We start from the raw sequence: 84,852 nt of genomic DNA on the forward strand, positions 1-84,852 counted from the left end.
TCAGTCGGGTTGCGAACGGAGGAGGAAGGCGTCGCAGTCATTCGTAAGCCTCCCGATATTTCTTGACGACACGCAACGCGACAATGTTGAGCAGCAGCGTCACGATGAACAGCACCAGTCCCAGCGCAAAAGCCGCAAGCGTTTTCGCGCTGTCAAACTCCTGATCGCCCGTCAGCAACTGGACGATCTGCGTGGTGACCGTCGTCACGCTGGAAAAGGGATTGAGCGTCAGATTGGCAGCAAGACCCGCCGCCATCACCACGATCATCGTTTCGCCGATCGCCCTGCTGACAGCAAGCAGCACGCCGCCGACCACGCCAGGCAAGGCGGCGGGGATCAGAACGCGCTTGATTGTCTCGCTGGTGGTTGCCCCCATGGCGAGCGAACCGTCGCGCATCGCCTGCGGGACTGCAGCGATGCTGTCATCCGCCATGGAGGAAACGAACGGGATGATCATGACGCCCATGACCAGGCCGGCGGCCAGCGCGCTTTCGGATGATGCACCGCTGATCCCGATCGCGACAGCAAAGTCGCGCAACGCAGGAGCGATCGTCAACGCCGCGAAATAGCCGTAAACCACGGTGGGAACACCCGCGAGCACTTCAAGGACAGGCTTCATCCATTTGCGTGTCGATGGTCTGGCATATTGCGTCAGGTAAATGGCACTCATCAGGCCCAGCGGAATGGCGACGATCATGGCGATGATAGCGCCGATGAAAATCGTGCCCCAGAATAGCGGCACGGCGCCGAAAGCGTTCTCATTGCCGTAGCCCATGGCCGCCGACTGCGGCGACCAGTTTGTTCCGAACAGGAACGAGAACGGATTGACCATCGAGAAGAAGCGAAGCGATTCCCACAACAGTGATGCGACAATGCCGACGGTCGTGATGATCGCAATGAGCGACGCCCCCAGCAACAGTCCCATCACCAACCGCTCGACGCGGGTACGGGCACGAAAATCCGGGCGAATGCGGGTGAAGGCATAGGCACCTCCGGCAAAAGCGAGCAGCAGTGCGAGGGCCACTCCGCCGCCCGCATAGCGGGCTGTGTTCACGCGATAAGGGGCGACAAGTGGCTGCGCTGCCGGATTGAACGCCGCTGCCTGCGTACCATTGGCGATATTGCGGGCCTCGCTCAATATCGCGCCACGCGCAAAGCCGTCACCAGGCAGGCCCTGCGCAGCCGGATCGGCCAGCACTGCATCCGTAACGAGGGCAGGCATGACATTGGTCCATATGGCCAGAAAGGCCAGGGCGGGCAGCAATGTCCATAATGCCACATACCAACCGTGAAAGCTTGGCAGGCTATGCATCGCACCGCGCGCGCCTGTGTTGCGGGCGGCAGTTTGCAGGCGGGTGGCACGGGCACGGGCGCTTACCCAGGCGGCGACACCCAGGCCAAACAGAAGCAGCAGGACGGCGGGACCGGTCACGAACTTATTTCAATTCGGCGCCGTTCAGCGCCGCAAGTGTTTTGACAACCTCGGCATTCTTTAAGCGGACCGGTTCAGTGGCGGCGACCATCCCGCGCTTTGCCAGCATCCCGCCGGGATTCCAGCTCGCCGCGAATGTTTCCAGATAGGTTTTGAGGCCGGGCACGGCGGCGATGTGCGCTTTCTTGACGTAAAGATAGAGCGGGCGCGCACCGGGATAAGTGCCGTCGGCCACATTTTCATATGTAGCGGGGACGCCATTCAGGGGAATGTCGTTCAGCGTATCAAGATTTTCTTCAAGAAAGCTATAGCCGAACACACCGATCGCGTTGGGATTGGCACCCAGCTTCTGCACGATCAGATTGTCGTTCTCGCCCGAATCCACATATTTGCCGTCCTCCCGAACGCGGGTGCAAACGGCTTTGAACCGGTCTTCGTCCTGTTCCTTCAGCGCCTTCATCGCCGGGTCGCTCTGGCACCCGGTTTCCAGGATCAGTTCTGCAAGCGAGTCCCGGGTTCCGCTCGTGGACGGTGGGCCAAACACCGAAATGGCAATCGCAGGCAAGGACGCATCGACATCCTGCCATGTTTGTGCCGTGTTCGGGCCCTTGCCAAAGGGTGTGGCGGCCAGAGCCTTGTAGACGATTTCCGGCGTCAGCTTCAGCCCTGGTCCCTGCTTCGATTCGGCGAAAGCCAGCCCGTCAACGCCCACCTGTATTTCGATGATGTCCTTCACGCCGTTCTTCACACACATGTCGAACTCGGATTTCTTCATCCGTCGCGAGGCATTTTCGATGTCCGGAAACTGCGCGCCGACGCCCGCGCAGAACAGCTTCATGCCGCCGCCTGTCCCGGTCGATTCGATAATGGGCGACTTCATGCCTGGATTGGCGTTGACAAACTGTTCCGCCACTGCGGTCGCAAAAGGATAGACGGTCGAGGATCCCACGGCGCGGATCTGATCACGCCCCGCCGACTCGCCACCGGCCTTGTCCTGACAGCCCGACAGCGTGACCGACAGCGCAAGCGCCGATGCGGCGAGACGAACGATATGCTTCACGATGGAGCCTCCAGTGACGGTGCCGCGAATCCCCCGGTGCGACGAACCGTGCATGCGCCCTACCCACCGATCATCGCGGCATTGTGACAGTAGAATTGCATTTTGATGACAATCCACGGGGAGGGCGGAATCTTCGTCATGGGCATCTCGAAACCATGCCTGCCATCAGGACACATGATGTCTACACCGCCAAGCAAGAAAACGCCTGTGAAATACGGCAGACACAATTTGGTGTCACGGTATCATTTGAGGCTGCTTTCTAAAGTAACAATCCGCATTTATGACTTCTCATAAAAAGTAATATTTGCGTGATTGTGAAATATTAACTATATTCGTGTATTCTGCTCCGGGGGGCTTTCCTCCTTAAAAATGGAGTAAATCATGACAAATATCTCAGGTAATTTCTCTACGCCCAGAGCTTTTGCGGATTCTCGCATTTCTTCAGCCGTATCTGCGGGTACGATTACCAAGGAAGATCAGGCTGCGTTAAGCAACATGCTTGACTCAATAGACAAGAGTTTGAGCAGTGGTGCGGTCGGCAAAAGCCCCAGCGATGTGAAATCCAATATTGACTCCCTCATTGCCGAACAAGTCGAAGCAGGCACTCTGACTCAGGAACAGGCCGGCCAGTTAAAGAATCTGATGATGCCAGGCGCACCTTCGGAAATGGAAGGCATGGTCGGAATGAGCAGTGAGAGCGATCCGCTCGAAACGCTCCTGACGCTTCTGGAACAGATCCGGGACAGTAAGGATTCCAAGACATATGGCAATTCAGCCTCTGACGAGACGGCCACCAAAGGCCTGATACTGGATGCCTTGGCTTGAATGACAGGCCTTGGCCACGGTTATGGCCATAACAGGGCAGGCGGGTCGAGCGACTTGCCTGCCTCTGACTTATGCGAAATGTATTCTTAAGATCTGCCATAAGGCGGGTGTCATTTGCTTCAGCCCCGGGCAATGGCCTTGGCATTGGCCAGATAAGTCCGACCGATACGAATGTCCTCTCCGTGTCGCAGGCATGCGAACCATACGCCGCTGCCATCATGTCTGAGCCGCGTGATATGATCACGGCGCACAATATGCGATCGATGGAGGCGGATGAACCGCGCGGGATTGAGCCGCTGTTCGAGCGCGCTGATCGTCTGATGCAGCAGATAGCTGTGCGTGCCGACATGGAGGCGCATATAGTCGCGTTCCGCCTCGATCCTGTCGATCTGATCGGTGCCCACGCGGATCAGTTCCGACCGGTGCGGTACCCAGAACTCCTCCGCCCAGCTTTCGCTCGATGCTTCGCCCGTCGGCGCCGGCATGGATGAACCCCGCGCCGCTTCGAGTGCAATTTCGACGCGGTCGATCGCACGGACGAGGCGGTCGACCGCGACTGGTTTCAACAGATAGTCGATGGCTGCAAGATCAAAGGCTTCCACAGCGAAACCTTCAAACGCTGTCACGAAAATCACCGCAGGGCGCCTGCCTGACTGTCCCACCGCGCGGGCGACGCCGATACCGTCCAGCAGCGGCATGGCAATGTCGAGCAGGAGCAAGTCCGGTTGCAGCCCCTCGATCATGCGCAGTGCCGCGGCGCCGTCGCTGGCCGTACCCACCAGCGCGATGCGTGGCTCACGCGCACAGAGCATCTGCAATCTCTCGATGGCGAGTGGTTCATCATCGACAATCATCGTGCGGATCGCCATCAGTTCGTCCCCATTTTCAGCAGCGACGTCGCACGATCGGCAACGTCAGCTCAACGAGAAATCCGCCACCTTCGAGCGAGCGGGCGTTGATCCGGCCGTTCGCGCCGAAACGCGCGGCCAGCCGATCGCGGACATTGGCCAACCCTATCCCGTTACCATGGTCATGTTCGACGGGCAGGGCGTCACCATCGTCGCGCACGCTCACCTTGAGCATGTCGTCCTCCTCGCGCGCGAAAATGGCGATGGTCACCGGGCGGGCCGTTCGCGATACACCATATTTGATTGCGTTTTCGACGATGGGTTGCAGGATCAGCCCTGGGACGCAGCAGTTCATGACATGCGCCGGAATATCGATGATGGTCCGCAGGCGATCGGGAAACCGCACCGCTTCGATATCGAGATAGAGTTTCTGCAACTGCACTTCTTCCGACAACGGCACGTCCTCAAGTGGATCGTCGGTCAGGCTTGCGCGATAGAAATTGGACAGCGACAGGATCATTTGCTCGGCTTCGTCGGCACGGTTGCGCATGACAAGACTGGAGAGGGAATTGAGCGTGTTGAACAGGAAGTGCGGATTGACCTGATAGCGCAGCGACCGCAGTTCGGCTTGCTGTGCGGCCCGCTCCAGGCGCGCTGCCCTGCGCTCGATATGGCCCGCGGCGCTCGCATAGGACAAGGCGAGATAGAGGCCGGCCCATGCGGACAGGAAGAAGTAGCGGCTGATCGCATCTTCCGCGATCTGCTTGAGCGCGAAATCGGGCTGCGAGACATAGGCTTCGTAGCCGGCCTTCACATAACGCTGATCGGCAAAGAGATTGACCGGATCATACAGGTTGAAGACGTAGAAGTTGGCCGCGGCCATGGCGATCGCAAAGGGCGCCGCGAAGGAAAAAGCCATGATGACGCGCGTTGAGACTTTGCGATCGTCGAATTGACGCAGAACCAGATACAGCACCCATGTCGCCACGATGCCGATAACGGTGACGATGGCACGGCGTGCGGCGAGCTCATCCTGTGCCCCGAAATCCATGACCAATGCCCGCAAGCTGACGAGCAGCGCATAGAACAGCCAGAAACCCAGTATCGAATAGAGGGCCACCAGCGGTGATATGCCACGGTCGTCCTCGGTATGAAGATCGGTCATCGATCCGCCATAGGCCCAAAGCGTGATGATGTCGTGCCTGTGGTGCGGCGCCCGTCGAAAACAGGGGCGTGTTCGTCGAACGACCGAAGGGAACAGGCGCGCGATCCATCCGTTACTCAAGCATAATCAGGAGAGTTGCCATGACCAATCCATCGCTGTCCACTGTCGCGACCACACACGATCACAGCATGAATGATGCGGCTGATACCCCGATCGACCGGGAGCGCCCCAGCGATGCGCAGGACCGGCCGTTGACGACCGAAGAAGCGCTCGAAGAAAGTCTGGAAGACTCCATGGATGGTTCCGACCCCGCGTCGCCTACCCAGCCGGGTGACAATGGCGAGCCTGTGCCATCCTCGGGCTTTCGTGAAGACGACTGACCACCGACATATGCTGCGGCGCACAAATTATTTTGTTGCGCCTTTGCTCGAAATCTGGTCCTTTTGAAAATGCCGGGTGCCTTCGGGCATTCGGACATGAACACGGGTAGAACGGGCGCTTAATGCTTCGCTAACCAAAGTGGGCGCATGATCTGCCTGTCTGGACCGAAAAGGGTTGGAGGCGTGAGCATGGGTATGAGTGGGAAGTCCGCAGACGGGCAAATGGCTCTCGCAGAAATGCGCGAGTTTGCCAGTTTTCCATCATCAACACAGCGTTATATTCGGCGTTCACTGGATGTTGGGTTGCGGCGTCGCGATGCCATGGAACTGTGGTCGCGCGATCTCGTGGAAGCTGCGAGCATTCGCGCCCAGGCCCGCATTTATGATCGCATCGATCAGATCAAGTCGATGGTGCCGGACGACAGTGGTCTTGATCAGGTCGAGCCATTCATGGCGCCACTTGTGACGGTGTCCGCGTTCGATCTGGGTCAGGATCGTCTTACCAGCTTCTCGGCCTATCGTTTCCTGTACGAACGCCTGATCGGCGCGAATGCTCGTCCTTGGTTGCCGGGGGCATTCTGTGCCGCCGCCAGCCTGCCGCATCTTCACCCGGAGAAACGACGGACGTTGTTGCAGTCGATCAGTGAAGCGGCCGCAACCGCGCACGGCTGGTCAAACCGGGAACCGAGTTTCTATCCCGAGTGGGTCGAGAAGGTCGACACGAGCAAGGCACCGAACTGAGCATGCCAGGCCGCGCTTTGTGTTAGCCGCGGCCAAGCACATGATCGACGAACTGTGCCAAAGTGCGATAGCCGCTGATGGCAATGCCTTTCGCGCCATCCGCGGCGCTGGCCGGGACAATGGCGCGCCCGAAACCCAATTTCGCTGCCTCGCGCAGACGCATCGGCGCATGGGCTACCGTGCGGATCTCCCCCGATAGCGCGACTTCGCCGAATAGCACGGCATCGCTTGGAACCGGCCGCTCGGAAAGGGCGGAAATCAGCGCGCCGGCCACGGCAAGGTCTGCGGCCGGATCGGATATGCGATAGCCGCCTGCCACGTTCAGATAGACTTCGCACGTCGAGAAACTGAGGCCGCAGCGGGCTTCCAGCACCGCAAGCAACATGGCCAGCCGCCCGCTGTCCCAGCCCACAACGGCTCGTCGTGGCGTGGCGCCGCTTGCAAGGCGGACGGTCAGCGCCTGAATCTCCACCAGCACAGGTCGAGTGCCCTCCAGCGCCGGAAACACTGTGGCACCAGTCACGGATTCATCGCGGTGGGTAAGGAACAGGGCAGAGGGATTGCTGACTTCCGCCAGACCTTCCTCCGCCATCGCGAATACGCCGATTTCGTCCGTCCCCCCGAAGCGGTTCTTGACCGCGCGGAGAATGCGATACTGGTGGCTGCGCTCTCCCTCGAAGCTGAGCACCGTATCGACCATATGTTCGAGCACTCGGGGCCCGGCGATACTGCCGTCCTTCGTGACATGGCCGACGAGCACCACGGCGCTGCCATGTTGCTTTGCGAAGCGGATCAGCTCCTGCGCGCTGGCACGCACCTGGCTGACCGTACCGGGAGCGCCCTCGATCAGGTCGCTGTGCATCGTCTGGATCGAATCGATGATGAGCAGGGCAGGGGGTGCACCCTCGCTCATGGTTGTCAGGATATCACGTACAGAGGTGGCGCTCGCCAACTGCACTGGCGCATCGCCCAGACCCAAGCGGCGCGCGCGCAGGCGGACCTGGTCGGCCGCCTCCTCGCCACTGATATAGGCAACCGCCAATTCCCGGATTGCCATGCGCGCCGCGGCCTGCAACAAAAGCGTTGATTTGCCGATCCCCGGATCGCCGCCAATTAAGGTTGCCGATCCTGCGACCAGACCACCGCCCAGCGCCCGATCGAACTCCGCTATCCCGGTGCTGGCGCGCGGGGGCAGAGCAATAACGCTGTCCAGCCCTACAAGGTGAAGCGCGCGCCCGCCGCTTTGCAAATCATGCTTTGCCGCAAACACGGTATCGCCTGCCTCTTCATACAGGCTGTTCCATTCACCGCAGTCTTCGCACTGGCCCTGCCACCGCGGCGCAACCGACCCGCATTGCTGACATACGAACTTGCGCTTAGCCTTTGCCATGGGACTTTCCGAGAGAGTTGAAGCACTACCGGTATAGCAGAACATAAAAGGAACGCCAGTGCAGGAATGACCTGCCGGTGGAAACATGGGTCCATTTCGGGCATTGCCGTACCATGGCAAAACTGAGCTTTCGCGTCGCGACGTACAATATCCGCAAGGCCATCGGCACCGACCGTAGGCGCAACCCCGAACGGATACTGGACGTCTTGTCGGAAATGGACGCGGACGTCATCGCGCTTCAGGAGGCTGACCGGCGATTTGGTATCCGCCATGCGGTACTGCCGCCCCGTTTGCTGGAAAGCCACAGCGTATACAAGGCGGTGCCTCTGGATGTGCAGGCCGACAGCATGGGATGGCATGGCAACGCGATACTGGTTCGCAAGGATGTGCCGATCGACGCGCACGATATCGTCCATCTGCCATGCCTGGAACCCCGTGGCGCGATCATGGCGCAGCTTGCCTTGCCCGCGACACCGCTGCGCCTGTTCGGCATGCACCTTGACCTTTCGGGACTGTGGCGACGGCGGCAGGCGACGACGATCATTCACGCAGCGACTTCCGCAACGGAGATTCTGCCGACCGTGCTGATGGGCGATCTCAACGAATGGAGTGCCGATCGCGGCTGCCTTGCGGATTTCGCGCGTCATTACCGCTTTGCCCCCTGCGGTCGCAGTTTCCATGCGCGTCGTCCGGTCGCGCGACTAGACAGGATCATGTACTGCGACCGACTGACGCTGCTGGATTGCGGTGTCCACGCCAGCGCATCGGCTCGCAAGGCATCGGACCATCTGCCGATCTGGGCCGAGTTCACGCGGACGCCGGATCACCCGATCATAAGGACATGACAAGCGTGGCTGCTTTTGCCATCCCATGTCGATGAGAGGTGGCCGATGAGGGAAAAGGAGCTTCGGCTGGCGCTGGTCTGCTACGGCGGCATCAGCCTTGCCATCTACATGCACGGCATCACCAAGGAAATCTGGCATCTGGCGCGCGCCAGCCGTGATTATCATGAGGGCGCAATTCCGCCTCCACAGGCAGAGGGAAGTTGGGGCAATTCCCGTGCGGTATATTGCGCTCTGATTGCGGAAATCGAGGCGGCTACGGGCACCCGCCTGCGCATCATTCCCGATATCATCGCCGGGGCAAGCGCGGGCGGCATCAACGGCATTTTCCTGGCGCAGGCGATCGAGACCGGCCAGTCGCTCGACCCGCTGACCGATCTGTGGATGGATTATGCCGATATCGACCGGCTGCTGGACCCTGACGCACGGCCCGCCGCCCGCTTTACCAAGTTCTGGGCGTCTCCGCTGGTCTGGATGGCTGCGCGCCGCCCCGGCGATACCGTCGAGCGGACGGTTGCCCCGGAAACGCGGGAGGAAGTGCGGATGAAGCTTTCGCGCTTCATCCGTTCGCGCTGGTTCGAGCCGCCGTTCGGCGGGGCGGTGTTCAGCAACATGCTGATCGATGCGTTCGAAGCCATGGAACGCGCGCCATGCGGTGATCCACTGCTGCCGCCGGGGCACCCGCTCGACCTGTTCGTGACGGTGACCGATTTCGACGGCTATCCGCAGAGCCTGACGCTCCACAGTCCGGCCCATGTCATCGAGACGGAGCATCGCCTGTCGATCGGCTTTTCGGCGTGGGGGCAGGACCGCAGCCTGCGGCGCTTTGCCGATCCCGCCGAGCTGGCATTTGCGGCACGCGCTACGGCCAGCTTTCCGGGGGCTTTCCCGCCCTTCACGGTGCGCGAACTGGACGGCGTTCTGGCAGAGCGCAAGCGTCCGTGGACGGGACGCAATGCCTTTCTGGCGCGCGTTCTGCCGCGCCATTGGGCTTTGGGCAAGGCCGAGGATGCGGTACTCATCGACGGATCGGTGCTGGCCAACGCCCCTTTTGCGCAGGCGATCGGCGCGCTGCGCAACCGGCCTTCGCGCCGCGAAGTCGACCGACGGTTCGTCTACATCGATCCCAAGCCGCAAAGCCGGAGCATTCGCCTGACACGCAGCGGCGAGCCGAAACCTCTCGAAGTGGGGGAGGTGCCGCCGCTACCCGGTTTCTTTCGTACGATCTTCGGTGCGCTGAGCGACATTCCTCGTGAACAGCCCATCCGCGACAATCTGGATGCTATTGCCGGGCGATCCCATCGGATCGAGCGGATGCGGCAGATCATCGCCGCGCTGCGTCCGCAGATCGAGCAGGATGTGGAAAGCAGCTTCGGCGGCACGCTGTTCCTTGATCGGCCGACGCCTGGCCGACTTGCGAGCTGGCGCGCTAAGGCGCAAGCGCGCGCCGCGAGCGCGGCGGGCTTTGCCTATCCAGCCTACGGGCATCTCAAACTGTCGGGCATCATCGACGAGATTACCGATCTGTTTGTCCGTCTGGCTGCTGACGATGGCGCCGTCCAGCGCAATGCCGTTCAGCGGGCGTTGGTCGCGCACACGCGCCACGCCGGGTTGGACCAAATGAACGGGGCCGGGCGCGAAACGGTCAATGCGGACGTCATCCAGTTTTTCCGCGACCATGATCTGGGTTTCCGCATTCGTCGCCTGCGCTTCCTGGCGCGTCGATTGGCCGAAATGCTGGAGAGTGCCTGCGCGGCATCGCCACAGGCACTCACCGCTATGCATGATGCGATCTATGGCGGGCTGGCACTTTATACCGTGCGCGAAAATGCCGAATATTATCCCGACGACTTTATCTCGGTTATCGATGAGGCGCGCGCCGATCCCGCAACTGCCCTGGCGAGGCTGGCGGCGGCACGGGATTTGCGGGCTTGCGATGACATCGCAGAGGCTTTGCTCTCTGATGCTTTGTGGGGATTGCCCAAAGCGGAGCGTCGGCAGATGCTGCTCGCCTATCTCGGTTTTCCCTTTTACGATATCGCGACGCTGCCTCTACTGCAGGGCGAAGGGCTGGACGAATATGATCCGGTGAAGGTCGACAGGATATCGCCCGAGGATTGTTCCGCCATTCGTCCGGCAGACGCCGCTGCGACGCTGCGCGGCATGGAGTTCAACAATTTTGGTGCTTTTTTCAGCCGCGCCTATCGTGAAAACGACTATTTATGGGGAAGGCTGCATGGCGCGGAGCGGCTTATCGATATCCTGCTATCGACTTTGCCTGCGGACGCTGCGTTGCCCGCCGAACGCATCGACTATTATCGCAAGGCACTGTTCCATGCGATCCTGGACGAGGAGTCAGAGCGGCTGACGCTGATAACCGATCTGATCGCGAGCCTTCGCAAGGAAATCGGGTGACATAACAGCTGCCTCGCTTATCCAAGTAAATCCTTGATTTTGCTAAAAAATCCTGTGGACTGTGGACATTCTTCGCCGGTTTCCGTTTCCCGGAAAGCTTCAAGCAATTCTTTCTGCTTCGCGGTGAGACGGGTCGGTGTCTCGACATCGATCTGCACCACCATGTCGCCATGGCCGCGCCCGTTGAGCACGGGCATGCCCGCGCCGCGTTGCCGCAACTGTTTGCCCGACTGGATGCCGGGTGGAATGCGGATGGCATGCGCAACACGGTCCAATCCGGGCACTTCGATCGTGCCGCCCAGTGCCGCCGTCGTGAAGCTGACCGGTGCACGGCAGAACAGCGTGGTGCCCTCACGCTCGAAAATGCCGTGTCGCTTGACGTGCAGGAAAATGTAGAGATCGCCCGCGGGTGCGCCGCGTGCACCCGCTTCACCTTCGCCCGTCAGCCGAATACGGGTACCTTCATCGACCCCGGCGGGAATATCGACAGATAGCGTCTTCTGGCGATCGACCCGCCCTTCGCCGCGACAACTGCCGCACGGGCTTTCGATCACTTTCCCGGCACCATGACAGGATGGGCAGGTCCGTTCGACGACGAAAAAGCCCTGCTGCGCGCGAACTTGCCCATGACCCCCGCAAGTGCCGCAGGTCTTTGCGCCCGTGCCCGGCTTTGCACCGGAACCATCGCATGTGTCGCACGGCGCGGAGACCTCGACGGAAATTTCCGTCGCCTTGCCATGATAGGCGTCTTCCAGCGTGATTTCGAGATCGTAACGCAGGTCCGCGCCACGGCGGCTGGTCTGCCGCCCGCCGCCGCCGAACCCTGCCTGGCCGAAAATGGTTTCGAAGATGTCGCCGAGGTCGGAAAAGCCGCCTGCACCGCCACGAAATCCGCCACCGCCACCATTCTGGAATGCGGCATGGCCGAACCGATCATAAGCGGCGCGCTTTTGCGGGTCCTTCAGGACTTCATAGGCTTCGCTGACCGCCTTGAACTTGGCCTCGCTATCGGTGCAGCCGCCGGTCTTGTCCGGATGATATTTCATCGCGAGGCGGCGATACGCGCTTTTCAAAGCGGCATCGTCGGCCGTCCGCTCGACTTCCAGCAATTCGTAATAGTCGACTTCGGTGCTCATAGTGCCCTTCGCCCCTTCAGGAAAGAGGGGAGGGCGAGGCGATACCCACGTACGTGACGTTCACGCCCATGATAGTACCGCCATCGTCCATCCCCCGCTTCCCCGCCCTCTTCCCCAACGGAAAGAGGGAGGGATTTTCGTTACGCCTTGCTGTCTTCGTCCACTTCGGAAAACTCGGCATCGACGACCCCGTCATCCGCCTTGCTTGCCGTGTCGGCACCGGGAGACGCGCCTGCGGCCTGCTCCTTCTCGTAGATCGCCTGGCCCAGCTTCATGGCGACGGTTGCCAGTTCCTGCGCCTTCGTCTTCATAGCTTCGATATCACCGCTCTCTACCGCAGACTTCGCCGCCGCAATCGCGGTTTCGATCTCAGACTTCAGCGAAGCGTCGATCTTGTCGCCATGCTCCTCGATCTGGCGTTCGGTCGTGTGGATCAAGCTTTCGGCGTTGTTCTTCGCTTCCGCCGCTTCACGCCGCTTCTTGTCCTCTTCGGCAAACTGCTCCGCATCCTTGACCATCTGGTCGATGTCTGCATCCGAAAGGCCGCCCGACGCCTGAATCTTGATCTGCTGTTCCTTGCCGGTGCCCTTGTCCTTGGCCGATACGCTGACAAGGCCGTTGGCATCGATATCGAACATCACTTCGATCTGCGGCACACCGCGGGGCGCGGGAGGGATGCCGACCAGGTCGAACTGACCCAGCAGCTTGTTGTCGGCCGCCATTTCACGTTCGCCTTGGAACACGCGGATCGTCACGGCTTGCTGGTTGTCGTCCGCCGTCGAATAGACCTGGCTCTTCTTCGCGGGAATCGTCGTGTTGCGATCGATCATGCGCGTGAACACGCCACCCAGCGTTTCGATGCCGAGCGACAGCGGCGTGACGTCAAGCAACAGCACGTCCTTGACATCACCCTGAAGCACACCGGCCTGAATGGCCGCGCCCATGGCAACGACTTCGTCCGGATTGACGCCAGTGTGCGGCTCCTTGCCGAAAAACTCCTTCACCGCTTCCCGCACCTTGGGCATGCGGGTCATGCCGCCGACGAGCACCACTTCGCTGATGTCCGACGCCGACACACCAGCATCGGCCATCGCCTTCTTGCAGGGTTCCATCGTTCGCTTGATCAGGTCCGCGACCAGCTTTTCAAGATCCGCGCGCGTGATCGTCTTCACCAGATGCTTCGGACCATTCTGGTCAGCGGTGATGAAGGGCAGGTTGACTTCGGTCGTCTGCGCCGAAGACAGTTCGATCTTCGCCTTTTCGGCCGCTTCCTTGAGCCGCTGGAGCGCGAGCTTGTCCTTGGTGAGGTCGATGCCTTCTTCCTTGCGGAAGCTCTCGGCGAGATATTCGACGACTTTCGAGTCAAAGTCTTCGCCGCCCAGGAAGGTGTCGCCGTTGGTCGATTTCACTTCGAACACACCGTCGCCGATTTCGAGGATCGAAATGTCGAAGGTGCCGCCGCCGAGGTCATAGACCGCGATGGTCTTGCCATCCTGCTTGTCGAGACCATAAGCGAGCGCCGCTGCGGTCGGTTCATTGATGATGCGCAACACTTCAAGGCCGGCAATCTTGCCGGCGTCTTTCGTCGCCTGACGCTGCGCATCGTTGAAATATGCAGGCACGGTGATGACCGCCTGCGTCACCGTTTCGCCCAGATAGCTCTCGGCAGTTTCCTTCATCTTCTGAAGCGTGAAGGCAGAAATCTGCGACGGAGAATAATCCTCGCCACCGGCCTTTACCCAGGCATCGCCATTAGGGCCCTTGGCAATGGCATAGGGGACCAGTTCCATGTCTTTCTTGGTCAGCGGATCGTCGAACCGGCGTCCGATAAGGCGCTTGACAGCAAAAATCGTGTTTTCCGGGTTGGTAACGGCCTGACGCTTGGCGGGCTGCCCTATCAGTCGCTCACCATCCTTTGTGAAGGCGACGATCGACGGCGTGGTGCGCGCGCCTTCCGCATTTTCGATTACCTTCGGCTTGCCGCCGTCCATCACTGCGACGCAGCTGTTGGTGGTCCCCAGATCAATCCCGATAACTTTAGCCATGTATGTCCTCTTTAACCCCAAGATGTTCAGCGGTTAGCGGCCTTGCCCTGCACATCATGCCAAGGCAAGCACCGTCTCGGATTTCGATATAGGGGTGCTTTTGCTTGGCACAAGAAGCGGCGCGCATTAGGGAGCAACGCATCAGCCCGCCGCCCCGAAACGGTAACCCAAAACGGGACTATGTACCAATGGCTTGGCGCTGCGGCGAAGGGAAGGAAAATGCCGATGCCTGTATTCCGCAAGATGCTTGCGCTGATCGTCCTGGTCCTGGTGCCGCAATTCCTCGCTGCTTGCGCCGATCCGCCGCCGCTGTTCGTCGATCAGGCCTGGATCCGTGTCAGCCCGAACAAGGACACGCCGTCCGCCGGTTACTTCGTGGTGCATGGCGGGGAAGCCGCCGTGGAATTGCGTGGCGTCATGACCGATCGTGCCCTGCGCGTCGAAATGCATGAGAGCGTCGAGAAAGACGGCAAGATGACGATGCAGCCGATCGATTCGGTTGCCGTGGCCGCGAACACGCAGGTCGCGTTCGCACCCGGCGGCAAGCATATCATGCTGTGGGGCGTCAATCCCGAAGCGATCGCGCAGGGAAAGGTGCCGCTGACATTCCTGTTTTCCAACGGCGATCGCATCATCGTGGATGCCGTCGTTCAAAAGGCTGGTGCTGCCGGTTCCACAAGCGCGGAACACAGCGGCCATTAAGCATCAGGCTTTGAACACCACCGTCCTGCTGTCGTTCAGGAAGACACGTCCCTGAAGATGATGTTGCACGGCGGTCGCCAGGACGCGCCGCTCGATATCCCGGCCTTTCCGGACAAGATCTTCGGCCGTGTCGGCATGGCTGATCGCCTCTACATCCTGATGGATGATCGGTCCTTCATCCAGGTCTGCGGTCACATAATGTGCGGTCGCGCCGATCATCTTCACGCCACGCGCATGTGCCTGATGATAGGGCTTCGCGCCTTTGAACCCGGGCAGGAAGCTGTGGTGGATGTTGATGCAGCGGCCTGACAGAAAGGCGGCAAGATCGTCGCTCAATATCTGCATATAGCGCGCCAGTACGACAAGATCGGCACCGGTCCCGGATACCAGAGCCTTGATCTGCGCCTCCTGCTGCATCTTGCTGTCCGGCGTGACGGGGAGATAGTGAAACGGAATGTCCCCGATCAGCGGCGTGGCCAGAGCAGTCTCCGGGTGATTGCCGACGATGCCCACCACATCCATGGCCAACTCACCGATCCTCCACCGGTACAGCAGGTCGCCGAGACAATGGTCGAACTTGCTGACCATCAGCAGAACCTTCTGGCGACTGCTGCGGCGACGGATATTCCATTGCATCGCGCGTGGTGCGGCAATGGCGGGGAATGCCGCGCGCATCGCGTCTACATTACCACTTGCGACCTCATATTCCACACGCATGAAGAAACGCCGGTTCAGCATATCGTTGAACTGCTGCGCGTCCGTGATGTTGCCCCCGTGGCGGGCAAGGAAACCCGCGACATCGGCGACCAGGCCGGGCCGGTCCTCGCATTGCAGGGTGAGCGTGCAGATTTCGATCGAGGGATGTGCGTTCACAGGGGCCTCCGGGGGGACGGCGCTCCCTATCAATGCGCTGCCTCCCCGTCATCCGCCAATTTGCGCAGCCTTGCTTCGCTCGGCCGTGCAAAGGTTTGGCACAAGCCTCTACTGGCAGGGCGAGGCAGCGATCGGTCAGCAGATTGTAAAGGCGCAGATATCAGCGGCTGCCGACGGCTGCCTTCGCATCCTCCGCCATGCCCAACATGGGCCGCAGATAATGGCCGGTGAAGCTGCGGGGATTGCGGGCGACTGTCTCCGGCGTTCCCTCCGCCACGACTTCACCGCCTTTCACGCCACCTTCCGGTCCCATGTCGATGATCCAGTCGGCAGTCTTAATGACATCCAGATTATGTTCGATCACCACCACGCTGTTGCCCTGATCGACCAGCGCATGCAGCACTTCGAGCAGCTTGCGGACATCCTCGAAATGCAGGCCGGTGGTCGGCTCGTCGAGAATGTAGAGCGTATTGCCGGTGGCGCGGCGCGAAAGCTCCTTGGCGAGCTTGACGCGTTGCGCTTCGCCGCCTGACAAGGTCGTCGCCTGCTGCCCGACCTTGACATAACCCAGGCCGACTTCCGCCAGCATTGCCATCTTGTCCCGGATGGGCGGCACCGCCTTGAAAAACTCGACGGCATCCTCAACCGTCATGTCCAGCACATCGGCGATCGACTTGCCTTTGAACTTCACTTCCAGCGTTTCACGGTTGTAACGCGCGCCATGGCATACATCGCATGTGACATAGACGTCGGGCAGAAAGTGCATCTCGATCTTGATAAGACCGTCGCCTTGGCATGCCTCGCAGCGCCCGCCCTTGACGTTGAAGCTGAAACGGCCGGGCTTGTATCCGCGGGCTTGCGCCTCGGGAAGGCCGGCGAACCAGTCGCGAATGTTGGTGAAGCTGCCGGTATAGGTCGCGGGATTGGAGCGCGGGGTACGTCCGATTGGCGACTGGTCGATATCAATCACCTTGTCGCAATATTCGAGACCCGTCACCTTGTCATGCGCACCTGCAACGATACGCGCGCCGTTTAGCGCACGGGCCGACGCCGCATAAAGCGTGTCGATCGTGAAGCTGGACTTGCCCGACCCGGAGACGCCAGTGATGCAGGTGACGGTGCCGAGCGGGATCGACGCCGTGACGCCGCGCAAGTTGTTGGCGCGGGCATTATGGACGGTCAGTTTTTTACCCGATCCCTTCCGACGCTTCGTCGGCACCTCGATCCTGCGCGTCCCGTTCAGATAGTCGGCAGTCAGACTGTCGCTGCTGGTCAGTATCTCCTCCAGCGTGCCGCGCGCCACCACCGTACCGCCATGAACACCGGCACCCGGCCCCATATCGACGATATAATCAGCCGTGCGGATGGCGTCCTCGTCATGCTCGACGACGATCACGGTGTTGCCAAGGTCGCGCAGCCGCTTCAGCGTGATGAGCAGCCGGTCGTTATCCCGCTGATGCAGCCCGATCGAAGGTTCGTCGAGAACGTAGAGCACACCGGACAGACCCGATCCGATTTGCGAGGCAAGCCGGATGCGCTGGCTTTCCCCGCCGGACAAAGTGCCCGACGTGCGATCGAGATTGAGATAATCAAGGCCGACATTGTTGAGGAAACCGAGGCGTTCGACGATTTCCTTGAGGATCGCCTTCGCGATCTGGTTCTGCTGGTCGTTCAGATGCGTAGGCAGGTCTGTGAAAAAGGCCAAAGCATCCACCACGCTGCGGCGGGTCGAAATGGAAATATCCTCACCGGCGATCTTGACCGCCAGCGCCTCGGGCTTCAGGCGCGCGCCACCGCATGTTTCGCAGGGCTGCGCGGTCTGATATTTCGAAAGCTCCTCACGCATCCAGGCGCTTTCCGTCTGAAGCATGCGGCGATTGAGGTTGCCGATGACGCCCTCGAACGCCTTTTTGACTTCGTAGGACTTCTTGCCATCCTGAAAGCGCAAGGTCACGGCCTTGCCGCCTGTACCATGCAGGATGATGAGCTGCACTTCGCCGGGCAGGTCGCGCCACGGCGTATCGAGTGAAAAACCGAACTCGCGCGCGAGCGACCCGAGCACCTGCATGTAATAGGGGCTGGGCGGGTTGGATTTCGCCCAGGGGACGATCGCGCCTTTCTTAAGGCTGAGGTCTTCGTTCGGTACGACCAACTGGCTGTCGAACAGCAGCTTTTCGCCCAGGCCGTCGCATGCGGGGCAGGCACCTTGCGGCGCATTGAACGAAAACAGCCGAGGTTCGATTTCCGCGATCGTGAAGCCGCTGACCGGACAGGCGAACTTTTCAGAAAAGACGATGCGATTGGCGGGTATGCCGGTGTTCTTCATCTTCCCCGAGGCCGGGGTGTCATCGTCGCGACCCGGGACATTGCCGTCCGCCAGATCGACATAGGCAAGGCCTTCCGCCAGTTTCAGCGCCGTTTCGAAACTTTCGGCGAGGCGCGTCTGGATGTCGTGGCGCACGGCGATGCGATCGACGACCACTTCGATGTCATGTTTGAGCTTCTTGTCGAGCGTTGGTGCGTCGTCGATTTCGAACATTTCACCGTCGATACGGACGCGCGTGAACCCGGCTTTCTGCCATTCCGCCAGTTCCTTGCGATATTCGCCCTTGCGCCCGCGAACGGCCGGAGCCAGCAGGAAGAAGCGTGTCCCTTCGGGCAGTTGCATGACCCGGTCAACCATCTGGCTGACGGTCTGTGCGCTGATCGGCAGGCCGGTTGCAGGCGAATAGGGCACTCCGACCCGTGCCCACAGCAGGCGCATATAGTCATAGATTTCCGTAACCGTCGCAACGGTCGATCGCGGATTGCGGCTGGTCGTCTTCTGCTCGATGCTGATCGCGGGCGACAGACCATCGATATGCTCGACATCGGGCTTCTGCATCATTTCGAGGAATTGCCGCGCATAGGCGGACAGAGATTCGACGTACCGGCGCTGCCCCTCTGCATAAATGGTATCGAATGCCAGGCTGGATTTGCCGGAACCGGAAAGGCCTGTGATGACGATCAAACTGTCCCGCGGGAGATCGACGTCCACGCCCTTGAGGTTATGTTCGCGCGCTCCACGCACGGCAATATGAGTCAGCATGGGTGGCGTTGTTCCATATTTGTTCGGGTGACGCAAGCAGCCTCGCGTCAGTCAGATGGGTATCGGCTGACCAGTCTGCAACGCATGATGATGCCGACCGTCTGTGCCACAGACCGACGCGGCAGCGGCCCTAGTTGACGTTGCGCAGGGCGGACAGAATGGCGGTTACCAGATCGCGATGCGAAAATGGCTTGCGCAGCATCGTGACTGCACCATCCATCGCCGCATCGAGCGCGTCGGTATCGGCATAGCCGCTGGCGAAAATGATGGGCAGGCGTGGCCGCTTCTTGGCGATGGCCTGCGCAACGGCGGCGCCATTCATGTCCGGCATGGCGAAATCGAGAAGTACGATATCGTAATCCTCCGCTTCGGCCATGGCTATGCCCGTGGTACCGCGAGCGGCTTCCTGGACTGCTGCCCCCATCGCTTCCAGCGCCTCGACGACTGTTTCTCGTACGGCTGTGTCATCATCGATCACCAGGATGCGGATGGCGTCCAGCCGTTCGGGGCTCGACGCTACCGCATTGGGTGCGGTGGTTTCGGTTGCTTGCGCAACCCTACGGAGGCGCAGCGTAACGCGCGTGCCATTGCCTTCCTGCGAATCGATCAGCAGCGTGCCGCCCGATTGGCGGGCGATGCCAAACACCATCGACAGGCCAAGCCCGGTGCCCTTGCCGACCGGCTTGGTCGTGAAGAACGGTTCGAACGCGCGCTCCAGCACATCGGCAGGCATGCCGATTCCGGTGTCGGCGACGACGATGTCGACATATTCGCCCGCAGGCAAGTCGTCCTCATCCTGCGGCTGATGATAAGGCGCGGCGGTGATCGAAAGCTGACCGCCTTGCGGCATTGCGTCGCGACTATTGATGGCAAGATTGAGCAACGCCAGTTCCAGTTGCGTCCGGTCTGCCATTACCGCCAGGCCCTCATCCGTACCTTCCAGCGAGTAGCGGATCTGCGGACCCAGGGTGCGCTGGAGAAGATCGCTCATGCCGGTGATGATGAGTCCAACCCGGACCGGCTTGAGTTCCAGGCGCTGAATGCGGGAGAAGGCAAGCAACTGGCTGGTCAGCGTCCGTCCGCGATCGAGTGCAGCAGTGGCATTGCTGGCAAGCCGCGCAATCTTGTCATGTCCACTCCCATGCAAGGCGATCAGTTCGATATTGCCGGCCACCGCCTGAAGCAGATTGTTGAAATCATGGGCGATGCCGCCGGTCAGTTGCCCGACAGCCTCGATCTTGCGGGATTGCAGCAGGGCAGCCTCGGCCTTGCGCCGTTCCTCTTCCTCGATGCGCAGTGCCGAAAGCGCCGCGTCGCGTTCTGCAATACGTGAGGCAAGGGCGTCGTTGGCCGTGCGCAACTGCGCCGTGGAGGGCAGCGCGAGTGCCTTGGGGATAAGTGGCCAGAGCACGATAGCCGTCAGCACCGACGCGATGGCAGTGACCACCTTGATCAGCGCCTCTATCCCGTAATCGCCGTTCCACAAGGTCCATATCGCCATGATATGCGTCGTGCCGCATGCCATGATGAAGATCGCGAAAAGCCAGAAAATGCCGCCGAACTGGATATCCCGCCGCGCGCGTATGAAGCGGATGAGGGCAATGGGAATGGAAAAATAGGCGAGAGCGATCAGCGCGTCGGACACCACATGCGTCCAGACCAGCTCCGGCCGCCACAGCAGACAGTAACCATGCGGCATATAGTCGTCGAGGAAGCTGCTGAACATGATGCCGTGTCCCCGTTCTGGCCGCTATCGCCTGCGCGGCTCGTTGTAGCCCATTGGCATACATTGATTTTTCCCGCGTTCAAAGACACATGGCCAAATATCGACACGCAAACGCTGGACGAGCGTATGAATTGGCGGGAGAATGCCGTGCGCGAGCGCATAGGCGGGCGGAGGAGGAAGCATGATCGTGGCGAACCGGTGGGCGAACGCGCGTCTCAGGTGCATTGGGACAGTCATGGCGCTGCTGTTGCAGATAGGCTTGGCACCTCGCGTCTGCGCGCAGGACGTCTATGTGCATGCCGGCCGGATGATCGATGTTCTGGCGGGGCAAATGCTCGACGATCGGCGGATCACCATCCGCGCGGGACGCATCGTCGATGTCGGCCCCTGGACGCTGCCGCCGCCGGGATCGCGGGTGATCGACTGGAGCGAACGCACGGTGCTGCCGGGTTTGATCGACCTGCACACGCACATTGCCGATACCGGCACGTCCAGCGACGTTGCTTTGCCGGTGAAAACCGGTCCGGCAGAGACCGCATTGCTGGGCGCGCGCAATGCGCGACTGACGCTGAAGGCGGGATTCACGACGGTGCGCGATGTCGGCACCTATCGGGGGCTGACCGACGTGGTTGTCCGCGATGGCATTGCCCAGGGCCTGATCCCCGGTCCGCGCATGGCGGTTGCGGGCGCGTATCTCACGATCCCTGGCGGCGGCGGGGAAATCACCGGGCTTCCCGCCGGGATGGCAGTGCCACCCGATATGCGGCTGGGCGTGGCGCGGGGTGCAGCCCAGGTGCGCGAAAAGGCGGAGGCGCTGTTCACCGCCGGGGTCGATCATCTCAAGATCATAGGCACCGGCGCAGTGCTGGCGATCGGTACGGAACCCGGCACCGAGGAGATGACAGGCGAAGAGATTGCCGCAGCTGTTGCCGTGGCGCGCGCCCATGACAGCTATGTCACCGTGCATGCACATGGCGCCGAAGGGATAAAGACGGCGATCCGCGCCGGCGCGCGCTCCATCGAACATGCCAGCCTGATCGACGATGCGGCCATCACGCTTGCGAAGGCCAGGGGCGTTTGGCTCGTCATGGATATCTACAACGGCGACTATATTGACGCTGTCGGAACACAGGAAGGCTGGCCGGCGGAATATCTGCGCAAGAACAGGGAAACGACGCAGGCGCAGCGCGACGGTTTCGCAAAGGCAGTCAAGGCAGGCGTTCGGATCGGCTTCGGCACTGATGCGGGCGTTTATCCGCACGGTCTCAATGCGCGGCAGTTCGCCTATATGGTGCGGCATGGCATGACAGCGATGCAGGCCATCCAGGCCGCGACGAGCAGTGCCGCGGCATTGATGGGGCGTAGCGACGATATCGGCGCCATTGCCGCAGGGCGCTATGCCGATCTGATCGCAGTGGATGGCGATCCGCTGGTCGATATCCGCGTACTCGAAAAGCAACCGCTGGTGATGCTGGGCGGCCAAGTTATTCCGTGAAAATGCCCTTACGGACCATTGGACTTATTACAGCAACGTGCCACTGTCATAGCGGATCGGCATGTCGTTCGTCGTTACCATGATGGTGTTAGTCGATAGCCAAGTCGTTTGCAGAGGCACGTCAACTCCGGTCGAAGCGTCGCTATGCCAATGATGATAAGGCGCTATTGTCAAGACGACCGCGATGTCGAAATGGATATCGCGTACAAGCGAATACAGAGATCCTGAAGTGCCCGACAGCATGAGCAGGATACGCCCCCGGTCTTCCCTTGCACCGGGGGCGTCTTTGTATCTGCGATCAGCGTGGCGCCGAGCACCGCTTCCGTCATGTGCCTTCCCCCATCGTGTTTTCCGCCACGATCGATCTGACGCTGTCATTCGTCTGGTGGACAAACGACCGTTGGTCGCTGCCGTACCGTCGTTCGTCGGTATGCCTGTCGCCCGCCGAACCGGTTCGCTGCCGGTCGAAGTATCCAGGCGATGCTCTTAATTGACATCTAAAAAGGCGTGGCAGGACGGATCGTCGCGATTGGCAGATCAACGGTTCGTCGGCCCCGAAGCCGCTGTCGCCCCCAAGCCAGGACAGCATCTTCGGGCACCCAGGACCACCATATTTGAAGGAGAGTCACAAATGTTCGCATTCACCACCAAGACCAAGGCCGCGACCGCAGGCTTTGCTTTCGCCGCGGCCCTGGTCGCCGGTTCCCCGGCCTTTGCCGGCGACTTTGTTTCCAATGGCCGTACCGCCGAAGTCCGCTACGACGACCTGGACCTCACGCAGGCATCGGGCCGTCAGGCGCTCGACAAGCGCCTGCGCAAGGCTGCTTCGCAAGTGTGCGCCGCCACCACGGTACGCGAAGTGATGCTGTGTCGCGAGAAGGCGCTGGACAATGTCGCCAAACCCGTGCGCACAGCCATCGCGCGCGCCGAAACCAAGGGCCGCTACGCTGATGCATCTACCACTGACGCCAAGGTGATCGTTGGTAACTGATCGTGGTCGGCACGAGGTCAAAACCCTCCGGCACGCAATTGCCGGAGGGTTTGATCGTCTAGATGGTTCGTTATCCCGGCGAAGGGCCATCCTTCTTGCCCTGCGCCTCCGCGATCAGCGCATCATCGATCGCCTTCTGCCTCTGGTAAGCGGGACGTTCCCTCAAGCGCGCTACATAATCCGCAAAGGCCGGTCGCGACGGCATCGATCCGAATGCGAGGCCCCAATCGATCTGCGCACCGACATAGACATCGGTGGCCGTGAACTGCGCGCCGCACATCCAGCTCTTGCCAGTTAACGCGGCTTCAAGCCCGTCCATCGTCGCATCGAAACTGCCGTAGCCCGCCATCATCTGTTTGTCGGCCGGGACGTCCCAGTCCATCGCGCGATTGGTGACGGCCGCCTCCACCGGCCCGGCTCCGAAAAACAGCCAGCGATAATAATCGGCGCGGTCATTGATCGGTGGTGCCAGCCCCGCATCGGGGAAGGCATCGGCAAGATAGGCGCAAATCGCGGCGCATTCGGTCACGACCCTGCCGTCGTGGACAATTGCCGGCACCTTTCCCATCGGATTGATCGCCAGATATTCCGGCGCTTTCATGGTGGTGCCATAGTCGAGCAGAACCTGCTCATAAGGTGCGCCCACTTCTTCCAGCATCCAACGCGCGATCTGCCCCCGCGACATGGGGTTGGTGTAGAAGATTATCGTATCGGCCATCGGTCATCCTCCTGTCGTCAGGAAAGGAACATATCACGAACGATCGCCCGATCCAATCAGCGTGTGGACTGGGTCCGATATTTATCGAACCACGCCAGGATCGCAGCCGCCTTTGCGGCAGATTGCGATGGGCGCGCGGTAAAGCCCCCATGGCTTGCACCTGGCACCTTGACCAGCGCGGTCGGCACCCCCTGAATCTGGAGCGCGGCATAATATTGCTCCGACTCGCTTACCGGCGTGCGGTAATCCTCGCTGCCCACGACCACCATCGTGGGCGTTTTGACGTTGCCGACGAGGCTGAGCGGCGAACGGTTCCAGTAGGACATCGGGTCCTCCCACGGCTTCTTCTCGAACCAGTATCGCGAAGTGAACAAGGTGTTGTCCATTGTCAGCGCCTCGCTGATCCAGTTGATCACTGGCTTCTGCGTGGCAGCCGCCTTGAAACGGTCCGTCTTGCCGACGATCCAGCTTGTCAGCACGCCGCCGCCGGACCCGCCCGTAACGAACAGATTGTCGGGGTCTGCAACACCTGCCGCGATGGCCGCATCGACTGCCGCGATCAGGTCGCCATAGTCGTCGCCGGGATATTTGTGATGAATAAGCTGCGCGAACTCTTCGCCATAAGATGTTGATCCACGCGGATTGGTGTAGAGTACGGCATAGCCCGCAGCGGCATAGAGCTGGATATCGGTAGCGAAGGTCGGGCCGTAGGCGGTGGCCGGGCCGCCATGGATTTCGAGGATCATTGGTACCCGTGTTCCCGGTTGATAACCCGGCGGTGTCACCAGCCATGCAGGGACCGTGCGGCCATCGGGGGCCTTGACCGCCAATTCCTTGACTTCTCCCAGTGTCTTGGCCGCCAGCAGATTGTCGTTGAGCCGCGTTACTTGCCGGGTGCGGCCGCCGACGACCACCGACACATCGGCCGGCCGATAGGGCGAGCCGCCGGTAAAGGCGATGGCACCATTGTTCGACACCGTAAAGTCGCCACCACTGTACGGACGGTCAAGCCCGCCACCTGCAAGGCCGCTGGCGACTTCTGTCACTGTGCCGTCCAGCGATATCCGGGCAACCCGGTTTATGCCTTCACGATCATAGAGGGCATACAGACTCCTGCCGTCCGCAGCCCATTGCACCTTGTCGATGCTCCGATCCAGTTTGGCAGTGATAGTGCGCGATCCGCTGCCATCCCGGTTCATGATCGACAATTCGGTCGTTTCATAGGCCATGCGCTTGTCGTCATAGCCGAGATAGGCCACAAGCCGTCCGTCGGGCGACACGACGGGCGCGCGATCGGGACCGACACGGTTCGTCAGCGGCCTGATCGCGCCCGACGCAATATCCAGCGCGTAGATTTCGCTGTCGAATATTTGCTGTTCCCAATCGGGTTTGCGCACCGCTGCAAACAGGATTGCCTTGCCATCCGGGGTGAAGGACAGCGGTCCGCCGTCGTGGTAGGAGCCGAAGCTGATCTGGCGCGGTGCACCGCCGTCCGCCGGGACAATGAAGGTATGGTCGTAGCCCGGTTGCACATAGCCACCGCCATCGTTGCGATAATCCACCCGGTCGATGATTTCGAGCGGCGGCGCCCATTGCGCGCCTTCGGGCTTGTCGGGTGCTTTGCCAAGCTTCAGCCCTTCGCCTGCCACGCGCATGACATAGGCGATCTGGCGGCCGTCTGGCGACCAGGTGATCGAGTCCGGCGCATCGGGCAGGCCGGTGACACGCGCCGTCGCGTGATCGGTCATCCAGCGGACGAACAACTGCGGCTTGCCGCCCGGCTCGCTGGCGACATAGGCGATCCGCTTTCCATCAGGCGACCAGCGCGGCTGGCTGGCATTGCCCGAAGACCCCGCAGCTATCGGGGTTTGCTGGCCCGACGCCACATCGATCAGCCAGATGCTGCTGCGCGCGCGATCGGTCATGATGTCACCTGACCTGCGCACATAAGCGATTGTCTTGCCGTCCGGGCTGATCTGCGGATCGGTGGCGACTTCCAGCGCGAAGAGATCGCGCCCCTCCAGCAGGCGGCTTGGCATATCGCCCGGCGCGGCGAAGGCGGGGATCGAGGCACCGAGAAGCAGAAGGGAAATCAGGGATTTGCGTAGCATGATGTCGCCCTTTTTCATGTCTTTTGAATGAGCGACACCATGATGGATTTTTACAGTCGTGCAAGTGGCGGGTTGCCGCTTCCCGTTATTCCGTTCCGGCTGAGCTTGTCAAAGCCCTACGCTGGGCGAAGTGAAGTGCCTTCGCTTCGCCCGGACTTACCCCCTTCGACTGCCCTCCTGCGGCAGGCGCTCGGGACAGGCTTCGACGGGTGCAGGGCGCACGGGCGAAGGGAGAGCTACTCCATTCAGCAACTGAGGCCCGCGGCACCCGCCAGCATACCGCCGATGCCACCACCACATTTCTTCTTCTTTTTCGGCGCGTCGCCACTGTTGCTCGATGCGCTGCCTTCGCCGCCGCGCGCCATCGCGCCGCCCATATCCGGGCCGTTGATGAACCACATGGTATTGGAGCGATAGCGCACCCGCGCGGTCCATTCGGGCTTCCACACAATCTTGGGATCGGCCGGGCGGGGGGGATAGGCGAAATTCGCTTCCGGCCCGTACGCGTACAGATTGCCCATCACGAACTGACTTGCGGCCTGTTTCACTTCGGCGGGCATGATGCAGCTCGTCTGGCTGGGTGGCATCACGACTTTCTGGGTAATGAGGCGGCTGACGGTGGCAGGCGCGATCCAGTCCCACAATGCGCCGCCGAAGTTCTGGCTGGCGGAGGACGACCACCAAACCATGTCGTTCGCCTGTCCGTCCGGCCCCGGATTGAAGCCCATCGTCCAGGCATAATAGCCCGTCGCGCTGGTGACGCTGTTCCAGCTCAGCATCGTCGCGCCGCCGGCGATATCGCTGGCCTTGCCCGTTATTGCGGGCATGAAATCCTGGGCAAGGCTGAACTTGATTTCCGGCGAATAATTGCCCGCAATGCGATGCTCGCCGATCAGCGAGCTTTCGGCCGAAACGGTCTTGCGGTCCTTGCCGTTGGGCCACGCGCCATAAGTCTTGCTGTTGGCAAGGCGGATCGCCCAGTCGGCGGGAATGTTCACGCCTGACGTGAAGAGGCCCGGTGGCACCTCACCTGCGGCCACCTTCGCGAAATCGATCACGACCGGCTGCCCTTTCGGCGCCTTTGCGCCGCAACCCCAGAAGATCAGCAGACGACCTTTGGGCTTCTGGAAATCGCGCGGCATCTCCTTGTCGTCCTCCTCGCGCGGCGCAGGCGTACCGGGCGGGGGTGTGACCAGGGGAACCGACTTGCCGAGCTTGGCGCCGACCGGCATGAAATGGTCAGCCTTGGGTTCGCCGCTTGCCGGTGCACGTGTCGAGCCAAGCCGCAGGTCGAGCGTGTGGATCATTTTCGATCCGCCGCCGCCGAACATCATCGACATCGCCCCGCCCATGCCACTGCCCATCGCGGCCATGCCGGACGTTGTACTGGCATCGATGCTGTAACGGGCGATCGGCGCGGTCGACTGTTGCGTGCCACCCGGCGCGGCGAGAAGGGCAACGAGGGCACTCGCGGCAGAGAGGCGGGCAAGGCGTGAACGGAACAGACTAGGCATCGGTCAGAATCCCCATGGAAAACCAGCAGATATGCGCCCGACTTTTGTTATGGCGGTGGCATAGCATGAATGGCTTTTGCGCGCTTCAGGGAAATTGCGCTGTGTCGGGGATCACGGACTGTCGAGGTATTGGTTGCTTGTCCTGATGCTACGCCGCAGGTCTGTGAAATCTGCCATGCCGCAGGAAATGGACTATGTTTTGGGCAACTGGACGTGCATAAATCATGGCTGTGTGGGTGACCGGCAGAACGAGATGATCGGTTTGGGCTAGAAGATGTGTGGCAGCAACGCTAACCTTGCCGTCATTGGGAGCACCAAAAACGATATTTGGGAGGAAGCCGTTGAACGTGCTTTCTCCCGCGATAATACCGAGCGGGTAGTCGATGTGGCCAAGAGCGGCCTCGATCATGTCAGGGCGTTTCGTTCGCAGCAGGTCCCCAGCCTTGTTAAGAATAAGCGTATGAAGTCGCAGCCGGTAAAGAAGGTCGGCCAGTTCACTGCCGCCATTAGGCGTGCCTAGCATCACGACTCTGCCCATATTGACCGGGCGATGCTGCGCAAGGTAGGCACGCAGAATAAGGCCGCCCATGGAATGACCAATGAAATGTAATTGCCTGCCGTCAATGACCGGGGAAGCACTTATACGCCTGTAAAGATGGTCGATCACGCGATCGATGGGCCAACGCCAGCTTGGGTAACCGATGTTGGCAACATAATAGCCGGATTGGCGCAGGCGTCGCGCCAGCAGGGTGGTCTGGATTGGGTGGCCGCCAAAGCCGTGAAGGAGGACGATGCCATCCGGCACCGCCCTCCCTTCATCCGGGGCTATGGGCAGAGGCATGCAAGTCCATCATGCAGGCAGCCTACTTCGCCTTGACAGCGGCCTTCGGCTTTCCGCCCTTTTTCCCCTTTTTCGGGGCGGCGGGAATGATCTCGAAGGCGAGGGCATCGTCCTTCAGGCGGACATGGACTTCGCCGCCGTGGACAAGCTTGCCGAACAGCAGTTCCTCGGCCAGCGGTTGCTTGATCTTCTCCTGCATCAGACGGCCCATCGGGCGCGCACCATAGAGCTTGTCGTAACCGCGCTTCGTCAGCCAGTCCTTCGCCTCGTCGTCCAGCGTGATATGGACTTCGCGGTCGGCCAGTTGCAGTTCGAGTTGCAGCACGAACTTGTCGACCACGCGGGCGACGACTTCGGTCGGCAGATAGGCAAACGGCACGATCGCATCCAGGCGGTTGCGGAACTCGGGCGTGAACAGCTTCTTTACCGCTTCCTCGCCCACATCGTCGCGGGTGAGGGTGCCGAAGCCGATGCCTTCCCTTTCCATGTCCGACGCACCGGCATTGGTGGTCATGATGAGAATGACATTGCGGAAGTCGACTGTCTTGCCGTGATGGTCGGTCAGGCGGCCGTTATCCATCACCTGCAACAGGATGTTGAACAGGTCGGGATGCGCCTTTTCGATTTCGTCGAGCAGCAGCACGCAATGCGGCTGCTGGTCAATGGCGTCGGTCAGCAGGCCACCCTGATCGTAGCCGACATAGCCCGGGGGTGCGCCGATCAGGCGGCTGACCGAATGCCGTTCCATATATTCCGACATGTCGAACCGCTGGAGCGGGATGCCGAGCAACTGGGCGAGTTGCCGCGCCACTTCCGTCTTGCCGACGCCGGTCGGGCCGGAGAACAGATAATTGCCGATCGGCTTGTCAGGATCGCGCAGGCCTGCGCGGCTCAGCTTGATCGCCGACGACAGCACTTGGATCGCCTTGTCCTGGCCGAAGACGACTCGCTTCAGGTCCGTGGAGAGCGTTTCCAGCACGGTCTTGTCATCCGACGAAACCGTCTTGGGCGGGATGCGCGCCATGGTGGCGATCACGGCCTCAATTTCCTTGGGCGTGATCGTCTTCTTGCGCTTCGACGGGATCACCAGCATCTGCATCGCGCCGACCTCGTCGATCACGTCGATCGCCTTGTCGGGCAATTTGCGGTCGTTGATGTAGCGCGCGGAGAGTTCCACTGCCGCCTTGATGGCATCAGGTGTATATTTGACGTGATGATGATCCTCGAAGGCGCTGCGCAGCCCGGCCAGAATCTTGATCGTATCCTCGATGGTCGGTTCGTTCACGTCAATCTTCTGGAACCGGCGCAGCAGCGCGCGGTCCTTTTCGAAATGATTGCGAAACTCCTTGTAGGTGGTCGAGCCGATGCAGCGGATGGTGCCGCCCGACAAGGCCGGCTTGAGCAGATTGGAGGCGTCCATCGCCCCGCCGCTGGTCGCGCCTGCGCCGATCACGGTATGAATCTCGTCGATGAAGAGCACCGCATCGGGCATCTTTTCCAGCTCGTTGACGACGGCCTTCAGTCGCTCCTCGAAATCGCCACGATAGCGCGTGCCGGCGAGCAGCGCGCCCATGTCGAGCGAGTATATGACCGCGTTCTTCAGCACTTCGGGCACTTCGCCCTCGACGATCTTACGCGCCAGTCCTTCGGCAATCGCCGTCTTGCCGACGCCGGGATCGCCGACATAGAGCGGGTTGTTCTTCGACCGGCGACACAGAATCTGGATCGTGCGATCCACTTCCGCGCTGCGCCCGATTAGCGGATCAACCTTGCCCTTCTGCGCCTTCTCGTTGAGGTTGACCGTGAACTGGTCGAGCGCACTGTCCTTCTTGCCCTTGCTGTCCTGCTTCTTCTCGTCTTCCACGGCGCCCTTGACCTCTCGCGGTTCGGGCGCGGCGGTTCCCTTGCCGACGCCATGGCTCAAGAAACTGACCGCGTCGAGGCGGCTCATATCCTGCTGTTGCAGGAAGTAGACGGCGTAGCTTTCGCGTTCCGAAAACAGCGCCACCAGCACGTTGGCGCCGGTCACTTCGTCCTTGCCCGACGACTGCACATGCAGGATCGCGCGTTGCACGACGCGCTGGAAACCGCTGGTGGGGGAGGGGTCGGTCGCGCCCTCGACCTTCAGGCTATCGAGCTCAGTGTCGAGATACTGTGTCACCGCATCGCCGAGTTCGCCCAGGTCAACGCCGCAGGCCTGCATGACCTTCGAGGCATGATCGTCATCGATCAGCGCCAGCAAAAGATGCTCCAGCGTCGCATATTCGTGACGCCGTTCCGATGCATGGGTCAGCGCGTTGTGCAATGTGGTTTCAAGCGCGGCGGCGAAGGAAGGCATGTGTTTTACTCCTGTGCCCATGAGACGGGCGACCTGAACCCAATGTCGGCATCGCATGGCAGACGATCAAGGGATCGCAATCTGAGAGCGGGTCTCGCTTGCCGTTCCATGACTTTTGGCTGCGCTCTTCCGCTCTTGTGCCGGAGGGGTAGGGCAGCCCATTCCAAGGTCATTTGCGGAACAAGGCCTCTGCGCTGGCCATATGGGCGACGGCATAGTCACGTCGCTGTTGCGTCCGCGCAATTTCCGCGCGCAGCGTTTCCATGCGTGCGTCCAGATCGGCGACCGACAACGGATCGAGATCCTGCCGCGTCAGTGCAGCCAGAATATCATCAGCCTTGCGTGGCAGATTTTCGTCGATGTCCATCTCGCGAATGTTGACCCATATTGGCACTCTGTCAATAAGGGCGCCAACGGCACAACCTGTTTTCTGCGGCAATGCAGCATCGGGTCAGGGAGAACAGCCTGTGGCAATTGAAGACCCATCTTCGCCTGCGGTGTCGCCAACCATCGCTGAAACGATGACCGCTATCACCATTGCCAAACCCGGTGGTCCCGAGGTGCTTGTTCCTGAAACGCGTGCCGTACCTTCGCCTGCCGACGGCGAGGTGTTGATCCAGGTCCACGCGGCCGGGGTCAACCGCCCCGATGTTCTTCAGCGACAGGGGAAATATCCGCCGCCGCCAGGCGCGTCCGATATTCCCGGGCTTGAAGTTTCCGGCACGGTTGTGGCCGTCGGGTCGGACAGCGACACATCGCTTGTCGGGCAGGCTGTATGTGCACTCATCACAGGCGGCGGCTATGCCGAATATGCGCTCGCGCCGGTCCGCCAGTGCCTGCCGGTGCCGCACGGCTATGATATGGTCGAGGCAGCGGCGTTGCCCGAAACCCTCTTCACCGTCTGGACCAATCTGTTCGAGCGGGCCTATGTCGTCGCCGGTGACACGGTCCTGGTGCATGGCGGCACCAGCGGCATCGCGACGATGGCCATCAGCCTGTGCCGCCTGTTCGGCATCGCCATCATCGTGACCTGCGGTTCGGATGCCAAGTGCAAGGCGGCGCTCGACTGGGGCGCGAGCCATGCAATCAACTATCGCAGCGCAGATTTCGTGGCAGAGGTCATGCGGATCACGCAAGACGAGGGGGTCCAGGCCGTGCTCGACATGGTGGGCGGGGACTATGTACCCCGGAACCTCGCCTGCCTCGCCCCTGACGGGCGGCATGTGTCGATCGCCGTGCTGGGCGGGCCAAAAGCCGAAATCTTCATACCGCAGATCATGCAACGGCGGCTGACCCTCACCGGGTCGACGCTGCGCGCGCGATCGGTTGCCTTCAAGGGGCTGGTAGCGGACGAGCTGGCCCGCAATGTATGGCCGCACGTCGTAGCGGGCGAATTGCGTCCGGCGATGGACCGCTGCTATCCACTCAAAGACGCCGCGGCCGCCCATGCCCGCATGGAAGCGGGCGACCATGTCGGAAAAATTGTGCTGCGTATCGAATGACGGACCCGCGAGCGGTGTCCTAACCCGCTGAAACGTAGCATTTCCGTCATATTTCAACTCAAATTGTAACAGAATGTGGCTAGTGCTTCGCGTCCAAGGACATCATCCCTTGGGGGTTTGCATGGATACGATTACCCGACTTCCGTTCCTCGCCGATGTTGATGAACTGCATGAGGTCGATCTTCTGGTGCCGGAAGCCGATGTCGCGGGACGGCGTCGTTACCGGACAATCTGGATTTCCGACATTCACCTGGGTACGCGCGGTTGCAACGCGGCCATGCTCATCGATTTTCTCGACAATGTCGACAGCGAAACCATGTATCTGGTGGGCGATATCATCGATGGGTGGCGGCTGAAGAAAAAGTTCTACTGGCCCGCGACCCATAACGATATCGTCTGGCGGATCATGAAGCGGGCGAAGCGCGGTACGCGCGTCGTCTACATTCCGGGCAATCATGACGAGATGTTCCGCCAGTTCACCGGACTCAATTTCGGTGGCGTGGAAATCCGGCGCAAGGCAATCCACGAAACTGCTGACGGTCGAAAGTTGCTGGTGCTGCATGGTGACGAGTTCGACACGATCATGCTCGCCCACCGTTGGCTCGCCTTCGTCGGCGACGCGGCCTATCATGCGTTGATGAGCCTGAACCTGTGGGTCAACAAGGTCCGCAACTGGTTTGATCTTCCCTATTGGTCGCTGTCGAAAATGGCCAAGCACAAGGTGAAGAACGCCGTCGAGTTCATTTCGAAGTTCGAGGAAGTGGTGGCGCACGAGGCAGGCGCACGTGGCGTGGACGGCGTGGTGTGCGGCCATATCCACAACGCCGAAGTCCGCGAAATTGCCGGTATCGAATATTATAACGATGGCGACTGGGTCGAAGGATGCACGGCGCTGGTCGAGCATTTCGACGGGCGTATGGAAGTGCTGCACTGGGCCGACGAGATCGCTGCCCGGCCGTCTGCCGACGCGGCCCCGGCGCAGCGTACGCCTCGGCTGGCGGCCTGAGGGACGCGCGCCTCATGCGGGTCGTGATCGTCACCGATGCCTGGGCGCCGCAGGTGAACGGCGTCGTGCGGACGTTGCAGTCCGTCAGTGCCCAGCTGACGCGAATGGGGCACCAAGTGCGAGTGATTTCACCCGACCAGTTCGGCTCCATTCCCTGCCCCACTTATCCCGAAATACGCCTGGCGATGGCCCGCGCACGCACGATCGGGCGGGCGATTGCGACCTTTGGCGCGGATGCGGTGCATCTGGCGACCGAAGGGCCGTTATGCCTTGCGGCGCGGCGCTGGTGCCTGCGCAATGCCGTCCCGTTCACCACCGCCTATCACACCCATTTCCCGGACTATGTGGCAAAGCGCACCGGATTGCCCGCCGCGTGGTTCTGGCGGTACATCCGCTGGTTTCATGGCCCGGCGCAGGCCGTGCTGGTATCCACGCGATCGGTGCGGGAGCAATTGCGGGCGCATGGCATCGCACAGGTGAGGCCCTGGGGGCGCGGTGTCGATCAGACGGGATTCACGCCCGATGCCTCCCCCCCTGCGATGTTCGCGGATCTGCCGCGACCAATTCAGCTTTATGTCGGTCGGATCGCCGTTGAGAAGAATCTCGAGGCCTTTCTGCGGTCCGGCCATCCCGGCACGAAGGTGATTGTTGGGGATGGTCCGGCACGGGCGGCGCTGGAACAGGCCTTCCCGGATGCGCTGTTTGCAGGGCCGATGTCCGGGGCGGCATTGGCAGGGGCTTATGCCGGTGCCGATGTTTTCGTGTTCCCCAGCCGTACCGACACATTCGGGCTGGTGATGATCGAGGCCTTGGCCTGCGGCACCCCCGTGGCGGCCTATCCGGTGACGGGCCCGATCGACATTGTGACGCGCGAAACGGGCGACCTCGCGGAAACGCTGGATGATGCCATTGCCCTTGCACTGACAAAGGATCGTGCGGCCTGCGCCGCCTATGGCCGCAGCTTCAGCTGGGAGGCGAGCGCGCGCCAGTTTCTGTCCGGCCTGCATCCGGTGGCCCCCGCCATGCTCGAGGATGCTGCCTGACCGGACGGGGTGCCGGGGTCACCCGTTCCTTGCCCTTGCCGTGTCCGGCGGATTGGACTACAGAATAATTACACAGGCCGTCCCGCAAGGGGCGGCCCTTATTGTTTGCAGTTTCGGAGAGCTTTCGTGTCCCAGCCGCTCATGCCCCATGCGACCGCCAGTTGGCTGGTCGACAATACCGCCCTCAGCTTCGACCAGATTGCCGAGTTTTGCGGCCTTCACATTCTTGAGGTGCAGGCGATCGCGGACGACACCGCTGCGACCAAATATACCGGTCGCGATCCGGTGCGCGCGCACGAACTGACGATGGAGGAAATCCACAAGGGCGAAAGCGACCCCGATTATCGCCTTAAAATCCAGAAAGGCCCGGAGCCTGTCCGCCGTACCAAGGGGCCACGCTACACGCCTGTCTCCAAGCGGCAGGACAAGCCCGATGGTATCGCCTGGATCATCCGTAATCACCCGGAAATCTCCGACGGTGCGATCGGCAATCTGATCGGCACCACGCGCACCACGATCCAGGCGATACGCGACCGCAGCCACTGGAACATTGCCAACATCGTGCCGAAGGATCCCGTAACTCTCGGCCTTTGTTCGCAGCGGGAATTGGATGCGCTGGTGGCGAAGGCGGCGAAGAAGGCCGGCATCGAAGCGCCGACGGATTCGCGTCTGGATGGCGACAGGGCGGCACTGATCGAGGAACTGCGGCGCGAGCGCGACGACAATGTCCGTCGCGCGGAAGAAGCGTTGCAGGCCGAATCCGCGGCAGCCGCCGAGGCCGCCTTCATCAACGGGACGACCCCGATTCTCGATCCGTTCAGCGGCAACAAGAGCGAAGTCTGAGAGCGCCGTTCCGGTTGAGGAACGGTCACTGAAATTGATAGAGGCGTGGTGCCGTTACGGCATCGCGCCTTTTGTTTTGTCAGCCCCGATGGAACGCCTTTCCGCCGATATTACGCGATTGCCAGCGTCATTTTCTCCACTTACATTCATGTAAATGGAGAGCGAAAACACAGCGTGGACCACGCATTATAACCATCCGACGCCGTGGGAGCAGACGTTCCCGCCGCTGACCCTGACCGACATGTTCGTCAATAGCGCCATTGCCCATCCCAGGGCACCGCTCATCGACTTCATGGGTCGCAAATACAGCTATGCCGAATGCCTCGACGGCGTGCGTCGCGTCGCCTGCGGCCTTCAGGACATGGGGCTGAAAAAGGGGGACCGGGTCGGCCTGTACCTGCCCAATGTGCCGCATTATGTCGCAGCCTATTATGGCGCGATGCTGGCGGGGGCGACGGTCGTCAATTTCTCGCCGCTCTACACGGCGGCTGAACTGGCGCATCAGGTGGAAGACAGCGGGACCAAAATCCTCTTCACCCTGTCCGCCAAGGCATTGCTTCCGACGGCGCTCAAGGTGCTGGAAAGCAGCAGTCTGGAGACGCTGGTGGTGGGATCGATCGCCGGGGCATTGCCGACCGGCAAATCCATCTTGTACCGCATGTTCAAGAAAGACGAGACAGTCGAGCGGCCGCACGATCAGCGTGTCATCGCTTTCTCCAAACTGATCGCGAACAAGGGCAGCTGTGCACCGGTCGCGGTCGATCCCGAAGATGTGGCGCTGCTGCAATATACCGGCGGCACGACCGGCCAGCCCAAGGGCGCGATGCTAACGCATCAAAACCTGAGCGCCAATGCGCGGCAGGTCCAGGCGATCGACCCGCAGGCGCCCGGCACCGGCATCGACCGGATCATCGGCGTGCTGCCCTTCTTCCATGTTTTCGCGAACACCTGCACACTCAATCGCACCGTCCTGATGGGGGGTGAGATCGTCATGCTGCCGCGGTTCGATGCGGTGCAGGTGCTCGCCGCGATCCAGCGTACCGAGGCGACGTCGCTGCCCGGCGTGCCGACGATGTATCAGGCGCTGCTGGATCATCCGGCGACGCGCAACATCGATTTTTCCTCGCTGCGGGCCTGCATATCCGGTGGCGCGCCGCTGCCGCTTGAAGTCAAGCAGCGGTTCGAGGCGACGACGGGCGCGAAACTGGTCGAAGGCTATGGCCTGACCGAGAGCAGTCCAGTGGTCTGCTCCAACCCCTATGCCGGGCTGAACAAGACGGGCACCGTCGGCCAGCCTCTGCCCGGCACGTTGGTGAAGATCGTCGATCGCGAGGATCCCACCCGCCCCGCACCGGATGGCGAGCCGGGCGAACTGCTGTTTTCCGGGCCGCAAATCATGAAGGGCTATTGGCAGCGGCCCGATGCCGATGCCGAAGTCTTTGTCGGTCGCTGGCTGCGCACGGGCGACGTCGGCCTGATCGACGAGGACGGTTATGTAAAGATCGTCGACCGCCTCAAGGACATGATTTCGGTCGGCGGGTTCAAGGTGTTCCCGAGCCAGATCGAAACGATCCTGTACCATCATCCGGCGGTGAAGGAGGCGCTGGTGATCGGCATTCCCGATGCCTATCGCGGCGAATCGCCCAAGGCATTCGTCACGCTCCAGGACGAAGCGGCGGAGAGCGATACGCCACCTGACGCGGAACAGCTAAAGGCGTGGCTTAACCCGCAGCTTGGCAAGCATGAACGGGTGGTCGCGGTGGAAATCCGCATTGCGTTGCCCAAGACGCTGGTGGGGAAGCTTTCCCGCAAGGAACTGGTGGCGGAGGAACGAGCAAAAGCGGCCGCTGCGATGGCGGCTGGGTAAGCCAGTCGCTTGTGTGATCGCTTGTGCGTCCTATCTAGGGCGTCTGGGGTTCCCTCTAGTCAAGGACTTTGCATGGCGCAGGAAATCGCAACGCTGGCGGGCGGATGCTTCTGGTGTACGGAGGCCGTCTATACCCGGCTGAAAGGCGTATCTTCGGTGACCAGCGGCTATATCGGCGGCAGCGTTGCCGATCCCACCTATGAACAGGTGTGCAGCGGGCGGACCGGCCATGCCGAGGCGATCCGCATCGTTTTCGATCCCGATGTCATCAGCTTTGGCGACCTGCTGGATATTCATTTCGCGACGCATGATCCGACGACGCTGAACCGGCAGGGCAATGACGTGGGCACACAGTATCGTTCTGCGATCTTTCCGCACGACGCCACGCAGCATGCCGAAGCTGAGGCGGCCATTGCCCGTGCGCAGCCCGATCATCGCGATCCGATCGTCACGACGATCGAACCGCTTTCGACATGGTATCCCGCTGAAGATTATCATCAGCAATATTGGGACAGGGTAGGGACGAAGAACCCCTATTGCATGGCTGTCATCCCGCCCAAGCTGGCGAAGCTGAACAAGAAGTTCGCCGAGCGGCTGGAGGCATAGGGCTATTCTTGCCTCGTCAGCATGACGGGGTGAAGTGCCTTGACTTTATTCGGCGTGCAGCACCCTGTGGGTGAAGCCGCCGAGCAAGCCACCCAGAATTGGCGCGACCCAGAACAGCCAGAGCTGTTGCAGCGCCAGCCCGCCTTCGATAAACGCTGGCCCGGTTGAGCGCGCCGGATTGACCGACGTGTTCGTCACCGGGATCGAGATGAGGTGGATGAGAGTGAGCGCAAGGCCGATCGCCAGCGGCGCGAAGCCGACCGCCGCATTCTTGCCGGTCACGCCCATGATGATGAACAGGAAGAAGAACGTCAGCAGCACTTCGGCAAGGAACGCCGGAACCAGGCCATAGCCGCCGGGCGACCCCTCGCCATAGCCGTTGGCGGCAAGGCCGTTGACGGGCAGCGCGAAATCCGGTGCGCCGCTCGCGATGACATAGAGCGCCGCCGCTGCGGCTATGCCGCCTGCGACCTGGGCCGCAAGGTACAGCGGAATATCCCGTGCCGGGAATCGTCCGCCCGCCCACAGGCCAAATGTCACCGCGGGGTTGAAATGCCCCCCCGAAACGCCGCCGACGGCATAGGCCATGGTGACGACCGTCAGGCCGAACGCCAGCGATACGCCAACCAGGCCGATGCCGACATCGGGAAAGCCCGCCGCGATCACGGCACTGCCGCAGCCGCCGAATACCAGCCAGAAGGTTCCCATCAATTCCGCTATGGCGCGGTTCATGTTGTTCATGGCATGGTTCCCCCGAGCAGATGATGCAGCATCAGACTGTACGTCAGGTGCATTAAATCGTTTCGGGAGCCATTACAAATGCAACGCCAGCCAGATCGCCGTTTCTCGCCGCTTTGCCTGACGCCGCTTGCGCTGCTGTTGCTGCCGGGTTGCATCGCAAAAACGGCTGTCGATATCGTGACGCTGCCGGTGCGGGCAGGCGCACAGGCCGCCGACTGGGCCACGACCAGCCAGGACGAATCGGATCGCAACTACGGCCGCAAGATGCGCAAGCAGGAAGAGCGCGAAGGCAAGGAGCGCAAGAAGGCCGACAAGGAACGGCGACGGCAGTGTCGCGAAGCTGGTTACGACGATTGCGGCCGATAAGCGTCAGGCAGCGGCGCGGCGCAGACGGTCGTTGATCGCCGCCCCAATGCCGTCGTGCGGGATCGGCGCGATGGCGATGCGACTGGCCGCGCTTGCATCGGCCAGATGCAGCGCCGCGAACAGATTGGCGGCGGCTTCCCGGATGTCGGCGTCTGCGCTCAGATTATAGTGCGACGGCATCAGGCCGAAGCCGATCAGATATTCGTCCCGTTCGGCCTGTAGCGCGTCGAGGCGCAGCGGCTTGCCTGGCGCATAATGGCTTGCCATTTGCCCCGGCGCTTCAATGCTCGCCGTCGCGTCATCGGGGCCGCTGGTCACGACAGGGAGATTGCATGCCCGTTCGAGCATCTGGGCCGTGATCGATCCGGGGCGAAGCAGGCGGATACGGTCGTTTTCAGGCGCGACGATCGTCGATTCCAGACCCTCGCTGGTCGGCCCGGCATCGAGAATCATGCGAATGCGCCCGCCGATGCTGGCCAGCACATGCTCGGCCCGCGTCGGACTAATGCCACCGCTGCGGTTGGCGGAGGGTGCTGCCAGCGGCTTGCCACTTTCCCGGATGAGACCGATCATGGCAGGATGAGCGGGAAGGCGCAGCGCGATCGTGGGCAGCCCGGCCGTTACGCGCGGCGCAATCCCGGCATCCGGGCGCAGCGGCAGCACCAGCGTCAACGGGCCGGGCCAGAAGGCATTCGCCAGCGCGAGCGCCGCCGGTGCGAACAGCGCAATCCGTTCCGCCATGGGGCGATCGGCGACATGAACGATCAGCGGATTGAAACTCGGGCGTCCCTTGGCCGCGTAAATGGCGGCCACGGCTTGGTCGTCGGTCGCGTCGGCGGCAAGCCCGTAGACTGTCTCTGTCGGGACCGCCACCGGTTCCCCCGCGCGGATAAGGGCGGCGGCCTCACGCAACGCGGCGGTATCATAGCGGCTGATCCGCGTGGTCTGGATAGGCTGGGAGATGGTCACGATCCCGCGCTATAGCTCTACTGCCGCACGCATAGAAGGCCAAAGCGTCAGAACCGTTACGCTTGCGACCGGCCTGCGTGCCCGATAGAGGCGTTCGCATGACCGATCAGCCGCCCGACCTCCATCTTTCCCGTATAGCGGATGCCCTGGAACGGCTTGTGCAAAATCATGTGCCGCCCGCGATCCCACCGGTGGATATGGCAGTCGGGCCTGCTTATGTGTGGGACGGGCAGGCGATGCGCGCCGTCGCTGCCTTTGCGCCGATCGACTTCGCGTTGCTTGGCGGCATCGATGCGCAGAAGGACAGGCTGTACGAGAACAGCCGTCGCCACGCAGCGGGATTGCCCGCGCATGATGTGTTGCTGTGGGGTGCGCGGGGAACGGGGAAATCGGCAACGGTCGCGGCGGCGATCGGCCGGTTGCAGCAGGAGGGCGCGGACATCGCGCTGGTGCAATGCGCGACCGATCAGCTTGCCAGCCTGCCCGCCCTGTTCGCCTTCCTGCGCGGCAGCACCCGCCCGTTCGTCCTGTTCCTCGACGATCTTGGCTTTGACGATGCGGGAGCGGACGTGCGCCTGTTGCGGTCGTTGCTGGAAGGCGGCGCGACGGCCCGTCCGCCCAATGTGCGCTTGTATGTGACGTCGAACCGGCGTCATCTGGTGCCGCGGTCTCTGGAGGAGCAGGGAGACCCGATCAATCCGCGCGATGTGGTGGACGACAAGCTGGCGCTCTCCGACCGTTTTGGCCTCAGCCTGGGTTTCCACAATCTCGATCAGGATGCCTATCTGGCGATCGTCGCGGGCTATGCCGCGCGGTTCGGGCTGGATTTCGTGCCGCTCGATGCGGTGCAGTGGGCGACGCAGCGGGGCAGCCGGTCGGGGCGCGTGGCCTGGCATTATGTCGTGGAACTGGCGGGCAGGGCGGGCAAGCGGCTGCTTTAGGGTCACCGCGGCCGATCGGCTATCTGCTGACCCGCCACACCTTGCCGCCGACGTCATCGGTCACCAGCAGCGCACCCTTCGTATCTGCCGTTACATCCACCGGGCGTCCCCGCGCATCGCCCTGCGCATTCAGAAATGCGGAAAGGACGTCGATGGGCTTGCCGTTCGGTCGGCCGTCAGCGCCGAAGGGCACGAATATCACCTTGTATCCGGCGGCCGGCTTGCGGTTCCAGCTGCCGTGCAAGCCGACAAAGGCACCGTTCGTAAAGGGAGCACCCAGGCCGGTCTGTGCAAAGCTGAGGCCCAGCGGCGCGACATGATTCCCCAGGGCATAATCGGGGCGATGGGTATATTCGCGCAGTTCGGGCCGTTCGGGCTGGACGCGGCGATCCTCATAGCCGCCCCAGTAGTTCCACGGCCAGCCGTAGAAGCCGCCGAACTCCACGCGCGTCAGATAATCTGGCACCAGATCGCTGCCCAGCATGTCGCGCTCGTTGACGACCGTCCACAATTGTCCGGTCTTCGGTTCCCAGCCCATACCGACCGGATTGCGCAGGCCACTGGCAAATATGCGATAATCGCCCTTGGTCAGATTGACTTCGAGGATGTTGGCGCGATTGGCCTCCAGATCGAGGCCATTCTCGCCGATATTGCTGTTCGACCCCACCGACACATAGAGCAACTGACCGTCCGGGCTGGCAAGCAGGCCCTTGGTCCAGTGGTGATTGGGCCCCTGCGCCGGGAGGTTCATGATCTTGCGGGGTGCCGCAGTGATCTTCGTGTCCCCGGTATTGTAGGGGAAGGCCAGCAGCTTGTCCGTGTCAGCGATGTAGAGCGTGTTGCCGACGAGTGCCATGCCATAAGGCGAATGGAGACCGGTGAGCAGCGGCGTTTTGACTTCGGCGCGACCATCGCCATCGGCGTCGCGTAGCAGGGTGATGCGGTTGGGCGATGCGCCGCCCGCACCGGCCTTGGCGAAGAAGAATCCCATGATCCGGTCCTTTATGCCGGATATCTTGCGTGGCGGGCTGTTCGTTTCAGCCACCAGCACGTCGCCGTTGGGCAATTGCAGGATCGTGCGGGGATGCTCCAGCCCCTCGGCAAAGCGGGCGACCTTTAGACCCTGCGCCGGTTGCGGTGCCTCGCCCGCCTTCCAGCCGACGACGTCCGCGATGTTGACCGTCGGCACGATTTCCCGCCGGGCGGTGGTGATGAGCGGTTCGCGACCGACATCCTGACCCGGCGCAAGCCGTGCGGTATCGCCCTGCGCCATATACAGAAAGCCGCCAACGGCGGCGGCGACGAGGACGAGGGCGAGCAGCAGATATTTCTTCATGCGCCTGATCTAGGAGGCAAAGCGCCGCCCTGCAATGACCCTGACGATCGGCCTGTCGAAAGTCGCAAAGTTGCATAAGTTGCGGCGTTGAAACCCGCAGAAAACCGCGGTTCCCTACAGATCGCGCCGCCGCTCGCGCCACCACAGCAGGATAGCGATCCCGACGCCTCCCGCAATGCCTGCAAGTAGCCCGATCGTCGGCTGGCCCAGCAGGCCGCCACCAATCACGCCGCCGATGGCGAGGAACGCGATAATCGCACCGGCACCCGTCGGGTTCCTGTTCGGGGAAGTCGTCATCGCAACCCCTTGCCACGGTTCATCGCGGGACGCCAGCGGTGCCAGAACGGGACATCTGTATCATTATGGCGAATGGCTAATGGCCTGTTGACCTTCGCATGCCGCACAGGTCCTCGGGCGGGCGGTTCTGGCACGGCGTCTGCACGCCTGTGGCCCAAGCGCAAACGTCCGGGGTTCACCCGGCCATGACAGGGGCCATGATGCAAACACCTTATCTGACAGACCGCGCCAGCGTGGACGATGCCGCCGACCTCATGCATCGCTATGGCGACGATGCGGCCTATGAAGCGGTGGCCCGCGCCGACCGCAGCCGCGATAAGGGCAATTACATCCATTTCTGCCGCTGGCGGCAGATCGAGCGGCTGATCGTGCTGCTGTCCATCGAACTGCCGATAGGCACGATTCACTAGAGCCGCAGTCCGGCGGCTTCCTCCAGCCCGGCCATGATATTGAGATTCTGGACCGCGGCACCCGCTGCGCCCTTGCCCAGATTGTCGAGCGCGGCGACGAGGCGGGCCTGGGTGCCGTCGGCATTGGCAAAGACGAAAAGGTCAAGCCGGTCGCTGCCTGCGCAGCGTTCGACGGTCAGCGTCGCCGCGTCGTGATTGGCGATCACGCGCACCACCGGCGATCCCTGATGGAAATCGGCAAGCGCGGCGCGCAATGCGGCGGGCGACGGTGTGCCGGGCATCACACCGAGCGGCAGCGGCACGTCCACGATCATGCCACGGACCAGCGGCACGACCGCAGGTGCGAAAATCGGTGCGACCGCTAGGCCGCAATGCGCCTGCATTTCGGGCACATGCTTGTGCGTCAGCGTCAGCGCATAGGTTGCATAGGCTGACGTTGTGCCGCCGCTTTCATAATCGGCGATCATCGCCTTGCCGCCGCCGGAGTAGCCCGACACCGCGTTGCACGCGAGCGGCCAGTCGGCCGGGATCAGTCCGGCCTTTACGAGCGGGGCGACGAGCGCGATGAAACCGGTCGAATAGCAGCCCGGATTGCTGACGCGCCGCGCCGCAGCGACCCTCTCACGTCCCGTTACTTCGGGAAAGCCATAGACCCAGCCGGGCGCCACCCGATGCGCCGTCGACGCGTCGATCACCTTCGTCCGATCATTGTCGATCAGCGCGACAGCTTCGCGCGCCGCGTCGTCGGGCAGGCACAATATGACGATATCGGCGGCGTTGAGCGCCCGGCGGCGGGCGTCTGCATCCTTGCGTTCGGCATCCGACAGCGCCGTGAGGTTGAGTTCCGGCCTGTCGGCCAGTCGCTCGCGGATTTCGAGGCCGGTCGTCCCCGCCGCGCCATCGATGAATATGCGCACTGTCATGCCGTGATCCTCCGCCGGGCAAGCACCGGCTGTGCATGCAGCGGCGCGAGCCGGGCGATGACATCGGCAAGCGGTTCGACCACCGTCCCCATCCAGTGCGCGTTGGCATGCAGAAGGCTGTCGCTGTCGACCATGATGCCGACATGGCCAGGGAAAAACAGCAGGTCGCCCCGCTGCAACGGCGCATCCTCAGGCAGTTGCACGCCGATGCTTTCCCGTTGCAGATCGGTGTCGCGCGGCACTTTGCGCCCGGCCTGCCCCAGCGCGACCTGGACGAGGCCCGAGCAGTCCACGCCCAGATGCCCGCGGCCGCCCCAGACATAAGGCTGTCCAATATAGCTTGCGGCGGTAGACACCCAGTCGGTCTGCATCTGCTGCGCATCGCAGGCATGGCGGATGTGGACGAAGCCTTCCGGACAGGCCAGGAAGTCGCCTTCGACGGTCGCAGGGAAAAGCGAGCCGCGCGGCCAGCAATCGACGATACGCGCCTTGATGTTCGCCTCGGCGAACACAGGTGCCATATGGGCCGTGATGCGATGCGTCGCCTCTTCACGCAAATCGAGCACATCGCGCTGGACATAGCCGACATAGCCGTCATGGTGACAGAAACCCCATGCCCATTCGGCCGTAACGTCGAGGACGTGAAAGATTTCGCCGCGCAGCAATTGCGTTACCGTTTCCGCACCGGGCGCGGTAGTCGCCCGGACACCGGCACCGGGCATCACGCAGCTCATTTCCACGGCGCGCGCATAATGCGCGGAAAAGAGAACACCGGCCAGGGCGAGGTCGGCAAGGTCGCCACGAACGGCGTGTATGCGCTTGTCCAGCGTTACAGACCGCCCATGCAGCCGAAAACGAATGGGATCAGGCTGCGCGTCCTGAATGTCGGTTTTCCGTATGTCGGTTTTTGCTTCGGTCATCGCGGAGCGTTCCTGCGATGAAAGCATCAAACCCGTCAAGGAAATCCGCCCCCTTGACCGTTCGCGCGACAAAGATGTTGCGCCGGTCGGCAACATCACGCTCCCGCCGGAGATAGCTCAGCGCCGACAATTTGTTGAGTGCGCGGGTAATCACCGGCTTCGAGACGTTGAGCGCATCGGCAAGGCCGCGCACCGTGTGTGGCCCCGGCTGGACATACACCATCATCATCAGCGCCATTTGCCGGTTGGTCAGGTCAGGCTCACCCGACCGGACATAATCGACCAGCGTTTGCATCCATCGATCCAGCGCGGGGGACGGGCGGCGTTCGCCTTGCGGAGATGTCTTTGTTGCCTGAGCTTCCATGATCCCCAAACGCGCAACATCCCATCCGGTTGCGTAACGGCTCCGCCACCTTGCGATTTTGGATTATCCGGTGCGTCCGTAGCGGCCCTGCAACAGCGCGAAGGCCGCGCGGAGGCCCAGCGCATCGCCCCCCTTGGGTCGGCCGGGCCGGGCCGTGGCGCGCCACGCAAAGGTATCGAAATGCGCCCAGGGCACCGTGTCCGGCACGAATCTCTGGAGAAACAGCGCCGCCGTGATCGCGCCTGCAAATCCGCCTTCGCCGGCGTTGTTGATATCCGCAACGTCCGATTTGAGCATGTCGCCATAGCCGCTCCAGAGCGGGAGACGCCAGAGCGCATCGTCGCAGGCGCTGCCTGCAGCGATCAGCCCGTCCGCGAGGCTGTCGTCGTTGGAAAAGAGCGCAGGCAGATCCGGCCCGAGTGCGACCCGCGCGGCGCCGGTCAACGTCGCGAAATCCAGAATGAGTTCGGGTCCGGCCTCTGCGGCCTTGGTCAGGGCGTCGCCCAGAACCAGGCGTCCTTCGGCATCGGTATTGCCGATCTCCACGCTGATGCCCTTGCGTGTCGCAAGAATGTCGCCGGGACGGAAAGCGTTGCCGCCGATCGCATTTTCCACCGCGGGTACAAGGACATGCAGATGCACGGGCAGGCGGCTTGCCATCACCAGTCGCGCAAGGGCAAGCGCATGCGCCGCGCCCCCCATATCCTTTTTCATGAGACGCATGCCGGCCGATGGCTTGATGTCCAGCCCGCCGCTGTCGAAGCACACGCCCTTGCCAACGATTGCGATCCGGGGATGCGCCGGGTCGCCCCAGGTCAGCTCGATCAGGCGTGGCGCAAAGCTGCGGTCGGCAGCGCGTCCGACCGCGTGGATCATGGGATAGCCGCTGGCGAGGGCATCCCCCTGCGTCACATCAAGGCGGGCACCATGCGTCGCAGCAATTGCTGCTGCGGCTTGTTCCAGATCCGGCGGCCCCATGTCGGCGGCAGGCGTGTTGACCATATCGCGGACCAGCGCAACGGCTTCGGCGAGCAGGATGGTCGGCTCGATACGCCGCACGTCCTGCGTCAGCAGGATGCGCGGCCCCTGTGGCTGTTCTTCGCGGCGATAGCGATCGAACCGATATTGCCCGGTCAGCCAGCCGAGCATCGCGGGGCCTGTCCCTACGCCCTCCAGCCGATATGTGCCCGCAGGCAGGACTTCGGCCAGTTTTGCAAGGCACCAGCTCGATAGCGCGGCAACATTGGCGACGCCCGAAACAACGGCCCATTCGTCGGCGCGGTCGCCGGGGATGATCGCATATTCATAGCCTTTCGCCGTAAACTTCTGTGCCGCCACGGCAACGCGCGCCCGTTCCGGCTGCGCCGCAAGCCAGGTTTCGAAGCCCGGCGGATCGACGAGATGGATGGTGCGGGCAGGCTGGCCGGTGTCGGCTTTCAGATAATCGGCAAAGTTGGTCATATCGACGGTGTAGGCAGCAAAGCGGGTCATCGCAATGGCGCGGCCGCCCGCCGCGCGGTGCCGTTGAATCCGGTGGTGGCATGTCTATGGTCGCCGAAAGGGGCGATGCGACAGGAGACGTGGATGTTCACGAGATTATGGGCGGCATCCGTCGGCGCGGCCGGCGTTGCGATGGCGTTGGCGGCCTGTTCACCCGCGGCATCGCCGGGCAATGCTGCGCCGGGCAGTGCGGCTGTCCCCGATACCAGTCGGTTTGCCCGGACACCCGCGCCCTCACCCCCTGCACAAGCTTTCAACATTACCGAGACGAGCGACCTGCTAGAATATGCTTATGCTTATCCCGTCGAAGCGGCGGCGATTCCGGCCATCGCCGCGCGTTTGACCGAGGATGCCACCCGCGCCCAGGCATCGGCCATAACGATGGCGCGCGAAGACGAAGCTGCTGCGAAACAGAGTGGCTATCCCTATCGTCGCCACAGCAGCCAGACATCCTGGACGGTCAAGGCCGATACGCCGCGTCTGCTTGCGCTGCTGGGAGAGCTGTATTTCTACACCGGCGGGGCGCACGGCAACAGCGGATACAAGGTGCTGATGTGGGACAAGGCGCGCAACGGCGAAACCGGTGTGATCGCGATGGCGACGTCACCCGAAGCGTTGCAACAGGCGATAGGCGCGCGCTTCTGCGCTGCGCTGGATGCAGCACGCGCGGCCAAGCGCGGTGGCCCGGTGATGCGTGGTGACGACGGCTTTACCCGCTGCGTCGATCCCTTGAAACAAAGTCTGATCTTCGCGTCGCGCGATGGCAAGGCGATCGACAGCCTGCTGATCGTGATCGGACCTTATGAAGCTGGGCCCTATTCGGAAGGGACCTATGACATTGCGCTGCCGGTCGATGCCGCGTTGATCGCCGCCATGAAACCGGCGTTCCGCGACGCTTTCAGCGCGCCGTAACGGGTACGCCGAAGAGGTCGTGATCGTCCGCGTCCTCGATAATGACGTCGATGATGTCGCCTGCCTTCAATCCCGTCGTGTCGCGCAGGAAGACATTACCGTCGATTTCGGGCGCATCGGCCTGACTGCGGGCGGTCGCGCCGATGCTGCCGTCTTCCTCGTCCGGTTCCCCCACTTCGTCGATGATGACCGCTATGGTGCGCCCGATCTTCGCTTGCAGCTTTGCCGCGGAGATGGCGGCAGTTTTGGCCATGATCCGCTGAAAGCGGTCTTCCTTGATATCCTCGGGCACCGGGTCGGGCAGGGCGTTCGCCGCTGCGCCCTCGACCGGCTCGAAGCGGAATGCGCCGACACGATCCAGCTGCGCTTCATCCAGCCAGTCGAGCAGATACTGGAAATCGGATTCCGTCTCGCCCGGGAAGCCGACGACGAACGATGAGCGGATCGCGATGTCCGGACAGATCGCGCGCCAGTTCTTCACCCGCTCCAGCACCTTGGCATCGTTGGCGGGGCGCTTCATCCGCCGCAGCACATCGGGTGCGGCATGCTGGAAGGGTATGTCGAGATAGGGCGTGAGCAACCCTTCGGCCATCAGCGGGATGACCTGATCGACATGCGGATAGGGATAGACATAATGGAGGCGCACCCAGGGCGCGCGCCCATCCGCCGTGCGCAACTGACCCAGTTCGCGCGCCATGTCCGTCATGTGCGCGCGGACGTCGCGGCCCTTCCACGCGCGGGCCTCATGCCGGGTATCGACGCCATAAGCCGAGGTGTCCTGGCTGATGACGAGCAGTTCCCGGGTCCCTGCGGCGACGAGCTTCTCTGCCTCCCGCAGGACGGCGTCGATGCGGCGGGAGACCAAATCACCTCGCAGCGACGGGATGATGCAGAAGGCGCAGCGATGGTTGCAGCCTTCGGAAATCTTCAGATAGCTGTAATGCCGGGGCGTGAGCTTCAGGCCGCCTTCGGGCACGAGATCGACGAAGGCATTGGGAACCGGCGGCGATGCTTCGTGCACCGCATGCACCACAGCCTCATATTGATGGGCGCCGGTGATGGCGAGAACCGAAGGGAAACGCGCGCGGATCATCGCCGCCTCGTTCCCCATGCAGCCGGTGACGATGACGCGACCGTTCTCCGCGATGGCCTCACCGATCGCCTCCAGCGATTCCTCCTTTGCGGAATCGAGGAAGCCGCAGGTATTGACGAGAACGACGTCGGCCCCGGCATAATCGGGCGACATCTGATAGCCGTCGGCGCGCAGCTTGGTCAGGATCCGCTCGCTGTCGACCAGTGCCTTGGGACAGCCAAGCGAGACCATGCCGACCTTCGGCGCGGGGGGAAATGTCGTTGCCATGATCGCGCGCACATAGGGGTTGCGTGCGCGAATGTCACGCGACCGCTCGATAGCCGCTTTATCGGGGCTTGCGCGCCCGGAACACGACATCGTCCAGGGCATGGCGGCCGCCGGTCTGCGCGTCGATCGGCTTTGCATCGATCAAGGCGACATCGAACCCGACGGCTGCGATGCGGTCCGCAAAGTCCATCCCATATTGCCGCACATGATCCCATTGGCCGAAGCGACGCTCCCGCTCCCGCGCGGGCATCGCATAGCTGCCATCCTCAGTCGGCCTGTCCCATAACGGGACGATCAGCCATGCTTCACCGCCGGGCTTCAGCGCCGCATGCAGATTGGCGAGGACATGTGCGTCATCGGCGACATGCTCCATCACATGGCTGGCGTAGATGATGTCGAAGCGATCGCGATCGGCCAGTTGCATCAGGTCGAGCTTCACGACGCCGGGCAGGGCGTAGACTTCAGGATGCAGGTCGGCGGGCACATAGTCGGTCGCCCGGGCCTGAAATCGTTGCACAAGCCCTTGTTCGCTCGGCGCGATATGCAGCACCCTCGCTTCGTTCGGCACGGTGAGCACGTCATTGTCGATCAGCCAGCAGACGAGCCTCTGGCGCGGCGATGCACCGCACGCCGGGCAGCCCCATGAAGGATTGGCGCCATAACGAAAAAAACCGACGATGGCCGTGCCGCAGGCCGGGCAGGCATGCGAACGCGGCGATCCAGCCGTCGCGCGCACGGCGAGCACGGCGCGCGACATCCATTTACCAGCAGCTCTGGTGGCCCGACGCGGGGTAATCACGATCTTCTCCACGGCAATGTGACGCCGCACCCTATGCAACGCGACCGGCCATTAGAGAAGCCGTTTCTGTATGCGGCCTTCAGGGCTGTCTGGGTGGTGGCAGGGGCCGCGTTTCGGTCACCCGGACCTGCGCACCCGGATCGACGATCGCGCGATCGGTGGAAACCTGCCCGCTGACGGCACGATCCAGGCCGAACAAGACGTCTGTAACAAGTGGCAGATCGCCCCTGCCATCGACCTGATCGTAATAAATGGCCGGATCATAACGATCGATATCCGGCACCAGCTCGGGCGCCTCAAGCAGACCCATGGCGGCGAGCACATTGGCGCGACCGATATATTCGTTCGCCAGAGCGGCGTTATAGCTGTTGCGCACGTTCAACAGATCGCGCGCGAGATCGAGGACGTCGAGCGTCGTCCGCGCCCCGGCCTTTTCCTGGATCACCGCGCCATCATAGGCCTTTTGCGCAGCGTCGATAGCCAGCTGAAAATTATCGAGGGCGGCGCGTGAGGCGGCCATCTGCTTCCAGTTCGATGCGATGGATGCATGGGCATCACGCACCGCCTGATCGATCAGGCGCCAGTCCGCGGCATTGGCCTGTTCTGCCTCCCGCTGCCGCGAAAGGCGCAGATTGGCATCGAGCAGCGGCATCGAGAGCACGATTTCGCCCCGAAGCTGGGTGGTGCGCAGGTTATTCGAATAAGGCGATACGGCGTCGTAGGTCGCCGTGCCGCGCGCATCGATGCGCGGGCCGAACTCGGCCTTCAAAGCCTGAACCGTAGCGCGCGAGATTTTCTCACGCGATTGCGCGGCGCGGATGACGGGGCTGCGCGTATCGCTGGTGTCATAAGCCTGTTCGAGCGAGGCGACGGGAATGACGAGCGCGTCGGGCGATGCCAGATCGCCGGGCTGTGCGCCCACGAGTTGTACGAATTGCGCCTCCGTCGCGCCGAGCTGTCCTTCGGCCTGGATAAGCTGGGCGCGGCCAAGCTCGACACGAGTCTCGATCTGCTGAAGGTCGGACGAGGTGATTTCACGGACGCGGAACCGCTCGCGGCTGTCGCCGAGCTGGCGATCGAGCAGCGCCAGGTTCTGCCGGGCGATGGAGACGGCCTGCCGATCGCGAATCACGGAGATATAGGCCGTGATCGCGCCCAGCAGAGTCTGTGTTTCGTTGAGCCTCAGCGTGTCACGCGCGAAGGCGATCTGCGCCAGTGCGACCTTTTCGCCGCCGGACGCCCGGCCGAAGGTGAACAGCGGCTGGTTGAGAATGGCAGTCGCGACGGTTGACCAGCCCTGCGATCCGACGAAACCCGCCGGCGGCGTCTGGACGCGATCACGTTGATAGCCATGCGTCGCTTCTGCGCTGAGCGTCAGGCCGTAGGCCGCACGCGCCGCAGGATAGCGATTGTCGGTGGAGCGGACCGTCGCGCGCTGCGAAAGGATCGTCGGGTTACCCCAATAAGTGAGCCGTATCGCCTCGCGCAGGTCGCGGACTTCACGCTGCATATCGGGGCTGTCCGGTCCCGTGGCCAGTTCGCGAGGCGTTACCGGCGCGAATACCATCGGCGCGGCGCGGGGCGCGGGCACCCGATCATCCTGCGCAAGGGCGGGCCAGGCCACCCCCGCGAGCAACAGCGCGCCTGCCGTCCTGCACAACCCCGTTCGCGTCATCATTCCGTTCCCCCACATTGTCATCCGGTCCGCCGCCCCGCGAACCCGCAATCAATTGTCCCTGAATGCCCGCTGCAACTGGTCCCGCAACGGTTTGGTCAGGTAGGACAGCATCGATCGGCTGCCTGTTTCGATATAGACTTCCGCAGGCATGCCGGGGCGCAGCGCCAGTTTTTTGGCGCTGCTATCGGTTTCGCCAGCGATTTCAATACGGACCATGAAGAAACTGTTCCCCGATTCGGGTTCGGTCGTCCGCTCCGCGGCAACGTTGAGCACCTTTCCGTCGAACTCCGGCGTGGTCGTCATGTTGAACGCCGTGAACCGGATCCGCGCCTGCTGGCCCGCGCGCACCTGATCGACGTCGGTGGGGCTGATCGCCGCTTCCACGATCAGTCGATCATTGTCGGGCACGATTTCCATGATGGTTTCGGCGGGTTTCACGACATCGCCTATGGTGCTGAACGCCAGCTTGTCGACAGTGCCGGAATAAGGCGCGCGCATCAGGCTGCGGTCCTGAAGATCGCCTGCCGAAACGCTGCGGACCTGCTGCTGGTTCAACACGGTGTTGACTTGCGCCAGTTGCGTGCCTGCTTCCGACCGGCGGGCTTCCGAAAGCTGGATGATCTGCTCCTGCGCCTCGCTGATGCGGGCCTGCGTCTGCGCGATGGTGGCGCGCAGGGCCGCGACATTGCCTTCCATATCGACTGATGTCCGCTCGAGCTGGTTCAGGCGGTTGATCGTGACGAGATCCTTTTCCCACAACTCCCGCACACCCTGCCGCTCGGGCTGGATCAGCGCCTGTTGCTTGTCGAGGGCCGCGATCTGCGCATTATATCCGTCGATCTGGCGCATATACTGGACCATCCGGGCGCGAAGCTGCGCGATGATGCCCGCGCTTTCGCTACGGCGAATGGTGAAGAGCTTCATTTCGTCGGCCATCGCTTTCTGCGCGCCAGCATCCTTCCGGGATGTCAGTTCGGGCGGAAAGCGCAGGACGGGACTGCCCAGCCGTTCGGCCTCCAGCCGTGCCCGCTGCGCCAGCAACTGATCGACGGTCAGGGTGGAAAGCTGCGCATCGGCACCCGAGACGGTGTCGTCAAAGCGGATCAGCGGATCACCCTTGTTCACCTTGTCGCCGTTTTCGACGTAGATTTGCGTAATGATGCCACCGGCCGGATGCGCGATGCGCTTCACACGGCTTTCCACACTCACCTTGCCGCCGCCGAGCACGGCGCCGCCGATGGGCACGAGGACGGCCGCTGCGCCGAGGCCGAAAATGAGCACCACGACCGCGATCAGGGCGAAGCGCATGTTACGACGCAGGCTGACGTCCGGATCGTCCGCGTAAGGGACGATATCCTGCCCGCTATCGATCTGAATGAGGGACGTCGACATCATTGCGTTTCCTGTTCGCTCGTGGCGGGCTGTTCGCTTGCTGCCGCCGGTTCGTCTGTGGCCGCACCCTTATCGGTTGCCGCCTTGTCGATTTTCGGCGGTGCTTTGGTCTTGGTCGCCTTGTTGGGCAGGCTGACGGTCTTGTTGAGCACTTCGTCGCGCGGTCCGAACACTTCCATCACACCGTTGCGCAGGAACAGAATGTAATCCACCAGCGCGATGGCGGCCGGACGATGCGCGATCACGATGACGATGCCCTTGCGTGCCTTCACCGCCGCCACAGCCGATTGCAACGCCGCTTCGCCTTCCGAATCGAGATTGGAATTGGGTTCATCGAGCATCACGAGAAAGGGATCGCGATACAGGGCGCGGGCGAGACCGATTCGTTGTCGCTGCCCGGCTGAAAGCTCCGCCCCGTCAGCCCCGACCGGCGTGTCATAGCCTCTGGGCAGGCGCACGATCATGTCGTGAACATCCGCGGCCTTTGCGGCGTCTATGATGGCCTGCGACGGCGCATTTTCCTCAAACCGTGCAATGTTTTCCGCAATGGTGCCGTCCAGGAGTTCAACAGTCTGCGGCAGATAGCCGATGAACTGGCCGAATTGCGTAGAGTCCCATTGATCGATGGTCGCGCCGTCGAGCCGCACTGTGCCGCGCGCAGCGGGCCATACGCCGATCAGCGCCCGGCCCAGCGATGTCTTGCCAGCCGCGCTCGGCCCGATGATCCCCAGCGCATCACCCGCATTAAGCGTGAAGCTTACGCCCTGGACCGCGACCGACTGCGATCCCGGCGGGACGACGGCAAGCTGCTGGACGGCAAGGCTGCTGTCGGGCGGGGCCAGGACGACGGCGCTTTCTGGCGGGGGGGGCAGGCGACGCAGCAGCTCGTTCAGGCGCTTCCAGCCTTGCCGTGCGGCCGTGAAGCCGCGCCAGTTGGCAATCGACTGATCGACCGGGGCGAGAGCGCGCCCGGCGAGGATCGACGAAGCAAAAATGACGCCGCCGCTCGCCTTCCCGTCGATGACCAGCAAGGCACCCACGGTCAGCACGGCCGATTGCAGGAACAGACGAAATACCTTGCTGGCACCGCCATAGACAGCAACGGTGCGGGCCAGCGCATTGTTGGCATCGATATAGCTCAGATTGCTCGATTCCCAGCGCCGCGTCAGGCGTTCCCGCATCCCCAGTGCCTGCAAAATCTCTATATGGCGCAGATTGTTTTCCGCCATGCCGTTGCGCACCGATCCGATCTGCGTCAGCGCCAGCGTCGGCTTGCGTGAGGCCCGGTCCGTCGCGAAGGTGAGGGCGAGGAGCACCAGCGTACCGACCAGCGCGGTGACGCCCAGCCAGACATGCAGCATGAACAGGATGGCGAGGAAAAAGAACACCCAGGGCAGATCGATCAGCGTCTGCGGACCGGCACCGCCCAGGAAGTTGCGAATCTGGTCAAGGTCGCGCATGGCGATCAATCCGTCACCAGGCATGCGCGCGCCCTTGAGCCGGGCATCCGCGATGGCGCGCTGCACACGAGTAGACAGGGAACGGTCCAGCCCTGTCGCCACTTCGGCGAGCATGCGACCGCGCACCCATTCGAACATCGCCTGGAACAGGTAAACGATGATGATCATGATGAGCAGACCGAACAATGTCGGAATGCTGTGACTGGGCAGGACCGAGTCATAGACCATCATCATGTAGATCGAGCCGCCCAGCAACAGAATGTTGAGGACGGCGCTGACGATTGCGACGACAATGAATGTCGATTTATATCTGGCCAGCGCCTGCGCCAGCTCAGATTTTTCCCCCGGCATCTCAGCCATAAACGTCAACTTCTCCCGTCCGTCGCAGCTTTACTCCATAAGGTCGCACAACTGCACCCTTATTTGGACATTTCGACGGCTGGCTGGCAATTCGCGCTGCAATAGCGTGATTTAACCATATTTCCACCGGCGCTTCTACAGCGATTATGCGACCATCGGTTTAAGCTTGATGAAGCCGGGCGTGCGAATGCGGCAGGATGAGCGTCAGCCTGCCGTCACGCCAAGGCAGAGGCATCCGGGGCAGGCAGGGCGTGGCCATGGTGTGCCAATAGCAAAGCCCCGTCCGCACCGGATTGCGCCTTTCCGTCAGATCACCACGAAATCGTCGATATCGAGCGTCGTCGCACCAAAATTGCCGACAAGCACGGCCTTGCCGCTGCCCGACCCGTCGGCATCCCACCACAGGCTGTGATAACGGTCGAATATGAATTGGCCGTGGCTGGACGTGGTCGACAAAGTGTTGGTGCCGTCGGGTGCGACTGCGCCGGTGCTGGTGAACACGATATAGTCGGCATCGAGCGCACCGGCGCTGAGGCCAAAGATGCTGCCCTTGAGCGCGGCCGTGTCCACGCCGCTCACAAAGTCATGGACCTTCGTGATGTCGGTGCCGTTCGCATAATTGAAAACGAAGGTGTCGGCACCAAGGTCGCCATAGACCTGATCGAAGCCGCCGCCGCCGGTGATGATGTTGTCCAGCGCATTGCCCCGGATGAGATTGTCCGCCGCGTTTCCCGTGCCGCGAATCGCGGTGCCGAACATGGCCAGACGCTCGACATTCTCGGGCAGGATGTAGTCGACCGAGGCGAGAACGATATCGGCAGTGCCTTCGTTCGCCAGTTCAATCACCTTGTCGCCGACATTGTCGACCGAATAATAGTCGTTGCCATCGCGGCCGATCATCTTGTCCTTGCCCGCGCCGCCGTTGATGCGGTTGTCGCCTGATGTGCCGTAGAGCGTATCGTTATACTTCGACCCGATGATGTTTTCGAAACCGGACAGCTTGTCGAGCAGACCGCCACCGGTGAACTGCCATCCGGTCTTCGCCAGATCGACGGTCACCGCGCAATGGACATTGTCATAGGCGACGGTATCGACGCCTGCGCCGCCGATCAGCACATCGAGAAGACCGCCGCCCCGGATGGTGTCATTCCCGCCCAGGCCATCGACCTTGGAGAAGAAGAAGGACTTGGCTTCCAAGGTATTGGCAGACTCGGTGCCAGTGACCGTGCCGAACAGGTCATCGAAAAGGGACGAAAGGGACGTGCCGGTCAGCGCACTGGTTTTTGTGGAACTGGAAGATAGGTATGTCATCGCAAATGCTCCCTGTTTGTCATTTGCGAGAAAGCCACAGTCTCTTGTATTTGCAACGAAATCCTAAGTAGTTTTACACATGATTATGTTTCGAAATGGGATTCGACAAGCATTGTCAACATGCATAATGAGAGTTGTAGCAGAATAGAACAGGTGAACGATCGGGAGTTTATAACCCCAATACATCGATCACATTAAAAAAGGGGAAGTGGCCGCGACCACTTCCCCCTCTTTTTCGTTCTTCCGAAGAAGAAGATCAGATAACGACGATGTCCGAAGCGACGATCGTGGTGGTTGCCATCGTGGCAATCCAGATCGCATCCGCACCGCCCGCACCGTCCGCGTCGTAATACAGATTGTCGAGTGCATCGTCGAAGATGAACTGTGCGCCTGCGCCGACGGCAGCGGTGCCGTAGGTCAGCGTTGCACTGGCGTCATAGTCGGCAGCCGAGAACTGAAGCGTGTCAACGCCCGACTGGAACTGACGGATGCGATCAACACCGTTCAGGGCAGCCGCTTCGAAGATGATGGTGTCTGCACCGGAACCGGCAGTGATGGTGTCATCACCGCCACGGCCACGGATGGTGTCGTCACCGCCAAGGCCGATGATCGCGTTGGCGTTGTTGTCACCCAGCAGCGTATCGGCGGATTCCGTGCCTTCGATGTTTTCGAAGTTACGGATGGTGTCCAGGCCGAAGCCAGTGTTCTGCGCCTTGGTGATCAGCAGATCGACGGTCGCACCGCCGGCTGCCGTCGTCTTGAACGAAATGGTGTCTACGCCGGCACCGCCGTCGAGAAGGTCGTTACCTTCACCGCCGTTGATGACGTCATCGCCACCCTGCCCGTAAACGGTGTCATTGCCACCGCGACCATGCAGCTGGTTGTTGCCGCTGTTGCCGCGCAGAGTGTTGGCAGCATCGTTGCCGCTGCCGTTGATGTTGCCAGCGCCTTCCAGCAGGTCGAGGATCTCGGCATTGGTGTCGAGCGCATAATTTGCCAGCGAGGAGACAACACGGTCGATGCCGCCGTTCGAAAACTCGATGACTTCGTCACCGATGTTATCGACATAGTAAGTGTCGTTACCGTCGCCACCAACCATGTAGTCGGCGCCTTCGCCGCCCGACAGCTGGTCGTTGCCTTCACCGCCGTACAGGGTGTCGTTACCGGCACCGCCGTAGAGGACGTCATTGCCTGCGCCTGCGTCGATGATGTCATCACCGCCACGGCCATAGATCATGTCATTGCCGGCGGTGCCGTCAATGTCGTTCGCGTCTTCAGTGCCAAAAATCTGAGCCATAGTCCGAAACCTCGATAAAGGGGGGTGTGGGAAAGAAGCGATGTGAAACGTTTAGTTGCTTTTTGTTTTTGTGACAGCGCGACCGTTTTTCGGGCTTAGCTGAGCTTGCGTCCCATTACGCTTAATATTCCCTTAATGCATATATCTGTCAACCGTAAAGGGCTGTTAACCAGCCCAGGTTCGTGCTTTGTCCCATAATGACGCGATTGTGCTGCGATTGCTAACACATGCGATCGATTGCCCGCTTTGTCGCCGGACAGGATGATCGACAGCAACGGCTGTCTCGTCGCCGCGTGCGCCATGTTCGGTCAGCGGTGCGAGCTCGACAGGGGCAGTCTGCGCCGTATCGGGCGGTCGGTTTCACTCAGGCGGCAGGCGCTTCGTTTTCCGATGGCTGGCTTTTGCGGACCAGCAATCTGGCCGGACGGCGCGCCTGGGCCGTCTTGAACAAGGAGAAGGTCTTGTCGACATAGTTGGAGACGGCCGACAGCCCCTGCATATGCTCGATCACCTCCGGCGTGCGTTCCGCTTCGAACAGGCGGAAGGGGCGGGCCGGGTCCATGGTTTCGAACAACAGCGAGAACCAGGGTTCGCCGCGTTTCAGAACCAACGGCCGGGTGACGTCATGCCATTCGAACGCCCACATCATCGGTCGGGGCCAGATATGGATGGGCAGGCGTCCGCCGATCATCACACCGGGCCACGGATCGGCCCGATAGCGACCGATCGGTTCAATCTGCGTCATCCACACCGGTTCATCGGACAGGAAGACATAAGGCGTCATCAACTGAATGACCGGCCGGTTGGGATGGCGCCATTCGCGCGGCGCGACGATCGCCAGCATCTGGTTGAGATGCTTCCCCCGGATCGCCGACATGTCGCCATCCAGATTGCTGAGCGCGGGCTGGCCCTTTTCGTCCTTGCGAAAGGCAAGGCGGACATCGATCGGACAGGGTACTTCGAATGTCCGCGCTTCATGATCGCGCACCGAAGGACAGAGGGTCACCGACTTGGCATGAGTGGGCGACGGGTCGGACGGCTTTTTGCGGCGCGGCTCCTCCCAGATGAACCGTGCCTTGTCGGTATCGAGCAGCCAGCCGATGTCGATCGTACGCCCCTTCGCCGAAGACGCTGCGGCTGCGCTCCGCTCTCTGCCCAACAATGCGCGCACGCTATCCCAAGCCAAAGTTGATCCCCCGGTAAAAGCCGTTATCTGGACCCAAGCGCGGGCCGTTGACAAGGCTCCATCACGAGCGGACCTCATCATGACATCGATCGACACTGGCGAAGCTGACAGGTGATGCGGCGTTTCGCGGTTATATTCCTGTCGGGATTGCTCGCCACGCTCGCGCTGCTGTCGCTTTACGGGCGCACCGACAGTAGAACAGCCGTCGCGGTGATCGCGAGCGGACTGGCGATACCGTCGGCAGTATTGGCGCTGGCGATCGCCCTGGCGCTGGCGTTGGTGTTGCGCGGCAAGCGACAGCCTTTGATACGGATCGCGCTTTTGTCCGCGATCGTGCTGCTTGTGGCATGGTCGCCACTGGCCGATTCGTTCGGCGCGGGGCAGATACCGGGAGACGGGCGCCGGGCCGACCATCGCAATGCGACAGTCATTGTCAGCGCAAACATGTTTCGCGCGAACCGGACACCGCGCGCGGCGGTGCAGGCGGTGCTGGACCAGAATGCGGATATCGTCATGATGCAGGAGGCCAATGGCCCGACGCGCCCCTTCCTGAACATGATGGCGCGGCATTATAAGTATCGAACGCCGTGCCTCCGCTATTGCAGCCTCATCATCTGGAGCCGCCGCCCCCTCAGCTTGCTGCCGGACAGTTTTTCGCTTCATTTGCCATGGCAGTTCCGGCGGATGATGCTGGTTGCGCGAACGCAGGACCGGACAGGCCAGACGGTCGTGGTGGCGACCGTCCATTATCCTCAGCCGGTGCCGGTGGCGAAGCAGGCGGCCGTGCGGACGGCCCTGGCCGAGGCGCTGGCGCGGACGGACGGTGCCCGGCTGATACTGGCAGGCGACATGAACATGGCGGGCTGGTCACCGACAATGGCACAGCAGGATCATCTGTTTCATCCGCTGGTGCGAGCAACGCATGGCCTGATGACTTATCCTGCGCTGATCGCGATGAAGGACTTGCCGTGGCCGCTGCCGTTCGTGTCGATCGATCACCTTTATTCCGGCGCCGGCTTTTCAGCCGTCTGGGCGGACAGCTTCGCCATTCCCGGATCGGACCATCGCGGCATTCGCGTGCTGTTACAGGCCCGACCCTGACTGGCGGGACATAGTGTCGGGATCGACACGCTTGGGCGGACGCAGCACACCGGGCACCAGCGGCAAAAACCGTTCGCGGTGAACGATCCAGCGCGCTTCGAGTGATTTCAGCGGCTTGCGAAGCCGCAGCGCGGGACTTTCCACATAATGCCACGACAAGGCCGCGAGCACTGCCGTGGTAGGCAATGCGACGGCGATGTTGATGGCCCAATGCTGCACTGCCGGGCCGATGGCCATATAGGCTTGTTGAACGACGTAGCTGTAAAGGAAGATGGCGTAGCTGTAATCGCCGCGCTTGAGGATAGCGATCTTGGGCGGGTTACACAAGCCAAGCCAGATCGTGAAATAGGCGATGGGGACGGGTGCCACGAAATCGCCATAAATGGGAAAGCTCATCAGCAGGATGCTGCAAACGCCCGCGCCGATCCCCAGCCGGGCATTCCAGCGTACCCGGTCGCGCCAGAGATAGAAGGCGACCGAAGTGAGGAAGCAGATGACCAGCAGTATCGCAGGCATTCCGGTCGGTGGACGATCCGCGCCAGTGCCATGCCGCAGGACGAATATCCCAATGGCCAGCATCCACCTCAGCACTACGGTCAACAGGAACATGCCGCGCCGTCGCGCGATGCTGAAGACAGCAAGCCCGGCCAGCACAATATAGCAGAACAGTTCGATAGGAATTGTCCACAACTGCCCGTTCACGCGCTGCGGATTGGGATTGTCGAGGAACAGACCGGGCAACTCATAGCCGATGAACCCTGTTGCCGTTGCCAGATACCGCCAGAATGTCCCGTCGCTGAAGTATGTCTGGAGCGGTACGGCGGTCAGAATCGGCCCGACGACGAGCGCCGAAAACAGCATCATCACGGTCAGCGCCGGATAGATGCGGATGACGCGCAAGCCGATGAAACTGACCATCGACGGACAGCGTTCGAGCGACCCGGCGACCAAAAAGCCGGAAACCGAGAAAAACATCGGCACGAGCATACCGATCAGCGCCCGCCAACCTGTGGTCTGCACGGCATCCTGAAAGTCGGGGCCATAAGTGGTGACGACCGAATGCCAGCAGACGATGGCACAGGACAGACCGATCCTGAGATAATCGAACCCCGAAGGACGACCTCCGGTGCGGGTGATTTGCTCGTCCAGCGTCATCGCTGCGTCTCCACGCGTGCAGCCATGGCGCTGCACTGCGGTGAAGCAAAGACGCGGCCTAAGGCTGGTTGTGTCCCTCTCCCCCCGAAGGTTGCACTCGAATATGTTGCAACTGCACAGTTACGCGCCTTTCCCGAGCAAGCCAAACAGCTTGCGACGAAATGCCCTGAGGCGCGGCGGAATGATGGCGAGCAGGGTATATTGCATGACGGTTTTCAGAAATGCGGCGCGGTCGCCCGTGGCGGCATGATGCACGATGCGGGCCGCGCAACTGTACATCAGCTGATTGATTCGCCGACTGACCGAGATGTTGCCGGCATGATAATGGCGGCGCACCAGCGTTTCGGGCACGGCGGCGAAGCGATATCCCGCCCGCAGCCCGGCCAGATAGAGCGCATAGTCCTGCGCATTCACGAAGGTCTCGTCGTAGCCGCCGAGCGCCAGTATCCGCTGCCGACGAAAGGCCAGCGAGGGATGCAGAAGGACGTTGCGACGGGCCAGTCCCGCACAGATCGAGTCATGGTCCACCGGGCAGCGGATGGCATAGGGGCGTGTTGCCTCCTGCGCGACGCCTTCGCCCCAGGTCGCGACGAAATCCGCACCCGTGCGTTCAAAGCAAGCGAGCTGGCGTTCGATCCGTTCCGGCAACGATTCGTCATCGTCATCTGCACGCACGATGATATCAGCTTCTTCGGCTGCGACGATCCCCCGGTTCAGCGAAGCCGTGATGCCGAGATTACGGTCGTTGAAGACGAAGCTGATTTGCGGCCATTGCGCCTTGAGCGCCGCCTGTTCCTCGCCGGATGTCGTCCGATCGACGACAACGACGATCCGGTCGGGCATTCGCGTCTGGCCAAGCAGCGCAGGCAGATGACGGTCCCAACCGGCATGCGCCATGGTCGGCAAAAGCACCGCGACATTCATGCGGCCTGTCCCGATATATGGCCGCTTGCATTTCCGCGGCGGGCGGCAGGTGCGAACGCGCGGCGCCAGCGTCGACCCTGCGCTTCATCCGCGCCCGATTGCGCCTGCATCCGCGCCGTATTGGTACGCGCAATGTTTATGACAGCGGCCAGAATGAAGAAGATGAGGAAGTCCGACTGGAGCGGGCCTTCGTTGTGAAAATAGATGTGGACGATATAGGGCACGAAACCCAGCCAGAGGAACAGTGTGGCACGGCTCGTAGGCAGAATGATCGGGATCAAGGCAAGGATGAAGAAGCCATATTTGCCCAGCAGCAATAGAAAATAATTGTGGACGGGCCACTGCCGCACTCGTTGCGGGCCATCCTCATAACGCAGTTGCGAGAAGAACTGTTCAGCGTAGCGCATGCTGTCAAAGGTCAGGCCATATCCCATGGGGCGCGCCTGAACGAGCATCCAGCCATAATTGCGCAGCGTTGTGCGACCAACGGCCGAGCCATCATCCGTGGAGGCCACGCGGACCCCAGCGTCATCCATCGATTCGAGGATGGGCTGCGCGGCAACGGAAGCCAGCAAAAGCGCGGGAAGCACGATCAGCAGGAGTCCCGGTGCTCGCAACGCAAAATAGATGGCGAAGAAAATGGCCATGCCCAGCAACGGCGAACGGTTTCCCGTCACCGCCGCCAGCAATCCGAATATCAGACAACCGACCAGCAGCGCCCAATCGATCGAGCGATTTTTATGGGGGTCAGTGGACAAGGCGCGCCACGCGAACAGAGCCGCGATCGCAAGACAGGTGTGAGTCGCGAACAAGACCGGCGAATAGGCGAGGCCCATGGCGCGGGCGCGACTAATATAGATATCTTGCGTGGCAGCGGTATCGTTCGATAGTCGGCCAATTATTGCACGAGCCTCCCACGCAGCATTAACACCAAGTGCTTGACCCACAGCGAAGATCGCACTGAACGCCAATGCCGCCAAAAATGTCGCAATTATTACACGGGGACCAAAATGAAGTACCAGCGTGTATACGATAATTATACCGATCGCCGCTTGTACATGGATTTCAAAAACTTGTATTGTTACTTGTACTATGTCCGCGTGTGAAAGGATGCTCGTAAACACTCCCAATAGTGCAGCGAATAACAATACTAATAATATCCGCCAGCAGTGTGCGAAGGTTACAAAAATCTTCTTTGGCATAGCGAGAAAAAGAATTGCTCCTGAACCAAGAAGAAAGACAGACCTCAGTGGCAGCGGGCCAGCGGATAGTTTGACAGCATTTACTGATAGTGTGATTGAAACGGCAAAAAGTAAAAGCGCAGTTTTCAACAATATAGAAAGACGCCTGTCAGATTTTACATCTGACATTCGTGTGCCAAGAATAGCTCGATCCATCGCTTTAATTTTGCCTCGCACGACTAGGTATCCTGTGATGGCCTGTGGCACAGCGGTTGTCCGTCATCAAGAACAGCCCCCGTGGAATGAAGCCGTCTATAGCGTAAATTGAACCATATGCCGCAGGAAAATTGTGCGTTGCAACAAAAAGACTAATTATATGCCACAAAACCGTAACATAAGATAAATAGCTTCAAATTATCCAGATACCTATAAGCCAAAAATAATTTGCTGTAAATGTAAGATCGTAAATTCACAATTTCTATACTTATTAAGTAGGAGGTTGGGTTGATATCAAATATTAAAAACATTGTAGCAAAAAAATCACGTTATAAGCGCTCCAAGTTATTTTTAAAACTACTAAATCCATCAGAAGACAGTACCATACTTGACTTGGGAGGAGGCAAAGGTAGACATTTTGCTAGCGTTTTTCCATTTAGAAAAAATGTTACCATATCTTGTTTTATACAAAGTAATTTAGATTACGCAAAAAACAATTATGGATTTAATACTATATTACTTGATGGAACTCAAGAAAAGTTGCCATTTGAGGATAATCATTTTGATATTGTATTTTGCTCCTCAGTTATTGAACACGTAACAGGGCCAAAATCTCAAGCTATTGCCGATTTCAAGTCAGATGGCGATATTTTTCGAACTAAGGCTTATGACTATCAAAAAAACTTTGCGCTAGAAATACAAAGAATTAGCAAACGGTATTTTGTTCAAACACCTGACAAACGTTTTTTTGTGGAAGTCCATAGCTGGATTCCTCTGCTCGGATATCTGCGTACGCATAATCAATGGAAAGTAATTAAATTATTCAATAGATTCTGGCCTAGAAAAGATGAAAATCCAGATTGGGCGCTACTATCAGTCAGGGAAATGAAGGAATTTTTTCCCGACGCCACAATTCATTACGAAAAATTATTTGGAATTAACAAATCAATAATAGCAGTGGGTCCGCGATAATCGTTTCTTGTAATTCAGTATTTTCAAGGCTCGATATCGTAATTTTGCGCGATATATTCCATAGCTGTACGATTTTGGCGTCTCCAACAGCGTAGACTTTTGCTGCGGCGCAATGCATAGCGGCGGCGGTTCGTCGGCGGCGACCCGGCGATCGGGGGTGCGATCGTTGGTCCTGTCCGCCGGTTGGACACGCTGACTGCCGAGAGACAGGGTGCTGTGGTTATGCGTAACAGGGTTTTCGTGGTCGGTGCGCGCGGCATCCCGGATGTCGAGGGCGGGGCCGAAAAGAACGCGGAGCGGCTTTTCCCCTTGATGGTCAGGCGCGGCTGGGACGTGACGCTGGCGGGTATCGCCGACAATCTGAAATCTTCCGACTATCGCGGCGTGAAACTCGTCGGTGCACCTGCTTCGCGGCTGTTGCGGACCGACAAGCTGTTTTATTATGTCGCCGCGATCTTCATGGCGCTGCGGCGTCGACCGCATGTCGTCCACATGCAGGGGCTTGGATCGGCGATCATGCTCTGGGCCTACAAGCTGATAGGCGCGCGCACTGTCGTCCGCTACGGTTCGGCCGATTATCTGCTGCCCAAATGGGGCTTTCTGGGCCGCATGGGCTTTCTGTTCAGCGAGTTCCAGTTGCGCTTTGCCGATGCGGTCATTGCGGTGACACCGGCGCTTGCCGACCGGCTGGCGGCGCGCGGCATCAAGGGCAATGTCCATGTGATCGCCAATGCCACCGACGCGAGTGACGATTTCGACGGTTCACCCCCGCCCGAACTGCCCCCCGGACCTTATTTTCTGGCGGTCGGCCGTGTGACCGAACAGAAGAACGTCCATCGGCTTGTCGAGGGGTTCAACCTGTTCGCAAAGGACCATCCCGAAGCCTTGCTGGTGATCGCCGGCGGTGTCGATGATGAGAGCTATATGGTGCAGGTGCGGCCGCATCTTACGCCCCGCACGTTGCTGCTCGGCCGCCTGCCGCGCTCGTCGCTCGGCGCGCTGTACAGCGGTGCGCATTGTTACATCAACAGCTCCATCCACGAAGGCAGCTCCAACGCGGTGCTGGAGGCGATCAGCTGGAAAGCGCCGATCCTGCTGAGCGACATTCCCGAAAACCGGGACTTTGGCATCGGTGATGCGCATTATTTCGATCCGGAGGACCCTGTGGCGATTGCCAGTGCGATGGCACGGGTGATGGCCGACCGCGAATCCCTGATCGCCGATCCGGCGAAGTTCATGACGTGGGACGATGTCGCCGACCGGACGTCCGCCGTCTATCGCGCAATCGGCCTTGTGGCTGCGGCGCATTGAGCGATCGTCCGATGCATGTGCTCACCCTGTTTCTGTCGGCTGGCAAATCGCTGACATGGTGGGACAGCGAAGGCCTGCTCTCGCGTGAAATACTGCTGTATCTGGAATTGCTGCGGCGGGACACGTTCGATCGCATCCAGATTTTCACCTATGATGCGGCCGACCGGGCTTTGGTGGCGCAGCGGGCCGCCGGCGATCCGCTGTTCGGCCGTATCGACCTGATCGCGCCGACAAGCGGGCGGGGCGGGGCGGCTTGGAGCATCCTTGGCGTCATGCGGCATCGCGCGGCGATCGCCCGATCGCGCGTGCTCAAGACGAACCAGATCAGCGGCGCATGGGCGGCAATCCTGGCTCGGTTGCTCACGGGGCGCCCACTGGTGCTCCGCATGGGCTATGTCCTGTCCCGCCGCTTTACCCTGAACGGTCAACGGCTGAAGGCGTCGCTTGCGGCATTGGTGGAGCGGTTCGGCATTGCGTGCGCCACGCGGGTGATTGTCACCTCACGCGAGGCCGCCGATCATTTCGCGCGCAAGGGCATGGGACAGGGGCGCGTGCGGCTGTTGCCCACTTATGTCGATACCGGCATTTTCGCGGCCAAGACGGACTATGACTTCGACGGCCCGGCCATCGCCGTCGGGCGGATGCGGCCGCAGAAGAACCTGCCCGAATTGCTGCGCGGCTGCGCCAACGCCGGTGTGGCGCTGACGCTGGTAGGCAAGGGCGAACAGGAAGGCGAACTGCGCGCGCTGGCCGATACGCTGCCTGTCCCGGTGACGTTCATCCGGTCGATAGACAATGCCGATCTGGCGGCGCTGATGGCGCGCCATTGCCTGTTCATCCTGCCCAGTCTCCACGAAGGCCTGCCCAAGGTATTGATCGAGGCTATGGCAACCGGCCTTGTCTGCATCGGTACGCCGATACCCGGCATCACCGATCTGATCGAGGACGGCGTGACCGGCTATCTGACCGACGGGTTCGATGCGGACGCCATAGCGCGCGCCATCGGACGCGCCCGGTCCGAGCGGAGCGGCGGGATCGGCGGGGCGGCGCGTGCGCGGATCGAGCAGGCCTTCGGGCTGGGCGTCTATGCAGACGCGGAAGCGGCGATCTACGCGGAACTGGCATGACCGCAGAGGCACCGCGCAAGCGTTCCGGTCGCCGGGCCGCGATCCTCGACTGGCTGGCCAAAGGGCCGTTCGCCATCGCCGCGTCGACATTGCAGGGCGGCGTCAACTATTTCATCGTCCTCTTCCTGAGCTTTGGTGCGGGGCTGGCCGCGACCGGCGAATATCGCACCTATTTTTCCTATTACAGCCTGTTTGCGCTGGCATCGATGATGGAATCGAACAAGGTTTTCATCCGCTCGGTCGTTAACGACGATACGGCCGCTGCGACCGGACTGTTCGCCAATCGCCTGCTGTTCAGTGTCGGCACCGTTGTCGTGCTGGCAGGCATATGGGCCGTCGGGCTACTGATTGAGCAGCCGCTGCTCGATCCCATGATCCTTGCCATCGGTCTTGTCGGTGCCGTCATCTATCCGTTCGATTTCTATATAGCCGAATTGCAGGCGCGCCGACGTTTCCGCATGCTGTTCGTTGTCGAAAGCGTCAAATATGGCGGCGCGCTGCTGGTTTTCATCCTGATGGTGAGGACCGGGTTTGGCATCGGTGCGGCGGTGCTGGCGCAGCTGGCATTCATGGGGCTTTGCAATATCAGCTTCTTTCGCCTGTTCAGCCGTCGCTGGGTACTGTTCGGCGAGGTGTGGCGGCGGTTTGGCGCATTGATTGCCGGCGGTCCGGCGCATCAGGCAAGGCTGTACAGCTTTGCCAATATCTTCCCGGCATCACTGGAACATGTCGACAAGCTGCTTGTCGGCTGGGTCTTTGGCCTGGAGTTTCTGGGGGTCTATACGCTCGCCTATTCGACCGGCCGCTTTCTGTACAATATTCTGAAGCCTGCCATGTATGTCTATTACCGGCGTTTTGTGGATGCGATGCCGGGGTGGCCGCTGCTGCGGCGGGTGAGCCTGATCTTCACGATATTGGGCGTGGGAACCAGCATCATTTTCTTGGCTGCGATCGCCTATGTGCCGCAGATGGCGAAGTTCGCAGACGGGCGCTGGGCGACGGTCATCCTGTTTTGCAGCTATGGCCTTGGTATATTGCACGCCGTCTACTCGCAGGCCTTTGCGCTCAACAAGGATTCGGTCGCATCGCATTCCTTCCGCGCCCATATGCGCGCAACGGCCATATCGCTGATACTGCTGACCGTGGCGCTGGGAAGCCCGCCGATGCTGGCGCTGATCTTGCTGGCGTTGCAATATCCGGTGCGCGACGGACTTTCGGTGCTTCTGATGGACCGTTATCGCCGGTCTGGCGGGACCTGAACAAAAGCCTGTCCTACACATCAGCGCGAGACATATAGGGAACATCCTTTTTTCCTGTTCGAAAGGATGTCTCATGGCCGATATGTTCGCTGCTTTTGCCGATACCCCGCTCGCGCCTGCATCGGCACCCTATATGGTAACACCGCATGACAGCACAGCCTTGCCCGCCGTTCCGAAGGCACTGTACGTCGGCACCGGGGGCACGATCGTCCTGCGCGGCATGGCGGGCAGCACCGACGTGACCTTCCGCAACGTGGCCAACGGGCAGATCATCGATGTCCGCGCAAGCCATGTGCGGGCCACCGGCACGACCGCGACCGATATTGTGGCGCTGGCCTGATGCCTGGCTTCGGGTTTGGCGCGATAGGGATCGCGCGCCATCGCCGCGGCATCGCGGGGCCGCCTGCGGGCAGTCCCCTCATGGCCGTTGGCGACCGCCTCGTCTTTGCGGGCGACAGCATGACCTATGGCAATGGCGACACACCCAACGCCTACATGCCCTGGCTCACCCTGCTTGCCGAAGGCCGGTTCAACTATCCCGCCACCGTCAACAAGGGTAGCACGAACGTATCCTTGCCGCCGGAGGGCGGCAATATGGGCGTGAGCGGGCAGAACAGTAACGGCTATATCACGCGCAAGGCGAACATCGCCGCTGCTTGCGCCAATGGCGCGCTGATCCTGGGCGGGATCGAGAATGACTTTGCAGGCGGCCTGACCGCCGCGCAATCCATCGCCAATTTCGAAGAAATGATCGCGGCCTGCACAACGGCCAAGCGCATCTATATCACGCCCGGCGCGCCGACCAAGAGCGTGATCGGTAATGCAGGCAACGCCGCCAAAAAGACGACGTTCGACGCCTATTTCGCCGCGCATCCAGACCCGCGCGTCAAGTTCCTTACCAATTGCTGGAACGGCATTACCCTTGCACTCGACGCGATCAACACCGGCCCGCACAGCTATGATGCCGTCCACCAGAACCCGCTGGGCGCGAAGCTACAGGCAGCGAACATCTGGAGCGAGATCGCCGCCGATTGGGCAGCGGGCACGGCCTATGCCGACCCGGCGCTTGCCTCCGGCGATCTGCTTGGCACGGCGGGCCTGTTCGCAGGCACCGGCGGCACGGCCAACGGCTATGGGCAGGTGGCGACCGGATGGACGCTCACCAACTCCACCGGCGCGGCGCTCGCGGCCAGCGTGGCGGACAATCTGATCGGCGACAAGCGGGGGCAGCGGCTCGTTGCAAGCGGCACCGCCAGTGCCAATTCGCGCATCCGCATGCGGCACACCATCACCAATGCCTATGTCACCGGCGACCGGGTGCTTGTCATTGGGCGGCTGCGCGTCAGGAATGCGGCCGGAGACGGCCCGCCGATTGGTCTGCGCGCGATCGGCATTTCCGCGCTGGGCGGGGCGACGCGCTTTCTCACGGAAGCCTATGCGGGCGGACAGGGGCCATTCGCGCCCGTTTCTCAGATCGACGGCATATTCCGCAACTTCGTCGGGCTGGCGACCGCAACAGGCGGAAGCTGGACGCTGGACGTGGATTTCCAGACGGTGACTGGGACGGCACTCGATATCGCCTTGGATATTGCCGATTTCAGGACTTTCAATCTAGGAACAGGCATTTGATGGCATGGGTCTTTCAAATGGGAGCCCGGCAAGGCGCGCAACGTTTATCTGATCTTTCATGATGAGGCTGCTAGGGGCGTATCGATTCGCAGGGGTGTGACACCCTTTGGAGTGGATGATGTCGGACGAGCCATCGAGCCGGGACGAGGATGCGGGCATCGCACGCCTAACGGGCGGCAAGCGGCGGGCGATCGCCATTGCGGTGATCGTGCTTGCGGCCGGTCTTGCGCTGTTGATGGTCATGCGCTTGTCGCCCGCTTTCGTGGCGGGCGACAACTGCGCGCCGACTTCGCGATGCGGCAGCCACGCAAGCCGCATCGAGCGGCTGGACGATCTGCCCGCATTGCCTGATGGAACAGCTGCCGGGCCTGATCCGCAGGCTTCGCTGGTGCCGCGCGATGAGGCGCGGCGGATCAATGCGAGCGTGCCGTTTTCGAAGCTTCCGCTCGTGCCGGCCATGCCCTTTCGGTTTCGCGGTTCGGCGGATGACCGTGCGCGTGCCGTCCAGTGCCTAGCGGCGGCCATGCTCTATGAGGCGGGCCTGAGTGCGGATGGCCAGCGCGCGGTGGCGCAGGTGGTGCTGAACCGCGTTCGCCATCCGGCCTTCCCATCGACGATATGCGGTGTCGTCTATCAGGGCAGGGAGCGGCAAACCGGATGCCAGTTTACATTCACCTGCGACGGCTCGCTGGTCCGACCCATGCCCGCAGCTTGGTGGACCGCCGCGAAAAGCCGTGCGCAGGAGGCGCTTGATGGCACTGTGTTCGGACGTGTCGGCCTTTCCACGCATTATCATACGGATTGGGTCCATCCCTATTGGAGTGCATCGCTGGACAAGGTGTCCGGCGTCGATACGCATCTTTTCTTCCGGTGGCGGGGACACTGGGGTACGCGGGCCGCTTTCCGGCAAGCATATGCAGGGGGTGAGGCGCAACTGGGGATCGATGGGACACCTGTCCGTGACGGCGAAGAGCCGGTAGCAACCACGGACATGCCGGTGACCGAGGCACCTGCCGTCGCCTTGGTCGTACCGCCCCCGCTGCCGCCTCTGCCAGCGGGCCTGCCTGCCGCAGCCTTGCGCGACAACGTGTTGCGTATCGTCCACCCCGATGATGCTGCATTCGGCCTCGCACTTACCGGCAAGCGGGATCCCGAAACCTATATCGGCGTGGCCGTGCGGCTATGCCGTGATCTTGCCTTCTGTCATGTCATGGGCTGGCTCGACGGTGCGGCCGTGCCACGCGGATTTCCCGTGCCGCCGACCGCCCGCGCGCTTATGTCATTCAGCTATCGTCGCGACCGGACGCGCGGGATCGAGGAGATCCGCTTCGACTGCGAACAATTTCCGCGCCGCATTGCAGCACAATGTCTCTGAACTATGCTGTCGGCCCTGTGCCGCTGTTTTGTTTGCAGGACTTTTTGCTGCACGAAATGCGGCGAGTCGCATTTAAGAAGAGATTGTTTCTGTTCTTTTCAACGGCACATCTGGCGCGGCTGAACGATCTTCGCTAGGACAGCATTTGTGGTCGTGTATAGCAGCGCAGACAGGCCCGAATGACGGGTATCGAAGGTTGACCGGATCGTTGGGGGAACAGGAAGATGCTGAAATTACGTTGGCCTGTGTGGGTAAGCCTCATGGGTGCCCTCAGCTTGACGGCATGCGCGACGCCGCAGGGGCCGGTCATGTCGGCGCAGGCCTTTGAAAGCCGCTATCCGCCATCCAGCACCTTGCTGGGGCCGGGCGACAAGCTGAAACTGTCGCTTTATGGCGATGATGCGCTGAGCGGCGAGTATCAGGTCGCGTCTGACGGCACGGTGTCCCTGCCGCTCGTGGGCGCGCTGCCTGCCGCCGGGAAGGATGTTCCGGCCTTTGCAAAGTCCGTCGAGACGGCCTTGGCGAACGGATTTTACACCACGCCCAAAGTATCCGTGCAGCTTGCCTCGGTCCGGCCGATCTACGTGCTGGGCGAAGTCAACCAGCCCGGGTCTTTTCCCTATGTGCCCGACCTGACACTCGCCAAGGCTGCGGCGCTTGCCGGGGGGTATACCTATCGCGCGAAGATCGGCACGATTGCCATCCGCCGCACCGGCATGGAGCAGGAAGTGGTGGTCGACGCCACGCAGGCGATGCCGCTCGCGCCGGGTGACACTGTCCGTATCCTCGAACGCTTTTTCTGATTAGCGGTTCGGCATGAAACGCTCCGTTTTCCGCTCGCGCCTGCGCATGGCTGCCGCTGTCTTATCGGCGGGCGTCGCACTGCCGTTGCCGCTGTTCGCCCAGACGGTGCCCGACACTTTGTTTCAGGAGCAGGATCGCGACCTGCTGGCGCGCGGTGATGACCGGTTCACCCTGCCTGTGCCCGAACGCTTTCAGCCGGAGGGCATAAGGGCCGGTGCATTCCTGATTTCACCGGATCTGGCGCTGGATGGTCTGTTCGACAGCAATGTCTTTGCGCGGGACGACGCACGTAATGACGTGAGCCTGATTGCCGCGCCGCGCTTGCGCATCCGTTCACTAAGTCAGAGCTACACGCTGGATAGCTATGTGTCGGCGCAAGTCGATCGGCATGACCGGTTCAAGACCGAAAATGTGGAATCGATTGCCGCCGGCATGCTGCTACGCAAGCCGTTCGGCAACAGCCTCGTCACAAGTCTGCGGATAGAGGGTGGGACTTTCGTCGAGGATCGGGCGGCGCAACTCGCAACCAACGACAATCTTACGCCGGTGGAATATGATCGGGTGAGCGGCCGTGCTTCGGCCAGTATCCTTGCGGGGCGGCTTGTGGTCAATGGCTGGTTCGGGCTGGACCGGCGCGCCTATCGCAACACGCTGCGCCGATCCGATCCGACGCAGGTTTTTATCCAGACCGACCGCGATGTGACGCAGTACAATCCCGCCCTGGAAGTCGGCTACACGCTTGCGCCCTCGACGCTGCTGTACGGCGGCTTTGAGTATAACAAGCGCGATTTCGACTTCACGCCGCCGCCCGGCAGCCTCCTGCCTTCGCGCGATTCGGATGGCTATGTGGTCTATGGCGGTGCGCGGTTCCAGCCATCGGCGCTGACCCGGCTGGACTTTGCCCTCGGTTATCAGCGTCAGAATTATCTGGCACCTTTCGCCGATCCTTCGGGGCTTTATGTGAGAGCATCGTTCGACTGGACGCCGCTGCGCACGGTGCTGGTGCGGATTGACGGAGAGCGCAGCATTTCGGAAACCGGCGCGCTGCTGCTGGGCGGCAGCACGCGCACGCGCATACGCGGCAATGCGGAATATGAAGTGCTACGCAACCTCCGGCTGGGGTTCAGGGCCGAATATCTGAACATCGACACGGCGGCGCTGCCGCAGAATGATCGACGGATATCGGGCGGGGCGACGGCGGAATACCGGTTCAACCCGAATGTGAGCCTGCGCCTGCGGGGTGATCTGCTCGTCAGTCGGCCGGGCCAGATCATCCTGGAAGATTTCGAACGCGCGCGGCTCAGCGCCGGCCTGCAATTCAGGTTGTAATCAACCGATAATAGACGATGGCAAAATGCCGGGACAAACAGGTGATCCGATGACCTTTGAACAGATTTTTGCCATTTGCCGCCGGATGCTGCCGTTCGCGTTGATAGGCGGATTGCTGCTCGGCGCGTTGGCAGCCGGCTACAGCCTGATTGCCCCGCGCAAATATGAAGCGGTCGCCAGAGTGATCGTGGAGCCGCGGACGCTGACGCTCACGGCGTCACAGGACGTGATGTCCGCGCTGCCGCAGCGCGACCCCACTGTTGTGGATACCGAAGTCGAGTTTTTGCAATCGCTCGCCGTCGCCGAACAGGTCGTGCGCGACCAGAAACTGGTGTCCGATCCGGAGTTCGGAGACACGACGCCTGAAAAGACGGCGGTGAAGTTTCAGAGTGCGATGTCCGTCCGCCGCGCCGGGCCGACTTATCTGATCGATATCGGCGTGGAATCGCGGTCGCCGCAGCGTGCAGCGGAACTCGCCAACGCCGCCGCAACAGCGTACACAAACCTTCAGCGCAGCCGCAAACGCGACGCGACGACCGAAGCCAACAAGCTTCTCGCCAGCCGTGTCGAGAGCATGGCCGAGGAATTGCGCAAGGCCGAGGATGCGGTGCAGCGTTATCGCATTTCCAATGGCCTGATGAGCGTCAACGGTGCGACGCTTGCCGAACAGACGGCCGCCCAACTGTCGCAGCAGCTTGCCGACGCGCGGGCGCGGGAGCGGGCTGCGCTGGCGGAACTGGGTGCGGCCCGGGGCGCGAATGTCAGCCTGGACAGCGCCAATTCGCAGATGTCCCTTGGGACGTTGCGGGCGCAGCAAGCGACGGCGCAGCAGGAAATGAGCGCGGCGGCATCGCGCTATGGGCCCAATCATCCGCAATATATCGCCGCTGCCGAGCGGCTGGCGCAAATCAATCAGGCGGTTGCAAGCGAATCCGGGCGTGCGCGGTCGGCCGTTGCCGCCGACCGCCAGACGCTGGTCGCCGATCTTGCCGCCAAGGCTGCGGCCGCCAGCAACCTGCGGCGGTCGCTGGAGAGCAGCGCGGGCGTCAACGATGCCGGGCTGACACGCAACAGCCGCGCATCGAGCGACCTGGGGAAGCTCGAACGCAATGCCGCTGCACTGCGATCAACTTATGAAGCCTATCTGGAACGCTATCAGCAGACATCGACGCAACTGGGGACGGAACAGGCAGATTCAAGTCTGGTCGCTGCGGCGCTCGTTCCGGGCAAGCCGTCCAAACCCGACCTCAAGCTCAACGTCATTGTCGGGGTGGTGCTGGGCATATTCGGCGGCATTTCGGTCGCGACGATGATCCTTCTGTTCGAATCGCATTTTTCGACTTCGCAGCAGGTGGAGGAAAGCCTCGACGTCGACTCGCTGCCGTCCCTGCCGTCGGCGCGTTCGGCGAACCTTTCGGTTGGCGGCAGCAGCAAACCCGAACCGGCCGAGACCGCCGCGGCGATGCTGGCCGCACCGACCGACACATTTGCGGAAATGCACAAGAGCCTGCTCGCATCACTCAACCGGCCCGTCGACGGGAAGCCGAATACGGTTGTCATGATCAGTTCCGCCCTGCCGCGGGAAGGCAAGACAACGGCGGCCATCTGTCTGGCGGCGATGGCCGCGCATATCGGCCGCAAGGTCGTCCTGGTGGACTGCGACCAGCGTCGCCGCACTACAACGCAGGCGCTGATCGGCGAACCCAAGGTCGGCGTGGGCGAAGTGATCGATGGTGCCGCGCGCCTGGATGATGCGCTTGTCCAGACGATCCTGCCGGGCCTTACGCTGCTTCCGGCCTCCAGCCTCCCGACCTCCGCTGTCGATATATTCGAACGGACAGCCGGTGTGGAACGCATGATTGCGGCCCTGCGCGCGCGGTTCGACCTGATCCTGATCGACACCGCGCCGCTTTTGCCGATCGCCGACAGTCGGGTGCTGGCAAAGCATGCCGACTCGGTGATGCTGCTCTGCCGCTGGCGCGCGACTCCGCGCCGCGCAGTCGAGCAGGCGCTAGAGTTGCTGGCGGAGAGTGACGCACCGATCGCGGGCGTTGCGCTTGTCCAGGTCGATCTCCAGAAGCAGGCGACTTTCGGCTATGGCGACAAGTCCTTCTATTATAATAAATATAAGGAATATTATCACAGCGCCTCGTGACATTGGCCGAAAGCGTGACACATTTTCCCGAATCGCCGCTGCCCCATTTTAGTACAGGCTGATTTCCACATCGTGTCGCCTGACTGGCGTTGATTAACAGCCGGTTAACTGATACCACAAATGGTACCGGACAGGGGGTGAACTCTGCCGGAACATCCCGCATCTGGGTCGCGAAGTATCCGATGACCAGCCAGGCCGTCCGGCCTGGCAGTCCTTGTGCAACGCGCGTCCAGGAGCTGGCAGATGGCCACCATCAACGGTACCCCGAACAACGACAACATCACTGGCACGACATTGGATGACGTGATCTTTGGCCAGGAAGGCCGGGACACGATCTACGGTGGCGAAGGGGCAGACCGGATCGATCTTGGCATCGGAGATCGCGACGGCATTCAATATGCTTACGGGGGCAACGGGCAGGACACACTGTTCGGGGGAGAAAGCCGTGACCAGTTGCAGGGCGATGGGGGTAACGACCTTCTCTACGGCGGTGGCGGCAACGACAGTCTGGACGGCGGCGCAGGGAACGACACCGTGTTCGGCGGCGCAGGCGAGGATAGTTTCAGCGACAGCGAAGGCGCCAACACGCTCGATGGGGGCGATGGCGAGGATTATTTCGAATATGTGAGCTATGCCGCGGGTGCCAGCACGTTGACCGGTGGCGCGGGCGTCGACCGATATAATGTCTGGGGCTATCACGCGACGCCGGGCTATGCGACCTGGGTCGCCGACACCATCACCGATTTCCAGGCGGGCAATGGCGGCGATATCCTGCAACTCGGCTCGACGATCAACCAGTTCGTCGGCTGGGATGGCAACAGCAACCCGTTCCTTTCTGGTTTCCTTCGGTTCCTGACGAGCGATCTGGATGGCGATGGCGCGAGCGACGATCTGGCCCTGCAGATCGACCGTGACGGTAGCGTCGGCGGTGCAGGCTACACGACCGTCCTGCGGCTGCTGAATGTCAATGTGGCGAACCTGACCGTCAACAACATCACTACGGGCGGGACCTATGCGGGCTGGAGCCCGACGGGTGTCGGCCTGAGCTATCAGGCGCCGCAGGAACGCGATAGCGTGGCGCAGATCGTCAACGGCTCCGATGATCCCGACACGATCCGCGGTTCGATCGAGAGCGAGACGTTCAACGGCAACGATGGTGCCGACACGCTGTATGGCGAGGGCGGCAACGATACCCTGTACGGCGGCGCAGGCGACGACACCTATTATGGTGGTGACGGCAACGATGGTCTGTACGAGTTTGGCGGTTCGGGCAACGATACGATTTATGGTGGTGGCGGCAACGACAACATCTATGCCGGCACCGGCAACGACCAGGTTTTCGGCGGCGACGGCAACGACGTCCTGTATAACGACGCGGGCGCGGACCAGTATTTCGGCGGCGACGGGTCCGACACGTTCGACATGCATCAAAGCGGCCAGGCGGATGCAGGCGATCGCTTCACCGGCGGCGCGGGTACCGACCGGTTCGAAGCATCGATTCTCTACACCGCCGTACAGGGCGGCCCCGCGCCGATCATCACCGATTTCCGTCCGCAGACCGGCGGCGACCGCCTTCAGATTACTGGTCTGAACTATCTGACCGGCCTTGGGGACAGCAACCCGTTCCTCGCCGGCTACATGCGGTTGCAGGCGCGCGACCTTGATGGCGACGGCACTGCCGATGACGTCATGCTGCAAGTCGATCTGGACGGTGGCGCGAACAGCTGGGCCGATGTCGTCGGTTTTCTGAATACGACCCCCGCGCAATTCGGCGCAGTCTTCGCTTTCACTGGCGACGAGCTGTTTTCGCCCACCGGGGGCGGCCGCACCAATGTGACGGCAGGTTTCGGCACCAACAATCTCACCGGAACGCGGGACAATGACACGCTGGTCGGCAGCGAGGTCAACGACACGTTCAACGGTGGCCGGGGCAATGACTCGCTGACGGGCGGCGAAGGTAACGACAGCCTGAATGGCGATGAGGGCGACGACCTTCTCTACGGCGGCGGCGGCAACGATACCCTCTACGATTATTTTGGCGGCAGCGAGGGCAACGACCAGCTTTATGGCGGTGACGGTAACGACATATTTTATGTAGGTGGCGGCACCAATGTCATCGATGGCGGCGCGGGCAATGACAACATATTGCTGGCGTACGGCCCCACAACGGCGACCGGTATCAATTCGATCACGGCCGGTGCTGGCGACGACGAAGTCAACTATGTCAGCTATGACCGGACTGACGACCGCATCAGCCTTGGTGCCGGAAACGATGTCGTCTACGCCTATGCGCGCATTTACGACGATGCGGCGGTGGTCGCGGACACCATCATCGATTTCGCGGGCGGCCGTTCGGGCGACGTGGTCAATCTGAACAGCGTCACCAACTATTTCCAGGGCTATACCGCAGGCGACAATCCCTTCACAACGGGACATTTGCGTCTGCTGGCCGCCGATGCCGATGGTGACGGCGCGGCGGACGACACGCTGTTGCAGGTTGACCGCAACGGAGGCGGCAATGCGGCGGACTTCGTGACGATCATGAAGTTTTCGAACATTCTGCCGACGGCGTTCGATGGCTATAACTTCATCCGCAGTGCCGATTATTTCGCGCCGAACGCTACCTCGGGTTTCGTCACCCCGACGGGCGGTTTCGGCCCGGTGTCGTTCACGGGTTCCTATTTCAACGATACGATCACCGGCGGCGAAGGCAATGACAGCCTGGTCGGTAACGACGGCAATGATACGCTGACGGGCAATGCCGGCAGCGACACTCTGCAGGGCGGCGAGGGCAACGACACGATCTTCGGCGGCAGCGGCAACGACACGATCTATGACCAGGCCGGCAATGACAGTGTGTTCGGCGGCACCGGCAACGACACCATTTATTCGTACAACGGCACCGACAGTATCGATGCCGGGGCAGGCAATGACGCCGTCTATCTGCAATATGCCACGGCCACCGATGCGGGCACCGACACCATCAATCTGGGCGCAGGCGATGACTATATCGATTCTGTCAGCTACAATGTCGGGGAGGACCGGATCACTACCGGCGCCGGGCGCGACCGGATCGACCTGGCCGCCGACCGCCTGACCAACCCTGCACGGGCGGCCGACATCATTACCGATTTCACCGGTGGGCGGGATGGCGACTATGTCTATCTCAACACGGTCTTGTCGTCCCTCACCGGCTATACGACGAGCCAGAATCCGTTCTCGACCGGCCATTTCCGGCTGATCGCAGCCGATAGCGACAGCGATGGCGCGGTCGATGATGTCCTGTTCCAGGTCGATCGGAACGGCGGCGCAACCGAGGCCGAGTTCGTCACATTGCTGAAGCTGGAAAATGTGGCGATCGGTAGCCTGGAAGCGGCCAATTTCACGCGCAGCAATACGACCTTCTTCGATCCCAGCCCGGCAGTGAACAGCGCGCCGGTGGCCGAAAATGCCTTCCTGGTGCTCACCACCAATACGACGGCGACCAGCGACACCGATTTCGGGCTGAAGCGCGATGCCTATGATCCGGACGGCAACACGCTGACAGCGGCGATCCTGACCGGACCGTCGGCCGGCACGTTGACGCTCAACGCCGACAACAACCGGTTCCAGTTCGTCGCGACCGGCGTGGCGCCGGGCACCTACACTTTCACTTATTCGCTGACCGACGGCACCAACACGATCAACAAGACCGGCACCATTCAGGTGCTCGCCAACAGCAGCTCAAATTACGACGTCACCGGAACGCGTGATAACAACAGCATCAGCGGTAACGGCGGCGTCAATGTGCTGAGCGGCCAGCAGGGCAACGACTCTCTCTCCGGGGGCGCAGGTACTGACACGCTGAACGGTGGCGTTGGTGACGATCAGCTTTACGGCGGTACGGAAAGCGACATTCTGAACGGCGAAGACGGCAACGACTATCTCGACGGCGGTGCGGGTGCCGATACGGCGTTCGGCGGCGCGGGCGATGACCGCTTCGGGGACAGCGATGGCGCCAACATTCTGAACGGCGGCGATGGCGACGATACGTTCCAGGATCTCGCCTATCGCAACGGTATCGACACGGTAACCGGCGGCGCCGGGCGCGATGTCTTTGATGTGGAGCTATATTATCGTCGCTATGAAGCCGCGACCACAGCCGTCGATATCATTACGGATTTCCAGGCGGGGCCGGGCGGCGACATGCTGTTCCTGCAGGGCTACACCAATTATTTCGACAATTTCGATTCCAACAGCCAAAATCCGTTCGCGACGGGTCATCTGCAGCTCGAACAGCGCGGCGCCGATACGGTGCTGCGCGTGGATTATACCGGCGGCGGGGACGGCTATGTCGACCTGATCGTACTGCAAAATCTGACGGCCACGACCCTGACGATCGATAATTTCGGCGCATCCGGCACGCCCAATAACGTCGGCCCCAGCCCGACCGGAACCGGCATCACGATCAGCGGGACGCCGTTCAACGACAATTTTGACGGATCGAACGATGCCGACATGCTCTACGGCGACCCTGGTGGCGTCAACGATGTCGGCGGCGCTGACAACATCAATGGTCAGGGCGGCAACGACACGATCTTTGGCCGCGATGGCAATGACCAGCTCTCGGGAGCCGGTGGTGCAGACACCATCTATGGCGGTGCCGACAACGACAACTTCTATGGCGGCACCGGCATCGATACACTTTATGGCGATGAAGGCGACGATACGCTTGACGGCGGTGCCGATGGCGACACGGCCTATGGTGGCGCTGGCGACGATCGCTTTAACGATAGCCAGGGCAACAACGCCCTGTTCGGGGGCGATGGCAACGATACGTTCCAGGACCTCGCCTATCGCAACGGCATCGATACGGTAACCGGCGGTGCCGGGCGCGATACCTTTGATGTGGAGCTATATTATCGGCGCTATGAGGCCGCGACTACTGCCGTCGATATCATCACGGATTTCCAGGCGGGGCCGGGCGGTGACGTCCTCTATCTTCAGGGCTACACCAACTATTTCGACAATTTCGATCCGCAGCGGCAGAACCCTTTCACCAGCGGGCATCTGCAACTGGAACAGCGCGGCGCGGACACGGTGCTGCGGGTGGACTATACCGGCGGCGGTGACGGCTTTGTCGATCTTATCATCTTGTCCAACTTGCAGGCGAGCACGCTGCGCATCGACAATTTCCGCGCGTCGGGCACGCCGAACAGCGTCGGACCCGATCCGCTGGCCGCTGGCCTCGCCATCACCGGCACGGCATTCCGCGACGATTTCGACGGGTCAAATGATGGCGACACCATCTTTGGCGATCCCGATGCGGCGGGCCTGCTCGGCACCGGCGATATCATCAACGGCCAGTGGGGCGACGACATCGTCGAAGGACGGGCGGGCGATGACTCGCTGACAGGTGAGGCCGGGTTCGACCAGATCTTCGGTGGGTTGGGCAACGATCTGATTTACGGCGGAAATGGGCAAGATACTCTGGATGGCGGCGCCGACAACGACACCATCTATGGCGGCAGTGACAATGATACGCTGACCGGTGGTGCCGGTGACGATTACCTTGAAGGGGACGCTGGTGCCGACACGCTCTACGGCGGCACCGGCAACGACCAATTCTACGACTATCGTGGCAACGATACCATGTATGGCGGCGATGGCGACGACTGGTTCCAATATGCGGTATATGCGGAGTCCACTAGCCGCGTCCTGACCGGTGGGGCGGGATCGGACCTTTATGGCATTTACGGTCAGTATATCCGCTACAGCGGCGTGGTGGCCGATGTCCGCATCACGGACTTCCAGACCGGTGCTGGTGGCGATGTCCTCGACATGGAGGACCTGACCAGCATGTTCGACGGCTGGGACGGGACGACAAATCCGTTCAGCGCGGGCTTCCTGGGGCTCACTGCCGTCGATGGCGATGGCGACGGCGCAGTGGACGACACCCGCCTGTGGTTCGATATCACGGGCGCAAGCAACGGTGCGCAGCGGCTGACGCTCGTGACGATGCTGAACACCACACCGTCGGCCTTCACCGCCGCCAATTTCTACACGAACAACTTTGGTGAGGGCGCATTCTGGGAGCCGAGCGGTGCGACCCGCACCATCAATGGCAGCGATCGGCCGGACAACAACGGCTGGTTCCCCAATCTTGAAGGGTCGCTTGCCGACGACATCATCAATGGCGGTGCTGGCAACGAAACGATCGACGCCAACCGTGGCAATGATCAGGTGTTCGGCGGATCGGGCAGCGATCTCGTTTACGGCGATCTCGGCAACGATGTCATCGATGGCGGTGAAGGCAGTGACGATCTGCGCGGCGATGCCGGCGACGACAGCCTCACGGGCGGCGAAGGCGATGACAATCTCTATGGCGGTCAGGGCAACGACACATCCTATGGCGGTGCAGGCGACGATTATTTCGACGATTATCAGGGCACGAACCAGTTGTTCGGCGGCGATGGAGCGGACCGCTTCGTCAACATCAGCTTCGATACCGGCGTCGATCGCTACACCGGCGGCGCGGACCGGGATGATTTCGATGTCAGCCCCTATGCGTGGTATTATGGCACGGCGGGCGGGCATACCGCATCGATCATCACCGATTTCGCCGCAGGCGCAGGCGGGGATGTCCTTGACCTGACCGGCTGGAGCACGGGCTGGTTCACAGGCTGGGATCCCGCCACCAATCCGTTCACGGGCGGCTATGTCCGCTTCCGCGTGGCCGACGGCGATGCCGACGGTGTCGCCGACGACATCATAGTCGAGGCGGATCGTGACGGCCTCGCCAGCGCCTTCTCCTTCACCACCGGCGTCATTCTGCTTAACGTCAGCCCGGCCAACATCGTGCGGAGCCAAGTGCTGTTCCAGGGCAATCGCACCTGGTCGCAAAGTGGTGCCGATGGCCTGCCGGAATCGCTCAACGACGCTTATGCGGTAACGGAAGACAGCACGCTCACGATCAACGCCGCCACCGGCGTCCTCGCGAACGACAGCGATCCGCAAAGCAATCCGCTCACGGCCGTGCTCCAGTCCGGCCCGTCGAACGGTGTGCTGACGCTCAATGCCAACGGCAGCTTCACCTACACGCCGAATGCGAACTTCACCGGCACGGACAGCTTCACCTATCGCGCTACCGATGGTGTCAGCCCCGGCAATCTTGCCACGGTCACGATCGACGTCGATCCGCAGAATGACGCCCCGATTGCGAACGCCAACAGCTATAATGTCGTGGCCGGAACGACGCTCACGGTTCCCGACGGCGCGACCGACATCCTTGCCAACGATATCGATCCCGATGGCGATCCGCTGACGGCGTTGCTGGTCGCCGCACCTGTGAATGGTACGCTCTCGCTCAACCCGAACGGCAGCTTCACCTATACCCCGAACGTAGGCTATATCGGCGCCGACAGCTTCACTTATCGTGCCAGTGACGGTGTTGCTGAGTCCGGCATCGCAACCGTGTCGATCGCGGTCGCCAGCGACAACACCCCGCCCGTCGGCGTGGCGAACAGCTATAACGGCACGGAAGACACGACGCTTACGGTCGGTGTCGCCGCAGGGGTGCTGGCCAATGACACCGATGCCGATGTCGGCGATACGCTGACGGCGGCGCTCGTTTCCGGCCCGTCGAACGGCACGTTGACGCTCAACCCGAACGGTTCCTTCACCTTCGTTCCGGCCGCGAACTTCAACGGCACGACCAGTTTCAGCTATCGGGCCTACGACGGCGAAGCCTATAGCGCGCCGACGACTGTCACGATCATACTTGCGGGCGTTAACGATGCGCCCGTTGCCGATGCGGACGGTCCCTATGCGGCGAGCGAGGATACGGTCCTCACCGTCGCGGCGGCCCAGGGCGTGCTGGTGGGCGATACCGATGTCGATGGGGACACGCTGAGTGCGATCCTTACGACGAACGCCGCCAATGGCTCGGTTGCGCTCAATGCCAATGGCGGGTTCGTCTACACGCCCAATGCCAACTTCACGGGGACTGACAGCTTCCAATATGTCGCGCGCGACCCATCGGGCGCGGACTCGGCACCGCGCACGGTGCAGATCAACGTCGCCGGGGCGAACGACGCGCCGGTTGGCATCGTCGATGCCTATGTGGTCAGCGAAGACGCCGTCCTCACCGTGACGGCGGCTAACGGGGTGCTCGTCAACGATACCGATGTGGACGGCAATCCGCTGACCGCCGCTCTGGTGTCAGGTGTGGCCAACGGAAGCCTGTCGCTCAATGCGAACGGCAGCTTCACCTACACGCCCAACACCAATTTCAACGGCACGGACAGCTTCACCTATCGTGCGAATGACGGGACGGCAAACAGCGCCAGCACGACGGTCACCATCACCGTGAACGCGGTGAACGATGCGCCGAACGCCAACAACGACAGCGGGCTCAGCACGGCCTATCAGACGGCGCTGGCGATCCCTGCGGCCACCTTGCTGGCGAACGATACCGACGTGGATGGTCAGCCCTTGACGATCACGTCGGTGCAGGGTGCCACGGGCGGCACGGTGAGCCTGGCGGGCGGCGTGGTGACGTTCACGCCGACAGCGGGCTATTCGGGTGCAGCAGGCTTCACCTACACGATCAGCGACGGCGCCGGGGGAACGGACACCGCCAGCGTTGCGCTGACGGTGGGCACGCCTGCGAACACGCCGCCGGTTGGTGTTGCGGACAGCTACAGCGTTGCCGAGGATGCGATCCTGAACGTGGCGGCGGGCAGCGGTGTGCTGGCGAACGACAGCGATGCGAACGGCAATCCGCTGAGCGCGACCTTGGTGTCGGGCACGGCGAACGGCAGCCTGGCGCTCAATGCGAACGGCAGCTTCGTCTACACGCCCAATGCCAACTTCAACGGCAGCGACAGCTTCACCTATCAGCTGAGCGACGGGACAGCTTCGGTCGGTCCGGTGACGGTGACGCTGAATGTGACGGCCGTGAACGATGCGCCCAATGCCAACAACGACAGCGCGTCGGGCAATGAGGACAGCGCGATCAGCGGATCGGTGCTGGGCAATGATACCGACATCGACGGGGTTGCGCTGACGACCAGCCTGCTCAACGCGCCGACCAACGGCACGGTGGTGCTGAACGCGAACGGCAGCTTCGTGTATACGCCGAACGCTAACTACAACGGCACGGACAGCTTCACCTACACGCTGAGCGACGGCGCGGGCGGCAGCGATACGGCGACGGTGAGCCTCACCATCGCGGCCGTCAACGATGCGCCGGTTGCGGTGGACGACAGCGGGCTCAGCACGGCCTATCAGACGGCGCTGGCGATCCCTGCGGCCACCTTGCTGGCGAACGACACCGATGTGGACGGCAATCCGCTGACGATATCGTCGGTCCTGCCGGTGAGCGGCGGGACGGTGAGCCTGGCGGGTGGCGTGGTGACGTTCACGCCGACGGCGGGCTATTCGGGTCCGGCGAGCTTTACCTACACGATCAGCGATGGTGCGGGCGGGGTCGATATCGGGCAAGTCAACCTGACGGTGGGCACAGCTGCGAACACGCCGCCGGTGGGCGTTGCGGACAGCTACAGCGTGGCCGAGGACGCGATCCTGAACGTTGCGGCGGGCAGCGGTGTACTGGCGAACGACAGCGATGCGAACGGCAATCCGCTGAGCGCGACGCTGGTGTCGGGCACGGCGAACGGCAGCCTGACGTTCAATGCGAACGGCAGCTTCGTCTACACGCCCAATGCCAACTTCAACGGCAGCGACAGCTTCACCTATCAGCTGAGCGACGGGACAGCTTCGGTCGGTCCGGTGACGGTGACGCTGAATGTGACGGCCGTGAACGATGCGCCCAATGCCAACAACGACAGCGCGTCGGGCAATGAGGACAGCGCGATCAGCGGATCGGTGCTGGGCAATGATACCGACATCGACGGGGTTGCGCTGACGACCAGCCTGCTCAGTGCGCCGACCAACGGCACGGTGGTGCTGAACGCGAACGGCAGCTTCGTGTACACGCCGAACGCTAACTACAACGGCACGGACAGCTTCACCTACACGCTGAGCGACGGCGCGGGCGGCAGCGATACGGCGACGGTGAGCCTCACCATCGCGGCCGTCAACGACGCGCCGGTTGCGGTGGACGACAGCGGGCTCAGCACAGCCTATCAGACGGCGCTGGCGATCCCTGCGGCCACCTTGCTGGCGAACGATACCGACGTGGATGGTCAGCCCTTGACGATCACGTCGGTGCAGGGTGCCACGGGCGGCACGGTGAGCCTGGCGGGCG

General features: G+C 61.6%; 66 protein-coding genes (1 of these 66 running past the window's edge). 30 read left to right on the forward strand and 36 right to left on the reverse strand.

Going from position 1 to position 84,852, the window contains the following annotated elements; genetic code table 11:
* The 3 genes in view from pstA to ENE74_RS14020 are tightly spaced (at most 4 nt apart) and all read right to left on the reverse strand, a layout consistent with a single transcriptional unit that may run on beyond the window.
* Window positions 1–41: the 5' portion of a phosphate ABC transporter permease PstA gene (pstA, locus tag ENE74_RS14010; protein ID WP_241242007.1), read on the reverse strand. It extends 1,219 nt beyond the left edge of the window; the window shows 41 of its 1,260 coding nt (coding positions 1–41); it begins with the start codon at window positions 39–41; the stop codon falls past the left edge of the window.
* Entirely contained in the window at window positions 38–1,432 is a 1,395-nt protein-coding gene (gene pstC / locus ENE74_RS14015; RefSeq protein WP_127691558.1) for a phosphate ABC transporter permease subunit PstC, read from the reverse strand. The genes pstA and pstC overlap by 4 nt, the downstream gene beginning before the upstream one ends.
* Before the next feature lie 4 nt (window positions 1,433–1,436).
* On the reverse strand, window positions 1,437–2,492 hold the full coding sequence (locus ENE74_RS14020; RefSeq protein WP_241242008.1) for a substrate-binding domain-containing protein: 1,056 nt from the start codon (window positions 2,490–2,492) through the stop codon (window positions 1,437–1,439).
* 381 nt (window positions 2,493–2,873) lie between these two features.
* Between ENE74_RS14020 and ENE74_RS14025 the strand changes: the two genes are divergently transcribed.
* Window positions 2,874–3,317: a hypothetical protein gene (locus ENE74_RS14025; RefSeq protein WP_127691560.1), complete on the forward strand. Its 444-nt coding sequence runs from the start codon at window positions 2,874–2,876 to the stop codon at window positions 3,315–3,317.
* Between the two features lie 119 nt (window positions 3,318–3,436).
* Here ENE74_RS14025 and ENE74_RS14030 read toward each other — a convergent pair whose 3' ends face one another.
* Complete coding sequence (locus tag ENE74_RS14030; protein WP_127691561.1) at window positions 3,437–4,186, reverse strand: LytR/AlgR family response regulator transcription factor; 750 nt, start codon at window positions 4,184–4,186, stop codon at window positions 3,437–3,439.
* 16 nt (window positions 4,187–4,202) lie between these two features.
* Window positions 4,203–5,330: a sensor histidine kinase gene (locus ENE74_RS14035; protein WP_127691562.1), complete on the reverse strand. Its 1,128-nt coding sequence runs from the start codon at window positions 5,328–5,330 to the stop codon at window positions 4,203–4,205.
* Between the two features lie 140 nt (window positions 5,331–5,470).
* Between ENE74_RS14035 and ENE74_RS14040 the strand changes: the two genes are divergently transcribed.
* The gene (locus ENE74_RS14040) at window positions 5,471–5,710 is read left to right on the forward strand and encodes a hypothetical protein (protein WP_241242009.1); all 240 of its coding nucleotides are present in this window, start codon (window positions 5,471–5,473) and stop codon (window positions 5,708–5,710) included.
* 189 nt (window positions 5,711–5,899) lie between these two features.
* The gene (locus ENE74_RS14045) at window positions 5,900–6,451 is read left to right on the forward strand and encodes a hypothetical protein (protein ID WP_127691625.1); all 552 of its coding nucleotides are present in this window, start codon (window positions 5,900–5,902) and stop codon (window positions 6,449–6,451) included.
* Between the two features lie 22 nt (window positions 6,452–6,473).
* On the opposite strand, the gene radA is transcribed toward ENE74_RS14045, so the two are convergent.
* The gene (gene radA / locus ENE74_RS14050; protein WP_127691563.1) at window positions 6,474–7,841 is read right to left on the reverse strand and encodes a DNA repair protein RadA; all 1,368 of its coding nucleotides are present in this window, start codon (window positions 7,839–7,841) and stop codon (window positions 6,474–6,476) included.
* A 113-nt stretch (window positions 7,842–7,954) separates the two neighbouring features.
* Between radA and ENE74_RS14055 the strand changes: the two genes are divergently transcribed.
* The gene (locus ENE74_RS14055) at window positions 7,955–8,686 is read left to right on the forward strand and encodes an endonuclease/exonuclease/phosphatase family protein (protein WP_127691564.1); all 732 of its coding nucleotides are present in this window, start codon (window positions 7,955–7,957) and stop codon (window positions 8,684–8,686) included.
* Window positions 8,687–8,731: 45 nt separating this feature from the next.
* Complete coding sequence (locus ENE74_RS14060; protein WP_127691565.1) at window positions 8,732–11,098, forward strand: patatin-like protein; 2,367 nt, start codon at window positions 8,732–8,734, stop codon at window positions 11,096–11,098.
* A 17-nt stretch (window positions 11,099–11,115) separates the two neighbouring features.
* On the opposite strand, the gene dnaJ is transcribed toward ENE74_RS14060, so the two are convergent.
* Window positions 11,116–12,234: a molecular chaperone DnaJ gene (dnaJ, locus tag ENE74_RS14065; RefSeq protein ID WP_127691566.1), complete on the reverse strand. Its 1,119-nt coding sequence runs from the start codon at window positions 12,232–12,234 to the stop codon at window positions 11,116–11,118.
* Between the two features lie 140 nt (window positions 12,235–12,374).
* Entirely contained in the window at window positions 12,375–14,279 is a 1,905-nt protein-coding gene (gene dnaK, locus ENE74_RS14070) for a molecular chaperone DnaK (protein WP_127691567.1), read from the reverse strand.
* A gap of 225 nt (window positions 14,280–14,504) precedes the next feature.
* On the opposite strand from dnaK, the gene ENE74_RS14075 reads away from it, so the two are divergent.
* Window positions 14,505–14,981 (forward strand): copper chaperone PCu(A)C, encoded by a 477-nt coding sequence (locus ENE74_RS14075; RefSeq protein ID WP_241242010.1) that lies wholly within the window; start codon window positions 14,505–14,507, stop codon window positions 14,979–14,981.
* A 3-nt stretch (window positions 14,982–14,984) separates the two neighbouring features.
* Here ENE74_RS14075 and purU read toward each other — a convergent pair whose 3' ends face one another.
* From purU to ENE74_RS14090, 3 genes are all read right to left on the reverse strand, one after another.
* Window positions 14,985–15,854 (reverse strand): formyltetrahydrofolate deformylase, encoded by an 870-nt coding sequence (gene purU / locus ENE74_RS14080; RefSeq protein ID WP_241242011.1) that lies wholly within the window; start codon window positions 15,852–15,854, stop codon window positions 14,985–14,987.
* 160 nt (window positions 15,855–16,014) lie between these two features.
* Window positions 16,015–18,942: an excinuclease ABC subunit UvrA gene (gene uvrA / locus ENE74_RS14085; RefSeq protein ID WP_127691568.1), complete on the reverse strand. Its 2,928-nt coding sequence runs from the start codon at window positions 18,940–18,942 to the stop codon at window positions 16,015–16,017.
* A gap of 130 nt (window positions 18,943–19,072) precedes the next feature.
* Window positions 19,073–20,668: a response regulator gene (locus ENE74_RS14090; RefSeq protein WP_127691569.1), complete on the reverse strand. Its 1,596-nt coding sequence runs from the start codon at window positions 20,666–20,668 to the stop codon at window positions 19,073–19,075.
* A gap of 235 nt (window positions 20,669–20,903) precedes the next feature.
* Between ENE74_RS14090 and ENE74_RS14095 the strand changes: the two genes are divergently transcribed.
* Both ENE74_RS14095 and ENE74_RS14100 read left to right on the forward strand, forming a co-directional pair.
* A complete protein-coding gene (locus tag ENE74_RS14095) occupies window positions 20,904–22,163 on the forward strand; it encodes a metal-dependent hydrolase family protein (protein WP_164847485.1) in 1,260 nt (419 codons plus the stop codon).
* Window positions 22,164–22,794: 631 nt separating this feature from the next.
* Entirely contained in the window at window positions 22,795–23,154 is a 360-nt protein-coding gene (locus ENE74_RS14100) for a UrcA family protein (protein WP_127691570.1), read from the forward strand.
* 70 nt (window positions 23,155–23,224) lie between these two features.
* Here ENE74_RS14100 and ENE74_RS14105 read toward each other — a convergent pair whose 3' ends face one another.
* The 6 genes from ENE74_RS14105 to ENE74_RS14130 form a co-directional block, all read right to left on the reverse strand.
* Entirely contained in the window at window positions 23,225–23,872 is a 648-nt protein-coding gene (locus tag ENE74_RS14105) for a glutathione S-transferase family protein (RefSeq protein WP_127691571.1), read from the reverse strand.
* A 56-nt stretch (window positions 23,873–23,928) separates the two neighbouring features.
* Complete coding sequence (locus tag ENE74_RS14110; protein WP_241242012.1) at window positions 23,929–26,001, reverse strand: alpha/beta hydrolase family protein; 2,073 nt, start codon at window positions 25,999–26,001, stop codon at window positions 23,929–23,931.
* Between the two features lie 227 nt (window positions 26,002–26,228).
* Window positions 26,229–27,497, reverse strand: coding sequence for a hypothetical protein (locus ENE74_RS14115; RefSeq protein ID WP_127691572.1), 1,269 nt, complete (start codon window positions 27,495–27,497; stop codon window positions 26,229–26,231).
* 148 nt (window positions 27,498–27,645) lie between these two features.
* Window positions 27,646–28,338, reverse strand: a complete 693-nt coding sequence (locus ENE74_RS14120) for an esterase/lipase family protein (RefSeq protein ID WP_127691573.1) — start codon at window positions 28,336–28,338, stop codon at window positions 27,646–27,648.
* 22 nt (window positions 28,339–28,360) lie between these two features.
* Window positions 28,361–30,676: an ATP-dependent Clp protease ATP-binding subunit ClpA gene (clpA, locus tag ENE74_RS14125; RefSeq protein ID WP_127691574.1), complete on the reverse strand. Its 2,316-nt coding sequence runs from the start codon at window positions 30,674–30,676 to the stop codon at window positions 28,361–28,363.
* A gap of 169 nt (window positions 30,677–30,845) precedes the next feature.
* Window positions 30,846–31,043, reverse strand: coding sequence for a DUF1192 domain-containing protein (locus tag ENE74_RS14130; RefSeq protein ID WP_127691575.1), 198 nt, complete (start codon window positions 31,041–31,043; stop codon window positions 30,846–30,848).
* A gap of 154 nt (window positions 31,044–31,197) precedes the next feature.
* Here ENE74_RS14130 and ENE74_RS14135 point away from each other — a divergent pair, with 154 nt between their 5' ends.
* The 6 genes from ENE74_RS14135 (at window position 31,198) to msrA (ending at window position 37,543) form a co-directional block, all read left to right on the forward strand.
* Window positions 31,198–32,178, forward strand: coding sequence for an NAD(P)H-quinone oxidoreductase (locus ENE74_RS14135; RefSeq protein ID WP_127691630.1), 981 nt, complete (start codon window positions 31,198–31,200; stop codon window positions 32,176–32,178).
* A gap of 121 nt (window positions 32,179–32,299) precedes the next feature.
* Window positions 32,300–33,184: a UDP-2,3-diacylglucosamine diphosphatase gene (locus tag ENE74_RS14140; RefSeq protein ID WP_127691576.1), complete on the forward strand. Its 885-nt coding sequence runs from the start codon at window positions 32,300–32,302 to the stop codon at window positions 33,182–33,184.
* A 14-nt stretch (window positions 33,185–33,198) separates the two neighbouring features.
* Window positions 33,199–34,227 carry a glycosyltransferase family 4 protein gene (locus ENE74_RS14145; protein ID WP_127691577.1) on the forward strand — a complete coding sequence of 343 codons (1,029 nt, stop codon included), beginning with the start codon at window positions 33,199–33,201 and terminating at the stop codon, window positions 34,225–34,227.
* Window positions 34,228–34,368: 141 nt separating this feature from the next.
* Window positions 34,369–35,070 carry a DUF1013 domain-containing protein gene (locus ENE74_RS14150; protein ID WP_127691631.1) on the forward strand — a complete coding sequence of 234 codons (702 nt, stop codon included), beginning with the start codon at window positions 34,369–34,371 and terminating at the stop codon, window positions 35,068–35,070.
* Between the two features lie 154 nt (window positions 35,071–35,224).
* Entirely contained in the window at window positions 35,225–36,937 is a 1,713-nt protein-coding gene (locus tag ENE74_RS14155) for a long-chain-fatty-acid--CoA ligase (protein ID WP_127691578.1), read from the forward strand.
* Window positions 36,938–37,009: 72 nt separating this feature from the next.
* Complete coding sequence (gene msrA, locus ENE74_RS14160) at window positions 37,010–37,543, forward strand: peptide-methionine (S)-S-oxide reductase MsrA (RefSeq protein WP_127691579.1); 534 nt, start codon at window positions 37,010–37,012, stop codon at window positions 37,541–37,543.
* A 45-nt stretch (window positions 37,544–37,588) separates the two neighbouring features.
* Here the strand turns inward: msrA and aqpZ are convergent, their stop codons facing one another.
* Window positions 37,589–38,284 (reverse strand): aquaporin Z, encoded by a 696-nt coding sequence (gene aqpZ, locus ENE74_RS14165; RefSeq protein WP_127691580.1) that lies wholly within the window; start codon window positions 38,282–38,284, stop codon window positions 37,589–37,591.
* A 78-nt stretch (window positions 38,285–38,362) separates the two neighbouring features.
* Here aqpZ and ENE74_RS14170 point away from each other — a divergent pair, with 78 nt between their 5' ends.
* On the forward strand, window positions 38,363–38,650 hold the full coding sequence (locus tag ENE74_RS14170) for a hypothetical protein (RefSeq protein WP_127691581.1): 288 nt from the start codon (window positions 38,363–38,365) through the stop codon (window positions 38,648–38,650).
* Window positions 38,651–38,653: 3 nt separating this feature from the next.
* Here the strand turns inward: ENE74_RS14170 and ENE74_RS14175 are convergent, their stop codons facing one another.
* The gene (locus ENE74_RS14175; RefSeq protein ID WP_127691582.1) at window positions 38,654–39,619 is read right to left on the reverse strand and encodes an L-threonylcarbamoyladenylate synthase; all 966 of its coding nucleotides are present in this window, start codon (window positions 39,617–39,619) and stop codon (window positions 38,654–38,656) included.
* Window positions 39,620–39,717: 98 nt separating this feature from the next.
* On the opposite strand from ENE74_RS14175, the gene ENE74_RS14180 reads away from it, so the two are divergent.
* Window positions 39,718–40,560, forward strand: coding sequence for an ATP-binding protein (locus ENE74_RS14180; RefSeq protein ID WP_127691583.1), 843 nt, complete (start codon window positions 39,718–39,720; stop codon window positions 40,558–40,560).
* A 19-nt stretch (window positions 40,561–40,579) separates the two neighbouring features.
* Here the strand turns inward: ENE74_RS14180 and ENE74_RS14185 are convergent, their stop codons facing one another.
* A complete protein-coding gene (locus tag ENE74_RS14185) occupies window positions 40,580–41,896 on the reverse strand; it encodes a PQQ-dependent sugar dehydrogenase (protein WP_127691584.1) in 1,317 nt (438 codons plus the stop codon).
* Window positions 41,897–42,010: 114 nt separating this feature from the next.
* On the reverse strand, window positions 42,011–42,193 hold the full coding sequence (locus tag ENE74_RS14190) for a hypothetical protein (protein WP_127691585.1): 183 nt from the start codon (window positions 42,191–42,193) through the stop codon (window positions 42,011–42,013).
* A gap of 200 nt (window positions 42,194–42,393) precedes the next feature.
* On the opposite strand from ENE74_RS14190, the gene ENE74_RS14195 reads away from it, so the two are divergent.
* Window positions 42,394–42,603: a hypothetical protein gene (locus ENE74_RS14195; protein ID WP_127691632.1), complete on the forward strand. Its 210-nt coding sequence runs from the start codon at window positions 42,394–42,396 to the stop codon at window positions 42,601–42,603.
* On the opposite strand, the gene argC is transcribed toward ENE74_RS14195, so the two are convergent.
* The 4 genes from argC to ENE74_RS14215 form a co-directional block, all read right to left on the reverse strand.
* On the reverse strand, window positions 42,600–43,526 hold the full coding sequence (gene argC / locus ENE74_RS14200; RefSeq protein WP_127691586.1) for an N-acetyl-gamma-glutamyl-phosphate reductase: 927 nt from the start codon (window positions 43,524–43,526) through the stop codon (window positions 42,600–42,602). The genes ENE74_RS14195 and argC overlap by 4 nt on opposite strands.
* On the reverse strand, window positions 43,523–44,446 hold the full coding sequence (locus tag ENE74_RS14205; RefSeq protein WP_241242013.1) for a C40 family peptidase: 924 nt from the start codon (window positions 44,444–44,446) through the stop codon (window positions 43,523–43,525). The genes argC and ENE74_RS14205 overlap by 4 nt, the downstream gene beginning before the upstream one ends.
* Window positions 44,391–44,810 carry a MarR family winged helix-turn-helix transcriptional regulator gene (locus ENE74_RS14210; RefSeq protein ID WP_127691588.1) on the reverse strand — a complete coding sequence of 140 codons (420 nt, stop codon included), beginning with the start codon at window positions 44,808–44,810 and terminating at the stop codon, window positions 44,391–44,393. Before ENE74_RS14210 ends, ENE74_RS14205 begins: the two co-directional genes overlap by 56 nt.
* 63 nt (window positions 44,811–44,873) lie before the next feature.
* Window positions 44,874–46,271, reverse strand: coding sequence for a leucyl aminopeptidase family protein (locus ENE74_RS14215; RefSeq protein WP_127691633.1), 1,398 nt, complete (start codon window positions 46,269–46,271; stop codon window positions 44,874–44,876).
* A 123-nt stretch (window positions 46,272–46,394) separates the two neighbouring features.
* On the opposite strand from ENE74_RS14215, the gene ENE74_RS14220 reads away from it, so the two are divergent.
* Entirely contained in the window at window positions 46,395–47,222 is an 828-nt protein-coding gene (locus ENE74_RS14220; protein ID WP_127691589.1) for a DUF4163 domain-containing protein, read from the forward strand.
* On the opposite strand, the gene rimO is transcribed toward ENE74_RS14220, so the two are convergent.
* The 8 genes from rimO to ENE74_RS14260 all read right to left on the reverse strand — a co-directional run bounded on the left by rimO (window position 47,209) and on the right by ENE74_RS14260 (window position 58,050).
* Window positions 47,209–48,582, reverse strand: coding sequence for a 30S ribosomal protein S12 methylthiotransferase RimO (gene rimO / locus ENE74_RS14225; protein ID WP_127691590.1), 1,374 nt, complete (start codon window positions 48,580–48,582; stop codon window positions 47,209–47,211). The genes ENE74_RS14220 and rimO overlap by 14 nt on opposite strands.
* Before the next feature lie 58 nt (window positions 48,583–48,640).
* Window positions 48,641–49,381 (reverse strand): class I SAM-dependent methyltransferase, encoded by a 741-nt coding sequence (locus ENE74_RS14230; RefSeq protein ID WP_127691591.1) that lies wholly within the window; start codon window positions 49,379–49,381, stop codon window positions 48,641–48,643.
* A 79-nt stretch (window positions 49,382–49,460) separates the two neighbouring features.
* Window positions 49,461–51,059, reverse strand: coding sequence for a TolC family protein (locus ENE74_RS14235; protein WP_164847486.1), 1,599 nt, complete (start codon window positions 51,057–51,059; stop codon window positions 49,461–49,463).
* A gap of 48 nt (window positions 51,060–51,107) precedes the next feature.
* Window positions 51,108–52,454, reverse strand: coding sequence for an HlyD family type I secretion periplasmic adaptor subunit (locus ENE74_RS14240; protein ID WP_127691593.1), 1,347 nt, complete (start codon window positions 52,452–52,454; stop codon window positions 51,108–51,110).
* Window positions 52,451–54,271, reverse strand: a complete 1,821-nt coding sequence (locus ENE74_RS14245) for a type I secretion system permease/ATPase (protein WP_127691594.1) — start codon at window positions 54,269–54,271, stop codon at window positions 52,451–52,453. Before ENE74_RS14245 ends, ENE74_RS14240 begins: the two co-directional genes overlap by 4 nt.
* A gap of 306 nt (window positions 54,272–54,577) precedes the next feature.
* Entirely contained in the window at window positions 54,578–55,582 is a 1,005-nt protein-coding gene (locus ENE74_RS14250) for a calcium-binding protein (RefSeq protein ID WP_127691595.1), read from the reverse strand.
* A 256-nt stretch (window positions 55,583–55,838) separates the two neighbouring features.
* Window positions 55,839–56,879 carry a calcium-binding protein gene (locus ENE74_RS14255; RefSeq protein WP_127691596.1) on the reverse strand — a complete coding sequence of 347 codons (1,041 nt, stop codon included), beginning with the start codon at window positions 56,877–56,879 and terminating at the stop codon, window positions 55,839–55,841.
* 364 nt (window positions 56,880–57,243) lie between these two features.
* A complete protein-coding gene (locus ENE74_RS14260) occupies window positions 57,244–58,050 on the reverse strand; it encodes a hypothetical protein (protein ID WP_206517722.1) in 807 nt (268 codons plus the stop codon).
* A 129-nt stretch (window positions 58,051–58,179) separates the two neighbouring features.
* On the opposite strand from ENE74_RS14260, the gene ENE74_RS14265 reads away from it, so the two are divergent.
* Entirely contained in the window at window positions 58,180–59,166 is a 987-nt protein-coding gene (locus ENE74_RS14265; RefSeq protein ID WP_127691597.1) for an endonuclease/exonuclease/phosphatase family protein, read from the forward strand.
* Here ENE74_RS14265 and ENE74_RS14270 read toward each other — a convergent pair.
* The 3 genes from ENE74_RS14270 to ENE74_RS14280 form a co-directional block, all read right to left on the reverse strand.
* Entirely contained in the window at window positions 59,149–60,321 is a 1,173-nt protein-coding gene (locus ENE74_RS14270) for an acyltransferase family protein (protein WP_127691598.1), read from the reverse strand. The two genes, ENE74_RS14265 and ENE74_RS14270, sit on opposite strands and share 18 nt — an antisense overlap.
* Window positions 60,322–60,441: 120 nt before the next feature.
* Window positions 60,442–61,245 carry a glycosyltransferase gene (locus tag ENE74_RS14275; RefSeq protein ID WP_127691599.1) on the reverse strand — a complete coding sequence of 268 codons (804 nt, stop codon included), beginning with the start codon at window positions 61,243–61,245 and terminating at the stop codon, window positions 60,442–60,444.
* A complete protein-coding gene (locus ENE74_RS14280) occupies window positions 61,242–62,579 on the reverse strand; it encodes an O-antigen ligase family protein (protein ID WP_164847488.1) in 1,338 nt (445 codons plus the stop codon). Before ENE74_RS14280 ends, ENE74_RS14275 begins: the two co-directional genes overlap by 4 nt.
* A 351-nt stretch (window positions 62,580–62,930) precedes the next feature.
* Here ENE74_RS14280 and ENE74_RS14285 point away from each other — a divergent pair, with 351 nt between their 5' ends.
* From ENE74_RS14285 to ENE74_RS14335, 11 genes are all read left to right on the forward strand, one after another.
* Window positions 62,931–63,614, forward strand: a complete 684-nt coding sequence (locus tag ENE74_RS14285; RefSeq protein ID WP_127691601.1) for a class I SAM-dependent methyltransferase — start codon at window positions 62,931–62,933, stop codon at window positions 63,612–63,614.
* 222 nt (window positions 63,615–63,836) lie between these two features.
* Entirely contained in the window at window positions 63,837–64,925 is a 1,089-nt protein-coding gene (locus ENE74_RS14290) for a glycosyltransferase family 4 protein (protein ID WP_127691602.1), read from the forward strand.
* An 11-nt stretch (window positions 64,926–64,936) separates the two neighbouring features.
* The gene (locus tag ENE74_RS14295) at window positions 64,937–66,052 is read left to right on the forward strand and encodes a glycosyltransferase family 4 protein (protein WP_127691603.1); all 1,116 of its coding nucleotides are present in this window, start codon (window positions 64,937–64,939) and stop codon (window positions 66,050–66,052) included.
* Window positions 66,049–67,311, forward strand: a complete 1,263-nt coding sequence (locus ENE74_RS14300; RefSeq protein ID WP_127691604.1) for a lipopolysaccharide biosynthesis protein — start codon at window positions 66,049–66,051, stop codon at window positions 67,309–67,311. Before ENE74_RS14295 ends, ENE74_RS14300 begins: the two co-directional genes overlap by 4 nt.
* A 73-nt stretch (window positions 67,312–67,384) precedes the next feature.
* Complete coding sequence (locus ENE74_RS14305) at window positions 67,385–67,651, forward strand: spike base protein, RCAP_Rcc01079 family (RefSeq protein ID WP_127691605.1); 267 nt, start codon at window positions 67,385–67,387, stop codon at window positions 67,649–67,651.
* Window positions 67,651–68,940, forward strand: a complete 1,290-nt coding sequence (locus ENE74_RS14310; protein WP_127691606.1) for an SGNH/GDSL hydrolase family protein — start codon at window positions 67,651–67,653, stop codon at window positions 68,938–68,940. The genes ENE74_RS14305 and ENE74_RS14310 overlap by 1 nt, the downstream gene beginning before the upstream one ends.
* 118 nt (window positions 68,941–69,058) lie before the next feature.
* Window positions 69,059–70,315, forward strand: a complete 1,257-nt coding sequence (locus ENE74_RS14315; protein ID WP_164847489.1) for a cell wall hydrolase — start codon at window positions 69,059–69,061, stop codon at window positions 70,313–70,315.
* A 260-nt stretch (window positions 70,316–70,575) separates the two neighbouring features.
* The gene (locus tag ENE74_RS14320) at window positions 70,576–71,118 is read left to right on the forward strand and encodes a polysaccharide biosynthesis/export family protein (protein ID WP_164847490.1); all 543 of its coding nucleotides are present in this window, start codon (window positions 70,576–70,578) and stop codon (window positions 71,116–71,118) included.
* A 46-nt stretch (window positions 71,119–71,164) separates the two neighbouring features.
* Window positions 71,165–72,448, forward strand: a complete 1,284-nt coding sequence (locus ENE74_RS14325) for an outer membrane beta-barrel protein (RefSeq protein ID WP_164847491.1) — start codon at window positions 71,165–71,167, stop codon at window positions 72,446–72,448.
* Between the two features lie 49 nt (window positions 72,449–72,497).
* Window positions 72,498–74,603 carry a GumC family protein gene (locus tag ENE74_RS14330; protein ID WP_164847492.1) on the forward strand — a complete coding sequence of 702 codons (2,106 nt, stop codon included), beginning with the start codon at window positions 72,498–72,500 and terminating at the stop codon, window positions 74,601–74,603.
* 243 nt (window positions 74,604–74,846) lie between these two features.
* Window positions 74,847–84,852: Ig-like domain-containing protein (locus tag ENE74_RS14335; RefSeq protein WP_127691611.1), on the forward strand; the 10,006-nt coding region annotated here is incomplete at its 3' end.

Origin of the sequence: Sphingobium algorifonticola, from assembly GCF_004005485.1 — a bacterium.
GTDB lineage: Bacteria > Pseudomonadota > Alphaproteobacteria > Sphingomonadales > Sphingomonadaceae > Sphingobium > Sphingobium algorifonticola.

Coding starts and splice junctions, on each gene's coding strand:
- ENE74_RS14180 (WP_127691583.1), top strand. CDS start 39,718: ATGACCGATCAGCCGCCCGACCTCCATCTTTCCCGTATAGCGGATGCC.
- ENE74_RS14305 (WP_127691605.1), top strand. CDS start 67,385: ATGGCCGATATGTTCGCTGCTTTTGCCGATACCCCGCTCGCGCCTGCA.
- ENE74_RS14035 (WP_127691562.1), bottom strand. CDS start 5,330: ATGACCGATCTTCATACCGAGGACGACCGTGGCATATCACCGCTGGTG.
- ENE74_RS14075 (WP_241242010.1), top strand. CDS start 14,505: ATGCCTGTATTCCGCAAGATGCTTGCGCTGATCGTCCTGGTCCTGGTG.
- ENE74_RS14185 (WP_127691584.1), bottom strand. CDS start 41,896: ATGAAGAAATATCTGCTGCTCGCCCTCGTCCTCGTCGCCGCCGCCGTT.
- dnaJ (WP_127691566.1), bottom strand. CDS start 12,234: ATGAGCACCGAAGTCGACTATTACGAATTGCTGGAAGTCGAGCGGACG.
- ENE74_RS14190 (WP_127691585.1), bottom strand. CDS start 42,193: ATGACGACTTCCCCGAACAGGAACCCGACGGGTGCCGGTGCGATTATC.
- ENE74_RS14150 (WP_127691631.1), top strand. CDS start 34,369: ATGCCCCATGCGACCGCCAGTTGGCTGGTCGACAATACCGCCCTCAGC.
- ENE74_RS14100 (WP_127691570.1), top strand. CDS start 22,795: ATGTTCGCATTCACCACCAAGACCAAGGCCGCGACCGCAGGCTTTGCT.
- ENE74_RS14170 (WP_127691581.1), top strand. CDS start 38,363: ATGCAACGCCAGCCAGATCGCCGTTTCTCGCCGCTTTGCCTGACGCCG.
- ENE74_RS14130 (WP_127691575.1), bottom strand. CDS start 31,043: ATGGACATCGACGAAAATCTGCCACGCAAGGCTGATGATATTCTGGCT.
- uvrA (WP_127691568.1), bottom strand. CDS start 18,942: ATGCTGACTCATATTGCCGTGCGTGGAGCGCGCGAACATAACCTCAAG.
- ENE74_RS14220 (WP_127691589.1), top strand. CDS start 46,395: ATGTTCACGAGATTATGGGCGGCATCCGTCGGCGCGGCCGGCGTTGCG.
- ENE74_RS14120 (WP_127691573.1), bottom strand. CDS start 28,338: ATGCCTCTGCCCATAGCCCCGGATGAAGGGAGGGCGGTGCCGGATGGC.
- ENE74_RS14030 (WP_127691561.1), bottom strand. CDS start 4,186: ATGGCGATCCGCACGATGATTGTCGATGATGAACCACTCGCCATCGAG.
- ENE74_RS14205 (WP_241242013.1), bottom strand. CDS start 44,446: ATGACCGAAGCAAAAACCGACATACGGAAAACCGACATTCAGGACGCG.
- ENE74_RS14310 (WP_127691606.1), top strand. CDS start 67,651: ATGCCTGGCTTCGGGTTTGGCGCGATAGGGATCGCGCGCCATCGCCGC.
- ENE74_RS14210 (WP_127691588.1), bottom strand. CDS start 44,810: ATGGAAGCTCAGGCAACAAAGACATCTCCGCAAGGCGAACGCCGCCCG.
- ENE74_RS14025 (WP_127691560.1), top strand. CDS start 2,874: ATGACAAATATCTCAGGTAATTTCTCTACGCCCAGAGCTTTTGCGGAT.
- ENE74_RS14330 (WP_164847492.1), top strand. CDS start 72,498: ATGACCTTTGAACAGATTTTTGCCATTTGCCGCCGGATGCTGCCGTTC.
- ENE74_RS14240 (WP_127691593.1), bottom strand. CDS start 52,454: ATGATGTCGACGTCCCTCATTCAGATCGATAGCGGGCAGGATATCGTC.
- ENE74_RS14275 (WP_127691599.1), bottom strand. CDS start 61,245: ATGAATGTCGCGGTGCTTTTGCCGACCATGGCGCATGCCGGTTGGGAC.
- ENE74_RS14235 (WP_164847486.1), bottom strand. CDS start 51,059: ATGATGACGCGAACGGGGTTGTGCAGGACGGCAGGCGCGCTGTTGCTC.
- ENE74_RS14215 (WP_127691633.1), bottom strand. CDS start 46,271: ATGACCAACTTTGCCGATTATCTGAAAGCCGACACCGGCCAGCCTGCC.
- ENE74_RS14320 (WP_164847490.1), top strand. CDS start 70,576: ATGGGTGCCCTCAGCTTGACGGCATGCGCGACGCCGCAGGGGCCGGTC.
- ENE74_RS14245 (WP_127691594.1), bottom strand. CDS start 54,271: ATGGCTGAGATGCCGGGGGAAAAATCTGAGCTGGCGCAGGCGCTGGCC.
- ENE74_RS14095 (WP_164847485.1), top strand. CDS start 20,904: ATGGCGCTGCTGTTGCAGATAGGCTTGGCACCTCGCGTCTGCGCGCAG.
- ENE74_RS14250 (WP_127691595.1), bottom strand. CDS start 55,582: ATGACATACCTATCTTCCAGTTCCACAAAAACCAGTGCGCTGACCGGC.
- radA (WP_127691563.1), bottom strand. CDS start 7,841: ATGGCAAAGGCTAAGCGCAAGTTCGTATGTCAGCAATGCGGGTCGGTT.
- clpA (WP_127691574.1), bottom strand. CDS start 30,676: ATGCCTTCCTTCGCCGCCGCGCTTGAAACCACATTGCACAACGCGCTG.
- ENE74_RS14270 (WP_127691598.1), bottom strand. CDS start 60,321: ATGACGCTGGACGAGCAAATCACCCGCACCGGAGGTCGTCCTTCGGGG.
- ENE74_RS14090 (WP_127691569.1), bottom strand. CDS start 20,668: ATGTTCAGCAGCTTCCTCGACGACTATATGCCGCATGGTTACTGTCTG.
- argC (WP_127691586.1), bottom strand. CDS start 43,526: ATGACAGTGCGCATATTCATCGATGGCGCGGCGGGGACGACCGGCCTC.
- ENE74_RS14060 (WP_127691565.1), top strand. CDS start 8,732: ATGAGGGAAAAGGAGCTTCGGCTGGCGCTGGTCTGCTACGGCGGCATC.
- ENE74_RS14115 (WP_127691572.1), bottom strand. CDS start 27,497: ATGCCTAGTCTGTTCCGTTCACGCCTTGCCCGCCTCTCTGCCGCGAGT.
- ENE74_RS14155 (WP_127691578.1), top strand. CDS start 35,225: ATGGAGAGCGAAAACACAGCGTGGACCACGCATTATAACCATCCGACG.
- ENE74_RS14135 (WP_127691630.1), top strand. CDS start 31,198: ATGACCGCTATCACCATTGCCAAACCCGGTGGTCCCGAGGTGCTTGTT.
- ENE74_RS14110 (WP_241242012.1), bottom strand. CDS start 26,001: ATGAAAAAGGGCGACATCATGCTACGCAAATCCCTGATTTCCCTTCTG.
- ENE74_RS14255 (WP_127691596.1), bottom strand. CDS start 56,879: ATGGCTCAGATTTTTGGCACTGAAGACGCGAACGACATTGACGGCACC.
- dnaK (WP_127691567.1), bottom strand. CDS start 14,279: ATGGCTAAAGTTATCGGGATTGATCTGGGGACCACCAACAGCTGCGTC.
- ENE74_RS14290 (WP_127691602.1), top strand. CDS start 63,837: ATGCGTAACAGGGTTTTCGTGGTCGGTGCGCGCGGCATCCCGGATGTC.
- rimO (WP_127691590.1), bottom strand. CDS start 48,582: ATGGCAACGACATTTCCCCCCGCGCCGAAGGTCGGCATGGTCTCGCTT.
- ENE74_RS14145 (WP_127691577.1), top strand. CDS start 33,199: ATGCGGGTCGTGATCGTCACCGATGCCTGGGCGCCGCAGGTGAACGGC.
- ENE74_RS14295 (WP_127691603.1), top strand. CDS start 64,937: ATGCATGTGCTCACCCTGTTTCTGTCGGCTGGCAAATCGCTGACATGG.
- ENE74_RS14265 (WP_127691597.1), top strand. CDS start 58,180: ATGCGGCGTTTCGCGGTTATATTCCTGTCGGGATTGCTCGCCACGCTC.
- msrA (WP_127691579.1), top strand. CDS start 37,010: ATGGCGCAGGAAATCGCAACGCTGGCGGGCGGATGCTTCTGGTGTACG.
- ENE74_RS14140 (WP_127691576.1), top strand. CDS start 32,300: ATGGATACGATTACCCGACTTCCGTTCCTCGCCGATGTTGATGAACTG.
- ENE74_RS14040 (WP_241242009.1), top strand. CDS start 5,471: ATGACCAATCCATCGCTGTCCACTGTCGCGACCACACACGATCACAGC.
- ENE74_RS14055 (WP_127691564.1), top strand. CDS start 7,955: ATGGCAAAACTGAGCTTTCGCGTCGCGACGTACAATATCCGCAAGGCC.
- ENE74_RS14105 (WP_127691571.1), bottom strand. CDS start 23,872: ATGGCCGATACGATAATCTTCTACACCAACCCCATGTCGCGGGGGCAG.
- ENE74_RS14325 (WP_164847491.1), top strand. CDS start 71,165: ATGGCTGCCGCTGTCTTATCGGCGGGCGTCGCACTGCCGTTGCCGCTG.
- ENE74_RS14195 (WP_127691632.1), top strand. CDS start 42,394: ATGCAAACACCTTATCTGACAGACCGCGCCAGCGTGGACGATGCCGCC.
- aqpZ (WP_127691580.1), bottom strand. CDS start 38,284: ATGAACAACATGAACCGCGCCATAGCGGAATTGATGGGAACCTTCTGG.
- ENE74_RS14300 (WP_127691604.1), top strand. CDS start 66,049: ATGACCGCAGAGGCACCGCGCAAGCGTTCCGGTCGCCGGGCCGCGATC.
- ENE74_RS14045 (WP_127691625.1), top strand. CDS start 5,900: ATGGGTATGAGTGGGAAGTCCGCAGACGGGCAAATGGCTCTCGCAGAA.
- ENE74_RS14315 (WP_164847489.1), top strand. CDS start 69,059: ATGTCGGACGAGCCATCGAGCCGGGACGAGGATGCGGGCATCGCACGC.